Below are 115,343 nucleotides of genomic sequence, written 5' to 3' on the forward strand. Positions count from 1 at the left end.
AAGCTCCAGAATATGACGATTTTCACACTTCTTTCCTTGGTCTCTCCCCAAGCAGCAGAGGCATTTAAATTCGCGGACGCAACGAAAGATCTTGTCATGGAACTTGTTTTTACAGATAACAGGGATTTACGCGCCGAACGCAGGGAGCTTTCTGGCTATACAATAAACTATGTTTCCTGGCTGGCAGATGTTCTGCTCCATTGTGAACAGACAAAGCAGACTAACCTGATCGATGCATTTTTCCAATATGCAGATTTGACTCGAAATGATAACTCAGGATATCTGCTCACCGAGCTCATCCGGATACAGGATATCAACGGGAAAACAGATGCTTTCTGGAATGTATGGGAATTACTGAAACCTCACTTTCTTGCATTAAGCAGCAAACCACAGGTTTCTTTTGATAACCGCCATCCTTATGGACTGGACAAAGTGATTATCAGCTATTTATTCGGCAATTCTCCCTGGAGATCCGGCGTTCACCGATGCGCCTTCCTTCCAGAAGGAAAAGCGGCTTTCTTTGACGATTTTATCAACAAATCGGGAAGTCTCAAAGCCCTGTTCTACGCGATTTCCCGGCTGCTCTATACCGTTGGGCGGGAACCTTATATTGAGAACGGAATCGACTGGATGTGTAAACTGGTCACGCGTGATCCTGACTGTCGGTTACCGCTTTATCAGCAAACCTTGTATTATATGGAAGAGTACGTCGGTCTTTTTGTATCACGTCATCGCATGGATTTCATGAACGATGTGGAACTGGCTTTGAAGACTCAGACGGTGCTGGAGTATATGGTAAATCGGGGATCGCAGATTGCTTTTTTCTTGCGGGAGTTGATTTAAAATAAAGGGTACAAAGGCAAAATTCTATATTTACTTAGAAATACATATCGGACTGATAGCGAACTCAGTCGGCATCACAGAACATAAGTTCTATAATTGGCTTGTTAGCATTTACAAATTACAGATTTATAAATAATACCTCGGAGGCCAATGCCATGAAAAAAATAGGTTTAACCATATATGCTTTAAATGTTTTTCATACTGGAAAGTATCACGTTGAAAAGAAACATGGACATTTAACTTTTATAGATATGCTTTCAGCTTTCTCTAAACTCTAGAACAGGGCAGTTTTCCCGCCCCCGTTTTGGTCTTCCATGAAACGAAGGATGCGGAAGTTGGTTTTAGAAAAGCAAAAATAGAAAGCCATGCGGCTTTATTACACAACCGCATGGCTTTTCTCTTCCATCTCCTATTTTTATTTGCAAACCCGGTTCTCCAACTGCCCACTCTGCACATAATGTGTATAGTAAGCCTTCAAATCGTCTCCAAACACTGCCGCCAAATCCGGGTTATTTGCCTTATATACACTGACATCGAAATTCTCCGATGCTCTGCGTCCTTCTACCATACCACACGTATAAAAATGCTCAAATAACTTTTGCGAATCCAAGCCAATGACCGACTGCAAATCTGGATTATTCATATAATAATAATTTGCATCAAACACCGGCTGATACGTGTTCATCTGTTCCGCTACCTGATTCTGATTACCTGCGGACTGTGCCTGTGTCTGAGTCTGCGTCTGGCTGGACGTATTTCCATTCGAAACAGCCCCATTCTTATACGGGCAGACTCCATTTGGATGAAGATGTGCCTCATGGCCGCCACAATGATAATGATAACTTCCCAGACCGCTCTTATTCTTGTAGTCATGATGACCGCCTTGTGCATCGGTTCGTCCCTGATGCGCCTCAGCTGTAATCATCGTCATATTTGAAACTGTTGTGAAAGATGCCGTCAGCATCATACAGGATAAAAGCGCGGTTCCAAACTTTTTAAAACGTTTCATAATAACTCCCCCTTGTAACTGTAAAATGAAATGCTCTCCAATTTAATTGTAACATTTCCATACAGAAAACACAAGAAAATTGCCATAATACCGCACTAATTCTGCCTTATAAAACCATGCGGTTGCCATTACACAGCTGACACATACTCTTCTTACTCACCTTCTTTCAAGGAAAACTCCTTAAGAAATGGAATTCCTCCATATACCCCCGCCAGATAATCCTTTTCAAATGATGCATCGGAACGCACCTTAAAGTCCGAAAGCGCACATAATTCCGAATGTCCCAGCTCGTCTTTCTGTACAAACCAAATCTGGTCCCTTCGGAAGAATTTTTTATCCATTAATGTCGTATCATGTGTAGTATAAATCAGCTGAGCCATTGAATTGTTATCATAAAATAAATCAATAAAAAATTTTAACAACAATGGATGTAATTTTACATTTAGCTCATCCATCACCAGTACATAATCATTGATAATTGCCATATGTGCATGGATAAAAAGCATGATACTCTTGATTGTACCTTCTGACTCATCGTATAAATTCAAAGGATATAATTCCCCATCCGCCCCTTTATGAAATGTAAAAAACAGCGTTTCTTTTTCTTTATAAGTAATATCCTTTATTCCAATATCTATTGCGGTAAGAAACTCTAATAACTTTTCCTTTTTTCCATCAATCACCTTAGGTAAAAGAGCATCTAAAAACCTTGTATCTTCATAGTCATCCGACATAAAAACCAGTACATCTGTAATTCCTGAATAAACCGTTTTAAAAATATCTGTTTTTAACTTGAGCTTATTAAAGAAAGATAACAATAATGTCTCTGGTGGAATTTGATCTTTATAAGCTTCACATTCTTTTCTAACGGACACCCCTAAATTTACTTTTTGCATCGTCCTCTCAAAAATCGTCACTTTACGGTTTGTCTTTAAACTCTTTCTGTACAGCCATTCCATCACGATCTTCTCAGAATTGTACTCAAACCCATACTGATACTCCTCGTCCCGCAGAATCTGTACAATCTCAAATTCTGAATTACCTTTGTTCTCTTCAAAAGAAAATGGTTTACTGCATTTTTTGAGTACGGACTCAGCTCCGTCATCAACATTGTTCAAAGATTGGGAAACAATCCGCCGAAAAAGCTGTAGTGCCCACACGAAATTGGACTTTCCGCTGGCATTGGCGCCATAAATAGCTGCTACCCGCAGGAATTTTTCCTTGGTATCTATATCAATCAGGTTCGACGGTGCTCTTTATAAGCGCTGATTGCTGTCATATCAAAAATCGTTTCTTCTTTAAAGGAAAGAACGTTTTTCATTTTAAATTGCACCAACATGTTTTGTACCTTCTTTTTATATAATATACAAATTTCTGATTTTTATATCAACATTTTTGTGATTTTTCCGTTATTTTATTGATTTTATGTTTCATAATTACTCTATCCGTCTCTCTCAATTACAAAAAAAATCAAGATTCTATGCCGGAATAGAATCTTGATCATCAATTAGCCGCGATACTTTTCGCGAGGGATTCGCAGGCAGAACACCTTGAGGCCATATTGTGAAGCCCAGATGCGCACGCCCTTACGAGTAATATATGGAGTATATACTAAGACATATTCCTTATCCATAAGGCGGTCACCTCCTTTTTTGAAGGTTCCTCTTGAAATCCCCGACAAAGTATGATACATTTAAAAATGTAAATACGTATCCCGGCATACTCGTCGGCAGAATTTGTGCTGCAACACAGATTCAAGAGGCAGAACACCTATGGGTGGTCTGCTTTTATTTTTCCAACTCTTCTTTTAAGTTGGAAATAAAAGTGGGTAACATGTTTTCAATGTAAAGTGTGATGAAATCTAAATCTTTTTCGGTCACATTCTGGGGAATGATAACCTTTGCCACAGAACCAGAAAGTGTTGGTATTGTAAAACAATACGCCGACGGCTCCATCGACGTCAGAACTTCCTCTTTGGATTCAGCGGTACTATTTTCACTAACCTCTTTAGAATCTTTAGAAGAACTTTCATCCTCAAAGGAGTCAATATCATTCTCATCTGATTCCAAAAGAATAATGCCGTTTTTCAGTATTCCTACCTGCTCTGCATTTTCAATGAATTTCGCAGCGGCAATATCCTTAGCGCTTTTCGTTAGATTGTATTCTAAAAGAAGTATATTACTAAGCTTATCTTGACTAGGAAGGGCCTGGTTTTCATATCTTTCCACGATCTTACGATATAGCGGAGCCGATAAAAAGCTTTCTACGATAGCGCGTCTGGTATCTAATTCATTAACCGGATAGACAATCCGCTTGGCAAGTTCTGTCAGTTCAACCGCTCCATTTGAACCTCGAATCAATCCAAACTGCTTTGCAGTACTAATCTTTGCCCGAAAGGAATTTGTCTTCACGCTAAATCCAAGAACACTTGCAACAGTATTGATAGATACACGCTTTCCACCGATTTTTACAATTTCATTAATGAAATCCACAATTTCTTTAATAGAAAACATGGGATACAGTGAACTTCTTTCCTTTATATTTTTTTCAGCCGACTGTGCCATCTGAGAATCTCCCTCCTTAAATCCACGTCTAGTATAGCATCTACCATCCACTTCGTCAAGACTTAAACTTAATTTGATTCTCAATGTGTTCAAAATTTGATTCTTATTTACGTCCATTCTCGTAAAAACTATGTTTTTTACATTGTAAATTTAAAATTGAGTGCACATATCATTAAAAAGGACCATATTATTTTTCTTATATTTTGCGAAACAGCATCTGTTGTCATTTGCTGTTTCACAAATTTCATTTTTTCCTTCTGCACTCCTATTTTTAACCTGATTCTCCAGGCATTCCATACACTTAATATATATAATTTTCGTATAAAAATAGGCTATTGCAAACACCTGCATCCGCAATAGCCCATTCTTACCTTCTACTATATTCGTCACTCTCCAAAAACTTAAAAGAGCTTTCTACCGCATATACTCCTGCTTCACCTTATGATCCACCACATGCCGCTTCGCCAGCTCTTTCGTCACATCCTCTACGCTGATGCCCGCGTCTGCCATCAGAACCATGGCATGATAACACAGGTCTGCCAGCTCGTAGATCGTTTCGTCCTTGTCTTTCTTCGCTGCCGCGATGATAACTTCGGTGCATTCCTCGCCGACCTTTTTCAGAATCTTGTCCAGACCTTTGTCGAACAGGTAGGTGGTGTAGCTTCCTTCCTTCGGATTCGTCTTACGTCCCATAATGAGGTCGTAAAGTCCCTCATAGGAAAACGGCGTAATCTCCTCGTTCTGGTAAACCGGATCAAAGAAGCAGCTCTCCGCGCCCGTATGGCACGCCGGACCTTCCTTGACTACCTCGACAATCAAGGTGTCCTTATCGCAGTCCGCATAAATACTGGAAATATGCTGCACATTCCCGCTCGTCTCACCCTTTCTCCAGAGCTCCTGACGGCTGCGGCTGTAAAAACACGTTTTCTTCTCCCGAAGGCTGATCTCCAGACTCTCCCTATTCATCCAAGCCATCATCAGAACCTTCTTGCTATAATGGTCCTGCACAATCGCCGGAATCAGACCTTTCTCATTAAACTTTAACTCATCAATCTTAAACGACGGCTCTACGCCTGCAATCTCGTTGATATTCTCACTCATATTTTTATCCTGCCTTACCACATAAAATTTTAATTACATCGTAACTGTTCAGTACCTTCACAGTCACGCGCAAAATTCCATTAAAATTGCCTACGGCAATGGGATTTTTGCCTGCTGGCCCACGTTTTCGTACGGTCAGCGCAGCGCCGACGCTCTCCTTCGTGATCCACAGGAGAACAGGCATCCAAAAACTGTAGAAAACATCGCATACGCCGGTGCTTAGTGAGGTCTTTTCGAACTTAGCACCGCTGCGTAGGCGCAAGAGCGAAAGCGTTTTTCGGAAGTTTCTGGATGCCTGTTTTCCGTCCCTCTCACGAAAAAGCACCGCCCTCAAACTTCTCACTCCCTTCGCAATTTAGGATGATTTAGATCAACCGCATCTCCACCCCATTCTCCGCCAGATACTGTTTCAATTCCTTAATATTCACTTCTTTCCGATGGAAAATGCTTGCTGCCAGTCCCGCGTCGATCTGCGGATACTGGAAGAGGTCTAAAAAATCTTCTTTCTTTCCCGCGCCTCCCGATGCAATAATCGGCACATCGACACACTTCGCGATCTCCAAAAGCATCGGAATATCAAATCCCTGCTTCACACCGTCCGTATCTATACTGTTGACCACCAGCTCGCCTGCGCCGCGTCTGACGCCGGATTCTGCCCATTCCAGCGCATCAATGCCTGTATCGACACGCCCGCCCTGCTTAAATACGTGGTATTCGTCTCCAACACGTTTGACATCCATCGAAAGCACCACACACTGATCGCCGTAGCGGTGTGCCGCCTCGGTAATAAGCTCCGGATTTTTGATCGCGCCGCTGTTGACGCTGACCTTGTCCGCGCCGCATTTTAAAACGCGGTCGAAATCATCCAGCGTGCTGATGCCGCCGCCGACCGTCAGCGGGATGAAAACCCTTTTTGCCGCCTCAGTCAGGATGTCGGTAAAGATTTTTCTTCCTTCTACACTTGCCGTAATATCATAAAATACCAGCTCGTCCGCGCCACTCTGGTTGTAAAATTCTGCCATCTCGACCGGATCCGCCACATCCTGGATTCCCTCGAAGTTGACGCCTTTCACGACACGCCCGTTCTTTACATCCAGACACGGAATAATACGTTTTGAAATCATGCCGTTCCCTCCTGATTTCTTTTTCTGATTATTCATTCGAATGATTCGAATGATTTTTTTTCCGCTTTTTATACGACGCTTCTCCTAAACGGAATATTTCAGTGCTTCCTTTAAATCAATCGCACCCAGATACAGCGCTTTTCCTAAAATCGCACCATACACCTCTTTTTTCAAGATCTCAATCTCCTTGAGGCTGCTGATTCCACCGGACGCCACGATATCCAGCCCTTCAATCTGCGATAATTCTTTATAAAGCTCCAGGTTCGTTCCCTGCATCTTTCCATCGCGGGAAATATCGGTGTAAATGACCGTTTTCACTCCCGTATCGCGCAGGCGGCGGCAGAAGTCAACGCCTCTTACCTCGCTCGTCTCAAGCCACCCGTGAGTCGCCACAAAACCGTCCTTCGCGTCCACACCGACTGCAATTTTATCGCCGTATTTGCGGACCATTTCTTCGACAAATGGATAATTTGTGACCGCCACCGTGCCGAGAATCACGCGTCCGGCTCCGAGCGACAGGTATTTGTCGATGGATGCCTCGTTGCGGATGCCGCCGCCGACTTCTACAAATAATCCCGTTGTCTTAATCAGCTTCTCTATCGTGTCAAAATTTGCCAGCGCCGCGTCTTTCGCGCCGTCCAGATCGACCACATGCAGGTTTTTCGCGCCCTGCTCCTTGAATCCCAGCGCCACCTCTTCCGGCCGGTCGCTGAATACTGTCATCTGGTTATAATCGCCTTGCACCAGGCGCACCGCCTTGCCGTCCCGCAAATCAATCGCCGGAAATAGCTCCATGTCCGTTTCCTCTCCATAACTGTTTAAATCCAATCTACAAGCCTGAAAAAACAGTTACCTTTCTTGTTTTTCTATTAATTATATCTCCGAAAACGCCTTCAGAATCCGCAGTCCCACTTCCCCGCTCTTCTCCGGATGGAACTGGCAGCCCATGACATTTTCATTTGCCGCGGACGCCGTGACCGGAATGCCGTACTCCGAGGTTGCCAGCAGACTCTCATCACAATCTTTTCCATAGAAGCTGTGGACAAAGTAGACGTAATCGCCCTCTTTGCTGTATTTAAACAGTGGATGTTTCTTTCCTTTTTCCGTCAGATGCAGGCTGTTCCAGCCCATGTGCGGCACTTTTAGGTTTGCCGGAATGTCTTCTTTTAAGTCTGCCATCACGCCCGGAATCAATCCCAGACCCTGATGCTCGCCGTATTCATAGCTTTTATCAAAGAGAAGCTGCATTCCGAGGCAGATTCCCATGATCGGTTTGCCTGCTTTTGCTTCATCCAGCAGCGGCTCTGCCATTCCGGATCCGCGCAGTTTCGCAATCGCATCGCCATACGCGCCGACGCCCGGTAAAATGATGTGATCCGCTTTTCTTAAATCTTCCGGATCGCGGCTGACTTTATTTTCCAGTCCCAGATAACTGAGGGAGGAACTGAGGGAAAACAGGTTTCCCACGCCGTAGTCAATAATTGTTATCATTTGCAGCCTCCTATATCAATTCATGTATGTTCCCGCAGTCAACGCAGGAACCTGCTGAATCATTATAAACCCATTAAATAGATTTGTTATACTTACTTTTATCTTAGATCATAATACCCCTTTTGTCGATGGAATCTCGTCCCGGTACTTCTCGTCAATCGACACCGCCTCGCCGAGCGCGCGTCCCAGTCCCTTGAACATCGCCTCGATGATATGGTGGCTGTTTTCGCCGTGGAACATTTTAAAATGCAGCGTCATCCGGCTGTTGGAGGACAGTGCAATCATAAATTCCTTTACAAGCTCGGTATCAAAATCGCCCACTTTTTCGGTCGGAATCTCCACATCCATGACCAGATAGGAGCGTCCGCTTAAATCGAGGGCCGTCATCACCAGTGTTTCATCCATCGGAAGCAGGAAGCTTCCATAGCGGCGGATGCCCTTTTTGTCGCCCAGCGCCTCTAAAATTGCCTGTCCCAGGGCAATTCCGATGTCCTCTGTCGTATGATGGTAATCGACCTGCGTATCTCCGTCACATTTCAATGTGAGGTCAAACCGTCCATGTCTGGCAAAGAGCTCCAGCATATGGTTTAAAAATCCGCAGCCCGTATCGACCTGATATTTTCCCGTTCCATCTAAATCAATCGACAGGCTGATTTTCGTCTCTGCCGTGTTTCGTTCTAATGAAATCTTGCGTTCTCTTGACATTTCTGCCAGCCTTCCTTTCTTATTCACAGCTGCCCCATCTACAAAAACCATGCTGCCAGCATTTTCATACGGTTCCTACAGTAAATGCGTGAACCTATTGAATTCCAGCCTATCTTACAACTGCACTTCTCGCCGCTTCCACCAGCTTCTTCGTCTCCTCAACAAACGTTTCCATCTCTTCCTCGGATCCGATGGAAATGCGGACGTAATCTTTGATCCGCTCGCTGTCCCAGCGTCTTACCAGGATTCCTGCCTCGCGCAGTCCGTCAAAATAGACTTTTCCCGGCATATCGCCGCTCTTGGCAAAAATGAAGTTGGTCTTCGAATCCAGCACAGTAAATCCAAGTGCCCGGAGCGCCTCGGTCGTTTTTTCACGCGTTTTGCAGATGCGCCCGGTACATTCTTTCGTGTAGTCCCAGTCGCGCATCGCCGCCGCGCCAGCCAGAATCGACAGGCGGTTGACGTTATACGGGTTAAAACTGTATTTGATCCGGTTCATATCCGCGATAAGTTCCGGGTTTGCGATCGCAAATCCGACGCGCGCGCCGGCTAAGCTGCGGGATTTGGAAAAGGTCTGGATAATCACCAGATTTTCGTATTTCGGAAGCAATGATACACACGATTCGCCGCCGAAATCCACATACGCCTCATCCACCATCACAACGCGGTCCGGGTTGGACGCCGCTACTTCCTCAATCGCAGAAAGCGGCAGGTTCATGCCTGTCGGAGCGTTTGGATTGGCGATGATCACATTATTTCCGCAATTTTTATACGGTTCGATATTTAAGGTAAAATCTTCCTCCAGCGGAACTACCTTGAACGGGATTCCATAGAGCCCGCAGAGTGCCGGATAAAAGCCATACGTCAGATCCGCGAACTGAAGCGGCGCGTTCTGGTCGCAGAATGCCCGGAATGCAAAACCTAAAATCTCGTCGGAACCATTGCCCGCGATGACCTGGTTTGTTCCCACGCCGTAGTGGTCGGCGATCGCCTCGATGAGGATGCGCTCTTCCGGATCCGAATAAAGGCGTAAATTTGCAAGTTCCAGCGGCATAATTTTAGAAGAATTTTCCTCATACCCCGCCAGAATCGCCTCCGCAACCTTCGGGCTCGGTGGATACGGGCATTCATTGGTGTTCAGCTTGATAAATTTCCGTCCCTGTGGCTGCTCGCCCGGTGTGTACGGAAGAAGTGATTCGCTTGCTTTGCTCAAAAAACGGCTCATATCTGCCTACGCCTCCTTTTTGTCCTCTGCGGCTGCTTCGTTTGCTGCCTGTTTCTCTTTCTCTGCTTTTTCCTTCTTTTCCTGTTCTTTCTTCTTCTGGTGTTCTTCCACCGCGCCCTTCAGCTTCTCCGCCATCTCGGTGATCTGCTGGTTCTTGAACTCAAAGCTGCTCTTGTTGGCGATGAAACGAGCGCTGATCGGCAGGAACTCTTCCAGCACTTTCAAGTGATTTTCACGGATTGTGCTACCCGACTCGACAATATCCACGATGACATCCGAAAGCCCCAGAATCGGCGCCAGCTCGATGCTTCCGTTTAATTTGATAATATCAATATCGCGTCCCAGCTTCGCGTAATGCTCTTTCGCAATATTCGTAAATTTCGTTGCCACGCGCACCGGGCGATCCTTGTCCTCGACGTAATCCTCTTTTCCGGCCACGCACATCCGGCATTTTCCAAGTCCCAGATCCAGAAGCTCATATACATCCGGGTTGCTCTCCATCAGAATGTCTTTTCCGACGATTCCGACATCTGCCGCGTGGTGTTCGACGTAGATTGCCACATCACTCGGCTTGACAAGCAGGTAGCGGACACCCGTTTTCGGATTTTCAAACACCAGCTTTCTATTTTCGTCGTAAATACTCTTGCAGTCATATCCGACCGACGCCAGAAGCTCATACACCTGATCGCCCAGTCTTCCTTTTGGCAGTGCTATGTTTAACATCTCACGCCCTCCTTTCCGCTCTCCTGAAAGGCCGTTTCCCGATCCTCTTCCAGGGAAAGGCGTCCATCATATCGGTACAGATAACAGTAACGCAGATCCTCCGGCACCGTTTTCTCCACCCGCACGCGCAGTCCCTGACGTCGCAGGCTTTCAACCGCCTGGCACAGGCGCACCACATCGACGCCCGGCTCATAAAGCACCAGTGCATCGACATCATAGCGGATACTCTTCTCCGGCAGGCGCTCCAGCTCTTTCAGATAGATGGCAAATCCGATGGCATCGGCTTTCTTTCCGAGCTTCGCCATCATGCCATCGTACTGACCGCCGGAAAGCACCTGGCGTGCCAGCCCGTCTAAGAATCCCTGGAAAATGATGCCGTTATAATACTCAATGTCATTGATCATCGAGAAATCCAGGCGCACCTTGTCAAGCTGTCCGCCCAGTCCCATCGCCTCCAGAACCTCATACAGGCGGGATAACAGGGCAACCGCCTCTTTCATTTTCGGCGTATCCGCGATCGCACCTGCCTCTGCCAGCACCCGCCCAAACTCTCCGTACAGCCCGGAAACCTTCAACAATTTCTCTGTATCGCCCTCCGGCAGTGCCAGATCCGCGCACAGCTTTTCCAGCCCGCTGCGGTTTTTCGTCCGGATCAGCCCTAAAATGATATCTTTCTGATCGGCATTGACCGGAAGCTCTTCCATCAGTCCCACCACGAAATCCATGTTGGAAATCTTGAGCACATAGTCCGTCTCAAAATCCGCCAGACTCTTGAGCGCCAGCGCCAGCACCTCCGCGATCACGCAGTCATCCACGCCGCCCATGCACTCCAGTCCCATCTGGCTGATCTCTTTGTAAGTGTGGCTTTCCTTGCTCTCACGGTACACACTCTCCAGATAATAGACCTTCTCGCACGTATTTTTATCTGCTTTGGTGTTCTTCGCGATGCTCAGCGTCACGTCCGGCTTGAGAGCCATCAGGCGTCCGTCCAGATCCGTAAACGTTGGTACATTTTCGCCTAACAGGAAGCTCTTATTCGCTGCATACAGGCTGTATTCCTCAAACCGCCCCATCCGGTACTTGCGGTATCCATAGCTCTCATAAAGACCTCTCAGCCGAAGCGTCGCCGTCTCCGCCCTCCGAAGGCTCTGAATCTCTAAATTCATGCTCTATCTCCTCTCAACTGCCGCCGCAACCGCCCCGGCTCAACAAAATCCGCCGGACAATCACCCGCTCGTCTATATCCTGCCGTTATAGCTCCCATCACTTTTGTTTATCTCGCTATCATGGTAGCGTACTAAAGTGTTTTCTATATACTATCATTCCTTCTTAAAAAAAGCAACTACTTTTTTAGAATACTCACACTTTAATTAAAAGAAAAACTCGGGGCGTGAGAAATGTGCGCCCCGAGTTTTTCCACCTCGACTCTATTCTTTTATAACCTTCTCCAAAATCGGCCCCAGAATCTCCGTCCAAGGCGTATACGCATCCTTTTCCTCCAGATGCGTCAGCGCCATCCAGTTCAGTCCTCCCGGTGTCATTTCTCTGGCAAGGTCTTCCAGATCCCCGTCCCACGTCGCTGCCTTGCGGGACAGCGCCCCAGTAAATTCGGTGATGTATGCCCGTGCGGATGGCTCATCCAGCCCGTTTCTCTCACACCACTGGATAATGACGGTCAGAAGCATATAGTAAGCGCTCATCAGGCCCGTCGTGCTCCTAAGGATCGCGATCTGCTTCGGCGTATCGACCGGAACCGGCTTGCCGACGTGACTCATCAGATCGACCACCTCCGGGATATCCGGGTAAATCACCACCGGTCCGAAGCGGTTCGCCGCGAAGGTCAGAGGCACAACATCCGCCAGAATCTCTCTCTGTCCAAACATTTCCTCGATGCGCTTTAAGCTCAGCGTTGCAACCAGATTGATAAACTTCTTCTCCGGTCCGATATGAAGCGGTTTTAAGATATCTTCCGCCGCCTTCGGAAGGAGCGCCGCAAAGACCCAGTCCGACCGGTCCACAACTTTCTGGTTATCCGCCGCGACCGACACGATCTCCGGGTATTTCTCATGCAGCATCTGCGCCCGTTCTTTATTTCTCGGCGATACAACGATCTGCAGATTCTCCATTCCGCTCTCGCAGAATCCAGTCACGACGGACGTCGTAATGATTCCCGTTCCAATAAATCCCAGTTTCATAAACTTCTACCCTCTCTTTCTCCTCTCCGTTTACCCGAAATTTTTCCAGACGATTCCGAGCGAACTTTTCTGATAGTTACTCCCCCGATTTTATTCACATACACAGTATACAACCAAAAACACATATTTTCCAGCATCCTACTCATATCTCGGCGCACTTTTCCGGGTTTTCATCGTAATTCCTCCCTCAACCTTCGCAGCCCACTTTGATCCGGCGCCTTATTTTATCGTTCATATCCTCCTTGCCATTTTTTTTGAAATTGTCCACTTCCGCAAATAAAGCGATTGAAATAAGCCATCTCCTCATCTTTATTCAATCTTAATACGTCGTAAATCTCCCTTATCCGCTCTTAAAATCTCCAGCTGTATAATATGACCATCACAGAAATAAGGAGCTGTCTTTATGCCTGAAGAGATTATTCGACGAAAGCGCCGCCTTTCGTCTTTTCAAATTATCACATTAGGGTTTGCCGGGGTCATTCTACTCGGAGCGCTACTGCTGATGCTGCCGATCTCCACGACTGGAGAGAATATTACTCCATTCAATGAAACGCTGTTTACTGCGACCTCTGCCGTCTGCGTGACAGGGCTTGTAGTACAGGATACAGGCTGCTACTGGTCAACCTTTGGGCAGGCGGTTATTCTGGCACTGATCCAAATTGGTGGTCTTGGTGTCGTAACCGTAGCAGCATCGTTTGCGCTGTTGTCCGGGCGAAAAATTTCTCTGATGCAGCGCAGCACCATGCAGGATGCAATTTCAGCACCAAAGGTCGGCGGAATCGTCCGTCTGACACGCTTCATCCTGCGAGGGACGTTTCTGATTGAGCTACTGGGAGCGCTTGCCCTGCTGCCGGTATTCTGCCGGGACTATGGATGGCGCGGCATCTGGATGGCGGTATTTCATTCCATATCCGCTTTTTGCAACGCCGGGTTTGACATTCTTGGGACAGAAAGCAACCACTATCCATCTCTTACCGGCTACGCGGACAGCCCGGTAATCAATATCACGATTATGCTGCTGATCGTGATCGGCGGTATTGGATTTCTGACGTGGGATGACATCTTTGAAAACAAGTGGCGGTTTCATCGCTACCGAATGCAGAGCAAGGTGATTCTGGTCACGACAGGTTTTTTAATTTTTCTGCCTGCTATGTTTTTCTTCTTTTCAGACTTTTCCGCGCTTCCCGCCGGAAACCGGCTGCTGGCATCCTTTTTTCAGTCTGTCACGCCGAGGACAGCGGGCTTCAACACGGTAAATCTTTCCACGATGTCCGGTGCATCACAGGGCGTAATAATCCTTTTGATGCTCATCGGCGGTTCTCCAGGTTCTACAGCAGGCGGTATGAAAACAACGACACTGGCGGTTCTGCTTGCCAATGCCACTGCAACCTTCCGCCAGCGCGATAGTGCCCGATTTTTCGGACGCAGAGTCGATTGCAGCGCCGTCAAGACCGCCGCGACCATTCTGACGATGTACTTGATGCTGTTCTTTGGCGGTGCTGTCTTTATCAGCGCATATGAGAATCTTCCGCTGTCTGTCTGCCTGTATGAAACGGCATCGGCGGTCGGGACGGTGGGATTGACACTTGGTATTACACCGCAGCTGCACATTCCATCGCAAATGGTGTTGATCACGCTCATGTATCTGGGCAGAGTCGGCGGTCTTACCCTCATTTATGCGACATTTTCCAGCAAAAAGGTGGGGAATGCAAAGCTGCCGCAGGAAAAAATCACGATTGGATAAGGAGTCTTTTCACATGAAAAACATTCTATTGATTGGCACAGGCCGCTTCGGACGGCATATTGCAGTACAGCTTTCTCAGCTGGGGCATCAGGTCATGGCGGTCGATACAAACGAGGAACGAATCAATGATGTGCTGCCATATGTCACCAACGCACAAATTGGCGACAGTACAAACGCGGAGTTTCTTCGCTCTCTTGGCATCGGAAATTTTGATGTCTGCATCGTGACCATCAGCGGGAACTTTCAGAACTCGCTGGAAACCACCTCGCTGCTGAAAGAACTGGGTGCGAAGTGCGTGGTGTCGCGTGCCGAGCGTGATGTGCAGGCGAAGTTTCTGCTTCGCAACGGTGCCGACCAGGTAGTCTACCCGGAAAAACAGGTGGCAAAATGGGCAGCGATCCGATACACTGCCGACCATATTTTCGACTACATAGAGATCGACGAGCAGCACGCCATTTTTGAAGTAGAAGTTCCGGCCGGGTGGATCGGCAAAAGTGTTGGTGAACTGGATATTCGCAGAAAGTATGGCATTAACATTCTCGGCATCAAACATTCAGGAAAAATCGACGCTTCCATTACGCCGGATACGGTGCTGTCCGGGGAAATAACGATTTTAGCGTTGGGCGAATACAAAGCGCTGCAAAAGTGCTTCCGAATCTGAATGGACGGTGAGGGTATATGGAAGATAGCGTTTTGATCGCTGGGACGGCGCTAATGTTCCTGTTCGGCTGGTTTTTGATGAAACGGCTGGATCGCTTTCTGGACGAAAATCAGAAGCGCATCAAAGAATCGTCTGAACAACAGCAGGCTGAACCGTGCGTGCATCTGGTCGGAAATATTTCTCCTGACGAACTTGAGGAAACATTTTCTCAGTTTCGCAATAGTCATGCCCATGTAGAAATCGTGATCTATGATTCAGAGCAAATTTCTTTTCCGGACAACAAATCCAATTGGGCGCAGTAGAAACCTTCACATTTTGGTGCTATAATTGCTATAATATTGTTTAAGAGGGGTGGTGAAAATGTGCAGAATAAAGGAAGCGAAATGCCAAAAGAGCATATTCTTGTGTGCCTGTCCTCGTCTCCATCCAATGAACGCATTGTACGAATGGCAGGGAAAATGGCACAGGCATTTTGCGCCAGTCTTACCGCACTTTACGTGCAGACCCCCGGAGACGCTGATATGAACGCGGAAGATACCGTCCGTTTGCAGGCGAATATGCGTCTGGGGCAGCAGCTTGGCGCAGAAATTGTCACAACGCATGGTGAAGATGTGGCGACACAGATCGCGGAATATGTGCGGCTCTCTGATGTGACCAAAATTGTGATTGGACGAAGCGGCATACAGCGGCGGCATTTCTGGAGCGAATCGACGCTGACAGAACAGCTCATTACGCTTGCACCGGAGGTAGATATTTATATTATTCCGGATGTGGAAGCCTATAAGAACTGCCGCAGAAATCAGCCGCTTACTATCCGCCCGGCGTTTCCGACCGCCCGGGAACTACTTCTGACCATCGGAATTCTGGCAGTTACGACGGTCATCGGATGGATTTTTCTGCGGCTCAGCTTTGCAAATGCCAATATCATCATGGTTTACCTGCTGGGTGTGCTTCTGACTTCCACTTTTACCAGCGGATATACCTGCGGTGTGCTGTCCGCTTTTTTGAGTGTCCTCCTGTTCAATTATTTTATGACGGAGCCCCGGCTGTCTTTGGCAGCCTATGGCAGCAAATACCCAATAACCTTTGCCGTCATGTTCGCGGCTGCACTTTTGACAAGTACACTTGCGGCCAAGCTCAAAGCCCACGCACAGCTATCCGCACGGGACGCTTATCGCACGAAGCTCCTTTTTGATATGAACAGACAGCTCCAAAAAGCGGAAACGCCGGAGGAGGTCTATCGGATGACCGCGACGCAGATACAAAAGCTCATGCAGCGAGACGTTCTGATTTACCCGGCACAGGGCAACGCTCTGCTGGATGGGAACATTTATCCGGCTGACGGAAGTAGTCCATACAGCATCCCAGATACCGACCGGGAACAGAACGTGGTTCAATGGGTCTGGCAAAACCGCAAGCGCGCCGGAGCAACGACGCAAAACTTTCCAAAAGCAAAACGGCTGTATCTTGCCATCCGTACCGGACAGCAGATTTACGGTGTTGTCGGGATTCCGATGGAAAAGCAAACGCAGCCTGACGCATTTACATCCAGCGTTCTGTTCTCCATCCTCGGCGAGTGCTCTCTGGCGCTGGATAACCTGCGAAATGCCAGAGAAAAGGAAGAAGCTGCCGTTCTTGCAAAGAACGAACAGCTTCGCGCCAATCTTTTGCGTTCGATTTCTCATGATCTCAGGACACCACTGACCTCGATTTCCGGCAACGCAGATACGCTGCTGCACAGCTATGACGTGTTGGATGAGCAGACACGGAAACAGATTTTTACGGACATTTATGACGATGCACAATGGCTGACGGGACTGGTTGAGAACTTGCTTTCCATTACGAAAATTGTAGACGGCAGCGTAAAGCTGCACCTTTCTGATCAGGTCGTGGATGACATCATATCGGAAGCACTCAGGCATATTGACCGAAGAGCGGCAGAACATCACATCGCAGTAGATTGCGGAGACGTACTGTTGCTGGCACGGATGGACGCAGGACTCATCATGCAGGTGCTCATCAATCTGGTGAATAACGCAGTCAAATATACCCCGGTTGGCTCGAACATCCGGATCACGGCAATCCCGCGAGAAAATATGGCTGAAATATGTGTCAGCGATAACGGTCCCGGTATTCCGAATGAACTGAAGGAACGTGTTTTTGAAATGTTCTTTACTGGGGGCAATCCAATTGGCGACAGCCGCCGAAGTCTTGGACTAGGACTTACGCTCTGTCAAACCATTGTTCATGCACATCATGGTGAAATGACGTTGAAAGACAATTCGCCGCATGGCTGCATCTTTTCCTTTACAATACCACTTAGTGAGGTGAACTTAAATGAATAAGCCGCTCATCCTCGTTGTAGAAGATGATACCCCGGTGCGAAATTTAATAACGATGACACTAAAAACTCACGAATATAGGTATCTTTCGGCGCAAAACGGCGCAAGTGCCGTGATGGAAGCGCTGTCTCACAACCCGGACATTGTACTGCTTGATCTGGGGCTGCCGGATATGGACGGCGTGGAAGTCATCCAAAAAATCCGCTCGTGGTCGAATATGCCGATCATTGTGATCAGCGCCAGAACAGAGGATTCCGATAAAATCGGGGCGCTGGATGCTGGGGCGGATGATTATCTAACGAAGCCTTTTTCCGTGGACGAACTGTTGGCACGACTGCGGGTGACGCAGCGGAGACTGTCGATGATGAAAACAGACTCCGTGCAGGATTCTCCGATTTTTACGAATGGTGCGCTGAAAATCGACTATGCGGCAGGCTGCGCATATCTTGACGGCACAGAGCTGCACCTGACACCCATCGAATACAAGCTGCTGTGCCTGCTCTCCAAAAATGTTGGTAAGGTTCTGACACACACCTATATCACGCAGCAGATTTGGGGCAGCAGTTGGGAAAACGATATCGCTTCTCTGCGGGTGTTCATGGCGACCCTGCGCAAAAAGCTGGAACGCGGAAAAGACGGGCAGCAATACATACAAACACACATCGGAATCGGCTATCGGATGCTCCGCATCGAGTAAGTAATTCCTGAACTGAACATTCATGACTGAATGGAGTAGATTTCTTGTGGTCATTCCATTCTGCCCCAAATAAGCTGACCATCGTTGAAATAGCGAGGACTTGAAAGTCCTCGCTATTAGCATACATCGTCTTACATATTATATCTGTTTTTCCATCTTCGTTTTTGCTGCTTTCCCTACTTTCTAGCACACTCCCCATCAAGCCCCAAAAGGATTTTTAATCCATGATCCAGCTGCGGCAGAATGTACTCCAGACACTCCCGCACCGCCTTCGGACTGCCCGGCAGGTTGACGATCAGCGTGCGTTTACGGATCCCACTTGCCGCTCGGCTTAACATCGTCCGCTTTGTAAATTGTAAGCTGTATGCCCGCATCGCCTCCGGGATACCCGGAACCATCCGTTCCGCGACCGCCAGCGTCGCCTCCGGCATCACGTCGCGCGGAGAAAATCCCGTTCCGCCCGTTGTTAAGAGCAGATCGGCCTTTCCCTCATCGCAGATCTCCTTCATCGCCTCTTCCAACATCGCCTGGTCATCCGGCAGCACCTTCTGCCAGACCACCTCATAACCAGCCTCTCTCACCATTTCTGCGATTACCGGACCACTCACATCCTCCCGTTTTCCCGCGTACCCGGAGTCACTGGATGTAATAATTGCTGCTCTCATTGGTTTCCCACCTCTCTTTGATCTCTTTCCTACGCTTCTTCCAGAATCTCCAGATTATCTCCCTCTTTGATCACGCCGCCGTGCAGCACCTTCGTAAATACGCCCTCGCGCGGCATGATACAATCGCCCATCGTCTGGAAGATCGCGCATCCATGGTGGCATTCTTTTCCGATCTGTGTCAATTCCAGCACGACGTCGTTGCATTTAAATTTTGTCCCGATCGGGAGCGTCTTGAAATCGATTCCTTCCACGACCAGATTTTCACCGAACGCGCCGTCCTCGACTTTCGCACCACGCGCGCGGAATTCCTGAATCCGGTCATATGAAAGAAGGCTGACCTGACGGTGCCATTTGCCCGCATGGGCGTCACCCTCGATTCCATAGTCCTCGATAAGACAGACCTGATGGACATTTTTCTTCTGAACACCTTTGATTTCACTGGTACACGTTGCGATTACTTTTCCCATGATTGTTTCCCCTTTTCTATCCATAAATTTTCCGATTTCATATTTCATATACGATATTTCACTTGTAACATTCCGCCGGCTCACACTTTCACCGCAGAAACCATAATCATAATCCTCACAAACACCCTGCTTATCCGCCTATCTGGGACATTCCCCGGTGTTCCCGATCCGTAAATTCCGTCTTTTTCTCAAAATTATGTCCCTTCGGCTTTTCCGCAAGCGCCTGTCCGATCGCCCGGCGCAGGTCTTCATCGGTACCGCCGCCGCGCAGAATGGTCTTTAATTCCACCCCATTGTCATACTGGAGACAGGTCTTTAAGAATCCTTCCGATGTCAGCCGGATCCGATTGCATTCGGAACAGAATTTATGGCTGACCGCGCTGATAAAACCGATCCGTCCCTGAAAGCCAGGGACTGCGAAATAATGGCACGGGCCATTTCCTGCCACGTCCCCGCACGGGGTAAAGGTTCCAAATGCCTCTTCCAGCGCATGCTTCAACGCATCCTCTTTCACAAAGGCAAACTGCGTCCCCATGCCGATCGGCATCATTTCGATGAAACGCACGTGCACGTTATGGTTTTTCGCCAGTTCCGCCACCTCTAAAAGCTTTTGCTCCTCGATCCCAAGCACCGGCACACAATTTATCTTGATCTGCATCCTGCCTTTCTGGATCGCCGTCCGAAGACCGCGTCTGACCGCTTCGAGCTCATCCCGGCGTGTGAGCTGCCGGTACACCGACGCATCCAGCGTATCCAGGCTGATCGTGACTGAATCAACCCCCGCGTCCGCCAGCGCATCGTACATTTCTTCTAATAAAACACCGTTCGTCGTGATCGTCAGGCTCTTGATTCCCGGAATCTGTTTTAACGCTGCTGCTAACTCCGGCAGTCTCCGGCGCACCAGCGGTTCGCCTCCGGTCAGCTTGATTTTCTGAATGCCGTTCTCTGCCAGAATCTGGCAGACCCTCTCGATCTCACCAAACCGCAGGATCTCTTCATGGGAAATGCTGCTGACGCCTTCCTCCGGCATACAGTACACACAGCGCAGGTTGCATCGGTCGGTCACGGAAATCCGGACGTAGTCGATCGTTCTGCCGTATCCGTCTATCATCGCACAAATTCCCCGCTCTTTCCTCCCGATTTTGCATCGAGATGTATCTCTCCGATCTCCATCCGCTTGTCGATCGCCTTGCACATATCATAAATGGTCAGAAGCGCCACGCTGACGCCGGTCAGCGCCTCCATCTCGACGCCGGTCTTTCCTTCCAGCTTAGCAGTACAAAGTGCCTTGATCGTCAGCTCTTTTTCATCCACCTCAAAATCCACGCTGCATTTCGTGATGAGAAGTGTGTGGCACATCGGGATCAGGTGTGCGGTCTGCTTCACCGCCATGATTCCCGCCACACGCGCCACCCCCAACACATCGCCCTTGGCAACCGTTCCCTCCAGAACCGCCTTCATGACCGCTTCATTGACGTGAATCTTGCCGGATGCCGTCGCCGTCCGGCTGGTAATCTTCTTTTCCGTTACATCTACCATGATCGCATTTCCCTTTTCATCAAAATGCGTTAATTTCTCTTCCATCTGTATCCTCCTTTTCCTCTTCTTCCGGCTCCAGAAAGATTTTCTCAAACGCTGCTTCTGCTGCCGCCTGCACTGCTGCTTCCATCCGGCGGAATTTTTCTAAAAACACCTTTCCCTCCGGCGTCAGCACAGAAAATCCGCCCTTGCTTCCGCCCGTCTGGCGCTCTAAAAACTGGATTCCCAGCTGCGCCTCCGCGATCTTGAGCATTTTCCAGCCCTTGCTGTAAGAAATATCCCGGATCTGACAGGCACCGAGCATTGAACCACTCTCAGCAACTGCCTCCAGAAAATCCGCCGTCAGCGCGCTGAAGCATTCTTCCTCGCGGCTCAGCGAAATCGACGCCCGAAATGCCAGCTCCCCGCGCTTCTGCCTGTCTTTTTCGTAGGCAAGCAGCGATTCGTAGTCCATTTTCGTGTTGGTGTCCAGTAAAACACCCGGATCTTCAACCTCGATCTCCCGGACACCTTCGCCCCACGCATCCATTGCGCCGCGGAGTCCTTTTCCACCCCGGTACGTTAAGATATGTCCAAACACTTCCTTCGACAGCATGACCGGGTGTCCTTTTTTTCCCTGACAGACCGGTACTGCCATGCTTCCGGGCGCCTGCGCCATCTTCTCGATTGTGTCCGCCGTGATCATCGGCACGTCGGCAGGGAACAACAGCACCCGATCGGCTTTTTTCTGGATATGGCGCAGTCCCATGCAGATTGAGCCGTACATCTGCGATGTCTCATACCGCTTGTTTCGGATACAGACCGCACCACGGTGTGAAATATGACGTTCCAGCACATCTGCCTGATACCCGGTCACGACGACGATCGGCGAGATCCCCGCCTGCCGGATCGTGTCGATCTCCTTCTGTATCATCGTGGTCTGCCCCATCCGGAGCATCGGCTTTAATTCTTCCATGTGCGCCGACCGCCCTGCCGCCAGGATGATCGCGCCTGTTTTCCCATCTGCCATACATATCCCCTTTTCTATCATTCTAACCTTCTTTTAAAAGCATGATATCTCCCGGTGCAATTCCCAGCCGGACGCGGTCTCCGCGCTGATACTGGTTTAGTGAATCACTCTGCTTATAGTCTACCTTCCACCAGATCACCTCGCGTTCCAGTGCATTTTCTTTGTCACCCGCTGCCCCTGCATTTTCCACTGGACGCAGCAAAACATCCCACTCAAATGGCTGGCAGAGTGTGTCCCCCCACTCGCACGTAAATTCATTCGCACTGCCGCGCGCCGGATAAAACTGATGCGCCCGGATGCCGATATAGGCATGCTCCGCGGCAACTGCTTCTTCGGTCTGAAACGTGAGTCCCCAGTCTAGCGCCTCCACCTCATATTCGCCGATCCGCCGGATCCGGCTGAAGTTTTTACAGCCTGTCAGGCGTGCCGCAGTGACATTTTCCGGTTTCTGAAAAATCGCCCGCGTCTCTCCCTTCATCGCCACCTGTCCGCGGTTTAAGATGATGCTCTTCTCGCAGAACCGATAGACCTCGTCCCGGCTGTGGCTAACCATCAGCACATCGCCCGTGTACCCGCGGAGTACCTCGCGCACCTGGAACTGCAGTTGTTCCTTCAGATAATAATCAAGCGCCGAAAATGGTTCATCCAGCATGATCACATTCGGCTCATAGACGAGAATGCGCGCCAGCGCCACACGCTGCTGCTGTCCGCCGGAAAGCTGGGACGGATACCTTTTTTCAAGCCCTTCTAATTTAAAGAGACGGATCATGCGGGCAGCTGCCTCCTGTTTTTCCTCCTTGCTGCCCGAAAGCCCCGCTGCAATGTTGGTTTCTACGGTCATATTCGGAAACAATGCATAATTTTGGAATAAATAACCGATTTTCCGCTTCTGCGGCGGCAGGTTGATGCGCTTTTCCGAATCAAAGAGCACCCTGCCATTTAACACGATCCGCCCTTCGTCCGGCGTCTCAATTCCGGCGATACACTTGAGCGTCATGCTCTTGCCGCTTCCGGAGGCGCCGAGAATGCCCATGACGCCGCCATCGGTGTTAAGCGATACGTCCAGCGAAAAGCCGGAAAATCTCTTTTTGATTGCCGCCTGCAGGCTCATCCCGCGCCTCCCTTCTGTGCATCCGCTTCCCTGTCCGCAAACAGTTCCACCGAAACCTTTGCATCCTGACCGCCCGCTTCCACACTGTTATCCTTCTTTTTATGATTGCTGCTTCCGCGCATATCCCGCCGCGACAGCACATTCATCAGCACGACGACCAGGAAGGAAATCACCACGATGATCCACACATACTGGTATGCCATCGACATTTTTCCAGCCGCCACCTGTGAATAGATGGCAAGCGGCAGTGTCTGCGTCTTTCCGGCGATATTGCCCGCCAGCATCGCGGTCGCACCGAACTCGCCCAGTCCTCTCGCAAAGGCAAGGATCGCGCCGCTTAAGACGCCCGGCATCGCCGACGGCAGAATCACCCTCCAGAAAATGCGGCTCTCGGAAAATCCCAGCGTCCGAGCCGCATAGATAAGCGTCACATCGACCTGTTCAAACGCGCCGCGCGCTGCCCGGTACATAAGCGGAAATGAGATCGCCACCGCCGCGATCACCGTTGCCGCCCATGAAAATACAATCTTGACGCCAAACAATTCCAGAAACAGCTGTCCGAGCGGTCGTTTTACACCGAAAATCATCAGCAGGAAGAAGCCTGCTACCGTCGGCGGCAGGACCATCGGAAGCGTCAGGATGCCGTCCAGCACCATTTTCACTTTCTCAGAGCGTGCCGATACCACCAGCCGCGCCATCCAGACTCCCAGAAAAAACGTAATAATGATCGACAGCGTTGCTGTTTTCATCGATATCCATATCGGAGACCAGTCCATCTTTCTTCCCCCTTTCCTATGAAATGTACTCTCGGAGTCTTCTCGACTGAGATAAAAACTGCCGCAGAACACCTGGTTTTCAGCGGACCCTGCATTCTGCGGCGGATTTTATTCCCTACGTTGTTCACTGTCTGTCCTTCGCCGTCCTGTTTTCTGTTCACACAGTCGGCTGCATATCCCAGACAGCCATCGCTCCCGGCTTATTTATTTGCTGTGAAGCCATACTCCGCAAAGAAGGAGAGCGCATCATCAGTTCCCAGATAATCTACAAACTTCTGTGCTGCATCTTTCTTTGTGCTTGCGCTTACAACGCCAACCGGATAGATAACCTTCGATACGCTTCCTTCCGGTGCATATCCGATAACCTTTACCTGGTCAAACTGGTCGCTGGTGGTTGCATCGGTCAGGTACACGATACCTGCATCAGCGCTTCCGGCTGCTACCCAGCTTAAAACCTCGGTTACGTTGGTACCAAAGCTTGTCTTAGCCTCTACATCATCCCACATACCCAGGTTCTCAAAGGCTTCCTTGGAGTACTGTCCAACCGGAACACTCTCTGGATCGCCGAGTGCAATCTTCTCTGCCTTTGTAATATCCTCAAAACCGGTAATTCCCAGTGTGGAATCCTTCGGAACGATCAGGGCGATCTTATTTTCCAGAAGCTCTACGACAGAATCTGCATCAACCAGTCCCTCGTCCTCCAGCGCGTTCATCTGCTTCATCGCTGCGGAGAAGAATACGTCTGCATCTGCGCCCTCTTCAATCTGGGTCTGCAGCTTTCCTGAACTGTCAAAGGTAAAGCTCAGCTTGATGTCCGGATTCTCTTTCTCAAATGCCGGCTGAATCTTGTCTTCCATAACGTACTGAAGGCTGGCTGCTGCCGCTACCAGAATCTCCTGCTGGTCGCCGGTTGCCTCTGCTTCTGCTTCGGTCTCTTCTGTCTCAACTGCCTCCGTTTCCGGTGCTGCTGTCTCAGCCGGTTTGCTGGATGAACATGCGGTCAGGGATGCTGCCGCCATCGCTGCTGCTATTACAAGTGCCCACGTTTTTCTCATATCTTGGTTCCTCCCTCATTTCACGCACATGTTTCCGGCATCCTCCTCGTTTCGATTCCTTACGCCATAGCAATGTGGTTTTTACCCTTCCGTTATTTTTGAAAAATTATAATGATATTTGCTAATCAAATAGTAGCACGTGGCACTTTTTTTGTCAATCTTTACAATAATTCTTATTTAATGCTCGTCGTCGTTATGTGCATCAAAAAATAACGCGGCTTTTTTCTGCATTTTCCCTTTATTCTTATGAATTTTCCAGTTTTTCTTTCCAAGCCCTTCCGTCTATTTTCGTGAAATTGTTATGATGATTTTTCATGTATTTTATTTTTATCTTTTTATTTTTCATTTATTTGAAATTTTTTATCCAAATACGCCGGTGCTTCGGTTTCCTTACCGGTCACACGGTTCCCGATCCGTGGCAAAGTCTTCCACCAGCACATCCATAATGCCGCCGCAGACCATTCCTTCATCTTCCGCTGCCTCGCCGGTCAGATCTACATGAACTACTTTGTACCTGCTGCTTCCGATCAGAGAACGTGCCTCGCCCAGCACGGCCGCCTCGCTGCAGCCGCCGCCGATGCTGCCGAGAATCCGTCCGTCCCGGTAGACAATCATCTTCGCGCCTGCCCCGCGCGGGGAGGATCCCTTTGATTCAATCACCGTGACCACTGCTTTCGACTCATCCGGCTCCTCTGCCAGGCGTTTCAGCACATCAAAATCCAGATCGGAACGGTTTTTCACACGTTTGTCTTCCCGATCCATGCGCTTTACCTGTATGATCTCCGCCAGAATCGAGATCGCGATCTCCTCCGGTGTCACACCGCCGATCTTTAAACCGATCGGGCTCTTTAAACGGCTCATTCGCTCTGGATCGTAACCTTCTTCCAGAAGCTCCTGTTTCACGATACCGACGCGGCGTCTCGAACCAATCATGCCGAGATACGCCGGTTCTTTTCCTTTTCCAATCATCCGCAGGCAGTCCGCATCGTGGCGGTGTCCGCGCGTAACGATACAGATATAGTCGCTCTCCTGAATCTTGAGTTCTTTGATCGCATGCCCAAAGTCATCACAGATCACCTTCTCTGCCATCGGGAATCGTCCCGGATTCGCGAAGGAAAGGCGGTCGTCCACCACAGTTACCAGGAATCCGACGCGCGCGCCAAATTCTGCCACCGGAAGAGCCACATGGCCGCCTCCGAGAATAATCAGGCGCTCTTTCGGGAAAAATGGTTCCGCCACATTCCAACTGCTTCCGGCGCGCCCACAGACCGGCTGCCCCTGTGTCAGGGCTTCTTTTCCAATCTCCGACGCCTCTGCGCCTTCTTTCAGTTCACAGCGCATATCTGCTAGATTTCCCTCTTCTCCCACAAAGCTTCTCTCGAGCGCCAGACACGGCGTCCCTTCCAGTTTTTTCAGAATCTCCCCATACAGATTCATATCACGCACTTCCTCTCTTTTATACTGCATGAGCCATCCATTTCTCATTTCGCAGTTGTGCCATCGCGGTTGCTGCCTCATCGCCTCTCTCTGGCTCGATTATTTACCAAAACCGCAGTTCGGGAAAATACAGGTTGGACAATTTAAGCACAGACCACCTGCGCCCATTTTCGCCAGATCCGCTTTTGTCACTGGCACATCTGCCATCACACGCGGCAGCACCAGATCAAAGATGGTCCTCTTCGCATACATCACGCAGCCCGGAAGTCCCATGATCGGCTTTCCGTCCTTCGTATATGCCAGCAAGAACATCGCTCCCGGAAGTACCGGCGCGCCGTAGGAGACAACCTCCGCCCCGGTCTGCTTGATCGCGCTCGGTGTCGTATCATCCGGATCGACGCTCATGCCACCGGTACAGACAACAAAATCGGCACCCTGATCCAGCCATTCCCGGATTGCCTCCGTGATTTTATCCGGATTGTCCCCTATAATCTTCTGTCCCAGAACTTCCACACCAAATTCCTGAAGCTTGTCCCGGATGACCGGGCCAAATTTATCCTCAATCCGTCCATAAAATACTTCATTTCCGGTCGTCACAATGCCCGCTTTCTTATTTTTATACGGAATCAGCTTTAACAGCGGCTCTGAACCCGCTGCCTTTTTCGCCTCCTCCATTTTTTCTTTTTCAATTACCAGCGGGATCACACGGGTTCCGGCTAACTTATCACCCTTTTTTACCGGAAAATTCGTCCGGCGGGTCGCGATCATCATCTCCGGCAGGCTGTTGACCTTTAAGAGGCGTTCTTCATCAACCTGAAACAGACCGTCCGTCTCCGCAATCAGCTCAATCTTGCCTTCCTTCGGATCGGTTGCACGCATATACTCATTCTGGCAGATGCCGCGCAGAATGTCCGCCGCCTCGTCCTCATGATATTTTGTATCGTCCTTTTCCCAGACATAAATATGATCTTTTCCGATGGAAAGCAGCACCGGGATGTCCTCCTCGCGCACGATATGTCCCTTACGGAATACGGCGTCCTTCGTCACGTCCGGAATAATCTGCGTCATGTCATGGCAGAGTACCTGTCCGACTGCCTCGGTTGTTTTCATTAATTTCATATGATTTTCCTCTTTTCCTTTTTACAGTAATGCCTCCGCACGCTTTGCCAGCTGATACCGCCGTTCCACGCCCTCCAGCGCCTCCGGGTTATGCTTAAATTTCTCCCGTTTTGCCGCAAACCGTTCTTCGATCGTTACACGCCGTTCTCCCTGTACCTGCTTGTCCGCCAGATACACGATCAGGCTTTCATTCAGATATCCCAGCTTTTCTTCCGGCAGATCCATATGATCCGCAACGATATCCGCGATCCCGGTATGTCCCAGAAGCCGCAGCCATCCCGCCCCTGTCTCCGGATGTTCGGGGTATGCTTTAGCGATGTCGTGAAGAAGCGCCGCCGCGTAGATTTTATATTTATCGATTGGCGGGCTTTTGTATGTCATCTCCACACACCTTTCCGCCCTATACTTTAGAACTCTATCTGCCAATTCCACGGCCAGCTCCGCAACCACCCGGCTATGGCGCACCGCCGCCTCCGGCGTGTGGAACCATGCAAGCAGACGCTCGCACTCCTCTTTGTCCGGGACAGGACGTTTTCTCTCCCAGTCACGCAATTTCTGAAACTCTTCCTGCGTATCCGCATCAAACGCGCAGCCTGGATCCGGCACATCCAGGAAAATCCGGCGGATTCCCGGCTGTTCACAGGCGCCTTTAAGTCCCATCGTCCCGTCATGCTGCAGCAGTTTTTCGATCACATCTGCACGGATCAGAAGCGGATGCCCCGGTGTTTTCTCATACTCCGGGAGATAGACATCCCCATCGCCTTCCGCAAACCGGTATTTTTCATATTCCAGCGTAAATGGCGTAAACAGTGGCACATCCACCGGGAAAAAGAAAATGCCATCCAGCGTCTCTTTTCCTGCCGTTTTCCGCTTTTCCTTATAATAGGAAAGCCCCAGGCAGACGGAATCAAACATTTTCGTCTCCGCATACGCCGGATTGTGGATGAAATGGATTCCCGGTCCCGCAGCCGCCGCGCGTATATCTTCCGCCCGGCGTCCGGTAATGATCGTGATTTCATGTACGCCGCACGCCCGCAGCGTCTGTATCTCACGTTCCAGGACCGTCTGGGCGCCGAGCTTCATGAGTGGTTTGAAATCCCCCATCCGCGAGGATCGCCCCGCCGCCGAGATCAAGGCGTCAAATACATAATCCTTTCTTTCATACACCTGTCCGTAGCCAAAGGGAATCTGCAGAAGTTCTGTCTTTTTCCGCTTCTCCCAGCCACTGATCAGTGTCCGAAACCAACCCGCGTGTCCGATTACCAGAATATCGCCCCGGCTCTTCATCCGGAGTTCATTCCAGGTTGTCCTGGCGCGCCCTGCACAATCTGCAAAACTCTCTCCCTGCGGCGGTCGGAAATCGTACATATCTGCCCCTCGTGCCACATACTCCGCTGGAAACTGTTCCCGGATTTCATCGAAGGAATGACCATCCCATTCCCCCATGTCAATCTCCGCCAGACCATCTACGACCTCAATCGGAATACTTCTGTCAATCACTTCCTGCAGGATCGCGGCTGACTCCCGGCAGCGCTTTAACGGGCTGGTATAAATCTTTTCAATTCTGCGTCCCGCAAATGTCTCCCCCAGCGCCCGAATCTGTGTCCGCCCTTCCTCTGAAAGCGGCAGATCCGTCCGCCCGATGCAATATTTCCGTTCATCTGGAAATTCCGGCTTCCCATGCCGGATCAAATAAATCGTCCGCATTCTGTCCTTTCCTAGTGCTCGTGTTCCTCTTCTTCCCCACACTCGCAGCTGAAATCATGGCTGTGTCCAAATGGTCCCGGTCCGCCGATGTAGTCGCGGATCAGCTCCAGTTTATAACGGTTCATATAGCTATATGCCTTCTGAACCGTATGCCCGCTTCCCAGATAACGGGTCACGCCCGCCTTTACCAGTATCTCAAACGGTTCTTTCTCGATCGGTCCGCAGATGACTGCCTCACAGTCATGTTCTACCACCTTCTTCGCAAATACCAGATTGTCCGGATCCTGTTTTCCATAGACATGGAAAATCTGGTTCTTGTCCGCGTCAATAATCATCAAAAACGGACTCTCCTTAAAAGTCGCCGGCACCAGTCCGTCGATCTCCTCTGTCTCTGATGCAATTGCTATGTTCATTTTTTTCTCCTTGTTCTTATCAGCTTCTTATCAAAATTTGCTGATTTTTTTCAGAATTTCTCGATTATTTTTAACTTTATGATACTGCAATCAAAACTCATCGTCAAGTTTTTCATGATATTGAATTTTTCCATTCAATTTTTGCCTGTTTTTATTTTTCTTCGATGATTAGCCGCCTTTTTCCCGAACCGATATAGGGAGAAATTTCTTTTTCTATCACAGAAACGGTCAGGCAGTTCCCAAAGTATTCCGTTAATGCTGCTTTGACATTTTTCACTCTGCTTCCTACCGCATCTGCATAACCCGCTTTCTTCATAACAGCCACCGTCAGATGCTTCTGCGCCGCATTGTAAGATGCCTGAAAATCTTCCACCTCATCCAGGGCAAATAAAAGCTCATCTAATATGTGCATGGAAAGCACCTTGCCGCCGGACAGCCGGACGCTGTCATCCAGCCGTCCCTCAACCTTATCAAGTCTTGGCTTTAAACATCCGCAGGCACACGGTTCTGCAATCATCCGCCCCAGATCGCCGGTCCGATAGCGCACAAGCGGCATTCCCCGCCGCCGAAGCGTTGTCAGAACCAGCTCGCCGTATTGCCCTTCCGGCACCGGCTGTCCCGTATCCGGATCCAGAATCTCAATCAAAAGATCCCGATCCCGCAGATGGTAACCCCCGCGCGCCCCGCACTGCACACCGCCGCCGTAACCAGTTTCCGTCATACCCCAGTGCGTAAAGACCCGGCAGCTCCATGTTTTTTCCAAAAAACGCTGCACGCTGACCGGCACATAATCAGCACTTAAAAGCACTGTTTTCGGGCGAAGTCCCGGCGCATGGGCTGCCAGCGCATACATCTGGCTTGGAACACCGATCAGGCAGTCTGCCCCCTCGCCGTCCCGCGCTGCCGCTTCCATATCGTGAATCAGCCCGTGAACCTTCGTCTCCACCTGGATGCGCCCCAATCCTTCTTTTAAAAGTCCTCCAATCGAAAAAAATCCCGGTCCTTCCATATAAACCGTGACCCGATCGCCCGGCTTTACCATGTACTGCATCCCTGTTTCAAAGAAATCCGCCGTCTGCATCAGATCGTCTTCGGTAAAAAACAGGCGCTTCGGTGCCCCTGTACTGCCGGAGGTTTTCAGCGTGATGATCCGCGCGATCTCCTTGGCTGGAACACATAAAAATGTTTCCGGCTCCGCTTTCAGTTCCTCCGGGGTTGTGAGGGGAAGTGTCCGGAAATCCGCCCATGAAAACGAATCCGGCGCGAGCCGTACATCGGAACCTGCCATTTCCCCAAGCTGTCCCCAGACGGATGTAAATTTCTTCTGATAAAATGGACTTTTCTCCTTTACATACGAAAGTGTCCGCCATAACCCGGACGGCTGCGCCGCTGCAATAAAATAACCGCAGCCCGCTTCTTTTAAAATCTTCCGTTCCGCCCCCAGCGCCGCGCAGACGGATTCCAGATTTCCATCGAAGATCTGCTGCCCGATCCACTCCGCCAATGTTCCCGACGCGTCCTGCATCTTTGCAAGCACAAATCCCGCCTCCGCCAGCCGGTCACGGATTGTTTTAGCAGACTCCAGCCGTCCCAGCATCCCGTCTAAGAAAAGCTCTTTCTTCCGGGCATACATATCGCTCATCAAAAGCCATCCTTCCGGTTTTAACACCCGGTACACCTCCCGGAGCACCGCCGCCGGTTCCGCAGCCTTGGAACAACTGCATTCCATCAGAATGATATCTGCCGTCTGATCTGGATATGGCAGTTTCTCCGCACATCCAGTCTCTATCCAGCCAGGTTCATGCACATCCGGATTCTTATCCAAGCCGGAAATCTGCCAGCCTGGGCAATGCTCAGAAAGCCAGCGCATCGTGCCGCCAGCTCCGCAGCCGATGTCGATGACGCGAAACGGCACTGCAGGATCTATAGACTCCGTATCTGCCGCTCCCGCCTCCGGTATCTCAATTCCCGCAAACTGGAATATCTGCCTCGTCAGCGCAAATCCACCGGGACGGCAGAGACTGCACTCATTTGTATCCATTTTTTTCACCTCTCCTTTCTGCGCTTCTATTATCTGCCTCTTTCCATCGGAGACAAGTAGTATGCACAGAACGGAATCTTCTTCCCGTCTTTATACACATGCAGGCTGCACTGGCGCAGGCGCTCGATATCGAGATTACCGGCATCCTGAAACGCCATGGATGTGATCGTGAAGCCGTGGCTTTTGGCACGCTTTAAGAAATCCTCCATATTTGTTATGTCAACCGGCTCTTCTTCACAGCAGCAGGATTCTGATTCGGGCTGATTTCCGCCACAGCAGCAGTTTCCTGGTTCTGGCTGATTTCCGCCACAGCAGCAGCTTTCTGGTTCTGGCTGGGTTCCGCCACAGCAGCCGTTTCCTGATTCTGGCTGGGTTCCGCCACAGCAGCCGTTTCCTGATTCTGGCTGGGTTCCGCCACAGCAGCAGCTTTCTGGTTCCGGTTGAGTTCCGCCACAGCAGCAGCTTTCTGGTTCCGGCTGGCTTTCTCCACAGCAGCACGTCTCTTCCAAATCGCGCCGTTCCCAGCGGCGTCCGACAAATTCACGGTTCTTCTCCGCCGGATCCGGACCGCAGCAGCAGCCTTCGCCCTCCGGTTCTGTCTCGGTTTTTCCACTATAATTTGTCAGCGGCATCAATTTATCCCCAGGCATCACGATAAAATCCCCGTGGAACCCACACATCGGGTGATCGCAGCAAGATGGCGCGATCTGTTCCTCTTTGATAAGCCCCCCGCTCTGGCTGACAACCGCCTCCAAAAGTTCATCCAGCGTATAGCGGTCATCATTCGCCGGAAGCTCCGGGATACGCCCAAAATAGCTGACCGGCTGGAAATGCACGCCCCGCACATACGGCGACCGCTGAATGGCAAACCGGATGATGTCCCCGATCTGCTCCGTATTGACGCCCGGAACAATGACCGGAACAAGCGTCACGCCGATTCCATACCGACCGCACTGCTCGATCGCCCGTTTTTTCACTTCCAGCATCGGACGGCGGCGCAGTTTTTCATATACGGCATCGTCCACACCGTCAAACTGCATAAATACAAACGAAAGTCCCGCATCCGCCAGACGCTTTACAAATGCCTCGTCCTCCGCCAGGCGCAGACCGTTGCTGTTTAACTGCACATATTTACAGCCAGCCTGCTTCGCATACGCCACGATCTCCGGCAGATCGTCCCGCACTGTCGGTTCCCCGCCGGAAAGCTGCAAAAGTGTCTTTCCCGGATCCGTCAGATCGTCGATCCAGCGTTTTACCGTGTCTAAGGACGGATCCTTTGCCCCGTCCGGCTCCGCAAAACAGAAGGTACAGTTCATATTGCACCGCGCTGTGATCTCCAGCAAGGTACAGCAGGTGGCGCGTCTGTGCTCCGCACACAGACCGCAGCCCGCCGGGCAATTTAGATTTTCATTTTCTCCCACCGCCGGACGTTCCCCGCGCCAGTCGGCAAACTTACGCTTATTTCTCCAGATTACACTGGAAAATGTCCCGTGATCTGGGCAGGTTTTTACCAGATATATCTGCCCGTCCCGCTCTTCCCGCTTTGCCGGAATGCGTTTTAAACAGACCGGACAAACACTGTATGTATGGCGCATTTCTTCCGGCAGGACGCCTCTATCCTGCGAATCCATTATCATCTTCCTGCATCCCCTTAATCTATATATCTTCTATATATCCTCTATTTATCTTCCAGCTCTCTCTCCACATCCGCCATACGTCCTTTTACCAGCGCTTCCGGCAGATATACCTCGCCGCACTTCGGACAGCACAGGATCTCGGTGTGGAAATTGTGCCCCAGATAGTCAAAAAATGTGGATTTCGGCACCATTTCCACCTGACACCGGCGGCAGATGACTTTTTTTTCCAATGCCTCTTTGATCCGCTGATCTCTTCCGCCTCCATCAATCGTCGGCATACTCATCACTCTCCTTCCAGATTCATGCGGTGGCTGTAGCCATTCCAGAGCTTATAACCGCCGTCCGGCAGCACCTCGTACTCTGCCCAGTAGGTCATATGCTGGATCTTCAGATGCCCGATTCGATGTCCCGTCTCCGGGTCGATGATACCGCGGTCTTCCCGCTCACAGTGTTCAATGACCTGTTCCATATCTTCGAGCAAAATCTGACCCGCTGACAATTTGCGTTCCAGTTTCTTCTCAACTTCTAATTTCATGTGTGTTTCCTCTTCGATCGTCTCATTCCAATATGTCTTAAGCAGTTCCCGTTTCGCCGCCAGGCGGTTGTGCCAGCGCTCTGTCACTGTCGCTGCCGGACGTCCCGCACCATTTAACCCAAACAGCAGATCGAGGATATGTACCGCCTCCTTGCCCTGTCCGGCAAAGGACTCCCGGCAGTTGACGCAGTAGGTCACATACGGCAGTTCCTCCTCTTTTGCACGGGAAGTTGTCATATAGCTTGTGTGACTCGGAGAAGCAATCCCGATATGTCCGCCGTATCCGCAGCAACGCGCCTTTTTCCCGTCATACGGCAGATTTTCCCACGTAATCCCCGCCGCATCCGCCAGATGGCGTACACTCTCCTGCAATTCCGGGTAATAGCGGCTGGCGCAGGGATCAAACAAGGCATAGGACTGGGCCTGCTGGGTACTTCCCGCTTCCATTTCACCCTTTTCAGCATTGTCCGGTTCCAAAGCAGCATCTTTCTCCATGCCCCACTCTTCCATCACTTCCGCCAGAAAGACAACCGGAAGCTCCGGCAGGTATTCTTCAAACATCTTCCGGCAGTTCGGGCATGCTAAAACCACTGTCGGTTCGCCAAGCTCTCTCCACTGCCGCCACATTTCCTCCAGATGTGCCGCGTGGATGTCCACTTCGCCTGCCCATTCGGCAGGCGCACCGCAGCAGGTCATCCAGATCGCCGCATCCGGCTTTTTGGAACGCAGCCACTCATACGTCCGCGTCACATAGCGCGGATCCGAACCGGCGAGCTGGCATCCCGGAAAGAATGCATAGGAACTCTTCTTAACATTCTCCGGTTTCCGCGTAAGCCCCGCTTTTCCGGAGGCATATGCCATGTCGCGCAGCCAGAAATCGTGAAATGGCCACGGCATCGCGCCTTTTTTTTGCATTGCCCGCATACTGTCAAGCAGAAACTGGCTGAAATCGATATGCTGCGGACATACTTCCTTGCAAAGCCCGCAGTGGTCGCAGGTGCTGATCAGTCTGGTCGCCCACGTACCATCGCGCGATAACGTACCGGGATGGATTGTTATGTAAACCTCTTCATACAAACGGCGCGGTGTTTTCTCATGCAGGCGCATCAGATCACAGGCACGCATACAGGCATCACACGAACACTTCTGGCAGCGCGTGATCTCCTGCATCGCCTCTTCCTCCGTATACGATTCCCCGTTTGCCGGAACCACCCGATCGGCACGCTCGATCCCATTCATTTGAAGATTTAAAAGTGTCCCTTCCTTTCGAAATGGCTCATTCATGCCGCCCGTTTTCAGATACCGTTCGATGGCAAGCGAAACCGCCAGCCCATCTGCCAGCGCCTTCATGCTGTCGCCGCCTGTCAGGGAACCTCCAATGAAAACGCCCGGTGTCCGGGTTGCAAATGCGCCGTCCGGGTCCATTTCCAGACCAAAGTCCGCGCTATCTGCCCCAGTTGCCACATACACGGCATCATAGTCCGCCCGGAGTGCCTCCAGATCCGTTACCGTTTCACCGAGATGGCGTGAAAATTCCTCAAACTGGAACTGTGCCTCGATCTCCGCATCAAATTCCGCCGGATCCATCTGGTTTCTCGCCTGACCGCCCAGAACCATTTCCCGCTCATAAACCGTTACCTCGTACTTTTTATTGCAGAGACGCAGTGCACAGCCAAGCCCCGAAAGACCGCCTCCGACGATCGCGATCTTTTTTCCTTTCGACGGCAGGTTATACGCATTCGGTGCCTTCCGCTTCGCGTACTCGACCGTCGCCCGCTCTAAAAGCCCGATCGCGATCCCCCCGTCCAGCTTTGCACGCAGACATGCCTTCTCGCACGGATGGCTGCACAACTTCGACACAATATCCGGAAATCCCACCGTATTCTGATAGGTCCGGTACGCCGCGTTGAAACGTCCCTTTTTCCACTTTTCTTCCAGCCCCTTGATATCCAGCCGGAACGGACAGGCTGCCTGGCAGAACGGCGGCTCGTTCTGATGGCATTTCTCCGCCAGCGTCTTCTCAAAATCTTCCAAATAGCTCACAGGGCGGACCTCCCTTCTTTTCTCCTGCATTTATCGTTACTGTTCACGCATACGTGCCCAGTAACGGAATTTGCCGTGGCTTCGCATTTAAATACGGCAAATTCCTGCTGCCACCACGTTTTCTTACGGCACTTTCGGTTCCAAAAGTGCCTACCCGTGAACAGTAACCATTTATCCTCTCCCAGAATCATTTATCCCGTCCTCCATCGATAAGTAAAAATTCTAAGAGCCAACTTTTAATACTTTTTATTATATACCATAATTACAAAAAAGCCGCTGCAAAACCTACCTCTCTAAACATAGATTCTGCAGGTTCGCAGCAGCTTTTATTTAATTCTTATTTACAATCACGCGATACACCTTGCCGCAGCTGCCCGCTTTATGTGCAGCCACGCATTCCTCTTCCTAATCGGATTAGAACGGACGCTCAGCTGTCGGATCATCCAGGGATACGTAGAAGCTCTGGGTTCCTACCTGTACCGGATTCTCTTTGATGTTCTCCAGTTCCTCATACATATCGGAACCAAGGAAGTATTTCTTCGGCTCGTACGGTTTCTCGCCCTTTGCGATTGCATCCAGACCAGCTTTTACCTTCTCCGGAAGTGCCGGGATCTCATGGATACGTACGCCGCAGGCATTGTAGATACCATTCAGAACTGCACAGTGGCCAGATGCCTGGAATGCCTCAGAAGCACCTGAAGAACCGAACGGACCATCAGAGATAGCGCCATCGATATGAATCAGGTTGATATCATCCGGAACATCCTTGATGTAGGAAGTGCCAGCGCCAAACATGTTCGCATGTTTCTTAACGTCTGCGTAGTCCTCTTTCAGGGCGAAGCCGATACCATGCATGATACCGCTGTATGCCTGACCGTTAACAGCATCGATATTACCGATACGTCCAACGAAGTCAACACAGGTGAATTTCAGAACGGTAGTCTTACCGGTCTTAGTATCAACCTCAACCTCTGCCAGGTTCAGGCAGTATGTGAATGCCGGAGTCGGGTCGCCGATACCGGTATTCGGATCCAGACGGCACAGACCCGGAGTTGTGTTGGTCTCGTAACGGCCGAGATACTTGGTCTCGATGCCTTCTGCCTTCATCTCATCATAGGTACGAAGTGTACCATCTTCTTTTCTCATAGCTGCCAGAAGCTTGTTCGCTGCGATGATGGTTGCATTACCATCCATGTACAGGGAACGGCTGGCACCAGCCATACCGGTATCCGGACAGGTCTTGGTATCATTCTGAATCAGCTGGATATCTTCTGGTGTCAGATGCATTTCTTTCAGAGCTTCCAGTGTTACTACCAGAGAACCGGTTGTAGCACCCTGGCCCATTGCATGCCATGTGTCGTATTTGCGGATCTTGTTGCCCGGCATAAGCTCAAGAGCAACCTCAGCGCTGTCGCCGCCGCCCTCAGTAACGTTGAAGCCGCCCCATGCGATACCAACGCCTCTTCTCTTCTCCGGTGTGTCAGCTGCTTTCGCATCAGCCACCGCCTTCTCATAGATTGGACGCATGGTATCCATGATCTTCTCCATCGGATACTGCGGATATACATAGCTGTTGATATTCTTATCGCCTTCACGGCAGATATTCTTATAACGGAACTCGAACGGATCCATGCCCAGTTCTTCTGCCATCATATCCATCAGCGGCTCGCTGAGTGTATATGCCTGCGGAGAACCGTAGCTTCTGTAAGCAGTACCAAATGCATGGTTAACGTTCGCTACACGAACCAGACCTGCTACGTTCGGTACATTGTACGGGAAGAAGGTGAAACGTGCCGGTTTGGTCATAACGTCGTCACCGCCCCAGGAGTAAGCGCCGTGGTCCATACCGATATCAAATTCAGCAGCCAGGATCTTACCTTCATTATCACATGCCAGACGGCCATTGGAGTATGCCGGGCAGCGTTTGCCGCTGAAGTGCTGATGCTCTTCATAGGACATGGACAGGGATACCGGCTCGCCGGTAACTACGGTACAAGCTGCACACAGTGCGATATCGCCTGCGTTGGTAGACCATCCAAAGCTTGCGCCGGTCGGGTTCATGATGATACGGTATTTATCCTTCGGTACACCAAGGCAGTTACCCAGACGTCCGATCGAGGAGTATACACACTGGGATTTACACTGAATGGTCAGCAGGCCATCATCGCCCCAGTAAGACTGAAGTACACAACCCTCGATGGAAAGATGCGGCTCACGGGAGGAGGAGAAGCTTCCTTCTACTACATGCGGTGCTTTGTCGATTAAGTCTCTTACCTCTTCTGCATCTTCCAGACCTGCTCCCTTTAATACCGGCTGCTCGCAGAAGATGTTCGGAGTATCCTCATGGATACGGATAGCATCCGGCATAACTGCATCCAGATATGTCAGATACTCTGGCAGCTGCTCGTATTCCATCGTAACCTTAGCGGCTGCTGCACGAGCCTGACGATGTGTATGAGCTACTACCATAGCGATAACATCACCGTAACGATAGATCTTCTCATCCTGAAGAACTTTACGGGATGGTGTCATAACAGTACTTCTCTCATGGAACTGACCCTCAGCCATGATGTTAGTTCCGCCTGCTGCGATGAGGTCTTTTGCTGTGATAACCTTAACAACGCCCGGCATCTTCTCAGCTTCCTCAGTATGGATAGCCAGAATCTTTGCATGATGGGTAACCTTCGGCTGAACGATAGCTGCATATAAAACGCCCTGCGGCATCTTAAGAGCCTGATCATCGCCGTAGTCGGTCAGACCACAAACCTTACCAAGTGCATCCTGACGAACAACCGGTTTTCCGTAGTAGTTGCCATCTTCCGGATTGTGGAACTTGATATCCTCGATGCTGCACTCGCCACGCATAACCTTAGCTGCAGCCATAACTGCATCTACAATCTGTTTGTATCCGGTACAACGGCATACGTTTCTTGTCTTCTGGAACCAGTCACGAACCTCTTCACGGGTCGGATCCGGGTTCTGCTCTAACAGAGCATATGCGGAAACGATGAAGCCTGGTACACAGAAACCACACTGTACAGCACCGCAGTTCATCCATGCAACCTGTAACGGATGCAGATGCTGCGGAGTACCGATACCCTCGATGGTGGTAATCTTGGAATACTCTTCTACCTGGCTGATTTTCTTGGTACAGGAACGGATTACCTGTCCGTTCAGAATGATGGAACATGAACCGCAGACACCGGTTCCACATCCAACCTTAACACCGGTCAGACCGATCCGGCGCAGAACATCTGACAGTTTATCGTTTTCCGGATCGCACATAAACATACGATCAACACCGTTGATGTTCAACATCATTTTTCTTAATTTCATGCTGTTTCGTCCTCCTTCTTTAAAATAAATAGAGCCCTGATGCTTCCGACTATCCTTCCGCATCATACCCAATACTTACGATTCCTTAGTCATCCGCGTTTTCCAGCATCTCTGCCAGATCCGCCAGATCCACGCCATAGTCCTCCAGAAGTTCTCTGGCCTTGCGGTAGGTATTCTCTACCACCTGGGGACACCGAAGTGCCTTGTTGGCTATGTTATCTCCTAAAATCGAATGACAATCACTTCCTCCATAGATTTCACCATAGTTTTCCTGAAACCAGTCTGCCAGTTCCGGTATCATCTCGCTGTATGCCGCTTCCGGCTCAAAGAGCGCCATCATCATCGCCGCACCGGTCAGAGCTCCGCAGGTCAGCCCGCTTCTGACTCCCAGACAGAGTGCTGCAGATGCCTTCAGAAGGCTCGGGTTCTCCTCGCCCTTAAGGGTAAGTCCCAGTGATACAAGTGCCTGACTGCAGCAGCTTCCCGATAAAAGCAGCTGGTTCAGTTTTTTAATATCCGGCTCCATCCGCACCTCCTGTTCTTAGAAACACAAAAAGAAAAGCGGCACCGCCTCTGAAAAGACAGTACCGCTTAACGTATCCGAGTTTGTATATACATCTGCACCTATAGATATGGATACACCTATATCTATACCTATACCTATACCTATCTGCCAGCACATATATACCCTATCTATACAAGAAGCCTGACAGCTTCCCGTATCCATCGATGTAAAGCGAATCTCTCTTTCTTTTCAAATGCGGAAGGCACTTCCATTTCCAGATGTACCCATTGGCCTGACTGCATACGGTTTCCCGCTTAGCAATTTCGGCTCGAAAAACAGATTGTTTCTATTTTGGTTTTGATACCTCTATGGTACTCTGCTTTTCATCGAAAGTCAATCTCATTTTTCATAATTTTGAAATTTTTTACATCGACAGGACACTTGTTCGCCCCTTATTTTACCTCAATACGGGATTTTCAACATGCTATTTTACCCTTGTAATATCTGTTTACTTACAAGATTTCAGCATAACTTCCGTTCAAATATTGTATTATTTGAAGATTTGTATTCTTTCTTTCTACTATTTGATCGAGTATTTTTTTTAAAAATAACGATCCACACACTTTTATAATTTTTCATTTTCATTTGTTTAAACGTGAATTTTGTTCACTTTAATTTCACTTATATGAAATTTATATCTTTTTGATTCATAATCAAACATGAATATCTGTTATTTATCCGCTATAAATCCTCACATTTTTAAGTATCTTTTTTTCATTTTCTTTTTCTGTTTTAAATTTTATTCTGCAAACCATTATTTTTTATTTCAGATAACGCAAGCATATTTAAGAACAGAATTCATGCACATACAAATTCCGCATCGAAAATGTGATTTGCATAAATTTTTTCTTATTTATAATCCGTACAAATCCTACTTTCTCCCCGCAAAATACGCCTGCAGGTTCTCCCCTACATGCTCCAGATGCCGCTCCATCTCCCGGCGCGCCAGCGCCCCGTCTCTGGCTTCGATCGCTGCCAGAAGGCTTTCGTGTTCATTTTCCCGGACTTCATCAGAGCGGACTGCCGCCTGGTTGAAGCGCGCATACGCGTCCTGATCGGTCAGGATGAGCTTTAACATCCGCAGGATAGACGGACTGCCTGAGAGATGCGCGATCTTCAGATGGAACGCCAGATCCTCCTCGCTTCCCGCCCTTCCATGGCGGATTGCATAGAGATAGTCTGCCTGCAGATCTTTTAATTTCTGCAATTCCTTCGGATCAATCCGCTCTGCACACGCCTCCGCCGCATATCCCTCCAGGAGTTTCCGCACTAAAAGAATATCCTCCAGCCCGCTTTCTGTCTCCATCGACGCCGCCTCGATAAGCTCATTCGCCGCCTTCATCTTCTCCCGGCGTGACCGTTCTTCTTCCAGAAAGCGTTCGCCCTGCGGCGTCAGGATCCGCCCCTTATTCTGCACCTTGACAAGCAGCCCTGCTTTCTCCAAATCCAGAAGCTCCCGCCCGATGCTGGCGGACGGAAGATGCAGGATCTGCGCCAGCTGGAGCGCTCCCGCCGGGGTGTTTAATTCCTGCATGGCTGTCAGTATTTCAAAGCTGCTGTTTCGTTTTTTCCCTGCCATTTTTCCTCCCTTATGCTCTAACCCATTTTAAGCTGTAAATCCTCATGCTCCTAACATCCATTTTTATTCTCATATTTCACAATGGACCACACACATCCATCGATATAATCTCTACCTTGGCAGCATCACACTACCCATTTCTATGATTGTATCATCATTTCCGATTCGTGTAAATCATCCCTTTAAATACTTCTATGACAGAAAAAAGCGAACCGCAGGGTACATTTTCTTGCCCTGCGGTCCGCTTTGAATCTAAAATCATTTCAGATTTTGATCCATCTGTTTTTATTTATTACTTTTTATCTACATTGATGAACAGATAAGGAAGCCCTACGGAGTAGTACTGGATACCGCTTACATCCGGATTGGTCATAACGGCTACAGACTGTCCGTAAATCGGGAACAGAACACACTGATCTGCCAGCGTCTTCTCACAGCCAACTAAAGCTTCCCAACGAGCATCCTGGTCGAGTGCCAGATCGCCCTTCTTTGCGGACTGGATGGTTGCATCGTAGTCTGCATCGGAGAACTGGGAGTAGTTGGTGGAGCTGCCGGTTATCCACATATCCAGATCAGTCATCGGATCTGCGTAGTCCGGACCCCAGCGGGTAAGACCGATATCATATTCACCTTTCTGCATGTATTCCAGACGGGCTTTCTTCGGAAGTACCTGAAGTTCGATGGTCAGACCCGGCAGGTTGTTCTGCCACTCGCTCTGTAAGAACTGTGCAACAGCCTGTGCAGAATCAGTATCTTCACACATTAAAGTGAAGGATAAGGAATCTTTGCCAAGCTCGCCAAGGCCTGTCTTCCACAGCTCTTTTGCTGCCTCTACATCGTAGGTCCAGCTGTCATATGCGCTGCCTGCTGCCTCACGGAAATCTTCGCCCTTTTCATTGGTTGCAAGGCCCTGCGGTACGAAGTAATCCATCGGTGTGGAACCATCCTTCAGAACACGGGTTGTGATCGCTTCTTTGTCATACGATTTTGCCAGTGCCTTACGGATATTTACATTGTCAAGCCCCTCTTTCTTCATGTTCGGGGTCAGATACCAGTTGTAACCGTCACTTCTGGTGGAGAATCTCGGATCATCCTCATACTGCTCTACCAGGTTACCGCTTAAGGTTACAACGTCCAGATCGCCATTCTCAAAAGAAAGGGCTGCTGTCTGGCTGTCGGTAATGATCGAGAACTCAACGCCGTCGAGTTTCACATCGGATGCGCCGAAGAACTGATCATTCTTTACTAATTCTACCTTCATGGCAGACGGCTCATAGGAAGATACCTTGAACGGACCATCTGCTAACAGGGTATCTGCGGAAGTTGCAAAGTTACCGCCGCAGCTCTCTACAAATTTCTGATTTAAAGGCAGGAAGCATGCGCCGGATGCCATCAGGTAATCAAAGATAGCACACGGAGAGCTTAAAGTTACGACTAATGTCTTATCGTCCGCTGCCTCTACACCCAGTTCCTCAACCGGTTTTTCACCTGTTGTTACCTCTTCTGCATTTGCGATGCAGGCAGTTGTGATAAAGAACTGGTAATCACTTGCAGTTGCCGGATCGGCTACTCGTCTCCATGCGTAAACGAAATCGTTTGCCGTTACCGGATCGCCGTTGGACCATTTTGCGTCGTCACGGATCTTGAAGGTCAGGGTCAGACCATCCTCGGACTTCTCCTCACTCTCCGCCACGCCATAAACCGGAGCACCTGACTCATCCTTGGTCATCAGACCCATCATAAACTGGGAGATAACACCACTGGATGTGTAGTCGTTGGAAAGTGCCGGATCCAGGGAGTCTACCAGAGTGCTTGCCTGATAGCGAAGCACCTTGCCGCCCTCAGCCGAGCTGCCGCCCTCTTCGCTTCCAGATTCAGCCGCTGCTGTCTCTGTTGTCTGGGTCGAGCCGCCGCAGCCTGCCAAAAGTCCAGCAAACATGGCAGAAGCCAGCGTCCACGCCATTACTTTTCTTAGCTTCATAATACTTCCTCCTTTTTTGTTTTTTTAATAAAACCAAACCATTCCCGTTTCATGCTGCATTTCCTGGTCCCGGCTGTCTATCCTCAGTTGTCTGCTGGTTCGGCTCATCTATAAAATCACCCGCTAAACAGGTCATTTTATCACATTTATTATGGTTGATTTTGTGCCGGAATGCATCGGCTTTCTTTTAAATCTACACCCATTTTTCCAAATCTGCATCGGTTCCGCGCACAAAATGTGTGCCCTCAATCTGATGCATCGTACCTGCGCCGTAATCCAGACCGCTCGTCTTATAATCATAGTGCAGTGCAATCCGGCTGCGCTCTACCACCGGGTTCGGGTTCGGGATCGCCGAAATCAGGCTTCGGGTGTACGGATGTACCGGATGGGAGAAGATCTCCTCCGTCGTGCCCGTCTCCAGAAGGTAGCCCAGATGAAGAACGCCGATGCGGTCGGAAATATATTTAACCATCGAGAGGTCGTGGGCGATGAAGAGGTATGCAAGCCCCGTCTCGTCCTGGATGTCCTTCATCAGGTTGACAACCTGCGCCTGAATGGACATATCGAGCGCCGAGATACACTCATCGGCAATGATCAGCTTCGGGTTCATGACAAGCGCCCGGGCGATGCCGACACGCTGCCGCTGACCACCGGAAAACTGATGCGGGTACCGGTTTGCATGTTCCGGCGCCAGACCTACCTTGTGGAGGATGTCTGCCACCATCTCGGTCCGTTCTTTCTGGGAATGGTACCGGTGATGGATATCCAGCCCCTGTGCAATGATATCCGCTACTTTCTGGCGCGGATTTAAACATGCCATCGGATCCTGAAAAATCATCTGCATATCACTTCTGAGTCTCGCCTCTGTCTGGCGGCTCATTTTTCCGGAAATATCCATCCCGTCAAAGGTAATTTGTCCTGCGGTCGGATCGTAAAGGCGGATCAGCGCCCGCCCGATCGTCGTCTTTCCCGATCCGGATTCCCCCACAAGACCATAGGTCTCGCCCGGATTGATATAAAAACTGACATCCTCAACCGCTTTTACGGTAAATTTCCGGCTGACCGGAAAGTATTGCTTGAGTCCTTTTACTTCCAGAAGGGGCTTTTTGCTTGTCTCTGTCACTGTACTCATGCGATTCCCCCCTCTTTCTTCATTCTCTCAATTCGATCCCGAAGCTCCGGCGGCATATCGACCTTCGGCGCCTTCGGATGCAGCAGCCATGTCGCGGCGCTGTGCGTCTCCGATATCTTGAACATCGGCGGCTCCAGACGACTGTCAATGTTTAACGCATATTTATTCCGCGGTGCAAACGCATCGCCCGTTACCTTGTGAAGCAGGTTTGGCGGGCTGCCCGGGATTGTGTAAAGACGTTCGTCGTCCGTTCCCAGATCTGGCATCGCGGAGAGAAGTCCCCATGTGTACGGGTGGCGCGGATCGTAGAATACATCCTCGACCGTGCCGCTCTCGACGATCTTGCCTGCATACATGACGTTGACATAGTCGGCAACCTTCGCAACGACGCCCAGATCGTGCGTGATATAGATAACCGACAGCTGCCGTTTTTTCTGAATTTCCTGAATCAGTTCCAGAATCTTCGACTGAATCGTAACATCCAGCGCCGTCGTCGGCTCATCGCAGATTAAAAGCTCCGGATCGCACGCCAGTGCGATCGCGATGACGATTCTCTGGCGCATACCACCGGAGAGCTGGTGCGGATAGTTTTTGATTCGCTTCTCCGCGTCGGTGATGCCGACCAGCTTCATCAGCTCCAGCGCCTTCTCATATGCCTCTTCCTTCGGTGTATGGTAATGCCAGATCATGCCTTCCATGATCTGTTTTCCAACCGGCATCAGCGGGTTTAAGGATGTCATCGGATCCTGGAAGACCATCGCGATCCGTTTTCCGTTGATATGGCGGCGGATTTCCTCTTTTTTCATCTGCAGAATTTCTCTGGTGACCCGCTCCTGCGGGTTCCGGTAATAGGAAAATGTGATCTGTCCGCGGTCGATCGTTCCGTTCTTTGCCAGAATTCCCATGATCGCCTTCGCGGAAACCGACTTACCGGAACCGGACTCCCCGACGATCGCGACCGTCTCGCCCCGGTTTACCGTCAGGTTGACGCCCCGGACGGCATTGACCACTCCGGCTGTCGTCTCGAAGGAAATGTCCAGATTCCGCACTCGTAAAATTTCTTCTTTTTTCTCCATGCCATTTCCTCCTACATATCCTTCATCTTCGGATCCAATGCATCACGCAGACCATCCGCCAGCATGTTAAAGCACAGCATCAGAAGTCCCATGACAATTAACGGGAACACGATCATGTACGGATGGCTTGTAAAGTTCTGATATCCACTCGAAATCAGGGAACCCAGCGAAGCCATCGGCTCCGGCACACCCAGGCCAATAAAGGCTAAGAATGCCTCGGTAAAGATCGCATGCGGGATCGAAAACATCGTCTGTGTAATCAGAGGACCAAAAATATTTGGTAAAATCTCTTTGAAAATAATGCGGAAACTCTTTGCTCCCAGCGTCCGGGAAGCAAGCACATATTCCTGCTCTTTCAGCTTTAAGACCTCCGCGCGGGCGATTCGGCTCATGCCCAGCCACCCGGAAAACATCAGGGCGAACGTGATAGACATAAGCCCCGGTTTCATGACTAACAAAAGCAGGGTAACCGTGATCAGGTACGGAATACTGTTTAGTATCTCGACGATACGCTGCATGATCATATCGACTTTTCCACCAAAATATCCGGATACAAGTCCATACGTCAGACCAAACGCAAGGTCGATGAATACCGCCAGCACCGCTACATACAGGCTGATCCGCGTTCCGCTCCAGGTTCTGGTCCAGAGGTCGCGTCCCAGCGAATCGGAACCAAACCAGTAGTAGGTATCGGTCAGATCGTTGCTCTCATAATAGTTGATTTCTTTACTTCCGGTGGATGTACGGATCGTCTCAGAACCATCTAAGATACCCATATTTTCCAGTCCCGGCACTCTCGGCGCCATGTTCTGGTTGGTAATAATCTGCTGATCGTAGGTAAACTGGTTCATGTGAGGTCCGACAAGCGCCATCACAATCAGAAACAGAATACAGACAAAGCTGAACATTGCGCCCTTATTTTTCTTAAACCGTGCAATTGCCTCTTTCCAGTAGCTCTGGCTTGCAAAGTTTGTATCGACATGTTCAAAGCCGTCTTTGTGCTGGAATTCAAAATCATCGTCCAGGAATTCGATCTGGCTTAAATATTCTTCGGGTGATAACACATGCTCCCGAACGGAAGCCGCATCCCCACCTGTCATTTTCTCATCTGTCTTTTCGTCACTCCGTTTTTTCATGCCATCACCTCTCAATCCGATTTCTTCGCCAGACGGATTCTCGGGTCGATAATTCCGTACAGGACGTCAACCACCAGCATCAGGACAATGTACATGACACTGTAGATAAATGCCAGCGAAATCGTCACGTTGTAATCGTTGGACTGAATCGCTGCAATCATTAAACTTCCGATGCCCGGAATCGAGAAGATCTTCTCGATAACCAGGGAACCAATCATCAGATCGACAACCAGCGGCGCCAGTACCGTAATGATCGGGATCAGCGCGTTTCGAAGTGCATGGCGCACCAGAAGCGGGCGTCCCGTGATTCCCTTGCTCTCCGCAAGCAGCATGTAGTCGCTGTCCAGCACCTCCAGAAGGGAGGTTCTCGTAAATCGAGCCACCGTCGCTACCGTAAACATCGACAGCGCCAGCATCGGCATGATCGACGATGCGAAGAACCTCTTGCCGTCAAACAGAAGCGGCAGCCACTGTGCCTTGTAGCCGATGAAATATGCCATAACCAATGCAAAAACATAGGACGGAAGGCTGACGCCCAGAACTGAAATCACAGTACAGATGGTATCAAGCCAGCTATTTTTCTTGAGCGCTGCCAGAATACCTAAAATCAGTCCGACTACCGCACCGAAGGAAACTGCCTCCAGTCCGATTCCAAAGCTGACCGGCACACGGTTCTTTAACAGAACCGAGATGGAGGTATCCTTGGAGATAACATACGATACACCAAAATCGCCCTGCAGCAGGTTCTTCACATACGTGAAAAACTGTACGATCAACGGTTTGTCCAGTCCATATTTCTTCGACATCATCGCAATCTGATCCGCGGTCAGCTTTTCATCGTTGAACGGAGATCCCGGCATCAGCTGCAGCAGCATAAAAAGTACCAGGATGATGATCAGAAGCGTGACAAGAGAAATCATGATACGTTTTCCGATATATTTCTTCATGTCCGTACTCCCTTCTTTCTTATATAATACGTCTCTCTCCTTCTCTTATAGCCCGGATATTCTTTCAACTCCGAAGTATAAAATAAGGCAAACGGTTTTATCTCTCTATTCCTGCATCCACACACGCATATGCGTCATGCCGCGGTTGCACCATGCATAGTACGGAATTGCCTGCAGGGTTACCACCTCTTCCGGTGCCGCATCTTCTTCATAAAGCGCCAGATTAACCGCCGCTTTCTTCCGGCAGCCCGTCACGCGCAGCGCCACGATACCTTCCAGCAGATCCGCCTGATACGGAAGCGCTTCAATCTTCGCCTCCCGCGGAATCCGCAGTGTCTGAAGATCCTCTCCGTTGTCCACGCCCTCAAAGGTGTAGATGATTGGTCCGCGTCTGAGTGCCACGCATCCGGCATCCGCCCGCACCATCGGGTGTGCATAGACCCGCTCCGGCTCCATCTCCATCTCGCAGGAAACAGTATCACCAGGCTGCCAGCTTCTCTGGATCATCCAGTAGCCCTTGTCTGTCTTGACTGCCCCGGAAACCGGTATGCCATTGACCTTCACCTGCATCTGATGGCACCAGCCCGGATAACGGACTGCCAAAGTAAATTCTGCTCCCGCCTGCTCCGGTTCTACCGTGTAGGTAACGGAGCCGTTCCACGGATATTTCGATGTAAGCGCTATCTTCACGCCGCCCGCCGTTTCAAAGGAAGCCGTTCCCCCGACAAACAGGTGGGAATAGATCGTATCTTCACTTGAAGACCATACATAAGAACCAAGTGAAGTCATCAGACGCGCCAGGTTCGGAGGGCAGCATGCACAGTCATACCAGCCGATCCGCTCCGGCGTGTACTCTTCCTCGCCGTATGCGTTGGTCGGCATGCCCGGATTGGCTTCAAGCTGATTGATATAAAAGAATTTCGTTCCGTCTAACTGCATGCCGCTGATGGTTCCGTTGTAAATCTCCCGCTCCAGAATATCTGCATACCGCGCGTCCGGATCCGCCTCCAGCATCTGTTTCGCAAAGAAGCAGACCCCCACCGCCGCACACGTTTCCGCGTAAGCGGTATCATTCGGCAAATCATAATCCACGGTAAATGCCTCGCCGTAATAGGTGGAACCGATTCCACCCGTTATGTACATCCGCCGGTCTACCATGTTGTCCCACATCTTCCGGCAGGCTGCCATCAGCGCCTCATCGTGATTCTGCGCTGCCAGGTTTGCCGCCGCCGTCAGAAGATACATACAACGGACCGCGTGTCCTTCCACCGTATCCTGCTCACGCACCGGCTTGTGGTTCTGCATGTAGGACGACGGCTGCTTGTCCATGTAATCGGTGCGACTCCAGCTTCTAGCCGCCGCTTCTTTATGGAAAAACTCCGGATCCCGCCCGCGCTCATCGATAAAATATGCCGCCAGCTTCCGGTATCTCTCTTCCCCGGTTGCCTGATAAAGCCGCATCAGTGCCAGCTCGATCTCCTCATGTCCCGGAATGCCGGTTACTTTGCCTGCTTCCCGTCCGAACCGCCGATCGATATGATCGCACAGCTTGCAGCAGATATCTAAAAGCTTCGTCTTTCCCGTCGCCTGATAGTACGCGACGCCTGCCTCCGTCATATGTCCGGCACAGTACATCTCATGGCAGTCCGTCAGGTTCTGCCACTTATGTTCCGGCTCCGCCGCAATGAAATAGGTATCCAGGTAGCCGTCCGGCTGCTGCGCCCGCCCGATCAGGTCGATGATCGCATCGGCACGCGCCTCCAGCTCTGGATTTGCCTCGACGGTCAGCGAGTACGCCACCGCCTCCAGCCATTTCGCCAGGTCGCTGTCCTGAAATACACGCCCGTAATACGTTCCTTTCTCATCTCCCGCTGCAATGCGGAAGTTTTTAATCACATGGCTCTTTCGGATTCCGGACACCTCATCGTGAAGCACCCGTTCCTGATACGGAAGCATCGTGTGAATTACCACATTCTGTACCCGCGAAAAGAACGGGTCGTCTATCTTTACCTGTTTCAAATTAATGAAACTTGTCTCCTTTTTTATCATTCACAGAAAACCTCCTGATTTATTATTCACTTATCCGTAAGCGCCTATCAATAATCTGAAAAAGACTTCTTTTTTTGTATGTTTTCTTATAAGTATACCATTCAAATAGTGGAAAAGCGATCTAACACATTTTGCATATTATAGAAAAGAATACGCGTATTTTTATAGAACAAAATCAGCCTGATTTCATTCTTTCTTTTTCTCTGATTTTTCTTTATTTTTCATTCATCCCCTCTTATTTTCTCAAGTAGAGTGTTTTATTTCTGCAAATATAAGGGATTTTCCAAACAGATTCTTGCTGTTTTTCTTTCTATTTGATATAATAAAATTGATATTTTAAATTTGTTTAACAACCTGACAAAGTTGTCCTGTTTTTCGTTTGCCTCTCTGCGGTTCAGACAGGATTCCTGTTACGTGGCTGTTTTTATTTAAACGGGAGTACATACATCATGAATTTTATTAATTTAAACTGTCCGCCCCTTCCTTATTTTATCGTCGGAGGCGGATGTGTTTACCGCCCCGGCGATATCCATGAGCGCCGGACGATCCGAAATGTCTTTGATCTTATCTATGTTCACAGCGGAACTTTATATCTCGAACAGGATCCGTTCCGCGTTGAACTGAATGCCGGGCAGTTTTTTATCATTACCCCCGATACCCCGCACCGCGGCAACCGCGTCTGCCAGAAAAAGACCACGACGAGCTGGGTGCATTTCTATACCAACGGCAAATACAGCCTGTCCGATGAATTTTACCCGGACAACGTAACCCGGCGCGCCGCGCCGAAATTTTACTATTCGCCGCAGAATTTCATTCTCTCCCTGCCGCGCACCGGCGCCGTGCCGGAAGCCAACCGGGAGAAGCTGGAAAAGTATCTGCAGCGGATGAACCTGGTTTCTTTCAGCAAATACACACAAAAAAAGAGCTTTCCGTCCTCCGTGCGGACGCCGTTTGAGCTCCAGAATGATTTCATTGAATTTCTCCAGGTTCTCTATGCGCCGTACTGCTACAGCCGCGAGAAGGAAAGCATCGCCCGGACGCTGCGCGACTATCTGGATGCCCACTACACGGAGGAGATCTCCTTAAACGATCTGGCGCGCCAGTATTCCTACAGCCCGTCCCACTTAATCCGCAGCTTCCACCAGGCATACGGTGCCAGCCCGATGCAGTACCTGAAAAAACTGCGGATCGAACACGCCTCCCAGCTTCTCCTCCACTCCGACGCCACGATCCAGTCGGTCGGTGAGATGGTAGGACTGCGGATCCCATCCTATTTTATCCGCGTATTTAAGCAGGAGATCGGCATTACCCCAGCGCAGTACCGGATGTTTTACGCAGAAGAGAATGGGGGGAGTGAGGCGCCTTAAAGGCGATTCACAGCTGATGTTTTTTACTATACTATTTGTTTTCGTAAGAACTGTCATGAGCGTGGCAGTTCTTTTTTTATACCCAAACCAGTGAATCGTTTCTAATGTATCTATAAGTTCCTCTACATCAGCTATTGTTTAAGCCAGTTATCCGCACATTGAAAATCCTTTATATTTAAGGTAACACTGTGTGTATACAAAGGAGGAAATTCCGAATTGAAAACTGTCACAATTAAACTTCGCATTCATAAACTTTTGGCTGAAAAGCGTCTGACGAAATACCGTTTTATCGCCATGACCGGGCTTGGCTATAAAAATGCCAGCCGAATTCTGGACAATGAAACTGAATCCATCCGCTTCAGCACCATCGCCCGCATCTGCTCCGCACTGGACTGTACGCCCGGCGATCTATTTGAAGTTCATGAGGAAGAAGATCCTTACGATGGAATGTATTAAACATTCGGAAACAAGTGATTTCATGTGCGGATCGCACGCCAAAAAAGAGCTGTCAACCGACGGTTTGCACCGGCTTTTGTGACAGCTCTTTTTGGTGATCCTATTTTTAAAAACAGAAGCGGTACCGCCTCTGAAAAGACAGTATCGCTTAACCTATCCGAATATTATATATAAGTGTCCACCAGCAAGATACCTTACCAGTCATCCCGTCCATACTCTTCCCGTTCATCCAGGGCATCATCTACGCCATCGGCATATTCTGAATCTCGATGGTAGCGATCCCAGTCATAATCATCGCCTTCCATAACATCATCATATCCCGCATCATACGCTGCATATGGATTCTGGAGCTTCTTTCGCACCGATGGTATTTCCCTCTGCACAGGTGTGTTTTTGCGGCTCCGTTGTTTCAGTTCCCACAAGGGATCCTCTTCTATCCGCTTAAGATATTCCTCGTAGCTTCTTGATTCCTCTTCTTCTTTTTTCTTCTGTAATTCTATCAGCTCAGCCCGTTCTCTTTTTTTACGTTCCTCTTCTTCCCGTTTACTTTCTTCTATCTTCTCTGCCCTGTGTTGTTCACAGTATATGCCATCAAAGGCCAGATTGTAACATCCTTCTTCCCAGCACTTATACGGATATAGCAGAACCACGAGAAGTCCACAGCCCATCGCACAGATAAGCAGCGTACAGAGCGTCTGGCGATGCTTTCCAAACCAGTTTTTCATTCCTGCTGCCAGACGGTTTTCTTTTTTCTCTGTTTCCTTCTCAGATTCAGGACTCTCTTCTTTCTTTTTCTTCCGGGACTCCATCCACCAGGTCAGTTCGGCATCCAGCAAAAACAACGGTATCAGACATGTAAAGGTACCAACAAACAGCATCAAAGCATTGCCCGAATCTCCATGCACGCTTCTCGCATACTGGTAATGGCACTCTTCGTCATACCAACTATACAGACTCCAGGCATATGCCCCCAGAATGCCGATCAGAACTATCCATTTTATCTGCTTTTCTTTCCGCAGGATTCTCATGACGAGAAGTGCTCCTGCCATCGCAAACAGGAAACCTATCTTTAGATACACCGGTGCCGCCACCAGAGAAATCCAGGCTGTATATACCGGATAAAAGACACCAATAACCACTATCACAATCATCAGAATTCCAGACTCCATAGCTATACCCCCTATTAAGTCCATCTTACCACAAATACGGATGCTTAGGTGGGTTATTTATGCCCCTTGAAGCAAATATCCACTTATGATAGCCTGCCCCGGATTACAAAGGCACGTATATGCTTGCTGTATCTCCCTTGTAATGCAAAAAGCTGCTGCAGATCAGAAAGTTTTTTTCCGATCTGCAGCAGCTTTTTATCTCATTCTTATTATTTTCTTCCTATTCTCTTAAGCTCCAGAATCCTCTGGTTCCGGCTGCCGCGGAACTGGAGCGTCAGATCCTTCTCTGCCTCGACAAACTCGCCGTCCACCAGCACATCCACGTAGGACAGCATCTCGTCTGTCACCTCTGTATGGACAACGCCGCCGGCTGCCAGATCCCGATCCCAGAGATAGCCGCTGTAGCACCAGATATCCTTCTCCGGATACGTCTCGCGCACCTTCCGGAGTAAATGTACCAGTTCCATCTGGTTTTCTGGCTCAAACGGTTCTCCGCCGAGCAGCGTAAAGCCCTGTATATATCCCGGCTCCAATGCCGCTAAAATCTCTTTCTCCGTCTCTTCTGTATATAACTGTCCATATCGGAAATCCCACGTCTCCGCATTGAAACAGCCCTTACAGTGATGGCGGCACCCCGACACAAACAAGCTGACACGCACGCCAGGACCGTTGGCAATATCATACTTTTTGATGGTTCCGTAATACATATCTTCCTCCCCTAGACCAATGTACTCTCGGAGGCTTTCACCACATCCTACAGATGCAGCACCCGATCGCGGATCTCCTGGGTACGTCCCTGATTCCAGAACTGAGTTCCGATGTAGCCGCAGGTACGGCGTGCGACAAAGAGCTTATTCTGGTCGCGGTTGCCGCAGTTCGGGCACTCCCACACCAGCTTGCCAGCCTCATCCTCAACAATCTTGATCTCGCCGTCATAGCCACACTTCTCACAGAAATCACTCTTGGTGTTCAGCTCCGCGTACATAATGTTATTGTAGATAAACTGCATCACAGAGAGAACTGCCGGAATATTAGTCTGCATATTCGGCACCTCGATGTAGCTGATCGCACCGCCCGGGGAGAGCTTCTGGAACTCTGCCTCAAATTTCAGCTTACTGAACGCGTCAATCTTCTCGGATACGTGTACATGGTAGCTGTTCGTGATATAGTTCTTATCCGTAACGCCCGGAATGATACCGAAGCGCTTCTGCAGGCATTTTGCAAATTTATAAGTCGTAGACTCCATCGGCGTGCCGTATACAGAATAGCTGATGTTCTCCGCCTCTCTCCACTCTTTGCATTTATCGTTCAGACGCTGCATAACTTTCAGTGCAAATGGCTTCGCCTCCGGATCGGTGTGGGATTTTCCTAACATCCGCATACACATCTCATACAGACCTGCATATCCCAGAGAAATCGTAGAATAGCCGTTGTACAGGAGTTTGTCGATCGTCTCACCCTTTTTCAGGCGGGCAAGCGCACCATTCTGCCACAGAATCGGCGCCACATCGGAGATCGTGCCGAGCAGCCTCTCATGACGGCAGCGGAGCGCACGATGGCACAGTTCCAGTCTCTCATCGAGAATCTGCCAGAAACGCTCCATATCTCCCTCCGAAGAACAAGCCACATCGACCAGGTTAATCGTAACAACACCCTGGTTGAAACGTCCATAGAATTTATGCTTGCCGTTCGGCAGCATCTGGGAATCCTCTACCGTCAGGAAAGAACGGCAGCCCATGCACGGGTAAACCTCGCCCTTCTTTAATTCTTTCATAATCTTAGCGGAAATGTAGTCCGGAACCATCCGTTTCGCGGTACATTTCGCTGCCAGCTCAGTCAGGTGCCAATATTTCGAACCTTCCGTAATATTGTCCTCGTCCAGCACATAGATAAGCTTCGGGAACGCCGGTGTGATCCAGACGCCCTTTTCATTCTTGACGCCCTGCATTCTCTGCAGCATCACTTCCTCGATGATCATCGCAAGGTCATCTCTGGTCCGTCCCTCCGGAACCTCGTCCAGATACATAAATACCGTGACAAACGGAGCCTGTCCGTTACAGGTCATCAGGGTGATAAGCTGGTACTGGATCGTCTGGATGCCGCTCTTAACCTCCTCGCGCAGACGGCGTTCGGTCACGCGGTTGATGATATCCTCATCCAGTGCCTCGCCGCACTCGGTGCGCTCTGCAATCACGTTCTTGCGCAGCTTCTGACGGCTGATGTCCACAAACGGTGCCAGATGCGCCAGAGTAAAGGACTGTCCGCCATACTGGTTGCTGGCTACCTGCGCCACGATCTGGGTAGTCACGTTGCAGGCCGTAAAGAAACTGTGCGGCTTCTCGATCATCGTCTCACTGATCACAGTGCCATTCTGCAGCATATCCTCCAGATTGATCAGGTCGCAGTTGTGCTCCTTCTGTGCAAAATAGTCGGTATCATGGAAATGGATGATGCCTTCCTCATGCGCGCGGACGATCTCCTCCGGCAGCAGCACACGCTTGGATAAGTCCTTGCTGACCTCGCCCGCCATGTAGTCACGCTGGGTCGAGTTGATGACCGGGTTCTTGTTGGAGTTTTCCTGATTCACTTCTTCATTAATATGGTCCAAAAGTGCCAGGATGCCGTTATCGGTCGTGTTGGACTTGCGTTTTAACTCCCTGCGGTAGCGGTAGCGCACATATTTCTGTGCAACCTCATAACCACGCATCTCCATAATGCTGGTCTCTACCATATCCTGGATATCTTCCACATTCACCGCGTGCGGCATCTCCTGCACCTGCTCGGCGATCGTATCTGCAATCGCTTCAATCTGGTACGGGTTCATCTGGTGAATACGCTCCACATTGCCGTTTGCTTTCGTGATCGCATTTACGATCTTCGCCCGGTCAAAATGTACTTCTTCTCCATTTCGTTTGATTACATTGGTTGTTACTGTGTCTTCCATCCCTGTTCCCTCTCCTTACCCTTAAGCCCGTTTTATGACTTGTCTTCTATAATCTATAAATTGACTCGCCGGTTCCTGTTTCTGTGATTTCTCTTTCTACTTTTATGGCATACATCGAACATCCATCTGTATCCATTTCCCGTCCCCCAGCTTACTCTCATTTCCTCATTCATGAGAGCAGCGCCTTCTTCTGACAGGCTATTTTTCATGTCCGGATGCCTTCACTGACAGGATTCTTTTCCGTTCCGACTTGTCTTACGATTGGCTTTATTTTTGATTTGTATTTAGGTAATTTTTAGAATTACACACAAAATATTGAACTCGTTTTCTTTCATAACACAATATATAGTGTGTTCGTCGTGACGTATTTAAGCATACACCAATTAGATTAAAAATGGAAGAGGATTCCCCTATATTTTTTCGAATCAGAATTTTGCACAAAAATCATTTTCTCCCTTTACAAACACCCAAATCTGTGATCCCCTTTCCACGACGTTCTTTCCAGACTTATCCACCGTCCCATGTGCAAAACCCACCTCGTCATTTCTCCCATGGCTACATCCCATATACCCTCTGAGTCTCCTTCGCCCATACCCTTATCTGTTTTAAAAATACCGAAAATAATGCTTTTTAAAATATTTTTAAAAATATTTAAAAAACTGTTGACATTTTATTCTGGATGGAGTAGAATAACACATGTCTTACGGATGAGGCATCCGCAAGAAAACAAAATAAGCGCCTTTAGCTCAGTTGGTAGAGCAGTAGACTCTTAATCTATTTGTCCAGGGTTCGAGTCCCTGAAGGCGCACTATCAAGTGCTTGTTTCGCAGACCGAGAGCTGTGGGGCAGGCACTTTGTGCGTTAGCAATGAGGCGTGCAAAGAAAAAAAGAGATGGCGGATGACGCGTTGTGCTTGCACATAAGCAGCATCCGTTATCTCTTTTTTTCTTTATAGGGCGAATGCCCGACAGCGAGGAAAAGCGCCAGCTTTTTCGAGCTGCCGCACGCCGGATTTCAAAGATGCGACTCTTTTCAAACTGCCCCACGCCGGACTCCAAAGACGCAGCTTTTACAGCGCCCGCCCAATCGCCTTCTCCACTTCCTTCTTTGAACTAGCGCCGACTTCCTTGCTGAACACTTCCCCATTCCGGAAAATAATCATCGTCGGGATCGACATAACCTTATACTGGACTGCAATATCCGGGTTCTCATCGACATTCAGCTTTCCGATCTTCACTTTTCCCTCATACTCGCCCGCCAGCTGCCCGATCACCGGCGCCATCATCTGGCACGGACCGCACCAGTCTGCATAAAAATCAACCAGTACCGGAATCTCCGATTTCAGTACCTCCTCCTCAAAATTCGCGGTCGTAAACTTCATTTCCATCACTCATTTCCTCCTTTCGTTCTATCCATACAGGCAGTCAACAGAAGTGCCCTGTTTCTCTTTACGACGGCTTCTTTTTACCGCCTCCCAGTGCCTTTGCTGCCTCTTCCATCGATTTTTTCCATTTTAACGCCTGTTTATTCAGTTCCACCTTATCGCTGGTCGCCTGAATGAGTTTCCGTGTAAGCTGCTTTTTAATATCCATTCCTGATTTCTGGCAAACGCTCTGCGCACCTCGTTACCATTCATGTGAGTCCAGATTTCTCACAAAAAGCACCGCCGCGCATCCAGCCATCCTTCTTTATATTATAGTAAATATATGCAGCTTTTATTTTCTTTATTCCGGCTCTGCCAGCTCAGATAACCGTTAAATACGGCAAATTCCTGCTACCACCACGTTTTCTTACGGCACTTTCGGTTCCAAAAGTGCCTACCCGTGCCCAGTAACGATTTTCCTACCGCACTGCCACCAGCTTGCAGATCGGCTTGCCCTGCGCCGAGAACTTTGCCTCGTACTCGGTCATGACGTTGCCCTCTGCCATCTCGCTGTGGTGCAGGTCACGGGTATATTCTGTGATGCGCCAGCCCGCCTCCGGGATGGCTTCCAGGGAATAGGAAAATAAATCCTGGTTGTCCGTCTTGAACTCGACTCTTCCATCCTTCTGGAGAACCTGATCGTACACTGCCATAAATGGCGGCGAGGTCAGTCTCCGTCTCGCATGGCGGTCCTTCGGCCACGGATCCGAAAAATTCAAATAAATCCGCTCTACTTCCCCCGGTCCAAAAATCTCTGCCAGTTCTCTGGCATCCTCACATAAGAAATAGATATTGGACAGTTCCATCTGTTCTCTCTTGCGGATCGCCTTTAAAAGAACCGTCGAATATTTCTCAATACCCACAAAATTCACATCCGGGTTGCGGGACGCCTGCTCCAAAATAAACTGACCTTTACCCATACCCACCTCGATGCGGATCGGATGGTCATTTCCAAAAATCTGCTGCCAGGTTCCCTTCTTCTCCTTCGCCCCATGAACCACATGCGGGTTTTCTTCTATCATCTGCTCTGCGCCCGGTATATGGCGTAATCTCATCTTCGTTCCTCCTGCTGTCTACAATCTGCGCCGTCCCGGATGGACTTTCTTCCGTACCGTATCATTCCGTTGAGACGCCCCGGCTTACCCGCCGGATCTATCCTTATCTTACCATTGAAGCCCCCATTTCGCAAGCAAAGGTGCTCTATTTTCACACCATTTTACGATCCCCGTGTTACTGTTCACGCATACGTGCCCAGTAACGGAATTTGCCGTGGCTTCGCATTTAAATACGGCAAATTCCTTCTGCCCCCACGTTTTCTTGCGGCACTTTCGGTTCCAAAAATGCCTGCCCATAAACAGCCTCCACTCTCCTCCATGCCGTCCTTTCTAATCCGTCCGACTTTGTGTCCTTTTCTTACAAATTTCATAACTTTTCCAATTTTCATCATTTTATAGATGAATAATTCAACCGATTATATTATAATAATTTTAGAACAAAACCAAACATACGGTCACGAAATGGCTGCCGTCTTTTCACCCGTTCGCCGGACATTCAAAAGTCAGGATCCGTCCGGGAACAGCCGTCGGCACGCCGGTTTCGGACCTGCATCATATACACAGGAGGATATGCCTATGGGAACAACAGCTAACACAGGTCAGAGCACCTGGGAACAAATCCACGGCGGGGTCCGCGAGACCGAGCGCCTGATCGGACAGAAGAATTATAACCTGGCGATGGTGAAAGCCCGCCAGACCCTTGAATACATGGTCAAATGCCTCTGCGAGCGATATGGCATCCTGGAGACCGGCCTTCTGGAAATGATCGATGCCCTCTACAGCGCCGGAAAAATCAGCAAGACCACCTGCGAACATTACCACAAGATCCGCACGATCGGCAACAAGGCGATCCATGAGGGAGACAACAGCGCCTACAACGCCAATCAGGCGCATCACCTTCTGTCGCAGGAGGTCTACACCTTCGCAAATGACTACAATGACACAAAAAAATCCACCCGGGCTTCCCGAAGTGCAGCTCCAACCTCCGCTTCTTCCCGCCTCCGCGGGAACAGCCGCCATCCCTCTGCCGGCTCTGGAAACGGAAAACCTGCCGGCACACGTTCCGGCAGCTCCGGGGGACGCCGTCCGCGCGCCTATGCAGGCGGTCCGTCTTTTGAATTTCGAAGCATTATTAAACCAGTGCTTCTGATTATTATTATCATCCTGCTGCTTTTGATCATCAAGATGATACGCCCTGCGACGGATGCCAAACCGGATTCTACTGCAGCCGTCAGCACCGAATCGCTGGCTCCAGAAACCGAGGCAGAGACCGTTGCCGCAGAATCGACCGTTTACCGGACCACCGATACAGTCAATGTCCGTCCAGAACCATCCACCGACACTGACAGGATTGGCGTTCTGGCACCAGATACCGATGTGGAATATCTCCGTGATTACGACGAAAAATGGGCGGTAATCAGCTACAACGGACAGGAAGCCTACGTTTCCAGAGACTTTATCCGGCAGGTTTCGCAGTAATCAGCCAAAAAAGGAACCATACATGCAGTGATTCTTCTCCCTGACATACATGGTTCCTTTTCATTTTCTTTGTACAATGGTTCATCACTTTCGCAATTATACTTTCCGCAATGAATCCCTGAATTTACTCAACTCAAATTTTACTTCAAATCCCGAATTTTCTCCGCCAGCGGCACAATCTCCTCCAGCGAATTTAACTCATAGTCCGCCAGACTCCGGTCAAAGGAAAAACGGTTATCGATGAGCGCCGCCACTGTCATTCCCGCGCAGTGCCCCGCCGTGATGCCGACCGTCGAATCCTCAATCACAAGGCACTCCTCCGGCTGCAGACCCATCTGCTCCGCCGTATAGAGGTAAACCGCCGGATCCGGCTTGCTGCGCTTGAACGTACTCGCACTGATCATCCGCTCCAGACGGGACGCCACGCCATTTTCCTTTAAAATGCGCTCCACCTGCTCAATATTCGTCGCGGATGCGACCGCCAGCCGGAAGCCCTCTGCTTTCAGGCGATCCATCACATCCAGAATCTCCGGACGGAAGATCGAGAGATAATCAATCGAGTTAAAAATGTCCGTCCAGCGCCCCAGATACTCGTCATGCAGCTCCTGCCAGGTCTGACCATTGTGGATCGCCTTCTCCACAACCATCCAGCAGTCCTGCTTCGTCGTCCCCACCGTCCCGTGCAGACTCTCCAGAGTCACCTCCGGATTTTTCGTTTTTGCATATTCATACAGATAATTCAGATAAATTCCTTCACTGTCAATGATGACCCCATCCATATCAAAGATGACTGCCTTTATCATATTCGTATCCTCTCTCTTTCTGCTCCAGATTATAACATCTTCCCCCAGTATACAGGAATCCTCCGCCATCTGGCAAGCCCCTATTCCTCCCTCCCGCCATTCTTTCGAAAAATTTATTACTGTTCACGCATCGTGCCCAGTAACGGAATTTGCCGTGGCTTCGCATTTAAATACGGCAAATTCCTGCTGCCACCATGTTTTCTTACGGCACTTTCGGTTCCAAAAGTGCCTACCCGTAAACAGTAACAAAAATTTCACATATTTTTCCATTTCGCGCCTTTTCATGCTTCCCCGAAACTGTTATACTGGATAACGAAACGGAAACTTTAACATACAGAGCCGTTTCAAGGAAAATAGAACAAACGACCTCTTTACAAATTTATCACATAAAATGAAAGGCTGCAGCTGTACCACAACCCGACAGCCGCGAAAGGTTTTATATGACACAGAAAAAAACATATTTAAGCTGGCTTCTGGGGCTTATCTGTGCTTTCAGTCTGATGATCGTGTTTCTGATCACTTCGGTGGAAGCCGTCGCCTACTGGACGCCGCATTATTATGAAAATGAATACACCCGCTACCAGGTTGCCGATGATGTCCATATGGAGATGGACGACCTGCTTTACGTGACGGACGAGATGATGGCGTATCTGCGCGGCAGCCGCGACGATCTGAACATTGACACCGTCGTAGACGGGACGCCGCGCGAATTTTTCAACGCCAGAGAGAAGGCGCACATGGCGGATGTCCGTAACCTCTTTCTTGGAGGACTGGCGCTGCGCCGCCTCTGCCTGTTTCTGGCAGCGGCATCGGTTGCACTGCTGGCACTTTTCAAGGTTCCGTTAAAACACCTGCTGCCACGGATGCTCTGCGCCGGGACGGTTTTATTTCTGGGCGTGACCGCCCTGCTTGCCGGGATCATTTCCACTGATTTTACGAAATATTTTATTATTTTCCACAAAATCTTCTTTACCAATGATCTCTGGCAGCTCGATCCGCGGACCGATCTTCTGATCAACATCGTGCCGGAACCATTTTTCATGGACACCGCCGCCCGGATCGGCATCACCTTCTGCCTGATGACCGGCGCCCTGTTTCTTCTCTGCCTTGCATGTATCCTGCAGGAACACCGCAGGGGCAAATCAGGAGCAGAAAATTCCGGAAATTCCGGAGGCGGCAGCTCTCCAGGTAGTTCCAGCCACCCGGCTGCTCCGGATTTGAAGACGAAAATAGCTGGCAGCACAGGCAGCAAGTTGTCCTTGTTTTTAATTGGTACACTTTTGCTGTCCCTGCTCGCCGCCCCGATGCAGGCGCTTGCCTCCACCGAATGGCCGTCGGACATTTCCATTGACTCCGATGCCGGGATCGTCATGGACGCCAACACCGGAGTCGTTTTATATGGAAAAAACATCCATGAAACCTACTCTCCCGCCAGTATCACGAAGGTTCTGACCTCCCTCATCGTTCTGGAGCACTGTTCCCTCGATGAGACGGTCACCTTTTCCGAGAGCGCGGTCTACAACGTGGAGTCCAACAGCAGCAGCGCCGGATACGATACAGGCGATACTGCCAGCGTCAAGGACTGCCTCTACGCCCTGCTTTTAAAATCAGCCAATGAGGCTGCCAACGCACTCGCCGAGCACGTTGCTGGCTCCGCTGATGCATTTGCTGTTTTGATGAATGAAAAAGCCGCCGAGCTTGGGTGCCAGGATTCGCATTTTGCAAATCCGAGCGGTCTGAATAACGAGGAACACTATGTCAGCGCCTACGACATGGCGCTCATCACGCGGGCGGCATTTGAAAATCCTACGTTTGCCAAGATCGTCGAGACAACCTACTATAAACTGCCGCCGAACCAGAAAAATCCCGAGGGACAGGGCATCTCCCCGGGCAATAAGCTGGTCAAAAAGAACTGGCCGCAGTACTACCGTCCGGACGTTCTCGGCGGCAAAACCGGTTATACCTCCATCGCCCTCAACACACTGGTCAATGGTGCCAGACAGGGCGATACGACACTGATTACCGTCATCCTGCACAGCAACAACACGCAGTATGAGGATACCAGCCGGCTGCTCGACTTTGGATTTAACAATTTCCAGTCGGTCAAAATTGCAGATTATGATCAAACTTTTTCAAATATCGGAAAAGATTTGAAAATTGCAGATGTGTCTACCGCCGGGGGCGAATCCCTGTCCATCGACCCAGATAGCCGCGTGGTACTTCCAAAAACAGCGGATTTCTCGGAGACAACGACCTCCTTCGACTATGAGATCCCGGCTGGCGCACCGGACGGCACGATCGCCTGTGTCACTTATTCGCTCGGCGATCACAAGGTTGGCCAGGCATATCTGACCCTCACCGACAGCAGCCAGACAGCGGCAGATATTCCCGAAAAGCTTGTATCCCAGGCGGCAACAGCTACCGCGCAGGACAGCTCCGACACTGCCCTTTCAAACGGCTCCTCGGAGGCCTTGCCGCTCTCCAATCCGCCCGAATCGGCTGCTAATCAGGAAAATAGTTCCACCGGTAAATCCTTTGGACAGCTGTTTCATATTTCCGTCCGCGTTCCACCGGCATTCATCGCCGCACTGACCGCCATTCTTGTCGTGATTGGCGCGGTCACCGCCGGCATCCGTTTTCTCCAGATGCAGCGCCGCCAGGAGGAGGACGCCCTCGCAGAACGCCGCAGACGTCGCGCAGAACGTCTGCGCGACAGCGGAATGTCCGAAGCAGATTTCGACCTGATGATGCAGGACCGCCGAACGGCGCTGGCGAAAAAAAGGAAGAAACGTTCGCATAAAATCCCATAACTGACACAAAAAGAGTTACCAGATGTGGAAATTCTCTTCTTTTACCTTACTCTAAACAGGCAGGAGAAACATTTCCATATCCAGTAACTCTTTTCTATGAATTTTTTCTTTTCTCTAATTCCTATTTCATACGCTCCATCCGCTCGGCTGCCTTCACCCTACTCGGCTGCTTCTGCCGCCTTTCCAGACTTCTTCGCCTTGTTGCGTTCCGCGCGCTTCTTCTTCGTTTCCTCCTTCTTCTGCTCCACGTAGGCCGCTCCCTCTTCACCGACCAGCTTCGTCGTCTTAACAGCAAAGAACGAGCCGTCCTCCGACTTCTTCATCCGGATCTTTCCCTTCATATAACCGTGCTCCGGGCAGACCGCCAGACAGAAGTAAAATTTCTGGTTTGAGGAAAACCAGCGGATCTTTTTCCGCAAGGTCCGGCGGCATTTGTAACAAACCATCTCCGCCACACGCCGTTCCTCCAAAATCTCTTCCTTCGTCTCATGCTCACGCGACACAAATTTCGCATATTCTGGAAATTCCAGGTAGATCTCTTCCTCCTCCGTCAGCGGCGGCTGGTAATAATCCACTGAAACATACTCCATCATGCTGTAAAAGTCCATCTCACTCATGACACGCCCCGTGTAGTACGCATCATCCAGCGCCCGGTGGAACGGGCGGTCTTCCGTGAGGTGCAATTCCTCTACCACGGTATCTAACGACTCCTTTTGCTTGGTGCCGTGGATCAGGGCATAGATTTTCTGCAAATCATAATAGAGAAGCGGCGATGGAAACTGCAGCTCCATCCCGTGATATACCATATTCCGCTGCAATTCAGTCAGATCCATCGAGCCCCACGTACAGAACCGGTAATCATCCCCGCACCATTCTAAAAATTCGGTCATCGCACGCACAAAATCCTCGCCTTCTGTGTCAAGCTGCTCGATCGACATATGCGTCACTTCTGATATCTTATAATGCATCTGCCGGTACACCCGCGGGCGGATCAGACGGCGAAATTCCGAAATAATTTGAAGATTTTTATTTAATTTTACCGCGCCTATCTCAATAATCTCAAATGGAAGCCGGTTCATCGAGCCTTCCTTGCCCGCCGGACTCTGGTTCCATTCCAGATCCAATACTATAAACTGTCCCATAATTCTCGTCTCTTTGTAACGGTTCCGTTTTCTCCGCGTTACCTCTTACTTTTCTTTCTTCACGTTGTCACTGTCCATAACTTTACCACAAATCTGTGTATAAGTCCATATTAGGTTACCGGGCACACATGTGGGGACAGTAATATTTTTGTTACTATACACGGGTAGGCACTTTGGGAACCGAAAGTGCCGTAAGAAAACGTGGTGGCAGCAGGAATTTGCCGTATTTAAATGCGAAGCCACGGCAAATTCCGTTACTGGACACGTATGCGTGTACAGTAACATATTTTTTACATAGAACCACTGGCAGAGTGCTTCCATCTTTGCTATACTTCATGATAGAAAGAAGAAGCATTTCTTTTATCAGAATGCTTTCTTCTAAGCTTTATTATGCACCTTGGGAGGGGCTGCTTATGGATTTAATACAACAATTTATCGATACATACAAGATGAAATGGACATTCTACGACGCAGCCGGGCGGCTCGCGGCAGAGAAACTCCAGCTCGCCCTGCAAAATGCCGGTATCCGGGCGATCGTGACCTCTCGCGCCAAGAATCCCGCCAGACTCCGCACAAAAGTGCAGCGGCGCAATTCCAGACGTGAAGAACCATACCAGACACTCGAGGAAATCTACGACGACATTGCCGATCTGTCCGGTGTGCGCGTCTCCCTGTATTTCCCCGGTGACCGTGGCAAGGTAGATGCGATCATCTCGGAGCTTTTCAACATTCTGGAATTTAAACAGTTCCCGGAACAGTCGAAACCCCCGACTTACCACAAACGGTTTTCCGGCTATTGGGCGAACCATTACCGCGCGCGGATGCGCGATGAAATTTTGAATGAATCACAGAAAAAATACGGATCGGCGCGCATCGAGATCCAGGTGGCGTCCCTGATCATGCACGCCTGGTCCGAGGTTGAACACGATCTGATTTACAAGCCAATGCAGGGAACTTTATCCGAGGAAGAGCTGTCGATCTTAGATGAGTTAAATGGTCTAGTCCTTGCCGGTGAGATCGCGCTGGAACGCCTACAGGCAGCCGGAAATGAGCGGCTCCGCAGCCGCAATGCCGCGTTTGGAAGCCAGTACGAGCTGGCGTCCTATCTCTATAATTTCCTGAGCAGCCATCTCAAAACCGAGGACATCGAGCTTCGAATGGGAAATATTGCCCTGCTCTACCGGCTTTTGCAGCGTTTACAGCTCACTGGTCTCAAAGATATTACCCCGATTCTGCGGTCTGTCAAATTTGAAAAGGATCGGCGCACCATTTCCCAGCAGATCATCGATCAGATTATCTCCGGCAATGAAAAGCGCTACCAGTGCTACCAGGAGCTGCGGACGGAACCGGAGACCGCCTCACCGGAAACCCTGCAGGCAGTCAACCAGTTTCTCGAGGAGTGGGTACCCTTAGAGCGCTTGCTCAACAAGACTGCACGGCGCACCTCGACGCGTTCCCGCGGTGCCTTCAATATCAATACACTCAAGCGGATGGATCTCTTTGACAAAGAAATGATCAACCAGATTGTCCAGCTCCGCAAGCTGCGGAATGTCCTGATCCACGACATCGAGCTGCCGGACCAGGCACAGATTCTCCGCTGTACGGAGGAAGCGAAAGCACTTCTGGCACAGCTGACCGGACAGCATGACGCAATGGCAGACGGAGAAAACGGCGAGAAAAACAGCCACGCAGAAAACACATAGAACACAAACGCGCCATTCACCAAAAATGCAAAACACCAGATAGCAAAAAAACACAACGATAAAAGCCATCCAGTTTTTAGCCGGATGGCTTCTTTACTTTACATATTTGATTCTTTTCAGAACCGCTTCCAACATCGAAACACGATGTTTTACATTCTAATTTTGCATTCTAAATTCAGAAGCTTCTTAAATTAGAAATCAACCTCTGTATCATAGAAGCAGCAGGTCAGAAGTTTCGCCATCTGCTCCGGATTGATCGAACGCGGGTTGGAACCGGTACATGCATCGCCAACTGCCAGCTCTGCTACGGTTGCCAGTTTGTCATTAAATTCTTTCTCGTCAATGATTCCGCCCTCATAGAGCTTAATGCTCGGAGCGATATTTAACTGCTTGTTCATCTCTTTGATCTCGGCGATCAGAGCGTCAACCAGAGCCTCGTCGCTGTCTCCCTGTAAACCGATGAACTTCGCGATATCTGCATAACGGGAAGCTGCCTCTGGTTCCTTGGAGTTAAATTTAATAACCTTCGGAAGATACATCGCATTCGCTGCACCGTGAACGATATGTCCGCCGGAGTAAGCTGCACCTGTCTTGTGTGCCATGGAATGGACGATACCAAGCAGTGCATTGGAGAATGCCATACCTGCCAGGCATTGTGCGTTGTGCATACGTGCTCTCGCTTCTTTGTCGCCATTGTAAGATTTAACCAGATAGGTATGAATCATCTTGATTGCGTGAAGTGCCAGCGGGTCGGTGTAATCACAATGAAGTGTGGATACATACGCCTCGATCGCATGGGTCATCGCATCCATACCGGTGTTTGCGGTCAGCTTCTGCGGCATGGTCTCAGCCAGCTCCGGATCCACGATCGCTACATCTGGTGTGATATTGAAATCTGCTAACGGATATTTGATACCCTTATGATAATCGGTAATAACGCTGAATGCCGTAACCTCAGTTGCTGTACCAGAAGTAGACGGAATCGCGCAGAATTTTGCTTTTGTACGCAGTGTCGGGAAATTGAACGGAGTGATCAGATCCTCAAACTTGGTATCTGGATACTCGTAAAATGCCCACATCGCTTTCGCTGCATCAATTGGAGAACCACCGCCGATCGCTACGATCCAGTCCGGACCAAATTCCTGCATAAGCTTTGCGCCCTTCATAACGGTCTCAACGCTCGGATCTGGCTCTACTCCCTCAAACAGAGCCACTTCCATGCCAGCTTCTTTCAGATAATCTTCTACTTTCTGAAGGAAACCGAAGCGTTTCATGGAACCACCGCCAACGACAACGACTGCCTTTTTGCCTTTCAGATTTTTCAGTTCCGCTAAAGATCCTTCTCCATGATAGAGATCCCTCGGTAATGTAAATCTAGCCATATTGATACTACCTCCTGTTAATTTTTTAACCACCCTATGTCCAGATTATAGCACGCATTCTGGTGGATTTCAACTGTTTTAACTATTCACTTTTGATATATTTGTGTATTTTTCAAAAATTTTACATTTTATTACTTTGATTTCCATAGAAACTGCGTTCTTCGCTTGTCAATCATCCAACAAACTGCTTCTTTTCTCCATTTTGAACCGTTCCTTTTCTGTCTGCATAATCCCCCTGTGCCTTTGCCTCTATCATAAAGAATTCCTGCTGCCACCATGTTTTCTTACGGCACCTTCGGTTCCAAAAGTGCCTACCCGTAAACAGTAACGGAATTTCTCCACGCCTATTTCCATGCAAAATCTTATCTTGACATCCCTGTTTTTCCGTACTATAACAAGGGCAAGCATAAGCCGCCTGTGCGCTTATGCCCGTTTCATAGCACCTTACAGATTATATCTGTACAAGACTGACACGGAGGACATTATAATATGAAACAGAACTCACGAATCCAACTGGAAAACACCTTGATCGGCGCACTTGGCGTTCTTTCCCTTGTACTTTTTATTCTCAGCTTCCTGCCAGGGCTGGGACTGGCAAACCGCGTCGGTATCCTTCTGGAAATGGGGCACATGGTACAGCGTGCCTTTTCTGTCGTGCTCTTCATCCTGACCTTCCAGCTTTGGAAACGGAAGCGCGCCGCCTGGAACATTGCTGTTCTCCTGCTGTTTTTAAGCTTTTTACGCGGGCTGACAGCACTTTCTTCGCCTTTGTATCTTCCGTTTCACCTGGCAGAAGCCGTATTATTTCTGCTTCTCCTGTGTTTTCGGAAGGACTTCTGCTGCCCGTCTGACCGGCGCAGCCTCGGACGCTCTCTCCTGTTTCTACTGCTGGCACTGGCAGGCATCATCGTCAATGCCGGTATCAGCTATCATTTTTCGGTAAAACCGCTGGGAGAAACCTCTCTTGATTCGCTGATGGATAGTCTCATTCAGGGAACTGCCATGATTTTCGGCATGGGAAATCCGGGCAATGTTTCACGTGAAACACATGTAGTCGAACTGGTTACATTCTGGTTCAGCTGGGGCTGCATCCTCGCCTCCATTCTGTATGCGGTCCGCCCATGGCTGCTTCGTCCAGTCAGCCATGCTTCGGATTTGATGCATGCCCGCACCCTCGTCAACCTGTACAGCCAGAATCCCAGCGCCTACCTGACGCTGGAGGATGACAAGCTCCTATATTTCGGTCAGAAGGTGGACGGCGTCATCCCCTACGGAGTCGTTGGCAGCACCATCGTCATCAACGGCGATCCCATCTGCGCGGACAGCGATTTTCCGGTTCTCCTGGCAGAATTTAAAGAATTTTGCCAGCGCAGCGCTCACAACCTGTTTTTTATCAGCGTCACTGACCATTTTCTGGAAGAATATAAGAAGCAAGGCTTTGGATGGGTCAAAAACGGGGAGGAAGCCCGTTTCCACCTTGCGGACTATGAAATCTCTGGCAAGAAAGGCGCCAAGATGCGGATGAACATCAACCACGCCCGGAAAGCCGGGGTCGTCGTCCATGAATACTGCCCGCTGAAGCAGCGGGATGCACAGATTGAGGCAGATCTGAACCGCATCACGAACGAATGGCTGCAACAGAAAAAGAGTTCGATGCTGACTTTCGTTATGGGAACTGTCGGGCTGGAAAATCCGATGGACAAGCGATATTTCTACGCCACCGACGCCGACGGAAAAATCGTGGCATTCATCGTGTTTGTCCCATTTCTCGGCAAAAGAGGCTACATGGCGGACGTCACCCGCCACGGAACCGGCGCACCGAGCGGCGTGATGGAGACGATTCTTTACGACGCATTTCAGGTTTTCAAAGACGAGGGCATTGAGTATGGCAGCCTCGGTGTTGCCCCGCTCGCTGGCTTGGAAAATGACAGCTCTAATCCGGTCGAAAAGCTGCTCTGCTTCGCTTACAACCACCTGAACGACTGTTATGGATTCCGCGACCTCTACCGTGCCAAGGAAAAATACAGCCCGACCGAATGGGTTCCTTCTTATTATATTTACCTGCCGAAGATTCCAACACCAGACATGTTTTATGCCCTTGTGACGATTCAGAATCCGCATCAGATCCGCGAGGCAGCGGAGGATCTGGTAAAAGGATGGGCTCAGCGACTAAGAAACAAGAGGACTTCCCTGACACATCAGAGTAAACCATCTCGCCAGGTAAGTTGGGCTGCTTCTTCCAGCACGAAGCAGCCCGACACAAGAAAGCAGACAGATGCAGATAAAAAGGCAGACTAAACTCAGCTTTTATCATGCTGGATGCAGCCTGATAAATTTCATTTTTTTACCAGAAAAGAGGCGCTCTTACGATGAAACGTTCCGGCTATCTCACCACCTCCGGCGCAGAAATCTACTATGAACAGTACGGCAGCGGCACACCGCTCCTTATCCTGCATGGAAACAGCCAGTCCCTTGCCGTCTTTTACCCATTTCTGCGCACGTTTCTGCCCGATTTTCAGGTGATTCTGATGGACAGCCGGGGACATGGGCGTTCCCGGCTGTCTGTCCACACAGCGCTCCACGGGTTCTCTACAGAGGATATGGCAGACGACGTTATCGCCCTGCTTAACCACTTACATCTTTCCTCCGTCCACCTGCTGGGATTCAGCGATGGTGCCAATATCGGGCTGGAGATCGCATGCAAATACCCGGAGCGGCTGAAAACGCTCATCTGTATCAGCGCCAACGCCTCACCGGACGGGCTGCTCACGCCGCTGCACCTTGCCGCCCAAATGCTGCACAGCATTTTAAATCTCCTGGGGAATCTCCTGCTGCCTGTTTTAAAATGCAGCTTTTCTTCTGCCTCTGCATCCTCCGGGTCCTCTGCGGTCTCTGCACTGTCCACCCCGAAAGTTTCCCTGCCATTTCAGAAGAATCTCTCTGTTTCCGCCACATCCGCAGTTTGTGCCGACAAAGAAAGGCAATGCCATTTCGGGTCAATTTTCCCCCGGATTCCGGCAGAACAAAAAAAGAAGCCTGACTTTCTTACCCGGCTGACGCACCGCGTCCTCCGCCGTCGAAATCTGACTTCTCTTTTACTTCACTCGCCCCGTTTAAGTGCCCGGAAATTGCAAACCATCTCCGTTCCTGTGCTGCTGATCGCCGGAACCCGGGATCTCATTAAGCCCTCACACTCCCGCTGGTTAGCAAGGCAGATTCCAACCAGTCGGCTTCTTTTAATGACCGGGGGGCGGCATACTTCCATATTCCGGACACCGGCGCCTTATCTGCGCGCAATTCTGGCATTTCTGCGCCGCAGCTAAAGTCTCCTCACTCTTCCTGCTGCTCCACTTTCCTTGCTCCATTCACTTTTAGGTTCTATACTTTTCCTCTTCAAGCATATCTACCGGACAGCATCCGCAGCTGCCGTGTTCGAGCACTCAAAGCACCTCTCAGCACAACTTCCGCCCATTATCCACTTCTTCCTTCTGGCAGATCTCATCCAGCACCCAGTTTCCATCTTCCAGAACAAACCTCCAATATTCGAAGAAATCTTCCATTTTCCGGGAACCCTTCAAAAGTTCTCCGGTTTCTTCGTGATACACATAGTCGATCATCTTTCCATGGATCAAATACCAGATATAGTCGCGGTCGTCGCCGTCCTCATTCTCCGCTTCCACCAAAATCGCATCCAGAAGCTGGATCCCTTCCATGACAAACACCTCATGGCGCATCCTGCTCCACTCAAATTTCGTCTGAAACTCCTGCTGCATCTTCTGGCTCAGGTAAGGATGCCCTTTTTCCAGATCACGATCCCGCCAGCATTCCTGAATCCGGTAATATGATTCCCGCACCCGCTCCTGTATCTCACTCCGATCCCAATGATCTTCTCCGATGGAAAATTCTTTCAATTTTTCACGGGCTGCCGCCTGTTTCTTTTTTGCCCGGTGCAGGTATGTAATGGTTCCGGCACTTCCCAGAATCACAAAGGTTCCCGTAAGCAAAAGCGCCTGAAACGCACCTGCCCGTCCGCCTTGTCCCCGGCTGCTGCTTGTATGATGATGGGAAGAACCACCTCCGCCACCTCCGCCGCCTCCGCCGCCGGAAGCACCTCCCGCTCTGGCAAAGGCGGTAAAAGATCCAAGAACCATCATGGCTGCTGCCAGGCAAAGCAGACGGACGAACGTTTTCCGGCACAAGTGACCTTTCTTTCCCAATCTGGAACCCACCCTGATTCCGCCGTTTTCATTTTCTCCCCAGCTTCTCCCCGTTGCTTTCACATCTCTCATATGAATTCTCCTAAAATCTCCCACACCTACTCGTGCTGCTGATCCTCCGGCTCCCTGCAGACATCCACCCAGCCTTTCGCTCCGGACACTTCTTCCAGCTCCGGGATCGTGAGACGTACCGCACTGTGGTCATCGCCCGCTGCCGGATAAACCGTCTCAAAACGCTTCAGGCTCTCATCCAGATACACTTCGATTCCATCCTTGATACCAAACGGGCAGACACCGCCTGGCGCATGACCGGTGACCTCCTCCACCTGCTCAAACGGAATCATCTTTGCTTTCACGTGAAACGTATCTTTATATTTCCGGTTGTCCACTTTCGCAGTACCTTCTGTCAAAATCAATACCGGCTGTTCTCCCTGCAAAAAGGACATCGTTTTCGCAATCATCCCCGGCTCCACGCCTAACGCCTCCGCTGCCAGCGCAACCGTCGCTGTGGACTCTTTTAACTCAATAACATGATCCAAAAATCCGGCTTCCTTTAAGTGACTTTCTGCTTTTTCCAATGACATGGTTGTTTTCCTCCCGTATCCTCTATCGATTGATCTGCCGTATCAATTTCTTTTATATTTTAGAACTCATTCATCTTTCCCATCATATCACACTTTCATTTTCCATATCAATATTTCTATAAATAAAAAAGAATGCACATCATTGGCACGTTAGTGTCTTTTTGTGTAATAGGGAATTCCAAGGAATTTCCTATTACACGAAAAAGGCAGTTCCCTGCATTTGCCAGAGAACCGCCCCCTATTTCACTAACTGCCATTTTCAAGATCGTTCCGACCGCTTTTTGTAAAACCAACACAGATTTTTTGCAAATCTATCTCCAGATTTCAGATCCAAATTCCGACTTTGTTCGATTCCCTCTTATCCAGTTCCGTCCTGTATTTATCACTTCTCCCCGAAAAATAATTCCACATCGCTCTCCACGCTGTCAATTCCCGCGATTCCAAACTTTTCCACCAATACATTTACCACGTTCGGACTTAAAAATGCCGGAAGCGTCGGTCCAAGATGGATATTCTTGATACCGAGTGAGAGTAGCGCCAGAAGAACAATGACCGCCTTCTGCTCATACCAGGCAATGTTGTAAATAATCGGCAGGTCGTTGATGTCATCCAGCCCAAAAATCTCCTGCAGCTTCATCGCAATGACCGCCAGGGAATATGAATCATTGCACTGCCCCGCATCCAGGACACGCGGAATTCCTTCAATATCGCCCAGATTCAGCTTATTGTAGCGGTATTTCGCACAGCCAGCCGTCAGAATTACCGTGTCCTCCGGCAGCGCCTTTGCAAAATCGGTGTAGTAAATGCGGCTCTTAGCACGCCCATCACACCCCGCCATGACGACAAACTTTCGGATTTTTCCCGATTTGACCGCATCCACTACCTTATCTGCCAGCGCCAGCACCTGTGCATGGGCGAAGCCTCCGACAATCTGCCCCTGCTCAATCCCGGTCGGCGGCTCACAGCGCTTCGCATGCTGGATGATCACTGAAAAATCCTTCTTTCCTCCGATTCCACCGTTGATATACGTGCAGCCCGGATATCCCGCCGCACCGGTTGTGTAGAGACGATCCTTGTAGCTATCCTTCGGCGGCACGATGCAGTTCGTCGTCATCAGGATCGGTCCGTTGAACGTCTCAAATTCCTCCTTCTGACGCCACCATGCATTGCCGTAATTACCCTTAAAATTCGGATATTTCTTAAATGCCGGATAATACTGCGCCGGAAGCATCTCTGAGTGTGTATATACATCGACGCCGGTTCCCTGCGTTTGCTCCAGAAGCATTTCCATATCGCGCAGATCATGTCCTGAAACAAGAATGCCCGGATTACTTCCGACACCGATATCAACCGTAGTAATCTCCGGATTTCCATAAGTCTCGGTGTTTGCTCGATCCAAAAGCGCCATTCCCCGGACACCATATTCGCCGGTTTCCAGCGTCAGGTGAATCAAATCATCCACACTCAGACCGTCATCCAGCGTCGCCGCAAGCGCCCGCTGTAAAAATGCATCCGCCTCCCGGTCCTCCTGCAGCAGGACGTTCGCATGCCGGGTATAGGCAGACAAACCTTTCAAGCCATACGTAATCAAGCTGCGAAGGGAAATAATATCCTCGTTCTGCCCGATCAGAACGCCCGCTTCCGACGCTTTTTTTATAAATTCAGACGGCTCACCTGTCCAGCCAGCCGCCTCCGGCAGATTGTCCCGACGTTCCAGCTGCTCCCACAGTGCCGTCTTCATTTCCAGCGTCTTTTCAATTCTTTTTTCAATCGCCGCCTTATCAAAATTGGCATTCGTGATCGTCGTAAACAGATTTTCGGTAACCAGATGATTGACCTCATCTGCCACCGCACGTCCCTCCTCGCGAAGCCGTGTCGTCACCGCGCTGATACCCTTCGTCACCCACACAAGCAAATCCTGCATTGCCGCCACATCCGGCTGCTTACCGCAGACACCGACCACCGTACAGCCCTTGCATCCGGCCGTTTCCTGACATTGATAACAAAACATTTTCTGATCCATTGTTCACTCCTCCTATCGCATCTATCGTGTCTTATATAATCTGCATTTCTCGTGATTTATATTCTTGATAGGGATAGATAACGAAGCTGCCTTCCATATTATCAGCGCCATGATTAGCGCCATCAGCGTCAAGAATAGCGTCATCCGTGGTGCTATTTGTCATCTGATTTAAAAGTTCCGGAGGGATTTTTGCAGCCTGATACAATTTTCTGTAATCTCCGTCATTTCAAAAGAGAATGACGGAGATATTTCGCCCTGCTTATTCTTGTAGCAACCAATCGGCTATATCATGGATTTCGATTCCTTCATAACTATATTTTGGATGTTTGGTTCTGGCAATAATCATTTTCGGATAAGCATCTCGGATCTGAAGCAGAGAAGAGCATTCTCTCTCAAATGTTTCCTGCCCGGAAATGTTGTCGCTGACCTGAATATAAATCTTCTCGCTGCCTCTCTGAGCAACAAAGTCGATCTCCTTTTGATAGAGCTTACCGACATAGACATCGTATCCACGGCGAAGAAGTTCGATGCAAACGATGTTTTCATATACTCTGCCGTAATCCATATTTCTGCTTCCCAGTATTGCATATCGAATACCGCTGTCACACAAATAGAACTTTTCAGAGCTTTCAAGGTATTTCTTGCCTCGGATGTCGTATCTCTTAATATCATAAAATACAAAAGCATTGCACAAATACTTAATGTACTTGCCGACGGTTACATGATTGGTCGGAGTCTCATTTGCTGTCAGCAGCTGACTGACCTTATTAGGAGAAGTCAGGTTGCTGATATTATCCATAAGAAACTCGCTCAGACGCTGTAAAACCAAAGTGTCCGGGAGCGCATATTTCTGCACCAAATCCCTTGTTACAATCGTTTCGTAGACCTCTTTGATATAGTTTGTTCTGTCTTTTTCGGTTCTGTAAGCGTAAGAACCTGCTAAACCGCCCTTGATAGCGTAATCATCAAAGAGCTTATCTTTATCACTAACATCATCATAATACTGGCAATATTCTTGGAAGCTGAAAGGAAACACATGAATTTCAATATAGCGTCCGGTAAACAGAGTTGCCAGATCCGCACTCAACATGAAAGCATTGGAGCCGGTTACATAGATGTCGTATTTTCCCTTAGAGTACAGGCTGTTGATTGCCAACTCAAACTTGGGACACATCTGAACCTCGTCTACAAACAGGTAGTTCGTTTTACCTTCCTGATAATGTTCTTCCACATAGGCGTGTAAGGCATGGTATTCCTTGATTTCCTCATACGCCAAATCCATGAAGTCAATGAAGATAATATTGATGTTTTCAAAATGGCTTTTCAGATACTCAATATACGCCTGCATCAGCTTGGACTTACCGGATCGACGAATGCCCGTGATAATCTTGATGTCAGGAGTACCATTCAGTTCAATGATTCTATTGAGATATTTTGCTCTCGTGATTGTTTTCATATCGTCACCCGCTTTCAAAAATTGAAATTTTTTCATTTCTCGAAACCGCTTCACTGTACTTATTATACTGTCTGCTAATAGTATATGCAAGATGTCGCTTTCAAAAACATAAAATTTTTTATTTTTTGAAAGTGGAAATTATGTAAAGGCACTCCGAAGGCTGCCCCAGGCATCAAGCCTATCCTGTTTACACAGGTTCATTATCATCTTCATCGACGGAGCTATCTGCATCATCGTTCTCAAACTCCGGATCGTACCCATAGTCCTCGTCATCGTCCACATAATCAGCATCCGGATCAGGCTTTGCCGCTTCCTGTTCCTTCTTCTTTTCCTGGACTTTCTTAAATACGAAGAATACCTTTGTGTTAAAATGAAGGAAGATAGGCAGGTATAAAAAAAGATCTGTCACCCTTAGGATTCTTCCCAAAGCCAACAGATCTTAAATTTTCCCTTACATCTTCATACTCTTCGCCAGACTCGTCAGCAAAGCTACCATTTCCGGATTAACCCTTTTTCTTTCCATCCCACGTTATTCTGCATCTACGGTTACCACGTTTCCTTTTTTTGACATAAGCCAATAAAACACAGCACAAAATATTAATGCAAATACAACGCCAAAAACATTCTGAATCACTCTAAGACCAACTGCTCCTTTTAGTCCATAACTCTCTGTAGCAATGGCCAAAGCACCAAATGTGTTAAATACTGCCTGCCAGCCATATTTTGCAGAAAGTCCTACACCGATTCCACCAAGAATTCCTATATATGCATAGATTGACGAAGGAAGCAGAAAATATAATACTGTAAAACATATAACACCTGCAATATTTCCGACAATTCTTTTACGGACTCTGTAGTGCATATCTTCCATAAACGGCAAAATCGCGGACATGGCCGCAATACCAGCCCACATTGCACGTGGCATATTACAAAGTTCTGCAATGCAAAGGACAATCGGTACGCATAAAATCTGACATATCTGCCATTTTGTTCTGGAAGAAGTGATATCAAATTCTTGTATCAGATCTTTCAGATTTCTTTTATAAGTTCTGTTTTTATGATTTCGATAAAATACGAAGCAGGTAAGTGCTGCACCTAAAGCCATTCCGACTAATCGCACCTGATAGCTTTTTCCCGTAACATCATAACCATATAGCAGCAGATACCCAAGAACCAATGTAGATTGATTAAACATGAATGGATTATGGCATCCGAACAGAATCAACACAGCCAGTGCCGCAATATTTAACAGCATTCCCAATACCGGTGAAAACTGATTTGCTAAATGCGGACATACAGTCATAATTACAAAAAACAAAGCCAAAAGCATCGTAGATTGTCCGGTGTGGATCCCCAGATCCGCATTCCGAAATACCATAAGGCATAATAAAACTACTACACCCACAATACTATTCTCATTTCCAAATAAGATACTGAAAATAGTAACAAATAAAAAACAAAATGCCATTGTAACAGCTATCTTCACCAGATATACCCACATATGATATAATTTTTCTTTTAGTGTTTCACTCTTTTTCAACAGGTTTTTAGAACCTGCCTGATTTAACTGCAACTCCTGATAAAATGTCATGTAATTCCTCCTCTATCTGTTTTTCTTAAACTTATATGGCCTCATTTTTCTGTATTGGAAGCTCTACAACAAATCTGCATCCACCATATTCACGGTTTTCTGCTTTGATTGTTCCTCCGGCACTATCTACAATCCGTTTTACAAGTGCAAGACCTAGGCCATTTCCTTCTGCTTTATGAGATCCATCTACCTGATAGAACTTGTCAAATATTCTGGATTTTACATCATCCTCTATTCCTGGTCCTTCATCTTCCAGAATGAACTTAACAGAATCCTGTTCTTGTTTCAGAAACATCGTAATTGTCCCCTTTGAAGGGCTGAACTTAATCGCATTATCCAAAAGATTTATCCAGATATGCATAAAAAGTCCTTCATTCCCAGTATATTTAACTTCCTCCAATTCTACCTGAAAACCAATTTCTTTTTCTGTCCATTTTGTCTCCAGGGAAAGAAATGCCTGACGGATCTGTTCATCCAAACGATATTCTGTTTTTTTCATTGGTATGTTCTGATTCTCTAACTTGGATAACAGCAAAATATTACCAACCAATCCAGAAAGTCTTTGGGTGTTAAATAAGATTTTTTCTACATATTCCTCTTGATCCGGAGACAGTTCTTCTCCCTGAAGCAGCATTGTATATCCTTCAATGGCATTGATCGGGGTCTTAAACTCATGAGAAACATTGGAGACAAAATCCATCTGCAGTACTTCTGTTGCACGAAGCTCTTTTGTCATCACATTAAAACTCTGGTAAGATTCTCCAACTTCTGCGATACGGCTGTTCGTTTCCAAGTGCTGTTCAAAATCTCCCTGCGAAACTTCCTTCATTGCTTTACTGAGTCTGGTAATTGGTTCCAGCAACCTTGCATTGATAAAGGAAGTGATCAGCCCTGCAATCAATGTATTGAAAATCAAAAGCCAGCCAAGCACAGGTATGCTACCAGGCAGATTAAAAAAATGATTCAAAAAAGCAAATAATAACGCAGATATGACTGTTGAAAATACAAGTGCCAGCCAGATTGCACCAGTCAGACAAGATCGGATCCGCAATCCTTTTTCTTTCTTTTGTTCCATTATTTTTTCACCACCTTGTATCCAATTCCACGCATTGTTACGATTTCAAAATCCGGGTTATCTTTCAAACGCTCCCTGATTCTTCCTATATGTACCTCTATCGTATGTGGGTCTGCCTCCGTCTCGTATCCCCATACTTCATCCATCAACTGTTGTTTTGTAAATGTTCTACCTGGCGAAGCTGCAAGCTTATATAAAAGCAGGAATTCTTTTTTAGGCAAAACAAGACTTTCCTTATCAGTTGTAACCGTCATTGCATCATAATCAAACTCTGTTGAACCGATCACAATTTTGTGTTCATTCAGTATCTGTGCACGGCGAAGCAGTGCTCCGACTCTTAAAACCATTTCATTCACATTTACCGGTTTTACCATATAATCGTCACTTCCCGAAAGAAATCCCTGGCGCATATCATCAAAGGAACCTTTCGCAGTGATCATAAGTACCGGTATCTGATATCCTGCTGAACGGAGTTTCGACACCAGTTCATAACCATCCATAACCGGCATCATAATATCGGAAATGATCAGATCAATATACTCTTTATCCAATATTTCTAATGCCAGTGCTCCATCTGATGCACTTTTGACCTGATATCCATTCTTCTCAAGCACTTTTTGGAATAGCTGGCTTAATTCTTTATCATCTTCTACAATTAATATTTGAAACACGATCTTCTTCCTCCTTTATCAGAACAGATATCTTGCCCATCCAAGCAGATGCTGTACCAAAAGTACGTTTCTCTGACGCTTCTTTGTCAATTCAATTGGCTCTACATGATACGGATCACGATAGGTTCCATCTTCCAATACCTGTCGGGACACTCTTTCATATTCCATCATGCCTTCTTCCAACTGTTTATTAATCTCTTTGCTACGTATTACAAGCATCAGTTCCGTATCCAGATACGTGCTTCTCATATCCATGTTAAAGGAACCGATTACGGATAGATCATCATCAATCAGGATGCTTTTTCCGTGGTAAGAATAGCCGCCTTCATACTCCCAGATATCAATTCCTGTATTTAAAATTCTGTTTCTGTTTCTCGCATAATCAGCAGAACCAAACGGATTTCCATTGTTGGCAACCGAATTGGTCATGATAGAAAAATCCGGAACTCTCTCCGCAATCTCTTCCCATGTATTATACATCATATCATTGCAGATAATATATGGTGTATGAATTTTCACGCGCTCTTTTGCATTTTTCATTAGTTCTCCCAGTTGATACCAGACTACGGGTTCCTTGGGACCTGTGTGGATAGGATTTGACACTAATGCAATCTTTTCTGTCTCAAAAGTTTCGTCCGTGTAATCGGTATCGCAGATTCTTTCCTTATTCTCTTCAAAATATTTCTGATAGCCGTTCTGCAGCTCTAAAACTGCGTTCTTTACAGATTTTCTATTTGCCAGTTTTTTATTGTCATGAAAATAACCACTGTCTTCTTGTTCCCATATCGTTTCAAAATACTCTGACAACTGGTTAACTGAATTTTCTTTCTCAGGTTCATCGCAAACCACTAACACGTCTCTGTCATAGTTCTTATGTCCCGGAAAATCACCCAGGAAATAATTGTATGTATTTCTTCCCCCAAGAATATATCTCTTTCCATCTGCAATCAAATATTTATCATGCATTCTACCCATCATTTTCCACGGTTTCAACGGATTGGCCTTATTATACAGTTTAATTTCAACATTCTCATGGGAAGATAATCCATAGAAATACGGATTTCCTTCCATATCAATCCAGCTCTCCATTCCATCTACTAACAGACGAACATGTACACCTCTGTCTGCCGCATCATGCAGTGCTCCTAAAATCAATTTTCCACTTTCATCGGATTGAAATGCAAAAGTAGAAAGAATAATTTCCTTTTTTGCATTCTTGATCAAACGCACTCTTTGTAAAAGCGCTTCTGGATTCTTTTCTATGATTACTGCCCGTTCTGTATTTTCACTGCATTCGTTCCATGACCCATTTTTTGTTTCTTTTTTGGTTGTATTGGACACTTCCGGCTGCTTTTTATATGCAACGCAGATTCCGAGCAATTCATAAAAAGCCACACATAAAAAAATTGCCAGTATAACAAGAAGGATTTTACATATTTTATGCTTTTTCATTGTACAGCACCTGATTCCTTTTTATTTCATACTTATACAATACAAAGTCAATCTCAATTTAACCTCAACAAAATTTATTTTTCATAAAAAAATATGACCGGCTTATTTTTAAAGAAAGCCAGATAATTGAGTTCATCCAGACTTTCGTATTCTCCCAGCATTTCATACAGCCCATCGACATAACAGTCATAATCACTTATGAACCATTCTTCATAAGGATTACCAAAGTCATCTTTTGAACCGATTCCAATTCGTTCAAATACTTTTTTCAGATCTTCTGATGTGGTAGGAAACTTTACCCATTCGCCTACCAACTCCCCTTCGTTATATTTTCCGAGATTCGTGATGTAAGCTTCAAATGGGCAATCGTGGCCATATTCATATGCCATGCTATTTCCTCCTGTTTCATTTTTCAGGTCATCACCCGGTTTTCGGCATCAAAAAAAGCGCCATACTCATCACCATTCCGGCAATGAGCAGACGCTTTATATTTTGTCCGTATTCTTTTGCAAAAGAGAAACAAATGAAATGTAAGTTTGTAGCTCATGTCTCATTTGTCTATGATAATATTAGCACAGGTCAATTCTGAAAAAAAGAGGTAGAATGGTAGCAAAAGGATAGCAATTGGTAACAACATGGGAGTAATACGGAAACATGCTGCACATTCCCCTATCCTCTATCCGCAGACTCTACACATATAACCATAATCTGTTCATCTTGATCTTCTATCTCATCATTATGATGTTCTATAAATTCATCAAGTTTGTGTATAAATTTCAGATGTTGAACTTTCTGTGTAAATAACTTCTTATAATTAATAGATTCCATATACTGCTCTTCATCAGTAAAGTGTTTTACTGTATAATCACGAAGATTTTCCAATATTATGTCAATTCTATCATATTTATTCCATTATAATATTCTGGTTTCATTTCATACATCCATTAGTCCTGCTTTCATTTTTATTCAGCCTTTGAAAACTGGTCTTTGCCTACAAAACATAACGGACATTCAAAATCTTCCGGAATATCCTCCCACTTTGTACCAGGTGCAATACCACCTTCTGGATATCCCTTCTCCTCATCGTATTCCCATCCGCAAACATCACATACATATTTCATTTGTTGTTCCTCCTTGTAAATACATTAATACACAGCCTATATTACGGTTATATTTGTGTTGTTCTTAAATCTTAATATGTATAAATGCTTTTAGCATTTCCATAATCCATGCAGGTTACAATATGCATATACTTCTTCTACCTGTTCACCATCGCAAAGACAAAAATCTGCTATCGGCTCCTGCCCTGGATTTAACTGTTTTCTGTATATTCCCTGATTGGTATTTAATGTAATCCACTCAATGAAATGTTCTTCAAGCATTGGATGTTTTGTCTCTCCGACCACGACATGAACATAATTGCCTTCCACTGTATATACAGGCACGTGCTTCTCAACAGCCGCATCTGTCACACCGGCTTTTAATTCCTGCATAGGTTCTCCGCAACAAATTACAGGAACACCTTTATCCTTTACCTTTTCAACAATGTTTCCACAATGCTTACATATATAATACTTTACTTCCATGCTTTTATCTCCTTCCATGTGTATAATTTATAGTTCAATCGTCTCTATAATCTTTTTCAAAGAATCTGCAGATTTCTTAAGCTTTAATGCTTCCTCACCACTTAAATTAATAGGTATATTAGACTCAATACCATCAACACCTACAATAACTGGCATACTTAACGATACTCCGTCAATATCATATACGCCATGAATTATGTGCGATACCGGAAGTATTGATTTTTCATTTCTCATAATTACTTCACAGATTCTTTTTACAGACATTGCCATTCCATAATATGTAGCGTGCTTTTTATTTATTATTTCATAAGCACTGTTCTTGACTGCTAATAATCTTATCTCCTTAATAATTCTCTTCATGTACTTCAAAATAGCTTTGTGGATGGTTACATACCGGACATACCTCAGGAGCCTTTGTTCCTACCACAATATGTCCGCAGTTACGGCATTCCCATACCTTAACTTCGCTCTTTTCAAATACCTGTGCAGTTTCAATATTCTTAAGAAGTGCACGATATCTTTCCTCATGGTGCTTCTCAATCTCACCTACTGCCCTGAATTTTGCTGCAAGCTCAGGGAATCCTTCTTCCTCAGCTGTTTTAGCAAAGCCGTCATACATATCTGTCCACTCATAATTTTCGCCTTCTGCCGCTGCCGCCAGGTTTTCCTTTGTATCACCAATTCCTGCTAATTCCTTGAACCACATCTTTGCATGTTCTTTCTCATTATCTGCAGTCTTTAAAAACAATGCTGACATCTGCTCGTAACCTTCCTTTTTCGCTACAGAAGCAAAATAGGTATACTTATTTCTTGCCTGTGATTCCCCCGCAAATGCCTCCTGTAAATTCTTCTCTGTCTGTGTTCCTACATATTTGTTTTCTGCCATCTCTTTTACCTCCGTTTTCTTTACTACTTTTTCAAAATCTGATGCCGGGTGCTTGCACAAAGGACATATAAAGTCATCCGGTAATTCCTCGCCTACATATTCATATCCGCAAATTCTGCAACGCCATATTGTCTGACTGTCCTCTGTTTTTCCAACCTCCTGTGGCTTAGGCTTAATGTTATTCTGATAATAATCATATGTTACTGAAGGAACATTGCTTAAAACTTCCATATCGGTTATCTCACCGATAAACATCGTATGTGAACCTAAGTCCTCTGTTTTAGTAACTGTCACAGAAATGTATGCATTTGTACCTTCTGTAATATAATAAATACCATTCGTGCCCCTGGCACACTGCTCAAATGCTTCAAACTTATTGGTATCTCTTCCTGATTGGAAGCCAAAATGTTTGAACAATTCAAATTGTGCCTTCTGACTTAAGACTGATACAGTAAATTTTCCGGTTCTTTGAATCATATCATGCGTATAATTTGCCTTATTTACACAGATACTTAACTGGTTTGGTTCCGAAGCTGCCTGAATGGCTGTATTAATGATGCATCCGTTATCTTTTTCTGCTTCTTTAGCGGTCAATATAAACAGTCCATAACTCAACTTATACATTGCTTTCCTATCCATGCTGTTCCTCCTTTACCTTCTCCCTGCATTTCGGGCAAATGCCTTTAAATGAAATATCGTAATCCACAAATTCAATTCCATGAGTGTTATGAATTCTTTCCAGCAAATCCGGTATTTGATCCATATCCACATCAAAAATTTCACCGCACTTTATACATCTTACATGGTAATGATTTTTCAATGTAAAATCAAATCGGTTCGGTCCATTCGGAACTTCAACCTTTCTTAATGCACCTTCCTCTACCAATATATCAAGATTTCTATATACAGTTCCTTTTCCAATTGATGGATATGCTTCTTTTATAAATTCATACACTTCAATTGCCGTAACGTGTCTTCTCATTTCGTATACGGTATTTCTTACGAGATCTTTTTGAATGGTATTTCTCCTACTTGTCATCCGTCCTCCTTATTAGGATTAGTTCTTAATAAGGATTATATACCACTATCATCCTGTTGTCAATAAAAATAGTAATGATTCTCATTATTATAAAAGGTGCTAAACTGAGCATCTTTTACCTGAATAACTATTTTATTTTGCGTTCAAATACATATTCTGAATCTGAAGATAAATCAGACCTAAACGAATATCCGAGTCTGTCAAATTTCTGAATCTCCACCGGATTTTCAATATTATTTTCCGCTATGAATCTGACCATTTCACCACGAGCCATTTTGGCATATGTACCTTTTGTTACCATTTTATCTCCAGACATTTCGCAGAATGTAATCGTAATATATCTGTCCTTCGATGTCAGGTACTTTTCTATACATTTTGAGTATTCTTTTGATGCCAAATTAATGATAATCCTGCTATCATCGATCACAGAGCGGTATAACAAGTCTTCCCAAAACTCATACAGATTTTTTGCATCTCCAATGTCTGCTTTTGCCTGCATTTCAAGACGATAAGGCGTCACTCCGTCCATCGGTTTCAGAACCCCATAAAATGCAGATAATATTCTTAAATGATTTTGCAGATACTCAAACTGCTGGATTTCAAACACAGATGGTGCCATATATTGAAATGCAATCCCTTCATATGCTAAAACAGCCGGAGTAAGTCTGTTATAAAGATCCATATTTTCCAATCTGTGAAAGTTCTGCTCTGCAATCTTGTCATTACATTTCCAGATAGCTTTCAGTTCCTCTTTTGATTTGCTTTTCATCCAGCTCAATATCTCTGCTGTCTTATCAATAAAGGCAGGCAGTTCAACCGGTGCTATGTTATCTGTATCTACAATCATCTTTTTTGCAGGTGACAATATAATCTTCATCAATTTAATTCCTTAAGCATATTTTCAGGATCATCTGCCGCCTTGACTTTATCATTTGCCTTTCTAATGATTCCCTGCTCGTCAATAAGATATGTGGTTCTTACCACACCCATAGAAACCTTGCCATAGTTTTTCTTTTCTTTCCAGACATCATATGCTTCGATCACCTTACGCTCCGGATCTGCCAAAAGTGTAAATGCCAATCCATATTTTTCCTCAAATTTCTTGTGAGAGGCTACAGAATCCTTACTGACTCCAAGGATCACCGCACCTTTCTCGGTGAATTGTGGATAACGCTCAGAAAAGCCACATGCCTGCTTCGTACATCCTGGTGTATTATCCTTTGGATAAAAATATAAAATTATTTTTTTACCTAAATAATCACTTAATTTATGCACTTCTCCGTTCTGATCCGGCAATTCAAAATCCGGTGCTTTTGTTCCTATCTCTAACATTTACTATTCCTCCGCTTTTGTATTTTCCACCTGTTTTCTTGTTCTTTTATTACCTGAAATCATTTTATGACCAGAATAGACTGCCATAATCATGCATATCAGAGAGCCAAATGCAAAGTATTTGTGTGCTGCTTTTAACCCTTTATATCCTGTATAAAAAGTTCCAACCATTGTAACTATTGCTCCGATTGACCAATATTTATGTGCTTTCATTTTATACCTCCAAATTGATTAAGCTGTTTCCAAAATAAATATCTCTGGATCATTAACAATATTATACCTTCCATTCATCACTTTCTACAAGTAAGAAAAGAAAAATACTCAATCCATGTAGAGATCGATGTAGCATTCACAGTTTTTAACCGCCTTATTGAAAATGTAATCTGCCATCTTATCAAATAATACAAAAGGATGTATCACGATAATTCTCCCATTACCTTGACGCATCCTTTCGTATTGTATTTTTTTCTATTCTTCTTAATGACAGCTATGGTTTCCACATCCATGTTCACCACATGTATGTCCCTCTCCGTGGCTGTGCTCATGGTGAGAACACTTAACATCTGGATTATAATCAAGTGTATCATTGATAAAAGCTTCTACTGCTTTATCTGCATCTCCTGAAACTCCGCCAAAAAGCTTAATGCCTGCTGCCGCTAACGCAGTCTGGGCACCTCCTCCTATTCCGCCGCAGATCAAAACATCGGCATTTAATGCATTAAGAACTCCTGCCAATGCACCATGTCCGCTTCCATTCGTATCTACTACTTCTGAATACAATCTATAATGATAAAATCATAAAATTCCCTTAATCTCTCAATAAGTGACCTCATAATCAGTTCCCTGCTCATTGCGTTTACCAAAGATACCTCAATCGCTGATAATTCTATATTGGCCGGTATCAGATCCACACCTTCCTTATGATGAAGGATTGTTTTTTCCATGTTCAGTTTTTCATCATTCACAATATTTAGCATCAGCGTTGCAAGAGAATACTCCATTTCATCCGGTTCCTCATACCCTAAACTAATTGTGAGACTGCCCTGCGGATCTGCATCTATCAGAAGAACCTTTTTCCCTTCCTGTGCCAGTCCGATTCCTAAATTCACGCACGATACCGTCTTTCCAACTCCACCTTTTTGATTTGATACTGCTATGACCTTACACATATTCTGTTCCTCCTTTCCTTAAATCCAGTTACTGTTTCTCCATGATTTCAATATTTCTAATATCTCTCTTCGCATCTGTTCTGATGTATAAGTTGATGGGAAGAAACGGTATAACTGCTCATTTTTAAATATCACCCTATCAGTTTCTTTCTGCTTAACCTCTCCAAGAATCCCTTCTATTTCTGCTTCTGTCAGCCATCCGGATTCACTCAGTTTTTTCATCCGGATGGCTTGTGAAAGTGATGGTGTGCATTGGGTAGAATCAATTGCATTCATTATTTCCTGCTGTTCTTTCTTTTTTAAGTAGGACAACTGTACTGCTGGGGTAAATCCCATTGTTCCATCATCCACTTTATCCAACAATGCCGGTATCAATTCTGTTATTTTGATATAACGCTGCACCTGCTTCGCACTGTCACCACAAAGTTCTCCGATTACGTCAATACTCCTCTTTCCTGTATTGTGGTCAACTTGACTACAATTCTTTCTGCCTGCCTTTTTTTTGATGGCATCATATTTCATCTTATAGGCATAGGCCTTTTCACTTGGTGTAATTTGCTCTCTCTGCAAATTGGAATCGACCATGATCACTACTGCTTCATCATCCTGCAACATACAAATGATTACCGGAATTTTCTTATATCCCAGCTTCTCAGCCGCATATTTTCTTCTGTGGCCAGAAATAATTTCGTAGTAGCCTTCAATCTTTGGACGAACAATCAATGGATTCAGTACACCATACTTTTTTATGCTGTCCTGCAGCTCAATCATCTGACTGTCTCCGATCACTTTAAATGGATGATTTGAAAATGCTCTTAACCGTTCCATTTCAATCTCAACAACTTTTTCATCCGGATCTCTTACATCCGTTTTTTTATCCATAAGCTATCCTCCTCTAAAATATCTGTAACGAAAAAATCCGCCCAGAATAGATTCTTAATCTAATCTGAGCGGATAGATCCGTCAGGCCTGTTTTGTTCAGGCAAGAAAACCATATTTACATTCATTGACACCCCAATCCTTATCCTACGCTGTAGTTATCTCCGTTCGGTACCAGGATTGAATTATTGCATTGGTGCCCGTTAAGAAATTTCGGTGCTCAATATCTGCGTTTAAGTGTTCTCTCGGTGCTCACGAGCACCGGAAAAAAGAAAAAGCAGCAATGAACTTTTACGATCATTGCTGCAAAAAATGCACGTTCCCAGGGGGAATCGAACCCTCAACTAGTGCTTAGGAGGCGCTTGTTATATCCATTTAACTATGGGAACAAATGCCGTATTTTCGGGCTTTTTCAGCCTTTTCGGTCACGGCGACCAACTTTATGAACTCAATCACTTTCGTGATGAATTATCTCTTTCTTATCTCTTCTGATTTTTCAGATTTCGCTTCCTTAAGTGATCCTCAAACGCTACCCTTTTTCTTCAAAAAGGTTCCGCCATGGTTCTACCTTAGGAGGCGAACGCTCTATCCTACTGAGCTACAGAGATTTATATGTTTCACGTGAAACATATATCGTATTTTCATACTGCATTTTATTATAATTCATTTTCATGTGTTCCGCAACTATTTTCTCTTCCTGCCTGCTCCGTATGTAATTTCTGTGTAACTGTTCACGGGTAGGCACTTTGGGAAGCGACGATTTTTTATAGGCATTTACGCAAAATGAGCCGTTCCCATCATCCATATTTTTCCTTTAAACCGACGTCCCGGAAGCGGTTCTCCAAGCAGGTCCATCTTATTGATACCCACGCGGAAATACAGATCGTTGCATTCCACCTTGAGATCATAGATTTCCTCGCCGGTAAACCGGTTTTTCTTACATATAACCTCTTTGATCTCGCCTAAAATCGAATACTGATCGCACTCGATCCCGCTTGGCATAAAAGTTGTATCGACGATCGAATAAATATCCTCTCTCGTCGCCCGGCGCGATGCCATCGAATAGAGATCCAGATCCTCGATTGTTAAGGACTCCATCGCATCCTCGTCGCCATTTTTTGCCGCTTCCAAAAGTTCATCCCGGTTTTTCGCCGCCACTTTGGCTTTTTCAATCTGCAGCGCCGTCTTTTTGATCGGAAGAAGCACCTTGCCCCGATTAGCAAATCCTGCCAGGCTGACCGAAGTCACCTGTAAGCGCTCGCGCTCTTTCCGGTAACACTCCCTGTATTCGATCGGATTCAAGAGATAAAAGATCAGCGAAAGCCCTACCTTATACTCATCCAGAAGCCCCGCATAGGTTTCCTTCTCCGTATGACGCTGAATGGAACATTCTGCCCGCGAGGTTACCTCCTCGTTCAGGATATAGGGATAATAATACTCTATCTCCATCTCATCCTGCTCATTCAGCTCCCCATACATCGCCACGCCGATCCCCGGCGCAACTTCTGTCTTGATCTCATATAATTCGGTCTCCCTGTCAAGCTGAAGACAGCTGGAGGTTCCCGCCTCTCTCGCCAGACAGCGAAGCAGGGCACGGATGTCCTTCTTCTTCTGATACATACTAAATCCGGCAGCTCGCAAAAAACGATGCATATTGACTCCTTCTAACTACAATCCGCAGCTGCTGCCAACACATACAGCCGCCTCATTTCTATCCTTTATTTTCCTTACTTATACCCAAGCGCACGCTCCAGTGCTTCCTTCTCTTCACTTCCTAAAAGCACCTCGGTCTTGCCCTCTACGACATCCTTCAGATACAGGTAACAGCCTTCACGGCTGTGAACAGAATTCAGCACAAATCCCGTGTTGTTATCATCCAGCATGGCAATGACAAAACTCAGATTGCCGCCCATGCCCTTAAACGCATTGTACTTGACAATACCGGTTTTCTGGTATCCAGCCTGCGCCTTGGAGACAACCGAATCCACCAGGCGTTTTGTATCTCCGTCCTTTGCCCGCAGATACTCGGTCTCATCCACCAGTTCCATGATCGTGTCTTCGAGCGTCTCCGCATCTTTTCCCCGCATAAACATATCATATCTGCGATACAACTTCCTATACTGCGAAAAACAGATGACGGACGCAATAAATGATATGAGTGTCAGGATCGCCAGAACGATCACGATAACCCCCGGATCGATGCCAATCCCGCTAAAAATACTGCTCTCCATCTTTCATTCCTCATTTCCCATCATCCGTCCCCTGGGACGAATTTTGTGTGATTACTGTCTTAATGACTCCAAAAGCTCAATCAGACGTTCCAGTTCCGCTGATGAATAGTATTCGATCTCGATTCTGCCTTTATTCTTATCCTTGCGGTTGATCGAAACCTTCGTTCCCATAACTCCTTTCAGCTTCTCTTCCACATCCTTGAAAAAGACCTCCATATCGCGTTCCGGCTCTGCTTTCTTTTTCGCCTTTTTCGGCTTCAAAAGCTCTTTCACCAGACGCTCGACCTCGCGGACGCTCAAATGATTTTCTACTGTTTTAAGCGCCAACTGGTACTGTTTTTCACCATCTTCCAGCGAAAGAAGCGCTCTTGCATGACCTCCGGTAAGCCGGTCCTGAATCAGCATCTCCTGCACTCTCTCATCCAGTTTCAAAAGACGCATGCTGTTCGTGATCGTCGCACGGTTCTTCGCTACGCGCTCTGCCACGTCCTCCTGACGCAGCCCAAACTCCTGAATCAGCATCTGGTAGGCTTTCGCCTCCTCAATCGGATTTAAATCTGCACGCTGTACATTCTCGATCAGGGCGATCTCCATCGTCTGCTGTCTCGTATACTCGCGCACGATCACCGGGACTTCCCGAAATCCTGCCAGTTTGGCAGCTCTCCACCGGCGCTCTCCGGCAATCAGCTCATAACGATCGCCCTTTTTCTGAACCAGAAGCGGCTGCAGCACGCCGTAACGGCGGATGGATTCTGCCAGCTCTCCGAGCTGTTCTTCATCAAACATCTTACGCGGCTGGCTGACATTTGGCTCAATCTCCGAAATATTTAGAAATTTCTCTTTTTCCACCTCAACGATCTTTACGACCGGCTCCGCTTTTGCCGTCTGTGTCTTCGATTTTGCCGCCGTCTCCCCGGCTGTGCGGGTTTTTCCTTCTGTCGTCGTCTTTCCGGATGCCTTTGCAACTCCCACACGGCTGCCTTTTCCCACTGTTTTCGCAGCTGTCTTTCCGGCAGACGCCGATTTTTTCTGTTTTTTAGATCCCGGAAGCACCATATCCAGCTCTTCCAGGCTCTTTTTCTCTATCTCCTGTTCCGTCTCACGAACGGAAGTCTTTTTTCCGGCTTCATCCGATGGCTTTGCGCTGCTTTTTCCCGCTTCTGCATTCTCGTAATCATTTCCAAAAAAAGCTCCCAATCCTCTGCCAAGCCCCGTTCTCTTTGACATTTCCTTCCTCCTCACGAACCTCCCGACGCCCCGGCAGGCATCCTTTCTGAATTTCACTTCACCGTTATTTTCCTGCCTACAGCTCTTCTCCCCGGCTGATCACCTCTGCTGCCAGCAGACGGTAGCTCTCTGCACCGGTCGAACGGCTGTCGTACAGGTTGATCGGCATTCCGTGGCTCGGCGCCTCCGCCAGTCGCACATTTCTCGGTATGATCGTCTTGTAAATCCGCTCATTTAAGTTCTGTTTTACATTCTCTACGACCTGCAGGGAGAGATTCGTTCTCGCATCATACATGGTAAATACCACACCCTCCAGCTCCAGCGACGGATTCATCTTTTTCCGGACCAGACCGATCGTCCGGAGTACCTGGCTCAGTCCTTCCAGCGCATAATATTCGCACTGGATTGGCACCAGCACCGTATCTGCCGCTACCAGCGCATTGATCGTCAAAAGACTCAGCGACGGCGGGCAGTCGATGATAATAAAATCATATTGATCGCGGATTGTCTCCAGATAACCGTTTAACACCGACTCTTTATTTTCCACATCCAGAAGTTCAATCTCAGCTCCTGCCAGATTCGAATCCGAAGGAAGAACATCCAGATTTTCCTGAACATCGCGCATCAGGCAGTCCTCCAGTGTGCAGTCGCCCAAAAGCAGCTCATAGACTGTATCTTCAATCTGTTCTTTTTCCAATCCCAAACCAGTGGTTGCATTTCCCTGCGGATCAAAATCGATCGTCAGAACCCTCTGTCCCGCCTCTGCCAGGCATGCCGACAGGTTGATCGCCGTTGTCGTTTTTCCTACGCCGCCCTTCTGATTTGCAATCGCAATCGTTCGTCCCATACCGTATTCCTTCCATTTCCTCGGTTTTATCTCACATGAAAGACAGGAAAAAGCCTCCCCGCAGGCATCCGCACAGCGATTTCCAGCTTTTTCCCGTTCTTGTCTTGCCTAATAGTATAACACACTTAAAACTCATTTCCTACTTTTTTAGAAAAATTTCATTTAAAATGTTTCACGTGAAACATCGGCTCCACCGTCTCCCCCAGAGCACACCATTTATCTGCCAGACACACAATCCACGCCTCGCGGCACTGCGGCGGCACCGGTATCAGCGGAAACATATGACGTGCGATGATATTTTTTTCCCTCCAATTTAAATGGTAATCTCTCTGTGCATTTCCAAGCGCTGTTTTCGGGTGACGGAAGCCGTGCAGGCGGTGCGAGGAATCCTTCTGATGCCAGTCATACAAAAAATAATCGTGCAGCAGTGCCCCTCTCACAAGTGATTTTGGTTCCAAGCGAATCTGCCACCGTTCTATCATCCAAAGGCTTGTGTAGGCAACATTGAGGCTGTGGCGGTAAATGGATGTCGTACCATGCTGCATCGCCAGCTTCTCCTCGTCTAAGCGCCCTTCCTGCTTCAGTTCGCGTATCGTTTCCGCCAGCAGCCGCTGCCTGCCCGCCGACAACTGAAAAGATTTCTCTGTCTTCCGTTCCATACGATGCCGAAAGCATAACTTATTTTCCTTCTTTATCATATCGCGCATTTCTTTCCCCATCGATTGATTTTTTGATACGTGAACATTATAATGAATTTAATATCGATTTTCAATGAAATTTTGTTTACATAAAATGGCATGTTTATAACTGTTCACAGGTAGAAATTTTCCAAACTGAAAATCCCGAACGCTACAGTTCTGGTTGCAGATTTTTCCGATTTGAAATGCGAAGCATCGGCAAAATCCCGTTACTTGGGCACACATCTGTGAACAGATATTCTGTGAAAAATACGCTGGAAATAGCTGAACTGGAATACAGGAAAATATGATATAATGAGCGCAAGTGAGCCAGAAAGCTGCTTGCAGATTTATGGCGAACGGAGAATGGCGATCACGATAGCTGCGTCAGCAGCGGTAAGCATCGAAGATGCGAATCGTGATATAATGAGCGCAGAAGAAAAGAATGCGGCTGCGAAGCAGACATATTCTTTTCTTGCGCCATTAAGGAACGAACAGCCATGCGAAGCAGGGCGGTAGAGCGCGATAGCGCGGGTTCGTGAGTGGACGGGTGAGAATACGTTCATATGATATATATGAACACTTAGCGATGCATTTTCGATCCTAGTGCGAGTCATACCTAAATACTTAATGAAGCCAAGCCAAAGGCGATAGCTGAATTTAGTATTTATGGTATAATAGAATTACTTGATGAGATATTTTCAAGTTTAATTTTTCGATTCAAAAGGAGCTTTCTATATGAACACAAAAAACAAGATCATGACCTGCCTGATGCTGTCCGCCGGCGGCGCAGTTTCACTGGCACTTTTAAATAAATATATTCAATTTTCTGCCACCTCCCGCGGTCTGACCCGGGAAGAGAATTCTCTCTGCTACAAATGGCGGCTGGGAAATATCTACTATACAAAATGCGGTTCCGGCAAACCGCTTCTGTTGATTCACGATCTGCACTTTGCATCGAGCGGCTATGAGTGGGAATCCATCCGCGAACAGCTCAGCCACTCCTACACCGTCTACACGCTCGACCTTCTCGGCTGCGGACGTTCCGAGAAGCCGAACCTGACCTACACAAATTACCTGTTTGTCCAGCTGATCTGTGATTTTATCAAATCTGAGATCGGACATCGGACCAACATTCTCTCCACCGGTGATTCAGCGGCACTGTCTATCATGGCGTGCAGCAACTCTCCAGAACTGTTTGATCAGATCATGCTCATCAACCCGAGCAGCCTTACCGACTGTTGTCAGCTTCCGGGTAAAAATGCCAAGCTTTATAAGCTTCTTCTGGATCTCCCGCTGGCTGGAACGCTCATTTACCACATTGCGTGCAGCCGCTCTATGATCGAAGAGGCATTCCGCACCAAATATTTTTACAATCCGTATACCGTAAAACCGGTTCAGATCGACCGCAGCCACGAAGCCGCACATCTCGGTGAATGTCCGAAAGCGATCTTCTCCAGTATTGAATGCCGCTATACCAAGTGCAATATTTCCAATGCTCTCAGGAAGATCGACAACAGCATCTTCATCATCGGCGGTTCCGAGGAACCGATGATCGAGGCGACGATTCAGGATTACAAGATTTATAATTCCGCAATCGAGTCCTCTATCATTCCGAAGACCAAACATCTGCCGCAGTTAGAACAGCCGGATGCCGTGATGGATGCGATCCATATGTTTTTTTCTTAAAAAAGGATAATGAGTATGCATACCGCGGAGCGTTTTTTTCGTCATAGGACGAAGCTTATTACTGTTCACGCATACGTGCCCAGTGACGGAATTTGCCGCATTTAAATACGGCAAATTCCTGCTGCCACCACGTTTTCTTACGACACTTTCGGTTCCAACAGTGCCTACCCGCGAACAGTTACTCTCTCTTTCCCACATCTCCATAAAAAATGCTTTTTCATACTCATACCATGATGCAGATACCATCTTTCCAGTATCTTTCATATTCACAGCGTCATCCTTCCGTGCGCCCTGTTTGTTTCTTCTTGATAGGAACGATCCCAATGTTTCATCCAGGTCCCGCCGCACTATCTATATACAAACAAAACCCCCGGAATGCTCCTCTTTATTCTACATTATTCCCACTCGATCTCCTCGGCTTTCGCACAAAAAACTATATTCTGTAACGAAAACTCAAATTTTATAAATTTTCCCTATTATCTTCAGCTCTGCCATCACCTCTACCTGCTTCTCCAGATTTCCTCTGTCATATGCCTGATACGGCTTCTGGAACACAATCTTCCAGGACAAATATTCAGTCATACATTTTTGTTTAAACCCCGCCTATATAAAAAAGAAAGACTGCATACCCTACGTGTTCCATATACAGTCTTTCTCTATCTACCTTTTGATTGCTTTATTTCAGCGGCTCCCGCGACGGCGTTCCCGCTTTTCTCGGATACTTTTTTCCCGTCCTCTCTGTCTTATGAATCCGGACCAGGTTACGCTCATCCTCATTGGCAAGGTGGAAGGAAATCACATCCTCCAGCTCGCCGCCCAGCTTGCGGATCGCACCTTTTCCCGTCTTCATCTCTTCCTCCAGTTTGCCTGATTTGTACGGTACAAACCAGCCTCCCACCTTGACAAATGGCAGGCAGTATTCCGACAGCGTGGACAGATTTGCCACCGCGCGTGAAACGCAGAAATCAAATGTTTCACGTGAAACATTATCATGTGCCGCATCCTCCGCCCGTCCGTGAACCGCCTGAATTTTTTCCAGTTCCAATGCCTGAATTACCTCGTTCAGAAAGTTGATCCGCTTATTTAAAGAATCGAGAAGCGTGACCTTTAAATTTGGAAATGCAATCTTTAACGGGATACCCGGAAATCCAGCTCCCGTTCCAACATCGATCAACGTATACTCTTTCTCTGCCAGATCCGGCACCGCTTTCACAAGTGCCAGACTATCCGAAAAATGTTTGGTCACAACTTCCTTCTGTTCCGTGATCGCTGTCAGATTCACCATCGTATTCCAATGAATCAACAGTTCATAATAATCGTAGAACTGCTTGATCTGGTGTTCATTTAACGCGACGCCCATCTCCTGCGCTTCTTTCTGAAGCTGCCCGGTAAAGTCTGCCGGAGGCAGAACCACACCGCTTTCTACTTTATTTTCTTCTGCCATAAATATATCCTTTATGATATGTTCTATTTTTTCTCAGGTTCTTATCTATCTTACATTTTGAGTTGCTGCAATGCGTTTACCTGTTTCCATGCAGTCTCTGACTCGTTACTGTTCACGCATACGTGCCCAGTAACGGAATTTGCCGTGGCTTCGCATTTAAATACGGCAAATTCCTCCTGCCACCAGGTTTTCTTACGGCACTTTCGGTTCCAAAAGTGCCTGCCCGTGTACAGTAACTCTGAATCCGCTCGTTTCTATATTTACAGTTCTTTCTTCTCTTCCCCATGCCCCGCATGGCGGCTCTGCTCTAAGTGTACCAGCAGCACCGAAATATCCGCCGGTGACACGCCCGCGATTCGGGATGCCTGACCGATATTTGCCGGTTTATAGAGATTTAACTTCTGTACTGCCTCACGGCGCAGACTTCCGACCGTGGAATAGTCGAAGTTTTCATCCAGCTTCCGGCTCTCCATCTTCTTGAACTGTGCAACCTGCTGCAGCTGGCGGCGGATATAGCCGTCATACTTGATGTTGATGTTGATCTGCTCGATCACATCTTCCGGAAGTTCCGGACGGTTCGGATCCAGCTCTGCCAGTGCTTCATAGCTTAACTCCGGACGGCGTACCAGCTCTGCCAGCGTTGCCGCGGTCTTGAGCGGGGTGCTTCCGTGGCGCTCTAAAAATTCCTGCACTTCTTTTCCAGCGCCAATGTTGATCTTCTCCAGACGCTTTGCCTCTTCCTCGATCATTTTTTCTTTCCAGAGGACACGCTCATACATCGCATCACTGACCAGTCCAATCTCATGCCCGATCGGGGAAAGACGCAGATCCGCATTGTCCTGACGCAAAAGCAGGCGGTATTCCGCACGCGACGTCATCATCCGGTACGGTTCATGGTTTTCTTTGGTAACCAGATCGTCGATCAAGACACCGATATATGCCTGGGAACGGTCGAGGATGATCGGTTCTTTTCCCAGCACTTCGCGCGCCGCATTGACACCCGCCATAAAGCCCTGTACCGCCGCTTCCTCATAACCGGAGCTTCCGTTAAACTGACCGCCGCTGAACAATCCCCGGATCGCCTTAAATTCCAGCGATGCCTTTAACTGGCGTGCATTGATACAATCGTACTCAATCGCATATGCATTTCGAACAATTTTGACATTTTCAAGTCCCGGTACGGTACGGTACATCGCGTACTGCACATCCTCCGGCAGGGAACTGGACATACCGCCCAGATACATTTCATTCGTATAAATTCCCTCCGGCTCGACAAAAACCTGATGACGGTTCTTATCTGGAAATTTTACCACCTTATCCTCGATCGATGGACAGTAACGCGGACCTGTTCCCTCGATCGCGCCCGAAAAGAGGGGCGATCGATCCAGGTTGTTGCGGATGATCTCATGTGTTTTCTCATTGGTATAGGTCAGCCAGCAGGACACCTGCTCCTTCTGCACCGACTCCGGATCGGTGGAAAAAGAAAATGGCACAACCCTCTCATCGCCGAACTGCTCTTCCATCTTAGAAAAATCGATGCTGCGCTTATCGACACGCGCCGGTGTGCCCGTCTTGAAACGGAACATCTCGATTCCCAGCTTTTTCAGGGAATCTGTCAGATGGTTTGCCGCCTGCAGACCATTCGGTCCGGTCGGATTGCTCACATCGCCATAGATACATCTTGCTTTCAGGTACGTTCCCGTTGCCAGCACCACCGCCTTGCAGTAATACGTCGCGCCGGAGTACGTTTTCAGTCCTTTGATCTGACCTTCTTCCACGATCAGCTCTGCCACCTCTCCCTGACGGATCGTCAGGTGATCGGTATTTTCCATGGTACGGCGCATCTGGCGGGTGTATTCCTGCTTGTCCGCCTGCGCGCGGAGCGAATGCACCGCCGGTCCCTTAGACTGGTTGAGCATCTTGGACTGTATAAAGGTTTTATCTATATTTTTTCCCATCTCGCCGCCGAGCGCATCCAGCTCGCGCACCAAGTGGCCCTTCGAGCTTCCTCCGACATTCGGGTTGCACGGCATCAGGGCGATGCTGTCCACGCTGACGGTAAACACGATCGTCTCGAGTCCCAGTCTCGCGCTTGCCAGCGCCGCCTCACAGCCGGCGTGTCCCGCCCCGACGACCGCTACATCATAATTTTCTGTTAAACAGGGCATGTTTCCTCTTTCCTCTCTATCTCTGCGTTCTATTCAAGTCGAACGTCCGTGAGACTTGGCGCGTGATTCTGGTCAGCGTAAGCTGACATATTCTTTACAGAATCACTGCGCATCCTCGCGGAGCGTTTATCTCAGTCGGAGACAAGGCTTCCACTGAGACAAATTTGCTATTACTCACCACCTGAAGAGGTGGGAGTCTTCTCGACTGAGATAAACGCTGCGGCTCATGCGCCGTATGTTTCGCAGCCGATTTTACTGCAGCTGCACATTTCAATTCGATCAAACGCCTTATATTCTTTCTTGTTTTCAGATCCACCCTATCATACCACAAGGAAAGAAACCTTGCAAAAAAATTGATCTATTTCCCCATACAAAAATGGCTGAAAATCTCATTTACCAGATCCTCTTCCAGTGATTCCCCAAGGATCGTTCCAAGATGTTCATAGGCATCCATCAGATCAATCGAGAAAAAATCCTCCGGCATCGCATTGTCGATGCTTGTCTCGACCAGACGCAGGCTTTTCAGCGCCTGCTCCATCGCCGTCTTGTGACGGACGTTTGTCAGCATGACCTGATCGTTGAAATTCAGGTTTCCCTGCAAGAACATCGTCTGAATTTTTTCCTCCAATCGATCAATTCCCTGCTGTTCCTTCGCCGATACCGGGATCACTTCCTGCCCGCACGCTTCGCGAAGCGCTTCTTCTGTGAGAACCGGTTCCAGATCTGTCTTATTTAAGAGGACGATCACCTTCCGTCCCCGGATCAAATCGAGGATCTGACGGTCATTTTCATCCAGCTTCCTTGATCCATCGACCACATACAAGATCAAATCTGCCTCATCCGCAATTTTTCTCGCCCGTTCCACGCCAATCTTTTCAACGATATCCTCCGTTTCCCGGATGCCCGCCGTATCGATCAAATTTAAACTAAGCCCGCGCAGACGGATATTTTCCTCCAGCGTATCGCGTGTCGTACCGGCGATCTCTGTCACAATCGCGCGCTCCTCTCCCAGCAGTACATTCATCAGGGACGATTTTCCTGCATTCGGCTTACCTAAGATCACGGTTTTGATCCCCTCCGTCATGATACGCCCGTTGTCAAACGTCCCGATCGACGCCTCCAGCTCCATCTCAATCGGCTGCAGCGTCTCCCGAAGGCGCTCCGGGTATCCGTCCAGAGAAATATGCTCCGGATCATCAAGTGCGGACTCAATAAAGGCAATCTCATAGATTAGTTTTTCGCGAAGTTCCCGCACTTTCCGCGACATTGAACCGCTCAACTGGCTGACCGAAGACTGCAGCGCATACTCATTTTTCGACTGGATCACATCGATCACGGCTTCCGCCTGCGAAAGATCAATTCTGCCATTTAAAAACGCCCGCTTCGTAAATTCGCCTGGTTCCGCCAGCCGTGCCCCACATTTTACCGCCAGCTCCAGAATCCGCTTCATCACCAGCACGCCTCCGTGACAGTCAATCTCTACCGTATCCTCCGCCGTATAACTGTGCGGACCGCGCATCAAAAGAAGCAGCACTTCATCGATCCGTTCCTCTCCATCCCGAATATATCCATAATGAATCGTATACGTTTTCTGCTCCGAAAGCCTCTTCCCCGCCACCGCCGGTTCAAACATCCGCTCCGCCACCGCAACAGCGTCCGAACCGCTAATCCGGATAATCCCAATCCCCGAACTCGAAAGCGCCGTCGCGATCGCGGCGATTGTATCTGTATATACCATATATATATAAATCCTTCCTTGCTTTTTATCTTCTTATTCTATACCATATGGAAGCATTTTCCCATCTTTATTTACAAATCTAGTCTAATATTTATTTCTTTTTTCATGTTTTCACGATAAACCTCTCGCGCTCGATCCCCCACAAAAAAGAAGGTCTAGATACCTCCAGACCTTCTTCGTCACACTTATTTACTTCTCATATCTCACATACCCGTCACTTCTCTCGCGTCTGCCCTCACGCTTCAGCGAAATAATCACATGCCGGAACGGATCCTCGCCCTCGCTGCGGGTGGTGACATACTTGTCATTCTGCAGCGCTGCATGAATGATCCGTCTCTCATACGGGTTCATCGGCTCCAAAGATACGGAACGTTTCGTTCTCTTTACCTTGTAAGCAATGTTCTTTGCCAGTGTCTCAAGCGTCTCTTTCCGTCTCTCGCGGTAATTCTCGGTATCGAGCTTCACGCGGACGTAATTCTCGCTCTTCTTGTTGACAACCAGGCTGACCAGATACTGGAGAGAATCCAGGGTCTGACCTCTCTTACCGATCAAAATACCCATATCCTCGCCGGAGAGGTCGATGTTCATCTCGCACTCTTCCTCATTGAAAGCCGCTGCGATCTTCACATCTAAGTTCATCGCATCAAATACCTGGCTTAAAAAGTCGATCGCACGATCCTCGAGCGTCTCTTTCTTCTTAGCACGGATGATCGCCGGTTTCGCGCCGATCCCCAGAAATCCGGCGCTTCCTTTTTCGACCACTTCGTACTCTAATTTATCACTGGTGGTTTCCAGTTCAATCAGTGCCTTTGTTACTGCCTCATCGACTGTCTTAGCGGTAACCGTAATCATATCCATCCTGCGCCCTCCTTCTATTTTTTCGCGTGCTTATCGTTGTACTTCTGCACCATCTTGGCCTTGGAAGCCAGACTGCCCGGCTTCGGATCGGAATTGTAAAATGCTTCAGACGCCTCCATCTGCTTTTTATTGCGGGAGATCTTGTCCTCTTTCGCCTTGCTTTCCGCATCCTCGCGTGCCTGAAGCGCCTTTAAATTCACGCTTGCCTTCTCGCTGACATTGGCCGGCGGCAGACCTTTTCTCGCTCTCTTCTTGTTCATCTTCTCCACGTTGCGGCGGATCAGATCATCGACATCGATCTTGTTCATATGTGCATTTACGATCAGCTGCTGAACGAGCTGGAATGCACCCTGAACGACCCAGTAGATACCGATCGCGGACGGCAGGGAGAAACAGAAGAATACGGACATCAGCGGCATCGTGATCATCATGCTGTTCATCATGCTCGCGCCCGGCGCGTCCTGATCCACCTGCTGTAAATTGGAAATCAGCTTGGTGGAGAGCCACTGGGTCAGACCTGCGAGGATCGGGATGATCCATGCGATCGTGATGTGGTTAAAACCGGTAAACGGCGGAGTTGCCAGATTGATGCCGAAGAAATAGTTCATCTGCTCAATCTTGCCCGCATTTTCTGCGATCGTCGAAGAGATCTGCGGGAATAAACTTTCCAGCGTATCCCATCCAGCCGGTGTCAACTTATATAACATATCTACGACTTTGTTTGCCACGGTGTAGTCTACCTTGTCCACCGCCATGCCGACACCGCTTGCCAGCTCGGAAATCTTGTTGACGTAATCCGGCTGCTCCATCAGCGGGTTCGCTACGTTGTCAAAAAAGACACGTACTGACGGTACGTATGCCGGAATGTTGTAGATAACCCGGTACAAAGCGAAGATAATCGGAAGCTGAATCGCCATCGGCAGACATCCTGCCATCGGATTCGAGCCATATTTCTCATAAACTGCCTGCATCTCGACCTGTTGTTTAGCCATCGATGCCTGATCGGTTTTTCCCTTATACCTATTCTGAACCGCCTTGATTTCAGGGTTCATAAGCGACATAAGTTTTGACGATTCCTGCTGTTTGATCGTCAGAGGAAATAACAGTAACTTTGTGATAATGGTAAACAGGATGATACACAGACCGATATTCATGATCCCCATGCTGCTGGTAATCCGGAATAAAAAGTCCATGATATAACCAAACACGCTGGCGATCGGTCCCATGATCGAACCTGCCTTTGTCGCAACTAAAACGCTAACGTCCAATGAACTACCTCCTCATCCTTTACGGAACTGGATCATAACCGCCTTCTGCAAATGGATTACAGCGAAGAATCCGCTTACATGCCAAAATCATACCTTTTACAGCGCCGTACTTTTTAAGTGCCTGGATGGCGTACTCCGAGCACGTCGGCGTGTACTTGCAGTGAGGTCCTGTCATAGGGGAAATATAGAGCTGATATCCCCGAATCATCTTTATCAAGATCTTCTTAATCAATATTCTCACTTCGATTCTCCAGAATGTTATGCAGTCCGCATAAGTGCAGGTATGCACTCTCAATTTTTTTGAAGTCTGCTTCTTTCGCTGCCGGTCTGGCAACGACTACGATGTCTAATCCGAGTCTGACTCTGTCCTTATTTAACCGATAGCTCTCCCGTACCAACCTTGTCACGTGATGGCGGACCACGCTGTTTCCAACCTTTTTGCTGACGGAGATACCGATCCGAGGCTCCTTCCCGTCATCCACCCGCTTCACGTACATAACCAGAAGCTTATTGGCATAGGATTTCCCTGTCTTGTAAACCTTTTGAAATTCGCTGTTCTTCTTAATTGAATTAAAACGCTTCATTAAAATCACCAATGATAAATAATATAAAATAGAATCCGGCTTGCCGGATTCACGCACCGAGGTGCGATTGCATTAGCAATCATTTTCCCCTGCAGCGAGTGTGCATCGCAGAGCTTTTCTTAATATTCTTAGAACTTTTTCTATGAATATTAAGAAAGGCCACAATCTATAACTCGATTGCGGCCTCGTTCATTAAGCAGATAATTTTGCTCTACCTTTTGCTCTTCTGGCAGCCAGAACTTTTCTTCCACCTGCGCTGCTCATTCTCGCACGGAATCCATGAACTTTTGCTCTCTGTCTTTTCTTCGGCTGAAATGTCATCTTCATGTCTGCATACACCTCCTCATCCATAATATAGTAAGAGAAATCCACGCTTCCTCCGGCTCACGCCGAAATCCGCATTCTTCTCAACATAGTTAGACTATTGTAATTAAACATCTTCTCCATTATATAGAAGAATTCCGCATTCGTCAACCACTATTTTGATCTTTTTAATCCCCATAGAACAAGGAATTTCTGTGGTTTTTCCACCATTTCGATCCTGCGTCCCCACAGATCGATCGTCGATTGCTGTCGAGGCACCTTATTGTATACAGTATACACACCGGGACGTTTCCATTTTGTGGATAAAAAAATCCTTATTTTATCAGCATTCCCGCCACCTATTCACAGCTTATCCTCCACTTATCCACATTTTGGGGATAACTTGTGGAAAAGCCGTGGAATACGATCTGGATAAGCTTCTGATTGTTCACACCCATTCACCAAAAAGCCTTATTTTTCGGCGTTTTTTCCACGTGGATAACTGAATTTCACTTATTCACATTGCGGGTTTTTATTGAAAAATGTGGACAAATCATGTAGAATAGAACTTAGATTGGGTTATTTTGCAGTTTTGGCTGCTTTTTACGTTTAGGAGACACAGTATGATAGAGAAAATTAAGGAAAAATGGGATGAAATTCTCCTCCATATTAAAGAAGAACACGAACTGACGGACGTTTCTTTCAAAACATGGCTGCTTCCGACGCAGCCTTATTCCATGAAAGACGGCACCCTTCAGATCCTGGTTCCGGATGTGCAGTTTCTCGGCTATATCAAAAAAAAATACGGACTTTTGATCCAGATTACCATCGAAGAACTAACCGGAATCGAGTGTGAGGTCGATTTTGTCACCATCGAACAGGTCGATGAGCCGCAAAAAGAGACGGACAAAAGCCATCTGATCAACCGCCCGTCCGAGGTCAGCCGCCAGCTCATCCAGGATGCGAACTTAAATCCGCGCTACACATTCGACACCTTCGTCGTCGGCGCGAACAATAACTTAGCGCACGCCGCTTCCCTCGCCGTGGCAGAATCTCCGGGTGAGATCTACAACCCTCTCTTCATTTACGGGGGTGTAGGTCTGGGAAAAACGCATCTTATGCACTCGATCGGACATTTTATCTTAAAAAACAATCCAAAAGCGAAGGTTCTCTACGTTACAAGTGAGAAGTTTACGAACGAACTGATCGATGCGATCCGGAACAAAAACAATATTTCCACCACGGAGTTCCGTGAAAAATACAGAAACAACGACGTCCTCCTCATCGATGATATCCAGTTTATTATCGGTAAGGAATCGACACAGGAAGAATTTTTCCATACCTTCAACGCACTCTATGAAGCGAAAAAACAGATCATTATCTCCTCAGATAAACCGCCGAAAGAGATCGAGACGCTGGAAGAACGGCTTCGTTCCCGTTTCGAATGGGGCTTGACCGTCGATATCCAGTCGCCGGATTATGAAACCCGTATGGCGATCCTCCGCAAAAAAGAGGAACTCGAGGGCTACAATATAGATAATGAAGTGATCAAGTACATCGCCACCAACGTCAAGTCCAACATCCGCGAACTCGAGGGCGCCCTCACCAAGATCGTCGCCCTTTCCAAGTTAAATAACAAGGAGATCACGACGGAGCTGGCGGAGGAAGCGCTCAAGGATCTCATTTCCCCGAACGCGGAGAAAGAAGTGACCCCAGAGCTGATCATCCAGGTCGTTGCTGATCATTTCGGTATCACTCCGCTTGACATTTCCTCCCAGAAGCGCAACAAGGAGATCGTATTCCCGCGCCAGATCGTGATGTATATCTGCCGTTCGATGCTCGGAACTTCCCTGCAGAATATCGGCAAATATTTAGGCGGTCGGGATCACACGACGATCATCCACGGTCACGACAAGATCGCTGCCGATATGGAGAAAAACGAATCGCTTCGCAATACAGTGGAAATCTTAATGAAAAAGATCAGCCCACAGTAGGTTTCTTCCACAATTTCGCGTGGAAAAGTGGTTGAAAACCTGTGGATAACTTTTCCCACATTTTGCTCCATTTCAGGGTTGTGGATAATTCAAAAGTTATCCAGCCGGTTCCGGACAGTTTTACACAGCCTTTTTAACCATTCAAAAGGAGTCTGAACCCCTGTATTTTCGGGGCTGTCCGGAGAATTCCACATATTCACAGCCCCTACTACGATTGCGACGGAATTTATATATATCTTTTCTTTCCGTTCCACGTTATTTTTAGCAAAGGAGTTATCAACAAACATGAAGCTTTCATTTGAAAAAGATCATTTAATGAACGGCATCAACATTGTTCTGAAGGCCGTTCCTTCCAAAACCACCATGCCGATTCTCGAATGCATCCTGATCGATGCTGTTTCGGATGAGATCAAACTGACCGGCAACGATATGGAGCTGGGAATTGAGACGAAGGTCGAAGGAACGATCCTGGAACGTGGAAAAATCGCTCTTGATGCCAAGCTTTTTTCCGATATTATCCGCAAGCTCTCCGGCGAAAATTCTACGATCACGATCGAATCGGATGAAAAATACAACACGACGATCACCTGTGACAAGGCTATTTTCCAGATTCAGGGCAAGGACGGCGATGAATTTTCCTATATTCCCCACATTGAGCGGGATAAATTCATCACACTTTCCCAGTTTACCTTAAAAGAGATCATCCGCCAGACGATCTTCTCGATCTCGCCGAACGACAGCAACAAGATGATGACCGGTGAGCTGATGGAGGTCACCGGCAATGAACTTAAGCTCGTTTCCCTCGACGGACACCGCATGTCGATCCGCAAAGTTGCATTAAAAGAACAGTACGATGATATAAAAGTCATCGTTCCTGGCAAGACTTTAGGTGAGATCAGCAAGATCTTAAACGGTGACAACGACTCTGAGGTACAGATTTTCTTCAGCACCAACCACATCATGTTTGAATTTGACGACACGATCGTGTTATCCCGCCTGATTGAGGGCGAGTATTTCCGGATCAATCAGATGCTTTCCTCCGATTATGAGACGAAAGTTACCTTGAACCGCCGTGATTTCATGGATGCGATCGACCGTGCGAGCATTCTCGTCCGTGAAAATGATAAGAAACCTTTGATCTTAAACTTTACCGATGAAGAAATGGAGTTAAAGATGCATTCCGCCTTCGGTACGATGGATGCACGTCTGGCGATTACCAAGTTTGGAAAAGACCTGATGATCGGCTTCAACCCGAAGTTTTTGGGTGATGCGCTGCGAATCATCGATGATGAGGAAGTGACTCTGTACATGATGAATCCGAAATCCCCGTGCTTTATCCGGGACGAGGAGGAGACTTACATCTATCTGATCCTGCCGGTCAATTTCAATGCGGCAGCGATCTAACCTGCCATTTTTTGACATGGCAGGTGCAGGCAGACAGTGACAGAAAGGATCTGAAATAAGATGGAGATAAAACTGAGAGATGAATTTATAAAACTGGGTCAGGCGCTTAAGGCAGCCGGTCTGGTAGAGTCCGGCGTGGATGCTAAATTTGCGATTCAGGACGGGCTTGTGAAGGTCAATGGCGCGGTGGAGATGCAGCGCGGCAAGAAGCTTTACGACGGGGACAAAGTCGAGTATGACGGAGAGACCGTAACAATCACCAAATAAAGGATGGTTTCATGTTTATCGAATCGATCGAACTCAAAAATTACCGCAATTACGGGGAATTACATATGGATTTTGATCCGGGGACGAATGTTCTCTACGGGGACAACGCGCAGGGTAAAACCAATATTCTTGAAGCGGTCTACGTGTGTGCGACGACCAAGTCCCACCGCGGCAGCAAGGACAGGGAGATCATCGAATTCGGAGAGGACGAGTCCCACATCAAGATGCAGCTTCGCAAGGACGATGTGCCATACCGGATCGACATGCACCTAAAGAAAAATAAGACGAAGGGCGTGGCGGTCAACGGGATTCCGATCCGGCGGGCGAGCGAGCTTTTCGGCATCGTTAACGTGGTGTTTTTTTCGCCGGAAGATCTGAATCTCATTAAGAACGGGCCGGCGGATCGACGCCGTTTTATTGATCTGGAGTTATGTCAGTTAAACCGGCTCTACGTCCATTCGCTGGTGCAGTACAACCGGGTAGTGATACAGAGAAATAAGCTCTTAAAGGAGCTGTTTTTCCATCCCGAGTACGAGGAGATGCTGGATATATGGGATATGCAGCTTGCTTCCTACGGGCGGGAGGTGAGCCAGTACCGGCGGGAATTTATCGGTGAATTAAACGAATTGATCCGTCCGATCCATCAGAAATTGTCGGGCGGAAAGGAAGAGCTTGTTATTCAGTATGAGCCGAACACGGAGGCGGATCAGCTGGAAGCGGCTGTCAAAAAGAGCCGCGAGGCGGACCGGAAGCAGAAGACGACGCTGGTCGGACCGCACCGGGATGACTTAAGTTTCTATGTCAACGGGATTGACATCCGGCGCTTCGGTTCACAGGGACAGCAGAGGACGGCGGCATTATCGCTCAAACTGGCGGAGATTGAGCTGGTTAAAAAGATCAAAAAGGAGTATCCGATTCTGCTTCTCGACGATGTTTTGTCGGAGTTAGATGGGAAACGGCAGGATCATCTGCTCGCCAGCATACGTCATATACAGACGATCATTACCTGTACAGGCTTGGATGATTTTATCAGCCACAGCTTCCAGATAGATAAGACCTTTCGGGTCGTGAGCGGGACGGTCACCTGTGAACGTCCAAACAAGACAACTAGTCAGACATAAAACAGCAAGTGAAGGAGGAACTATGGGTTCAGAATACAGTGCAGATCAAATACAGATATTGGAGGGATTGGAGGCGGTCAGAAAGCGTCCTGGTATGTATATAGGCAGCACATCTGTAAGAGGCCTCCATCACCTGGTGTATGAGATAGTTGACAACTCCGTAGATGAGGCATTAGCCGGATTCTGCAGTCACATTGAAGTACAGATCAATGCAGATAATTCCATCACGGTACAGGATGACGGTCGTGGTATCCCGGTTGATATTCAGAAAAAAGCCGGACTTCCGGCCGTTGAGGTTGTATTTACGATCCTGCATGCAGGCGGTAAATTCGGCGGTGGCGGATATAAGGTATCAGGCGGACTTCACGGTGTAGGTGCATCGGTTGTAAACGCCCTTTCCGAGTGGCTGGAGGTTGAGATCTGCCGCGATGGAAAGGTATATAAGCAGCGCTATGAGCGCGGCAAAACCATGTATCCGCTGAAAGTAGTCGGTGAGTGTGCTCCGGATAAGCACGGCACACGGGTTGTATTCCTGCCGGATAAGGAGATTTTCGAGGAAACGGTCTACGACTATGATACGTTAAAAGTACGCCTGCGTGAGACGGCATTCCTGACGAAAAACCTCCGGATCACGCTGCGTGATGACCGCGAGGTAAAGCATGAGAAGACTTTCCATTACGAGGGCGGTATCAAGGAATTTGTCACCTACTTGAACCGGAGCAATGAGAAGCTCTATGAGCCGGTTATTTACTGCGAGGGCATCAAGGACAAGGTGTTTGTCGAGGTGGCGATGCAGCATAACGATTCCTACACGGAAAATATCTACACATTCGTCAACAATATCAATACCCCGGAGGGCGGTACGCATCTGGCTGGTTTCAAGAGCGCGCTGACGAAGACTTTTAACGATTATGCAAAGAAAAATAAGCTTCTCAAGGAAAATGAACCGGCGCTCAGTGGCGAGGATATCCGCGAGGGCATTACAGCCATCATCAGCGTCAAGATCGAGGAGCCTCAGTTTGAGGGACAGACGAAGCAGAAACTCGGCAACAGCGAGGCCCGCACGGCGGTTGATGCGATCGTGAGCGAGCAGCTGACGTATTTCTTAGAGCAGAATCCGGCGGTTGCCAAGATCATCTGTGAGAAATCGATTCTTGCCAAGAGAGCCCGCGACGCAGCCCGCAAGGCCCGCGAGATGACGAGACGTAAATCAGCGCTCGATGGCATGGCGCTTCCAGGAAAGTTAGCCGACTGTTCCGATAAGAATCCGGAAAACTGCGAGATCTACATCGTAGAGGGAGATTCCGCGGGCGGTTCCGCCAAAGAGGCGAGAAATAAATCGAATCAGGCTATCCTGCCTCTTCGAGGCAAGATCTTAAACGTAGAAAAAGCAAGACTGGATCGAATTTACGGCAATGCGGAGATCCGTGCGATGATCACGGCATTTGGTACCGGTATTCATGAAGATTTTGATATTTCAAAACTTCGTTACAACAAGATCATTATCATGACCGATGCCGATGTGGATGGTGCACATATCAGTACCCTGCTTCTGACGTTCCTGTATCGTTTTATGCCGGATTTGATCCGGGAAGGACATGTATATCTGGCACAGCCGCCGCTTTATAAGATCGAGAAGAATAAGCGTGTCTGGTATGCATACAGCGATGATGAGCTGAATTCGATTCTGACTGAGATTGGCCGTGACAACAACAATAAGATCCAGCGTTATAAAGGTCTGGGTGAGATGGACGCGGAACAGCTTTGGGAGACTACCATGGATCCGGAGCGCCGAATTCTTCTCCGTGTCCAGATCGACAGTGAGACTGCTTCGGAGGTTGATCTGACATTTGCTACCCTGATGGGGGATCAGGTTGAGCCGCGCCGTGAGTTTATCGAGGCAAATGCGAAGTACGTAAAGAACCTGGATATTTAATTAAATTTAAGTCACTTAAATCCTTTTGAGGACGAAAGGAGTATAGATGGAACCAAATATATTTGACAAAATTCATGACATTGATCTGAAAAAGACAATGGAAACGTCTTACATCGATTATGCGATGAGCGTTATTGCTGCCCGTGCACTTCCGGATGTGCGGGATGGCTTGAAACCGGTGCAGAGACGAGTGCTTTATTCGATGGTTGAGCTGAATAATGGACCGGATAAGCCCCACCGTAAGTCAGCCCGTATCGTCGGTGATACAATGGGTAAATACCACCCACATGGTGACAGTTCAATCTATGGTGCGTTGGTAAATATGGCTCAGAAATGGGCTACCCGTTACCCGCTTGTAGATGGACATGGAAACTTCGGTTCCATGGACGGCGACGGCGCCGCAGCGATGCGATACACCGAGGCAAGACTGAGCCGTATTTCCATGGAGATGCTGGCGGATATTGGCAAGAATACCGTTGATTTCATGCCGAACTTTGATGAGACTGAGAAAGAACCGACGGTTCTTCCGGCTCGTTTTCCCAATATTCTGGTAAATGGCGGCACCGGTATCGCCGTTGGTATGGCAACGAATATTCCGCCTCACAACCTGCGTGAGGTGATTGCTGCCGTTGTCAAGATCATAGACAACCGGGTGGAGGAAGACCGCCCGACTACCATCGAAGAACTGATGGAGATCGTAAAGGGACCTGATTTCCCGACAGGAGCAACCATCCTTGGAAAAGCAGGCATCGAAGAAGCGTACAGAACCGGACGCGGCAAGATCCGTGTACGGGCTGTATACAATATCGAGGCCATGGCAAATGGCAAGAGCCGTATCATCGTGACAGAGCTTCCTTATGCAGTGAATAAGGCTCGTTTGATCGAAAAGATCGCAGAGCTTGTAAAGGATAAAAAGCTTGATGGAATCACGGATCTGCGTGATGAATCCAACCGTGAGGGACTTCGGATCTGCATTGAACTGCGCCGTGATGTGAATGCCAATGTCATCATGAACCGTCTGCTGAAGCATACACAGCTGCAGGACACCTTTGGTGTGATTATGCTGGCGCTGGTTAATAATGAGCCGCGTATCTTAAATCTGCAGCAGATCCTGGAATATTACTTAAAGCACCAGGAGGATGTGGTAACCAGAAGAACCAAATATGATCTGAACAAGGCAGAAGAGAGAGCCCATATTTTGGAAGGTCTTTTAAAGGCACTGGATCATATCGATGAGGTTATTAAGATCATCCGCGGTTCTGCCAATGTTCAGGCGGCGAAAGCTCAGTTAATGGAGCGTTTTGATCTTTCGGATGCACAGGCACAGGCCATCGTAGATATGCGTCTGCGTGCTCTGACCGGTCTGGAACGCGAGAAACTGGAAAATGAATATAAAGAGCTGGAGGCAAAGATTGCAGAGTTGAAAGCGATTCTGGCAGATGAGAAGAAACTTCTGTGTGTTATCAAGGAGGAGATCTCCCTCATCGCTGATAAATACGGAGATGACCGCCGTACCGCCATCGGATATGATGAATACGATATGTCTGCGGAGGATTTGATCCCGGATGACGATATCGTTGTGACCATGACCAATTTTGGCTATATTAAGAGAATGTCCAGCGATAATTTCAAGAGCCAGAACCGCGGAGGCAAGGGAATCAAGGGCATGCAGACTATTGAGGAAGATTATATCGAAGATCTGCTGATGACCACAACCCATCATTATGTGATGTTCTTTACCAACAAGGGACGCGTATACCGTCTGAAGGGATACGAGATTCCGGAGGCAGGACGCACTGCCAGAGGTACTGCCATCGTGAATCTGCTTCCGCTGATGCCAGGCGAGAAGATCACATCCATCGTTCCTATGAAGGAGATCGATGATGAGAAATATCTCTTCATGGCAACCCGCAATGGTATGGTTAAGAAGACTCCGATGAAGGAATACAGCAATGTCCGCAAGAACGGTCTTCAGGCGATTGTACTTCGTGATGACGATGAATTGATCGAAGTTAAGGCTACCGATAATACCGAAGATATTTTCCTGATCACAAAGAAAGGTATGTGTATCCGATTCCATGAGACCGATGTCCGCGTAACAGGCCGTGTTTCCATGGGGGTTATCGGCATGAAGTTTGATGAAGGCGATGAAGTCATCGGTATGCAGATGGCCAGCCAGGGAGAATGCCTGCTGGTGGTATCGGAAAATGGTTATGGAAAACGCACTCCGATTGATGAATTTACAGCCCAGAACCGAGGCGGCAAGGGCGTGCGCTGCTATAAGATCATCGACAAAACCGGTGATTTGGTGGGTGCAAAGCTGGTAGATAATGAGCGCAAGATCATGCTGATTACCAATGAAGGCATCATCATCAAGATGGCAGTCAGCGACATCTCGATTATCGGACGCAATACCTCCGGTGTGAAGCTGATGAGTATTGATGCTGAATCCGGCATAGCAGTTGCAAGCATCGCCAAGGTGCGGGAGAGCGACAAGGATGAGGATGAAGAAGACGAATTTCTGGAGGAACAGGACGGAGAAGAAACCGAATCTGAGAATACGGAAGATGTCATGGCTGAACTGTAACGAATAAAAAGTAAAAAAGATCAGATATCCTTGATCTTTGAAAAGAAAATCATAAAAAAGAGAACATCCGGCAATTCATAAACTGGAATTAGCGGGTGTTCTCTTTTTGATCTTTATAAGGCGCAGTATTTTAACAGCGTCACAGCGTCGTTTCTCTCTGAATGAGGCGGCACTTGAATTCCTGGTAGGTAAATTCAGATTCACGGTTTTCGATCATAGCAAGAAGAAGTTTGGCAGCATACTCGCCCATTTGATCGTAGGGAATATCAATGCCGCTGATAGAAGGATAGTCCATTTCATAGAAATTCACCTCGTTCAGGAAGATATGGCGAATTCTCTGAGGGATGGAAAAGCCTGTTTTTAATATTTCACGCTGCAGCAGCAGTCCAATGTCGTAGTTTTGAGAAATGGCAAGATCAAAACTGCGGTTTTCCATGTATTTAGCTAAAAATTGCTGCAAATGAATCAGATCACGATCCTTGATAGGGCAGATCACGTGCTCCAGATGGCAGTTCGGTGCCGTCCGGCGAAGCAGGGATTCAAAAAGCGGATATTTATTATTAACTAAAAGACCGTCGTTGCTGATGGAAAAATACCGCACTTCGCGGATTTCCTTTTCCAGACAGAAGGAGGCACATTCCTGCAGGGCATATTCAAATGCATGGGGGAACGGTGTTTTTTTTGAGAAAACTCCGTCCATACAGATAACCACATAAGGAATATGATTTTCATCGGCCGGTTTTGTAAAAGCAGCGTGATCATCGTTGGAAATAAAAATGAGTCCATCGATCACGTTGGAATAATAGCTTTTGACATAATCCGGAGAAGAATCTATATCATCCATTTCATTGAAAATCGTGATGGTATAGTCGATCTGGGACAGGTACTGGCTGATTCCGGTAAAAGCATTTAAGAAAGCCTGGCGGCTGTAATCTTTTGCACATACAATTCCGATGGATGTGCAGTTTTTGGTCCGCATGCTTTTGGCAGAGGCATTGGGATAGTAGTGAAGTGTTTCAACAGCCTCTAAAACCTTGCGTCTGGTTTCCTCACTGATCTTCTGATTCTGGCGATTATTGATCACATAAGATACAGTCGCCTGAGAGACTCCGCAGAGTTTTGCGATGTCTTTTGCAGTAACATTTTTTTTCATAATTTTGTAGACTCCTTATAACACTTTTACAGTTTATTAAATTTCTCTAAAAATGTCTATAGAAATTCACTAAAATACACAATAATTTAATATTGCTAAAAAAATAATTGAAATGCCGATCCTTTTGTGATATTCTAACAATACAAAATTCACTTATACGTATAAGTTGGGAATGGAGGAAAAAATGGGAAAAGCAAACGAACAAGCAAAAGATAAGCCTTCGTTATTAAACCGCTGGCTGAACGGAATTGAGAAAGTCGGAAATAAACTTCCGCATCCGATTTCTATTTTTGCAATTTTAGTTCTCTTTGTTATCGTTCTTTCTGCTGTCTGTGAGATGGCTGGAGTTTCGGCAACAGGTGAACTGGTTAACCGTTCTAAGGGAGTCGTAGAGACGCAGACGGTTCAGGCTGTCAGCCTTTTGAATGGTGAGGGGCTTGTGTACATGCTGACACATGCAATCACTAACTTTACAGGATTCGCTCCTTTGGGAGTTGTCCTGGTAGCTATGTTTGGTATCGGACTTCTGGAGGACAGTGGTTTAATTGGCGGCGCATTAAAGTCTGCTGTAGAGGTTACTCCGGCTAAGTTAATTACTCCGATGATCGTATTCTTAGGCGTTATGTCCAACCTGGCCGATGCAGTTGGATACATCGTTCTGATTCCGATCGCAGCACTGATGTTCATGGCATACAATCGTCATCCGGTAGTTGGTATGGCTGCAGCATTTGCAGGTGTATCCGGTGGTTTCTCTGCAAACTTATTAATCGGTACTCTGGATCCGCTTCTTTGCGGTATTACCAACGAGGCTGTAAAGATGGTAGACCCGACTTATGTAGTTGAGCCGACCGGAAACTGGTACTTCATGATGGTGTCTACCTTCCTGATCACAATCTTAGGTACTATCATCACTGAGAAAGTCGTTGCACCGCGTTTTGGTGAGTATCACGGCAATGGGGAAGAGAATGAAACAAGCTCTGAGTATAAATTAAACGACCAGGAAAGAAAAGCTCTGAAAGTAGCTGGTTTAACCTTACTGGTTATGATTCTGGTTCTGGTAGCTTTCTGTCTCCCGGCTAACTCTGTTATGAGAGCTGAGGATGGAACACTGTTAGGAAACTCTCCGTTTATGGAGGGCATCATCCCGATTATCACTGTACTTTTCTTCGTGCCGTCTGTTGTATATGGTCATATGACTGGCGTATATCACGGAGAGAAGGATGTCTGCAACGCTATGGGACGTGCCATGGGAACCATGAGCTCCTACATCGCTCTGACCTTTGTGGCAGCACAGTTTATTAACTTCTTTGGTTATACCAAATTAGGAACGATCCTTGCATTAAAGGGAGCTGAATTCTTTAGAAGCTCTGGTATTGGAACTATCCCGACCATGATCTTATTCGTTCTTTTTGCAGCCTTCATCAACCTGTTCATGGGTTCTGCATCTGCAAAATGGGCTCTGATCGCGCCGGTATTCGTACCGATGTTCATGCTGTTAGGTTACACACCGGAGTTCGCTCAGGTTGCTTACCGTATCGGTGACTCCTGTACAAACGTTATCACTCCGATGATGTCCTATTTCGCAATGATTATCGTATTCATGAAGAAATATGATAAAGAGGCTGGTATCGGAACACTGGTTTCCACCATGCTTCCGTACAGTATCTGCTTCCTGATTGGATGGAGTATCCTGTTAGTATTATGGATCGTACTTAACCTTCCGTTAGGACCGGGCGTTGGAATGTTTCTTGGCTAATGGGGCTGAAACGTTACGATAATTTAAATAACTAGAATAAGATGTACTCTGGGAATGTTTTATGCGGAATGCATAGACATTCCAGGAGTACATATTTTTTCAAAAAAATCGTATGAAGGAGGAAATAATGAACCAGACAAATGTAAAAATTGGACAATTAAGAGATCGCATGAAAGAACTGGGAATCGATGCATACCTGGTTCCGACTGCGGATTTTCATGAATCTGAGTATGTAGGAGAATTCTTTAAATGCCGTCACTTCCTGACCGGTTTCAACGGAACCGCTGGAACGGCTGTTATCACTATGGACAAAGCCGGACTCTGGACAGACGGAAGATACTTTGTACAGGCAGAAGAGCAGCTTTCAGGCAGTGAGATCAAATTATACCGCATGGGTGAACCTGAATTCCCGACTCTGGACGAGTTTTTAGAGGAGGAGCTTCCGGTTGATGGATGCCTTGGATTTGACGGTCGTGTTGTAAACTCTGAGTTGGGGTATGGTCTTCAGAACTTACTGCAGGAAAAAAATGTAACAATCAACTGCAGCAAGGATCTGGTAGGTGAGATCTGGACTTCCCGTCCGGCTATGTCCTGCGAGCCTATCTGGAGCCTGGATGTA

At 47.9% G+C, this 115,343-nt stretch carries 105 protein-coding genes, 2 tRNA genes, 4 pseudogenes and 1 riboswitch (2 of these 112 running past the window's edge); of the genes and pseudogenes, 25 read left to right on the forward strand and 86 right to left on the reverse strand.

Annotation, left to right across the window (positions count from 1 at the left end):
• Positions 1–843 carry the 3' portion of an NACHT domain-containing protein gene (locus tag PG862_RS02170; RefSeq protein ID WP_270706337.1) on the forward strand. Its footprint begins 4,026 nt before the window's first position, so the window shows 843 of its 4,869 coding nt (coding positions 4,027–4,869); its start codon lies beyond the left edge, outside the window; it ends in the stop codon at positions 841–843.
• A 155-nt stretch (positions 844–998) separates the two neighbouring features.
• Entirely contained in the window at positions 999–1,121 is a 123-nt protein-coding gene (locus tag PG862_RS02175) for a hypothetical protein (RefSeq protein WP_270706339.1), read from the forward strand.
• A 137-nt stretch (positions 1,122–1,258) separates the two neighbouring features.
• Here the strand turns inward: PG862_RS02175 and PG862_RS02180 are convergent, their stop codons facing one another.
• The 13 genes from PG862_RS02180 to PG862_RS02240 all read right to left on the reverse strand — a co-directional run bounded on the left by PG862_RS02180 (position 1,259) and on the right by PG862_RS02240 (position 12,980).
• Positions 1,259–1,852, reverse strand: a complete 594-nt coding sequence (locus PG862_RS02180) for a YHYH domain-containing protein (RefSeq protein WP_117796562.1) — start codon at positions 1,850–1,852, stop codon at positions 1,259–1,261.
• A gap of 152 nt (positions 1,853–2,004) precedes the next feature.
• Positions 2,005–3,093: an AAA family ATPase gene (locus PG862_RS02185; RefSeq protein WP_333563183.1), complete on the reverse strand. Its 1,089-nt coding sequence runs from the start codon at positions 3,091–3,093 to the stop codon at positions 2,005–2,007.
• 266 nt (positions 3,094–3,359) lie between these two features.
• Positions 3,360–3,485: a hypothetical protein gene (locus tag PG862_RS02190; protein WP_270224331.1), complete on the reverse strand. Its 126-nt coding sequence runs from the start codon at positions 3,483–3,485 to the stop codon at positions 3,360–3,362.
• Positions 3,486–3,639: 154 nt separating this feature from the next.
• Positions 3,640–4,416 (reverse strand): hypothetical protein, encoded by a 777-nt coding sequence (locus PG862_RS02195; RefSeq protein ID WP_118628385.1) that lies wholly within the window; start codon positions 4,414–4,416, stop codon positions 3,640–3,642.
• A gap of 414 nt (positions 4,417–4,830) precedes the next feature.
• A complete protein-coding gene (hisIE, locus tag PG862_RS02200) occupies positions 4,831–5,517 on the reverse strand; it encodes a bifunctional phosphoribosyl-AMP cyclohydrolase/phosphoribosyl-ATP diphosphatase HisIE (RefSeq protein WP_118628383.1) in 687 nt (228 codons plus the stop codon).
• Between the two features lie 365 nt (positions 5,518–5,882).
• The gene (gene hisF / locus PG862_RS02205; RefSeq protein WP_118628381.1) at positions 5,883–6,641 is read right to left on the reverse strand and encodes an imidazole glycerol phosphate synthase subunit HisF; all 759 of its coding nucleotides are present in this window, start codon (positions 6,639–6,641) and stop codon (positions 5,883–5,885) included.
• 84 nt (positions 6,642–6,725) lie between these two features.
• Positions 6,726–7,436, reverse strand: a complete 711-nt coding sequence (hisA, locus tag PG862_RS02210) for a 1-(5-phosphoribosyl)-5-[(5-phosphoribosylamino)methylideneamino]imidazole-4-carboxamide isomerase (protein ID WP_118628380.1) — start codon at positions 7,434–7,436, stop codon at positions 6,726–6,728.
• 78 nt (positions 7,437–7,514) lie between these two features.
• Positions 7,515–8,132: an imidazole glycerol phosphate synthase subunit HisH gene (gene hisH, locus PG862_RS02215; RefSeq protein WP_022360499.1), complete on the reverse strand. Its 618-nt coding sequence runs from the start codon at positions 8,130–8,132 to the stop codon at positions 7,515–7,517.
• A 108-nt stretch (positions 8,133–8,240) separates the two neighbouring features.
• Entirely contained in the window at positions 8,241–8,837 is a 597-nt protein-coding gene (gene hisB, locus PG862_RS02220) for an imidazoleglycerol-phosphate dehydratase HisB (RefSeq protein ID WP_118493391.1), read from the reverse strand.
• 109 nt (positions 8,838–8,946) lie between these two features.
• The gene (hisC, locus tag PG862_RS02225; RefSeq protein ID WP_118626958.1) at positions 8,947–10,062 is read right to left on the reverse strand and encodes a histidinol-phosphate transaminase; all 1,116 of its coding nucleotides are present in this window, start codon (positions 10,060–10,062) and stop codon (positions 8,947–8,949) included.
• Positions 10,063–10,068: 6 nt separating this feature from the next.
• On the reverse strand, positions 10,069–10,785 hold the full coding sequence (hisG, locus tag PG862_RS02230) for an ATP phosphoribosyltransferase (protein ID WP_118628379.1): 717 nt from the start codon (positions 10,783–10,785) through the stop codon (positions 10,069–10,071).
• Positions 10,779–11,951: an ATP phosphoribosyltransferase regulatory subunit gene (locus PG862_RS02235; protein ID WP_270706348.1), complete on the reverse strand. Its 1,173-nt coding sequence runs from the start codon at positions 11,949–11,951 to the stop codon at positions 10,779–10,781. Before PG862_RS02235 ends, hisG begins: the two co-directional genes overlap by 7 nt.
• Positions 11,952–12,212: 261 nt before the next feature.
• Entirely contained in the window at positions 12,213–12,980 is a 768-nt protein-coding gene (locus tag PG862_RS02240; RefSeq protein ID WP_270706350.1) for an NAD(P)-binding domain-containing protein, read from the reverse strand.
• A 403-nt stretch (positions 12,981–13,383) separates the two neighbouring features.
• Here PG862_RS02240 and PG862_RS02245 point away from each other — a divergent pair, with 403 nt between their 5' ends.
• From PG862_RS02245 to PG862_RS02265, 5 genes are all read left to right on the forward strand, one after another.
• The gene (locus PG862_RS02245) at positions 13,384–14,724 is read left to right on the forward strand and encodes a TrkH family potassium uptake protein (RefSeq protein ID WP_118628376.1); all 1,341 of its coding nucleotides are present in this window, start codon (positions 13,384–13,386) and stop codon (positions 14,722–14,724) included.
• Between the two features lie 13 nt (positions 14,725–14,737).
• Positions 14,738–15,385 carry a potassium channel family protein gene (locus tag PG862_RS02250; protein WP_022360492.1) on the forward strand — a complete coding sequence of 216 codons (648 nt, stop codon included), beginning with the start codon at positions 14,738–14,740 and terminating at the stop codon, positions 15,383–15,385.
• 17 nt (positions 15,386–15,402) lie between these two features.
• A complete protein-coding gene (locus PG862_RS02255; protein ID WP_147341938.1) occupies positions 15,403–15,687 on the forward strand; it encodes a hypothetical protein in 285 nt (94 codons plus the stop codon).
• A gap of 81 nt (positions 15,688–15,768) precedes the next feature.
• A complete protein-coding gene (locus PG862_RS02260; protein WP_107000892.1) occupies positions 15,769–17,730 on the forward strand; it encodes a DUF4118 domain-containing protein in 1,962 nt (653 codons plus the stop codon).
• Positions 17,723–18,424, forward strand: coding sequence for a response regulator (locus tag PG862_RS02265; RefSeq protein ID WP_022360489.1), 702 nt, complete (start codon positions 17,723–17,725; stop codon positions 18,422–18,424). The genes PG862_RS02260 and PG862_RS02265 overlap by 8 nt, the downstream gene beginning before the upstream one ends.
• 176 nt (positions 18,425–18,600) lie before the next feature.
• Here the strand turns inward: PG862_RS02265 and PG862_RS02270 are convergent, their stop codons facing one another.
• The 25 genes from PG862_RS02270 to PG862_RS02390 all read right to left on the reverse strand — a co-directional run bounded on the left by PG862_RS02270 (position 18,601) and on the right by PG862_RS02390 (position 49,779).
• Positions 18,601–19,089: a MogA/MoaB family molybdenum cofactor biosynthesis protein gene (locus PG862_RS02270; RefSeq protein WP_117796574.1), complete on the reverse strand. Its 489-nt coding sequence runs from the start codon at positions 19,087–19,089 to the stop codon at positions 18,601–18,603.
• A gap of 29 nt (positions 19,090–19,118) precedes the next feature.
• Positions 19,119–19,556 carry an MOSC domain-containing protein gene (locus PG862_RS02275; protein ID WP_270706351.1) on the reverse strand — a complete coding sequence of 146 codons (438 nt, stop codon included), beginning with the start codon at positions 19,554–19,556 and terminating at the stop codon, positions 19,119–19,121.
• A gap of 130 nt (positions 19,557–19,686) precedes the next feature.
• Positions 19,687–20,667, reverse strand: coding sequence for a GTP 3',8-cyclase MoaA (moaA, locus tag PG862_RS02280; protein WP_118628375.1), 981 nt, complete (start codon positions 20,665–20,667; stop codon positions 19,687–19,689).
• On the reverse strand, positions 20,664–21,140 hold the full coding sequence (gene moaC, locus PG862_RS02285; protein WP_022360485.1) for a cyclic pyranopterin monophosphate synthase MoaC: 477 nt from the start codon (positions 21,138–21,140) through the stop codon (positions 20,664–20,666). The genes moaA and moaC overlap by 4 nt, the downstream gene beginning before the upstream one ends.
• Positions 21,115–22,125, reverse strand: coding sequence for an NTP transferase domain-containing protein (locus PG862_RS02290; RefSeq protein WP_117796576.1), 1,011 nt, complete (start codon positions 22,123–22,125; stop codon positions 21,115–21,117). Before PG862_RS02290 ends, moaC begins: the two co-directional genes overlap by 26 nt.
• Before the next feature lies 1 nt (position 22,126).
• The gene (locus PG862_RS02295; protein ID WP_117796577.1) at positions 22,127–23,215 is read right to left on the reverse strand and encodes a sulfate/molybdate ABC transporter ATP-binding protein; all 1,089 of its coding nucleotides are present in this window, start codon (positions 23,213–23,215) and stop codon (positions 22,127–22,129) included.
• A complete protein-coding gene (gene modB / locus PG862_RS02300; RefSeq protein WP_107000898.1) occupies positions 23,212–23,991 on the reverse strand; it encodes a molybdate ABC transporter permease subunit in 780 nt (259 codons plus the stop codon). The genes PG862_RS02295 and modB overlap by 4 nt, the downstream gene beginning before the upstream one ends.
• A gap of 200 nt (positions 23,992–24,191) precedes the next feature.
• Positions 24,192–25,046, reverse strand: a complete 855-nt coding sequence (gene modA, locus PG862_RS02305; RefSeq protein ID WP_117796578.1) for a molybdate ABC transporter substrate-binding protein — start codon at positions 25,044–25,046, stop codon at positions 24,192–24,194.
• Positions 25,047–25,436: 390 nt separating this feature from the next.
• Positions 25,437–26,513, reverse strand: a complete 1,077-nt coding sequence (locus PG862_RS02310) for an XdhC family protein (protein WP_181357204.1) — start codon at positions 26,511–26,513, stop codon at positions 25,437–25,439.
• A 69-nt stretch (positions 26,514–26,582) separates the two neighbouring features.
• On the reverse strand, positions 26,583–27,602 hold the full coding sequence (locus tag PG862_RS02315; protein WP_107000901.1) for a molybdopterin-binding protein: 1,020 nt from the start codon (positions 27,600–27,602) through the stop codon (positions 26,583–26,585).
• Positions 27,603–27,623: 21 nt separating this feature from the next.
• Positions 27,624–29,309 (reverse strand): DVU_1551 family NTP transferase, encoded by a 1,686-nt coding sequence (locus PG862_RS02320; protein WP_118628374.1) that lies wholly within the window; start codon positions 29,307–29,309, stop codon positions 27,624–27,626.
• A gap of 11 nt (positions 29,310–29,320) precedes the next feature.
• Positions 29,321–29,722: a NifB/NifX family molybdenum-iron cluster-binding protein gene (locus PG862_RS02325; RefSeq protein ID WP_022360477.1), complete on the reverse strand. Its 402-nt coding sequence runs from the start codon at positions 29,720–29,722 to the stop codon at positions 29,321–29,323.
• A gap of 151 nt (positions 29,723–29,873) precedes the next feature.
• Positions 29,874–31,763, reverse strand: coding sequence for a DVU_1553 family AMP-dependent CoA ligase (locus tag PG862_RS02330; protein ID WP_270706352.1), 1,890 nt, complete (start codon positions 31,761–31,763; stop codon positions 29,874–29,876).
• A gap of 29 nt (positions 31,764–31,792) precedes the next feature.
• Entirely contained in the window at positions 31,793–33,394 is a 1,602-nt protein-coding gene (gene trsS, locus PG862_RS02335) for a radical SAM (seleno)protein TrsS (RefSeq protein ID WP_270706353.1), read from the reverse strand.
• A gap of 47 nt (positions 33,395–33,441) precedes the next feature.
• Positions 33,442–33,678, reverse strand: a complete 237-nt coding sequence (locus PG862_RS02340; RefSeq protein WP_022360474.1) for a DVU_1557 family redox protein — start codon at positions 33,676–33,678, stop codon at positions 33,442–33,444.
• A 5-nt stretch (positions 33,679–33,683) separates the two neighbouring features.
• Positions 33,684–35,978 (reverse strand): pyridine nucleotide-disulfide oxidoreductase/dicluster-binding protein, encoded by a 2,295-nt coding sequence (locus tag PG862_RS02345; protein WP_270706354.1) that lies wholly within the window; start codon positions 35,976–35,978, stop codon positions 33,684–33,686.
• A gap of 414 nt (positions 35,979–36,392) precedes the next feature.
• Complete coding sequence (locus PG862_RS02350; RefSeq protein WP_022359117.1) at positions 36,393–39,314, reverse strand: molybdopterin-dependent oxidoreductase; 2,922 nt, start codon at positions 39,312–39,314, stop codon at positions 36,393–36,395.
• 85 nt (positions 39,315–39,399) lie between these two features.
• On the reverse strand, positions 39,400–39,840 hold the full coding sequence (locus PG862_RS02355) for a DVU_1555 family C-GCAxxG-C-C protein (protein ID WP_270706355.1): 441 nt from the start codon (positions 39,838–39,840) through the stop codon (positions 39,400–39,402).
• 205 nt (positions 39,841–40,045) lie between these two features.
• Positions 40,046–40,165, reverse strand: a riboswitch (molybdenum cofactor riboswitch).
• Between the two features lie 585 nt (positions 40,166–40,750).
• On the reverse strand, positions 40,751–41,458 hold the full coding sequence (locus PG862_RS02360; protein ID WP_118672474.1) for an FCD domain-containing protein: 708 nt from the start codon (positions 41,456–41,458) through the stop codon (positions 40,751–40,753).
• Positions 41,459–41,750: 292 nt separating this feature from the next.
• Entirely contained in the window at positions 41,751–43,439 is a 1,689-nt protein-coding gene (locus PG862_RS02365; RefSeq protein ID WP_227589458.1) for a peptide ABC transporter substrate-binding protein, read from the reverse strand.
• A 193-nt stretch (positions 43,440–43,632) separates the two neighbouring features.
• Positions 43,633–44,562 (reverse strand): ABC transporter ATP-binding protein, encoded by a 930-nt coding sequence (locus PG862_RS02370; RefSeq protein WP_408639988.1) that lies wholly within the window; start codon positions 44,560–44,562, stop codon positions 43,633–43,635.
• A gap of 5 nt (positions 44,563–44,567) precedes the next feature.
• Positions 44,568–45,647: an ABC transporter ATP-binding protein gene (locus PG862_RS02375; protein WP_270706358.1), complete on the reverse strand. Its 1,080-nt coding sequence runs from the start codon at positions 45,645–45,647 to the stop codon at positions 44,568–44,570.
• Positions 45,648–45,658: 11 nt separating this feature from the next.
• The gene (gene opp3C / locus PG862_RS02380; RefSeq protein WP_227589457.1) at positions 45,659–46,783 is read right to left on the reverse strand and encodes an oligopeptide ABC transporter permease; all 1,125 of its coding nucleotides are present in this window, start codon (positions 46,781–46,783) and stop codon (positions 45,659–45,661) included.
• An 11-nt stretch (positions 46,784–46,794) separates the two neighbouring features.
• Positions 46,795–47,730 carry an ABC transporter permease gene (locus PG862_RS02385; RefSeq protein WP_118524694.1) on the reverse strand — a complete coding sequence of 312 codons (936 nt, stop codon included), beginning with the start codon at positions 47,728–47,730 and terminating at the stop codon, positions 46,795–46,797.
• A gap of 105 nt (positions 47,731–47,835) precedes the next feature.
• Complete coding sequence (locus PG862_RS02390) at positions 47,836–49,779, reverse strand: glycoside hydrolase family 127 protein (RefSeq protein ID WP_270706361.1); 1,944 nt, start codon at positions 49,777–49,779, stop codon at positions 47,836–47,838.
• 449 nt (positions 49,780–50,228) lie between these two features.
• Between PG862_RS02390 and PG862_RS02395 the strand changes: the two genes are divergently transcribed.
• On the forward strand, positions 50,229–51,146 hold the full coding sequence (locus tag PG862_RS02395; protein ID WP_270706362.1) for an AraC family transcriptional regulator: 918 nt from the start codon (positions 50,229–50,231) through the stop codon (positions 51,144–51,146).
• A gap of 216 nt (positions 51,147–51,362) precedes the next feature.
• A complete protein-coding gene (locus tag PG862_RS02400; protein ID WP_022359127.1) occupies positions 51,363–51,602 on the forward strand; it encodes a helix-turn-helix domain-containing protein in 240 nt (79 codons plus the stop codon).
• Between the two features lie 194 nt (positions 51,603–51,796).
• On the opposite strand, the gene PG862_RS02405 is transcribed toward PG862_RS02400, so the two are convergent.
• The 3 genes from PG862_RS02405 to nrdD all read right to left on the reverse strand — a co-directional run bounded on the left by PG862_RS02405 (position 51,797) and on the right by nrdD (position 55,715).
• Complete coding sequence (locus PG862_RS02405) at positions 51,797–52,771, reverse strand: hypothetical protein (protein ID WP_270706363.1); 975 nt, start codon at positions 52,769–52,771, stop codon at positions 51,797–51,799.
• Positions 52,772–52,980: 209 nt separating this feature from the next.
• The gene (gene nrdG, locus PG862_RS02410) at positions 52,981–53,478 is read right to left on the reverse strand and encodes an anaerobic ribonucleoside-triphosphate reductase activating protein (protein WP_118471691.1); all 498 of its coding nucleotides are present in this window, start codon (positions 53,476–53,478) and stop codon (positions 52,981–52,983) included.
• Between the two features lie 47 nt (positions 53,479–53,525).
• Positions 53,526–55,715 carry an anaerobic ribonucleoside-triphosphate reductase gene (gene nrdD, locus PG862_RS02415; RefSeq protein WP_270706365.1) on the reverse strand — a complete coding sequence of 730 codons (2,190 nt, stop codon included), beginning with the start codon at positions 55,713–55,715 and terminating at the stop codon, positions 53,526–53,528.
• A gap of 735 nt (positions 55,716–56,450) precedes the next feature.
• Between nrdD and PG862_RS02420 the strand changes: the two genes are divergently transcribed.
• Positions 56,451–56,523 (forward strand) — tRNA-Lys (locus PG862_RS02420).
• Between the two features lie 261 nt (positions 56,524–56,784).
• Here the strand turns inward: PG862_RS02420 and trxA are convergent.
• The 3 genes from trxA to trmB all read right to left on the reverse strand — a co-directional run bounded on the left by trxA (position 56,785) and on the right by trmB (position 58,193).
• A complete protein-coding gene (gene trxA / locus PG862_RS02425; RefSeq protein WP_107000918.1) occupies positions 56,785–57,102 on the reverse strand; it encodes a thioredoxin in 318 nt (105 codons plus the stop codon).
• Positions 57,103–57,163: 61 nt separating this feature from the next.
• Entirely contained in the window at positions 57,164–57,307 is a 144-nt protein-coding gene (locus PG862_RS02430; RefSeq protein WP_181357206.1) for a hypothetical protein, read from the reverse strand.
• Positions 57,308–57,557: 250 nt separating this feature from the next.
• Positions 57,558–58,193, reverse strand: coding sequence for a tRNA (guanosine(46)-N7)-methyltransferase TrmB (trmB, locus tag PG862_RS02435; RefSeq protein WP_107000919.1), 636 nt, complete (start codon positions 58,191–58,193; stop codon positions 57,558–57,560).
• A 576-nt stretch (positions 58,194–58,769) separates the two neighbouring features.
• Here trmB and PG862_RS02440 point away from each other — a divergent pair.
• The gene (locus PG862_RS02440; RefSeq protein WP_118468986.1) at positions 58,770–59,672 is read left to right on the forward strand and encodes an SH3 domain-containing protein; all 903 of its coding nucleotides are present in this window, start codon (positions 58,770–58,772) and stop codon (positions 59,670–59,672) included.
• 140 nt (positions 59,673–59,812) lie between these two features.
• Here the strand turns inward: PG862_RS02440 and PG862_RS02445 are convergent, their stop codons facing one another.
• Positions 59,813–60,475 carry an HAD family hydrolase gene (locus tag PG862_RS02445; RefSeq protein WP_107000922.1) on the reverse strand — a complete coding sequence of 221 codons (663 nt, stop codon included), beginning with the start codon at positions 60,473–60,475 and terminating at the stop codon, positions 59,813–59,815.
• A gap of 440 nt (positions 60,476–60,915) precedes the next feature.
• Here PG862_RS02445 and PG862_RS14335 point away from each other — a divergent pair, with 440 nt between their 5' ends.
• Positions 60,916–63,285, forward strand: coding sequence for a TIGR01906 family membrane protein (locus PG862_RS14335; protein ID WP_333563180.1), 2,370 nt, complete (start codon positions 60,916–60,918; stop codon positions 63,283–63,285).
• A gap of 158 nt (positions 63,286–63,443) precedes the next feature.
• On the opposite strand, the gene PG862_RS02460 is transcribed toward PG862_RS14335, so the two are convergent.
• Positions 63,444–64,427: a 3'-5' exonuclease gene (locus tag PG862_RS02460; RefSeq protein ID WP_022359138.1), complete on the reverse strand. Its 984-nt coding sequence runs from the start codon at positions 64,425–64,427 to the stop codon at positions 63,444–63,446.
• 413 nt (positions 64,428–64,840) lie between these two features.
• Here PG862_RS02460 and PG862_RS02465 point away from each other — a divergent pair, with 413 nt between their 5' ends.
• Positions 64,841–66,130, forward strand: coding sequence for a RelA/SpoT domain-containing protein (locus PG862_RS02465; protein ID WP_118468988.1), 1,290 nt, complete (start codon positions 64,841–64,843; stop codon positions 66,128–66,130).
• Positions 66,131–66,321: 191 nt separating this feature from the next.
• Here PG862_RS02465 and PG862_RS02470 read toward each other — a convergent pair whose 3' ends face one another.
• A complete protein-coding gene (locus tag PG862_RS02470; protein WP_022359140.1) occupies positions 66,322–67,512 on the reverse strand; it encodes an iron-containing alcohol dehydrogenase in 1,191 nt (396 codons plus the stop codon).
• Positions 67,513–68,001: 489 nt separating this feature from the next.
• Between PG862_RS02470 and PG862_RS02475 the strand changes: the two genes are divergently transcribed.
• A complete protein-coding gene (locus PG862_RS02475; protein ID WP_270706367.1) occupies positions 68,002–69,810 on the forward strand; it encodes a bifunctional lysylphosphatidylglycerol flippase/synthetase MprF in 1,809 nt (602 codons plus the stop codon).
• A 38-nt stretch (positions 69,811–69,848) separates the two neighbouring features.
• On the opposite strand, the gene PG862_RS02480 is transcribed toward PG862_RS02475, so the two are convergent.
• Positions 69,849–70,082, reverse strand: coding sequence for a hypothetical protein (locus tag PG862_RS02480; RefSeq protein WP_243021917.1), 234 nt, complete (start codon positions 70,080–70,082; stop codon positions 69,849–69,851).
• Between PG862_RS02480 and PG862_RS02485 the strand changes: the two genes are divergently transcribed.
• The gene (locus PG862_RS02485; RefSeq protein ID WP_243021916.1) at positions 70,005–70,835 is read left to right on the forward strand and encodes an alpha/beta fold hydrolase; all 831 of its coding nucleotides are present in this window, start codon (positions 70,005–70,007) and stop codon (positions 70,833–70,835) included. The genes PG862_RS02480 and PG862_RS02485 overlap by 78 nt on opposite strands.
• 129 nt (positions 70,836–70,964) lie before the next feature.
• Here the strand turns inward: PG862_RS02485 and PG862_RS02490 are convergent, their stop codons facing one another.
• From PG862_RS02490 to PG862_RS02625, 29 genes and pseudogenes are all read right to left on the reverse strand, one after another.
• Entirely contained in the window at positions 70,965–71,801 is an 837-nt protein-coding gene (locus tag PG862_RS02490; protein WP_118293331.1) for a Tim44 domain-containing protein, read from the reverse strand.
• Between the two features lie 26 nt (positions 71,802–71,827).
• Positions 71,828–72,313 (reverse strand): YbaK/EbsC family protein, encoded by a 486-nt coding sequence (locus PG862_RS02495; RefSeq protein WP_270706370.1) that lies wholly within the window; start codon positions 72,311–72,313, stop codon positions 71,828–71,830.
• Positions 72,314–72,695: 382 nt separating this feature from the next.
• Complete coding sequence (hcp, locus tag PG862_RS02500) at positions 72,696–74,336, reverse strand: hydroxylamine reductase (protein WP_107000928.1); 1,641 nt, start codon at positions 74,334–74,336, stop codon at positions 72,696–72,698.
• A gap of 31 nt (positions 74,337–74,367) precedes the next feature.
• Positions 74,368–74,541 (reverse strand): hypothetical protein, encoded by a 174-nt coding sequence (locus tag PG862_RS02505; RefSeq protein ID WP_182426663.1) that lies wholly within the window; start codon positions 74,539–74,541, stop codon positions 74,368–74,370.
• Between the two features lie 54 nt (positions 74,542–74,595).
• Positions 74,596–75,828, reverse strand: a complete 1,233-nt coding sequence (locus PG862_RS02510) for an ATP-binding protein (protein ID WP_118482277.1) — start codon at positions 75,826–75,828, stop codon at positions 74,596–74,598.
• 151 nt (positions 75,829–75,979) lie between these two features.
• Complete coding sequence (locus PG862_RS02515; protein ID WP_227589456.1) at positions 75,980–76,201, reverse strand: calreticulin; 222 nt, start codon at positions 76,199–76,201, stop codon at positions 75,980–75,982.
• Positions 76,202–76,321: 120 nt separating this feature from the next.
• Complete coding sequence (locus tag PG862_RS02520) at positions 76,322–77,383, reverse strand: FUSC family protein (protein WP_270706372.1); 1,062 nt, start codon at positions 77,381–77,383, stop codon at positions 76,322–76,324.
• Between the two features lie 31 nt (positions 77,384–77,414).
• The gene (locus PG862_RS02525; protein WP_270706374.1) at positions 77,415–78,458 is read right to left on the reverse strand and encodes a HAMP domain-containing sensor histidine kinase; all 1,044 of its coding nucleotides are present in this window, start codon (positions 78,456–78,458) and stop codon (positions 77,415–77,417) included.
• A complete protein-coding gene (locus PG862_RS02530) occupies positions 78,458–79,129 on the reverse strand; it encodes a response regulator transcription factor (protein WP_107000933.1) in 672 nt (223 codons plus the stop codon). The genes PG862_RS02525 and PG862_RS02530 overlap by 1 nt, the downstream gene beginning before the upstream one ends.
• Before the next feature lie 18 nt (positions 79,130–79,147).
• Complete coding sequence (locus PG862_RS02535) at positions 79,148–80,581, reverse strand: phospholipase D family protein (RefSeq protein WP_270706375.1); 1,434 nt, start codon at positions 80,579–80,581, stop codon at positions 79,148–79,150.
• Positions 80,582–80,697: 116 nt separating this feature from the next.
• Positions 80,698–80,970: pseudogene (locus PG862_RS02540) on the reverse strand (antirestriction protein ArdA); the annotation flags it as partial.
• A 573-nt stretch (positions 80,971–81,543) separates the two neighbouring features.
• The gene (locus tag PG862_RS02545; protein WP_107000935.1) at positions 81,544–81,702 is read right to left on the reverse strand and encodes a rubredoxin; all 159 of its coding nucleotides are present in this window, start codon (positions 81,700–81,702) and stop codon (positions 81,544–81,546) included.
• A 90-nt stretch (positions 81,703–81,792) separates the two neighbouring features.
• A complete protein-coding gene (locus PG862_RS02550) occupies positions 81,793–82,167 on the reverse strand; it encodes a desulfoferrodoxin family protein (protein WP_107000936.1) in 375 nt (124 codons plus the stop codon).
• A gap of 27 nt (positions 82,168–82,194) precedes the next feature.
• Positions 82,195–82,527: a Rossmann-fold NAD(P)-binding domain-containing protein gene (locus PG862_RS02555; protein ID WP_366469736.1), complete on the reverse strand. Its 333-nt coding sequence runs from the start codon at positions 82,525–82,527 to the stop codon at positions 82,195–82,197.
• Entirely contained in the window at positions 82,511–83,182 is a 672-nt protein-coding gene (gene rbr, locus PG862_RS14450; protein WP_333489801.1) for a rubrerythrin, read from the reverse strand. The genes PG862_RS02555 and rbr overlap by 17 nt, the downstream gene beginning before the upstream one ends.
• Before the next feature lie 57 nt (positions 83,183–83,239).
• Positions 83,240–83,692 (reverse strand): annotated as a pseudogene (locus PG862_RS14455) (flavin reductase family protein); the annotation flags it as partial.
• Positions 83,685–84,092: a Fur family transcriptional regulator gene (locus PG862_RS02565; RefSeq protein WP_107000938.1), complete on the reverse strand. Its 408-nt coding sequence runs from the start codon at positions 84,090–84,092 to the stop codon at positions 83,685–83,687. The gene PG862_RS02565 and the pseudogene PG862_RS14455, both read right to left, overlap by 8 nt.
• Before the next feature lie 127 nt (positions 84,093–84,219).
• A complete protein-coding gene (yaaA, locus tag PG862_RS02570; RefSeq protein ID WP_118538627.1) occupies positions 84,220–84,969 on the reverse strand; it encodes a peroxide stress protein YaaA in 750 nt (249 codons plus the stop codon).
• Positions 84,969–85,424 carry a thioredoxin-dependent thiol peroxidase gene (gene bcp / locus PG862_RS02575; RefSeq protein WP_118651459.1) on the reverse strand — a complete coding sequence of 152 codons (456 nt, stop codon included), beginning with the start codon at positions 85,422–85,424 and terminating at the stop codon, positions 84,969–84,971. The genes yaaA and bcp overlap by 1 nt, the downstream gene beginning before the upstream one ends.
• Positions 85,425–85,427: 3 nt before the next feature.
• Positions 85,428–85,637 carry a DUF6219 family protein gene (locus PG862_RS02580; protein WP_015516636.1) on the reverse strand — a complete coding sequence of 70 codons (210 nt, stop codon included), beginning with the start codon at positions 85,635–85,637 and terminating at the stop codon, positions 85,428–85,430.
• A 264-nt stretch (positions 85,638–85,901) separates the two neighbouring features.
• A pseudogene (locus PG862_RS02585) lies at positions 85,902–86,204 on the reverse strand (NifB/NifX family molybdenum-iron cluster-binding protein); the annotation flags it as partial.
• Positions 86,198–86,593, reverse strand: a pseudogene (locus tag PG862_RS02590) (ParA family protein); the annotation flags it as partial. The pseudogenes PG862_RS02590 and PG862_RS02585, both read right to left, overlap by 7 nt.
• 18 nt (positions 86,594–86,611) lie before the next feature.
• Complete coding sequence (locus tag PG862_RS02595) at positions 86,612–87,475, reverse strand: ParB/RepB/Spo0J family partition protein (RefSeq protein ID WP_270706378.1); 864 nt, start codon at positions 87,473–87,475, stop codon at positions 86,612–86,614.
• A 314-nt stretch (positions 87,476–87,789) separates the two neighbouring features.
• Positions 87,790–87,861, reverse strand: a tRNA-Arg gene (locus PG862_RS02600).
• A 385-nt stretch (positions 87,862–88,246) separates the two neighbouring features.
• Entirely contained in the window at positions 88,247–89,125 is an 879-nt protein-coding gene (locus tag PG862_RS02605; protein WP_022359164.1) for a DUF3881 family protein, read from the reverse strand.
• A gap of 74 nt (positions 89,126–89,199) precedes the next feature.
• Positions 89,200–89,703 (reverse strand): DUF4446 family protein, encoded by a 504-nt coding sequence (locus PG862_RS02610; protein WP_107000950.1) that lies wholly within the window; start codon positions 89,701–89,703, stop codon positions 89,200–89,202.
• A gap of 51 nt (positions 89,704–89,754) precedes the next feature.
• Positions 89,755–90,930 (reverse strand): ParB/RepB/Spo0J family partition protein, encoded by a 1,176-nt coding sequence (locus tag PG862_RS02615; protein WP_270706380.1) that lies wholly within the window; start codon positions 90,928–90,930, stop codon positions 89,755–89,757.
• Positions 90,931–91,006: 76 nt separating this feature from the next.
• Entirely contained in the window at positions 91,007–91,777 is a 771-nt protein-coding gene (locus PG862_RS02620; protein WP_107000951.1) for a ParA family protein, read from the reverse strand.
• A 158-nt stretch (positions 91,778–91,935) separates the two neighbouring features.
• Positions 91,936–92,475: an HD domain-containing protein gene (locus tag PG862_RS02625; RefSeq protein WP_270706382.1), complete on the reverse strand. Its 540-nt coding sequence runs from the start codon at positions 92,473–92,475 to the stop codon at positions 91,936–91,938.
• Positions 92,476–92,769: 294 nt separating this feature from the next.
• Between PG862_RS02625 and PG862_RS02630 the strand changes: the two genes are divergently transcribed.
• Positions 92,770–92,973, forward strand: coding sequence for a hypothetical protein (locus PG862_RS02630; protein ID WP_118493307.1), 204 nt, complete (start codon positions 92,770–92,772; stop codon positions 92,971–92,973).
• A 219-nt stretch (positions 92,974–93,192) separates the two neighbouring features.
• Positions 93,193–94,143, forward strand: coding sequence for an alpha/beta fold hydrolase (locus PG862_RS02635; RefSeq protein WP_117796780.1), 951 nt, complete (start codon positions 93,193–93,195; stop codon positions 94,141–94,143).
• A gap of 676 nt (positions 94,144–94,819) precedes the next feature.
• On the opposite strand, the gene rsmG is transcribed toward PG862_RS02635, so the two are convergent.
• The 8 genes from rsmG to rpmH form a co-directional block, all read right to left on the reverse strand.
• Positions 94,820–95,587 carry a 16S rRNA (guanine(527)-N(7))-methyltransferase RsmG gene (rsmG, locus tag PG862_RS02640; protein WP_117796777.1) on the reverse strand — a complete coding sequence of 256 codons (768 nt, stop codon included), beginning with the start codon at positions 95,585–95,587 and terminating at the stop codon, positions 94,820–94,822.
• Positions 95,588–95,847: 260 nt separating this feature from the next.
• On the reverse strand, positions 95,848–97,755 hold the full coding sequence (mnmG, locus tag PG862_RS02645; protein ID WP_118493311.1) for a tRNA uridine-5-carboxymethylaminomethyl(34) synthesis enzyme MnmG: 1,908 nt from the start codon (positions 97,753–97,755) through the stop codon (positions 95,848–95,850).
• 358 nt (positions 97,756–98,113) lie between these two features.
• Positions 98,114–99,493 (reverse strand): tRNA uridine-5-carboxymethylaminomethyl(34) synthesis GTPase MnmE, encoded by a 1,380-nt coding sequence (gene mnmE, locus PG862_RS02650; protein ID WP_117796775.1) that lies wholly within the window; start codon positions 99,491–99,493, stop codon positions 98,114–98,116.
• Positions 99,494–99,682: 189 nt separating this feature from the next.
• The gene (gene jag / locus PG862_RS02655) at positions 99,683–100,351 is read right to left on the reverse strand and encodes an RNA-binding cell elongation regulator Jag/EloR (protein ID WP_117796774.1); all 669 of its coding nucleotides are present in this window, start codon (positions 100,349–100,351) and stop codon (positions 99,683–99,685) included.
• A gap of 14 nt (positions 100,352–100,365) precedes the next feature.
• On the reverse strand, positions 100,366–101,619 hold the full coding sequence (locus PG862_RS02660) for a YidC/Oxa1 family membrane protein insertase (protein ID WP_333489788.1): 1,254 nt from the start codon (positions 101,617–101,619) through the stop codon (positions 100,366–100,368).
• Between the two features lie 19 nt (positions 101,620–101,638).
• Positions 101,639–101,848 carry a membrane protein insertion efficiency factor YidD gene (gene yidD / locus PG862_RS02665; RefSeq protein WP_333489800.1) on the reverse strand — a complete coding sequence of 70 codons (210 nt, stop codon included), beginning with the start codon at positions 101,846–101,848 and terminating at the stop codon, positions 101,639–101,641.
• Positions 101,844–102,203, reverse strand: coding sequence for a ribonuclease P protein component (rnpA, locus tag PG862_RS02670; RefSeq protein WP_107000958.1), 360 nt, complete (start codon positions 102,201–102,203; stop codon positions 101,844–101,846). Before rnpA ends, yidD begins: the two co-directional genes overlap by 5 nt.
• 192 nt (positions 102,204–102,395) lie before the next feature.
• On the reverse strand, positions 102,396–102,530 hold the full coding sequence (gene rpmH / locus PG862_RS02675; protein WP_087225913.1) for a 50S ribosomal protein L34: 135 nt from the start codon (positions 102,528–102,530) through the stop codon (positions 102,396–102,398).
• 599 nt (positions 102,531–103,129) lie between these two features.
• On the opposite strand from rpmH, the gene dnaA reads away from it, so the two are divergent.
• From dnaA to gyrA, 6 genes are all read left to right on the forward strand, one after another.
• Positions 103,130–104,500, forward strand: coding sequence for a chromosomal replication initiator protein DnaA (gene dnaA, locus PG862_RS02680; RefSeq protein ID WP_022358493.1), 1,371 nt, complete (start codon positions 103,130–103,132; stop codon positions 104,498–104,500).
• 285 nt (positions 104,501–104,785) lie between these two features.
• Positions 104,786–105,904 (forward strand): DNA polymerase III subunit beta, encoded by a 1,119-nt coding sequence (gene dnaN / locus PG862_RS02685; protein WP_118524027.1) that lies wholly within the window; start codon positions 104,786–104,788, stop codon positions 105,902–105,904.
• A 60-nt stretch (positions 105,905–105,964) separates the two neighbouring features.
• The gene (locus PG862_RS02690) at positions 105,965–106,171 is read left to right on the forward strand and encodes an RNA-binding S4 domain-containing protein (RefSeq protein ID WP_107000960.1); all 207 of its coding nucleotides are present in this window, start codon (positions 105,965–105,967) and stop codon (positions 106,169–106,171) included.
• 11 nt (positions 106,172–106,182) lie between these two features.
• Entirely contained in the window at positions 106,183–107,292 is a 1,110-nt protein-coding gene (gene recF / locus PG862_RS02695) for a DNA replication/repair protein RecF (protein WP_117796771.1), read from the forward strand.
• 22 nt (positions 107,293–107,314) lie between these two features.
• A complete protein-coding gene (gene gyrB / locus PG862_RS02700; RefSeq protein ID WP_270706385.1) occupies positions 107,315–109,228 on the forward strand; it encodes a DNA topoisomerase (ATP-hydrolyzing) subunit B in 1,914 nt (637 codons plus the stop codon).
• A gap of 46 nt (positions 109,229–109,274) precedes the next feature.
• Entirely contained in the window at positions 109,275–111,815 is a 2,541-nt protein-coding gene (gene gyrA, locus PG862_RS02705; protein WP_270706387.1) for a DNA gyrase subunit A, read from the forward strand.
• Positions 111,816–111,954: 139 nt separating this feature from the next.
• On the opposite strand, the gene PG862_RS02710 is transcribed toward gyrA, so the two are convergent.
• Positions 111,955–112,968 carry a LacI family DNA-binding transcriptional regulator gene (locus tag PG862_RS02710; protein ID WP_118696093.1) on the reverse strand — a complete coding sequence of 338 codons (1,014 nt, stop codon included), beginning with the start codon at positions 112,966–112,968 and terminating at the stop codon, positions 111,955–111,957.
• 184 nt (positions 112,969–113,152) lie between these two features.
• Here PG862_RS02710 and PG862_RS02715 point away from each other — a divergent pair, with 184 nt between their 5' ends.
• Positions 113,153–114,724 (forward strand): AbgT family transporter, encoded by a 1,572-nt coding sequence (locus tag PG862_RS02715; protein WP_022358501.1) that lies wholly within the window; start codon positions 113,153–113,155, stop codon positions 114,722–114,724.
• A 127-nt stretch (positions 114,725–114,851) separates the two neighbouring features.
• Positions 114,852–115,343 carry the 5' portion of an aminopeptidase P family N-terminal domain-containing protein gene (locus PG862_RS02720; protein WP_107000966.1) on the forward strand. Its footprint extends 1,326 nt past the window's final position, so only the first 492 of its 1,818 coding nucleotides appear in the window; it begins with the start codon at positions 114,852–114,854; its stop codon lies beyond the right edge, outside the window.

Origin of the sequence: Clostridium fessum (genome assembly GCF_027698965.1) — a bacterium.
Classification (GTDB): Bacteria; Bacillota; Clostridia; order Lachnospirales; family Lachnospiraceae; genus Otoolea; species Otoolea fessa.

Excerpts from the sequence above, each read along its gene's own strand:
- PG862_RS02175 (WP_270706339.1), top strand. The coding sequence starts at position 999 with ATGAAAAAAATAGGTTTAACCATATATGCTTTAAATGTTTTTCATACT.
- PG862_RS02180 (WP_117796562.1), bottom strand. The coding sequence starts at position 1,852 with ATGAAACGTTTTAAAAAGTTTGGAACCGCGCTTTTATCCTGTATGATG.
- PG862_RS02190 (WP_270224331.1), bottom strand. The coding sequence starts at position 3,485 with ATGGATAAGGAATATGTCTTAGTATATACTCCATATATTACTCGTAAG.
- PG862_RS02195 (WP_118628385.1), bottom strand. The coding sequence starts at position 4,416 with ATGGCACAGTCGGCTGAAAAAAATATAAAGGAAAGAAGTTCACTGTAT.
- hisIE (WP_118628383.1), bottom strand. The coding sequence starts at position 5,517 with ATGAGTGAGAATATCAACGAGATTGCAGGCGTAGAGCCGTCGTTTAAG.
- hisF (WP_118628381.1), bottom strand. The coding sequence starts at position 6,641 with ATGATTTCAAAACGTATTATTCCGTGTCTGGATGTAAAGAACGGGCGT.
- hisA (WP_118628380.1), bottom strand. The coding sequence starts at position 7,436 with ATGGAGCTATTTCCGGCGATTGATTTGCGGGACGGCAAGGCGGTGCGC.
- hisH (WP_022360499.1), bottom strand. The coding sequence starts at position 8,132 with ATGATAACAATTATTGACTACGGCGTGGGAAACCTGTTTTCCCTCAGT.
- hisB (WP_118493391.1), bottom strand. The coding sequence starts at position 8,837 with ATGTCAAGAGAACGCAAGATTTCATTAGAACGAAACACGGCAGAGACG.
- hisC (WP_118626958.1), bottom strand. The coding sequence starts at position 10,062 with ATGAGCCGTTTTTTGAGCAAAGCAAGCGAATCACTTCTTCCGTACACA.
- hisG (WP_118628379.1), bottom strand. The coding sequence starts at position 10,785 with ATGTTAAACATAGCACTGCCAAAAGGAAGACTGGGCGATCAGGTGTAT.
- PG862_RS02235 (WP_270706348.1), bottom strand. The coding sequence starts at position 11,951 with ATGAATTTAGAGATTCAGAGCCTTCGGAGGGCGGAGACGGCGACGCTT.
- PG862_RS02240 (WP_270706350.1), bottom strand. The coding sequence starts at position 12,980 with ATGAAACTGGGATTTATTGGAACGGGAATCATTACGACGTCCGTCGTG.
- PG862_RS02245 (WP_118628376.1), top strand. The coding sequence starts at position 13,384 with ATGCCTGAAGAGATTATTCGACGAAAGCGCCGCCTTTCGTCTTTTCAA.
- PG862_RS02250 (WP_022360492.1), top strand. The coding sequence starts at position 14,738 with ATGAAAAACATTCTATTGATTGGCACAGGCCGCTTCGGACGGCATATT.
- PG862_RS02255 (WP_147341938.1), top strand. The coding sequence starts at position 15,403 with ATGGAAGATAGCGTTTTGATCGCTGGGACGGCGCTAATGTTCCTGTTC.
- PG862_RS02260 (WP_107000892.1), top strand. The coding sequence starts at position 15,769 with ATGCCAAAAGAGCATATTCTTGTGTGCCTGTCCTCGTCTCCATCCAAT.
- PG862_RS02265 (WP_022360489.1), top strand. The coding sequence starts at position 17,723 with ATGAATAAGCCGCTCATCCTCGTTGTAGAAGATGATACCCCGGTGCGA.
- PG862_RS02270 (WP_117796574.1), bottom strand. The coding sequence starts at position 19,089 with ATGAGAGCAGCAATTATTACATCCAGTGACTCCGGGTACGCGGGAAAA.
- PG862_RS02275 (WP_270706351.1), bottom strand. The coding sequence starts at position 19,556 with ATGGGAAAAGTAATCGCAACGTGTACCAGTGAAATCAAAGGTGTTCAG.
- moaA (WP_118628375.1), bottom strand. The coding sequence starts at position 20,667 with ATGATAGACGGATACGGCAGAACGATCGACTACGTCCGGATTTCCGTG.
- moaC (WP_022360485.1), bottom strand. The coding sequence starts at position 21,140 with ATGGAAGAGAAATTAACGCATTTTGATGAAAAGGGAAATGCGATCATG.
- PG862_RS02290 (WP_117796576.1), bottom strand. The coding sequence starts at position 22,125 with ATGATAGAAAAGGGGATATGTATGGCAGATGGGAAAACAGGCGCGATC.
- PG862_RS02295 (WP_117796577.1), bottom strand. The coding sequence starts at position 23,215 with ATGAGCCTGCAGGCGGCAATCAAAAAGAGATTTTCCGGCTTTTCGCTG.
- modB (WP_107000898.1), bottom strand. The coding sequence starts at position 23,991 with ATGGACTGGTCTCCGATATGGATATCGATGAAAACAGCAACGCTGTCG.
- modA (WP_117796578.1), bottom strand. The coding sequence starts at position 25,046 with ATGAGAAAAACGTGGGCACTTGTAATAGCAGCAGCGATGGCGGCAGCA.
- PG862_RS02310 (WP_181357204.1), bottom strand. The coding sequence starts at position 26,513 with ATGCAGTATAAAAGAGAGGAAGTGCGTGATATGAATCTGTATGGGGAG.
- PG862_RS02315 (WP_107000901.1), bottom strand. The coding sequence starts at position 27,602 with ATGAAATTAATGAAAACAACCGAGGCAGTCGGACAGGTACTCTGCCAT.
- PG862_RS02320 (WP_118628374.1), bottom strand. The coding sequence starts at position 29,309 with ATGCGGACGATTTATTTGATCCGGCATGGGAAGCCGGAATTTCCAGAT.
- PG862_RS02325 (WP_022360477.1), bottom strand. The coding sequence starts at position 29,722 with ATGAACATAGCAATTGCATCAGAGACAGAGGAGATCGACGGACTGGTG.
- PG862_RS02330 (WP_270706352.1), bottom strand. The coding sequence starts at position 31,763 with ATGGATACAAATGAGTGCAGTCTCTGCCGTCCCGGTGGATTTGCGCTG.
- trsS (WP_270706353.1), bottom strand. The coding sequence starts at position 33,394 with ATGGATTCGCAGGATAGAGGCGTCCTGCCGGAAGAAATGCGCCATACA.
- PG862_RS02340 (WP_022360474.1), bottom strand. The coding sequence starts at position 33,678 with ATGCCGACGATTGATGGAGGCGGAAGAGATCAGCGGATCAAAGAGGCA.
- PG862_RS02350 (WP_022359117.1), bottom strand. The coding sequence starts at position 39,314 with ATGAAATTAAGAAAAATGATGTTGAACATCAACGGTGTTGATCGTATG.
- PG862_RS02355 (WP_270706355.1), bottom strand. The coding sequence starts at position 39,840 with ATGGAGCCGGATATTAAAAAACTGAACCAGCTGCTTTTATCGGGAAGC.
- PG862_RS02360 (WP_118672474.1), bottom strand. The coding sequence starts at position 41,458 with ATGGCAGGGAAAAAACGAAACAGCAGCTTTGAAATACTGACAGCCATG.
- PG862_RS02365 (WP_227589458.1), bottom strand. The coding sequence starts at position 43,439 with ATGAAGCTAAGAAAAGTAATGGCGTGGACGCTGGCTTCTGCCATGTTT.
- PG862_RS02375 (WP_270706358.1), bottom strand. The coding sequence starts at position 45,647 with ATGGAGAAAAAAGAAGAAATTTTACGAGTGCGGAATCTGGACATTTCC.
- opp3C (WP_227589457.1), bottom strand. The coding sequence starts at position 46,783 with ATGAAAAAACGGAGTGACGAAAAGACAGATGAGAAAATGACAGGTGGG.
- PG862_RS02385 (WP_118524694.1), bottom strand. The coding sequence starts at position 47,730 with ATGAAGAAATATATCGGAAAACGTATCATGATTTCTCTTGTCACGCTT.
- PG862_RS02390 (WP_270706361.1), bottom strand. The coding sequence starts at position 49,779 with ATGATAAAAAAGGAGACAAGTTTCATTAATTTGAAACAGGTAAAGATA.
- PG862_RS02395 (WP_270706362.1), top strand. The coding sequence starts at position 50,229 with ATGAATTTTATTAATTTAAACTGTCCGCCCCTTCCTTATTTTATCGTC.
- PG862_RS02405 (WP_270706363.1), bottom strand. The coding sequence starts at position 52,771 with ATGGAGTCTGGAATTCTGATGATTGTGATAGTGGTTATTGGTGTCTTT.
- nrdG (WP_118471691.1), bottom strand. The coding sequence starts at position 53,478 with ATGTATTACGGAACCATCAAAAAGTATGATATTGCCAACGGTCCTGGC.
- nrdD (WP_270706365.1), bottom strand. The coding sequence starts at position 55,715 with ATGGAAGACACAGTAACAACCAATGTAATCAAACGAAATGGAGAAGAA.
- trxA (WP_107000918.1), bottom strand. The coding sequence starts at position 57,102 with ATGGAAATGAAGTTTACGACCGCGAATTTTGAGGAGGAGGTACTGAAA.
- PG862_RS02430 (WP_181357206.1), bottom strand. The coding sequence starts at position 57,307 with ATGGATATTAAAAAGCAGCTTACACGGAAACTCATTCAGGCGACCAGC.
- trmB (WP_107000919.1), bottom strand. The coding sequence starts at position 58,193 with ATGAGATTACGCCATATACCGGGCGCAGAGCAGATGATAGAAGAAAAC.
- PG862_RS02440 (WP_118468986.1), top strand. The coding sequence starts at position 58,770 with ATGGGAACAACAGCTAACACAGGTCAGAGCACCTGGGAACAAATCCAC.
- PG862_RS02445 (WP_107000922.1), bottom strand. The coding sequence starts at position 60,475 with ATGATAAAGGCAGTCATCTTTGATATGGATGGGGTCATCATTGACAGT.
- PG862_RS14335 (WP_333563180.1), top strand. The coding sequence starts at position 60,916 with ATGACACAGAAAAAAACATATTTAAGCTGGCTTCTGGGGCTTATCTGT.
- PG862_RS02460 (WP_022359138.1), bottom strand. The coding sequence starts at position 64,427 with ATGGGACAGTTTATAGTATTGGATCTGGAATGGAACCAGAGTCCGGCG.
- PG862_RS02465 (WP_118468988.1), top strand. The coding sequence starts at position 64,841 with ATGGATTTAATACAACAATTTATCGATACATACAAGATGAAATGGACA.
- PG862_RS02470 (WP_022359140.1), bottom strand. The coding sequence starts at position 67,512 with ATGGCTAGATTTACATTACCGAGGGATCTCTATCATGGAGAAGGATCT.
- PG862_RS02475 (WP_270706367.1), top strand. The coding sequence starts at position 68,002 with ATGAAACAGAACTCACGAATCCAACTGGAAAACACCTTGATCGGCGCA.
- PG862_RS02490 (WP_118293331.1), bottom strand. The coding sequence starts at position 71,801 with ATGAGAGATGTGAAAGCAACGGGGAGAAGCTGGGGAGAAAATGAAAAC.
- PG862_RS02495 (WP_270706370.1), bottom strand. The coding sequence starts at position 72,313 with ATGTCATTGGAAAAAGCAGAAAGTCACTTAAAGGAAGCCGGATTTTTG.
- hcp (WP_107000928.1), bottom strand. The coding sequence starts at position 74,336 with ATGGATCAGAAAATGTTTTGTTATCAATGTCAGGAAACGGCCGGATGC.
- PG862_RS02510 (WP_118482277.1), bottom strand. The coding sequence starts at position 75,828 with ATGAAAAAATTTCAATTTTTGAAAGCGGGTGACGATATGAAAACAATC.
- PG862_RS02520 (WP_270706372.1), bottom strand. The coding sequence starts at position 77,383 with ATGACATTTTATCAGGAGTTGCAGTTAAATCAGGCAGGTTCTAAAAAC.
- PG862_RS02525 (WP_270706374.1), bottom strand. The coding sequence starts at position 78,458 with ATGGAACAAAAGAAAGAAAAAGGATTGCGGATCCGATCTTGTCTGACT.
- PG862_RS02535 (WP_270706375.1), bottom strand. The coding sequence starts at position 80,581 with ATGAAAAAGCATAAAATATGTAAAATCCTTCTTGTTATACTGGCAATT.
- PG862_RS02545 (WP_107000935.1), bottom strand. The coding sequence starts at position 81,702 with ATGAAATATGTATGTGATGTTTGCGGATGGGAATACGATGAGGAGAAG.
- PG862_RS02550 (WP_107000936.1), bottom strand. The coding sequence starts at position 82,167 with ATGGAAGTAAAGTATTATATATGTAAGCATTGTGGAAACATTGTTGAA.
- PG862_RS02555 (WP_366469736.1), bottom strand. The coding sequence starts at position 82,527 with ATGAAGAGAATTATTAAGGAGATAAGATTATTAGCAGTCAAGAACAGT.
- PG862_RS02565 (WP_107000938.1), bottom strand. The coding sequence starts at position 84,092 with ATGACAAGTAGGAGAAATACCATTCAAAAAGATCTCGTAAGAAATACC.
- yaaA (WP_118538627.1), bottom strand. The coding sequence starts at position 84,969 with ATGAAGATTATATTGTCACCTGCAAAAAAGATGATTGTAGATACAGAT.
- bcp (WP_118651459.1), bottom strand. The coding sequence starts at position 85,424 with ATGTTAGAGATAGGAACAAAAGCACCGGATTTTGAATTGCCGGATCAG.
- PG862_RS02580 (WP_015516636.1), bottom strand. The coding sequence starts at position 85,637 with ATGAAAGCACATAAATATTGGTCAATCGGAGCAATAGTTACAATGGTT.
- PG862_RS02595 (WP_270706378.1), bottom strand. The coding sequence starts at position 87,475 with ATGGATAAAAAAACGGATGTAAGAGATCCGGATGAAAAAGTTGTTGAG.
- PG862_RS02605 (WP_022359164.1), bottom strand. The coding sequence starts at position 89,125 with ATGCATCGTTTTTTGCGAGCTGCCGGATTTAGTATGTATCAGAAGAAG.
- PG862_RS02610 (WP_107000950.1), bottom strand. The coding sequence starts at position 89,703 with ATGGAGAGCAGTATTTTTAGCGGGATTGGCATCGATCCGGGGGTTATC.
- PG862_RS02615 (WP_270706380.1), bottom strand. The coding sequence starts at position 90,930 with ATGTCAAAGAGAACGGGGCTTGGCAGAGGATTGGGAGCTTTTTTTGGA.
- PG862_RS02620 (WP_107000951.1), bottom strand. The coding sequence starts at position 91,777 with ATGGGACGAACGATTGCGATTGCAAATCAGAAGGGCGGCGTAGGAAAA.
- PG862_RS02625 (WP_270706382.1), bottom strand. The coding sequence starts at position 92,475 with ATGATAAAGAAGGAAAATAAGTTATGCTTTCGGCATCGTATGGAACGG.
- PG862_RS02630 (WP_118493307.1), top strand. The coding sequence starts at position 92,770 with ATGAGCGCAAGTGAGCCAGAAAGCTGCTTGCAGATTTATGGCGAACGG.
- PG862_RS02635 (WP_117796780.1), top strand. The coding sequence starts at position 93,193 with ATGAACACAAAAAACAAGATCATGACCTGCCTGATGCTGTCCGCCGGC.
- rsmG (WP_117796777.1), bottom strand. The coding sequence starts at position 95,587 with ATGGCAGAAGAAAATAAAGTAGAAAGCGGTGTGGTTCTGCCTCCGGCA.
- mnmG (WP_118493311.1), bottom strand. The coding sequence starts at position 97,755 with ATGCCCTGTTTAACAGAAAATTATGATGTAGCGGTCGTCGGGGCGGGA.
- mnmE (WP_117796775.1), bottom strand. The coding sequence starts at position 99,493 with ATGGTATATACAGATACAATCGCCGCGATCGCGACGGCGCTTTCGAGT.
- jag (WP_117796774.1), bottom strand. The coding sequence starts at position 100,351 with ATGGATATGATTACGGTTACCGCTAAGACAGTCGATGAGGCAGTAACA.
- rnpA (WP_107000958.1), bottom strand. The coding sequence starts at position 102,203 with ATGAAGCGTTTTAATTCAATTAAGAAGAACAGCGAATTTCAAAAGGTT.
- rpmH (WP_087225913.1), bottom strand. The coding sequence starts at position 102,530 with ATGAAGATGACATTTCAGCCGAAGAAAAGACAGAGAGCAAAAGTTCAT.
- dnaA (WP_022358493.1), top strand. The coding sequence starts at position 103,130 with ATGATAGAGAAAATTAAGGAAAAATGGGATGAAATTCTCCTCCATATT.
- dnaN (WP_118524027.1), top strand. The coding sequence starts at position 104,786 with ATGAAGCTTTCATTTGAAAAAGATCATTTAATGAACGGCATCAACATT.
- PG862_RS02690 (WP_107000960.1), top strand. The coding sequence starts at position 105,965 with ATGGAGATAAAACTGAGAGATGAATTTATAAAACTGGGTCAGGCGCTT.
- recF (WP_117796771.1), top strand. The coding sequence starts at position 106,183 with ATGTTTATCGAATCGATCGAACTCAAAAATTACCGCAATTACGGGGAA.
- gyrB (WP_270706385.1), top strand. The coding sequence starts at position 107,315 with ATGGGTTCAGAATACAGTGCAGATCAAATACAGATATTGGAGGGATTG.
- gyrA (WP_270706387.1), top strand. The coding sequence starts at position 109,275 with ATGGAACCAAATATATTTGACAAAATTCATGACATTGATCTGAAAAAG.
- PG862_RS02710 (WP_118696093.1), bottom strand. The coding sequence starts at position 112,968 with ATGAAAAAAAATGTTACTGCAAAAGACATCGCAAAACTCTGCGGAGTC.
- PG862_RS02715 (WP_022358501.1), top strand. The coding sequence starts at position 113,153 with ATGGGAAAAGCAAACGAACAAGCAAAAGATAAGCCTTCGTTATTAAAC.